97 protein-coding genes, 3 tRNA genes, 1 pseudogene and 3 riboswitches (1 of these 104 cut by a window edge) are annotated in these 115000 nt (G+C 37.8%); of the genes and pseudogenes, 25 read left to right on the top strand and 76 right to left on the bottom strand.

The window, feature by feature from the left end:
* The 6 genes from ptsG to CZ487_RS02580 form a co-directional block, all read right to left on the bottom strand.
* A protein-coding gene (gene ptsG, locus CZ487_RS02605; protein ID WP_077210692.1) for a glucose-specific PTS transporter subunit IIBC crosses the window boundary here: on the bottom strand, positions 1–1869 show its 5' portion. The gene continues 201 nt to the left of window position 1, outside the view; 1869 of the gene's 2070 nt are visible here — the first part of the coding sequence; its start codon is at positions 1867–1869; its stop codon lies beyond the left edge, outside the window.
* Between the two features lie 171 nt (positions 1870–2040).
* A complete protein-coding gene (locus CZ487_RS02600; protein WP_077210691.1) occupies positions 2041–3369 on the bottom strand; it encodes an NCS2 family permease in 1329 nt (442 codons plus the stop codon).
* 113 nt (positions 3370–3482) lie between these two features.
* Positions 3483–3584, bottom strand: a riboswitch (purine riboswitch).
* A gap of 116 nt (positions 3585–3700) precedes the next feature.
* A complete protein-coding gene (guaA, locus tag CZ487_RS02595) occupies positions 3701–5254 on the bottom strand; it encodes a glutamine-hydrolyzing GMP synthase (RefSeq protein WP_077210690.1) in 1554 nt (517 codons plus the stop codon).
* A gap of 156 nt (positions 5255–5410) precedes the next feature.
* Positions 5411–5512, bottom strand: a riboswitch (purine riboswitch).
* Between the two features lie 43 nt (positions 5513–5555).
* Positions 5556–7775: a transglutaminase domain-containing protein gene (locus CZ487_RS02590; protein WP_077210689.1), complete on the bottom strand. Its 2220-nt coding sequence runs from the start codon at positions 7773–7775 to the stop codon at positions 5556–5558.
* Entirely contained in the window at positions 7772–8992 is a 1221-nt protein-coding gene (locus CZ487_RS02585) for a DUF58 domain-containing protein (RefSeq protein ID WP_077210688.1), read from the bottom strand. The genes CZ487_RS02590 and CZ487_RS02585 overlap by 4 nt, the downstream gene beginning before the upstream one ends.
* Entirely contained in the window at positions 8993–9949 is a 957-nt protein-coding gene (locus tag CZ487_RS02580; protein ID WP_077210687.1) for an AAA family ATPase, read from the bottom strand.
* Between the two features lie 298 nt (positions 9950–10247).
* Here CZ487_RS02580 and CZ487_RS02575 point away from each other — a divergent pair.
* The 3 genes and pseudogenes from CZ487_RS02575 to CZ487_RS26280 all read left to right on the top strand — a co-directional run.
* A tRNA-Arg gene (locus CZ487_RS02575) sits at positions 10248–10321 on the top strand.
* A 444-nt stretch (positions 10322–10765) separates the two neighbouring features.
* On the top strand, positions 10766–10897 hold the full coding sequence (locus tag CZ487_RS27620; protein ID WP_272914182.1) for a hypothetical protein: 132 nt from the start codon (positions 10766–10768) through the stop codon (positions 10895–10897).
* Between the two features lie 46 nt (positions 10898–10943).
* A pseudogene (locus CZ487_RS26280) lies at positions 10944–11387 on the top strand (dCTP deaminase); the annotation flags it as partial.
* Positions 11388–11705: 318 nt separating this feature from the next.
* Here the strand turns inward: CZ487_RS26280 and CZ487_RS02560 are convergent.
* Entirely contained in the window at positions 11706–12596 is an 891-nt protein-coding gene (locus CZ487_RS02560) for a sensor domain-containing diguanylate cyclase (protein ID WP_077210684.1), read from the bottom strand.
* A 307-nt stretch (positions 12597–12903) separates the two neighbouring features.
* On the opposite strand from CZ487_RS02560, the gene CZ487_RS02555 reads away from it, so the two are divergent.
* On the top strand, positions 12904–13335 hold the full coding sequence (locus tag CZ487_RS02555; RefSeq protein ID WP_077210683.1) for a hypothetical protein: 432 nt from the start codon (positions 12904–12906) through the stop codon (positions 13333–13335).
* Positions 13336–14715: 1380 nt separating this feature from the next.
* Here the strand turns inward: CZ487_RS02555 and CZ487_RS02550 are convergent.
* The 4 genes from CZ487_RS02550 to CZ487_RS02535 form a co-directional block, all read right to left on the bottom strand.
* Positions 14716–15597, bottom strand: a complete 882-nt coding sequence (locus CZ487_RS02550; RefSeq protein ID WP_084783111.1) for a peptidylprolyl isomerase — start codon at positions 15595–15597, stop codon at positions 14716–14718.
* A gap of 385 nt (positions 15598–15982) precedes the next feature.
* Positions 15983–17242, bottom strand: coding sequence for a S1C family serine protease (locus tag CZ487_RS02545; protein WP_077210682.1), 1260 nt, complete (start codon positions 17240–17242; stop codon positions 15983–15985).
* A 128-nt stretch (positions 17243–17370) separates the two neighbouring features.
* Positions 17371–18822: a HAMP domain-containing sensor histidine kinase gene (locus tag CZ487_RS02540; RefSeq protein ID WP_237562787.1), complete on the bottom strand. Its 1452-nt coding sequence runs from the start codon at positions 18820–18822 to the stop codon at positions 17371–17373.
* Positions 18806–19486, bottom strand: coding sequence for a response regulator transcription factor (locus tag CZ487_RS02535; RefSeq protein ID WP_077210681.1), 681 nt, complete (start codon positions 19484–19486; stop codon positions 18806–18808). The genes CZ487_RS02540 and CZ487_RS02535 overlap by 17 nt, the downstream gene beginning before the upstream one ends.
* A 309-nt stretch (positions 19487–19795) precedes the next feature.
* Between CZ487_RS02535 and CZ487_RS02530 the strand changes: the two genes are divergently transcribed.
* From CZ487_RS02530 to CZ487_RS02515, 4 genes are all read left to right on the top strand, one after another.
* Positions 19796–20494: a polyphosphate polymerase domain-containing protein gene (locus CZ487_RS02530; protein ID WP_077210680.1), complete on the top strand. Its 699-nt coding sequence runs from the start codon at positions 19796–19798 to the stop codon at positions 20492–20494.
* Between the two features lie 109 nt (positions 20495–20603).
* Positions 20604–21287 carry a DUF4956 domain-containing protein gene (locus tag CZ487_RS02525; protein ID WP_077210679.1) on the top strand — a complete coding sequence of 228 codons (684 nt, stop codon included), beginning with the start codon at positions 20604–20606 and terminating at the stop codon, positions 21285–21287.
* Between the two features lie 101 nt (positions 21288–21388).
* The gene (locus CZ487_RS02520) at positions 21389–23344 is read left to right on the top strand and encodes a CotH kinase family protein (RefSeq protein ID WP_077210678.1); all 1956 of its coding nucleotides are present in this window, start codon (positions 21389–21391) and stop codon (positions 23342–23344) included.
* 166 nt (positions 23345–23510) lie between these two features.
* Complete coding sequence (locus tag CZ487_RS02515; RefSeq protein WP_077210677.1) at positions 23511–24356, top strand: ComEC/Rec2 family competence protein; 846 nt, start codon at positions 23511–23513, stop codon at positions 24354–24356.
* Positions 24357–25368: 1012 nt separating this feature from the next.
* Here the strand turns inward: CZ487_RS02515 and hmpA are convergent.
* Entirely contained in the window at positions 25369–26586 is a 1218-nt protein-coding gene (gene hmpA / locus CZ487_RS02510; protein ID WP_077210676.1) for an NO-inducible flavohemoprotein, read from the bottom strand.
* Positions 26587–26757: 171 nt separating this feature from the next.
* On the opposite strand from hmpA, the gene CZ487_RS02505 reads away from it, so the two are divergent.
* Positions 26758–27201: an Rrf2 family transcriptional regulator gene (locus tag CZ487_RS02505; RefSeq protein ID WP_077210675.1), complete on the top strand. Its 444-nt coding sequence runs from the start codon at positions 26758–26760 to the stop codon at positions 27199–27201.
* Positions 27202–27437: 236 nt separating this feature from the next.
* On the opposite strand, the gene CZ487_RS02500 is transcribed toward CZ487_RS02505, so the two are convergent.
* From CZ487_RS02500 to CZ487_RS02485, 4 genes are all read right to left on the bottom strand, one after another.
* On the bottom strand, positions 27438–28133 hold the full coding sequence (locus tag CZ487_RS02500) for a Crp/Fnr family transcriptional regulator (protein WP_077210674.1): 696 nt from the start codon (positions 28131–28133) through the stop codon (positions 27438–27440).
* Between the two features lie 43 nt (positions 28134–28176).
* The gene (locus CZ487_RS02495) at positions 28177–30093 is read right to left on the bottom strand and encodes a heavy metal translocating P-type ATPase (protein WP_077210673.1); all 1917 of its coding nucleotides are present in this window, start codon (positions 30091–30093) and stop codon (positions 28177–28179) included.
* Positions 30094–30250: 157 nt separating this feature from the next.
* Positions 30251–30472, bottom strand: a complete 222-nt coding sequence (locus tag CZ487_RS02490; protein ID WP_077210672.1) for a heavy-metal-associated domain-containing protein — start codon at positions 30470–30472, stop codon at positions 30251–30253.
* 128 nt (positions 30473–30600) lie between these two features.
* Positions 30601–32097, bottom strand: coding sequence for a nitrate/nitrite transporter (locus tag CZ487_RS02485; protein WP_077210671.1), 1497 nt, complete (start codon positions 32095–32097; stop codon positions 30601–30603).
* Positions 32098–32337: 240 nt separating this feature from the next.
* Between CZ487_RS02485 and CZ487_RS02480 the strand changes: the two genes are divergently transcribed.
* The 5 genes from CZ487_RS02480 (at position 32338) to narI (ending at position 39752) form a co-directional block, all read left to right on the top strand.
* Positions 32338–33036, top strand: coding sequence for a Crp/Fnr family transcriptional regulator (locus tag CZ487_RS02480; protein WP_077210670.1), 699 nt, complete (start codon positions 32338–32340; stop codon positions 33034–33036).
* 216 nt (positions 33037–33252) lie between these two features.
* Positions 33253–36933 carry a nitrate reductase subunit alpha gene (locus tag CZ487_RS02475; protein WP_077210669.1) on the top strand — a complete coding sequence of 1227 codons (3681 nt, stop codon included), beginning with the start codon at positions 33253–33255 and terminating at the stop codon, positions 36931–36933.
* Positions 36923–38389, top strand: coding sequence for a nitrate reductase subunit beta (gene narH / locus CZ487_RS02470; protein ID WP_077210668.1), 1467 nt, complete (start codon positions 36923–36925; stop codon positions 38387–38389). Before CZ487_RS02475 ends, narH begins: the two co-directional genes overlap by 11 nt.
* A 122-nt stretch (positions 38390–38511) precedes the next feature.
* Positions 38512–39087: a nitrate reductase molybdenum cofactor assembly chaperone gene (narJ, locus tag CZ487_RS02465; protein WP_077211827.1), complete on the top strand. Its 576-nt coding sequence runs from the start codon at positions 38512–38514 to the stop codon at positions 39085–39087.
* Positions 39063–39752, top strand: a complete 690-nt coding sequence (narI, locus tag CZ487_RS02460; protein WP_077210667.1) for a respiratory nitrate reductase subunit gamma — start codon at positions 39063–39065, stop codon at positions 39750–39752. The genes narJ and narI overlap by 25 nt, the downstream gene beginning before the upstream one ends.
* Before the next feature lie 78 nt (positions 39753–39830).
* On the opposite strand, the gene CZ487_RS02455 is transcribed toward narI, so the two are convergent.
* From CZ487_RS02455 to CZ487_RS02335, 25 genes are all read right to left on the bottom strand, one after another.
* Positions 39831–40997: a UxaA family hydrolase gene (locus CZ487_RS02455; RefSeq protein WP_077210666.1), complete on the bottom strand. Its 1167-nt coding sequence runs from the start codon at positions 40995–40997 to the stop codon at positions 39831–39833.
* Positions 40997–41284 (bottom strand): UxaA family hydrolase, encoded by a 288-nt coding sequence (locus CZ487_RS02450; protein ID WP_077210665.1) that lies wholly within the window; start codon positions 41282–41284, stop codon positions 40997–40999. Before CZ487_RS02450 ends, CZ487_RS02455 begins: the two co-directional genes overlap by 1 nt.
* A 108-nt stretch (positions 41285–41392) precedes the next feature.
* Positions 41393–42850: a vWA domain-containing protein gene (locus tag CZ487_RS02445; RefSeq protein WP_077210664.1), complete on the bottom strand. Its 1458-nt coding sequence runs from the start codon at positions 42848–42850 to the stop codon at positions 41393–41395.
* A 35-nt stretch (positions 42851–42885) separates the two neighbouring features.
* Complete coding sequence (locus tag CZ487_RS02440; protein WP_077210663.1) at positions 42886–44313, bottom strand: vWA domain-containing protein; 1428 nt, start codon at positions 44311–44313, stop codon at positions 42886–42888.
* Positions 44314–44384: 71 nt separating this feature from the next.
* The gene (locus CZ487_RS02435) at positions 44385–44681 is read right to left on the bottom strand and encodes a hypothetical protein (protein ID WP_077210662.1); all 297 of its coding nucleotides are present in this window, start codon (positions 44679–44681) and stop codon (positions 44385–44387) included.
* Positions 44682–44752: 71 nt separating this feature from the next.
* Positions 44753–46462, bottom strand: a complete 1710-nt coding sequence (locus tag CZ487_RS02430) for a transglutaminase-like domain-containing protein (protein WP_077210661.1) — start codon at positions 46460–46462, stop codon at positions 44753–44755.
* 178 nt (positions 46463–46640) lie between these two features.
* Positions 46641–47495, bottom strand: coding sequence for a hypothetical protein (locus tag CZ487_RS02425; protein WP_077210660.1), 855 nt, complete (start codon positions 47493–47495; stop codon positions 46641–46643).
* Positions 47496–47719: 224 nt separating this feature from the next.
* The gene (locus tag CZ487_RS02420) at positions 47720–48445 is read right to left on the bottom strand and encodes a hypothetical protein (protein WP_077210659.1); all 726 of its coding nucleotides are present in this window, start codon (positions 48443–48445) and stop codon (positions 47720–47722) included.
* 16 nt (positions 48446–48461) lie between these two features.
* The gene (locus CZ487_RS02415; protein WP_077210658.1) at positions 48462–49265 is read right to left on the bottom strand and encodes a hypothetical protein; all 804 of its coding nucleotides are present in this window, start codon (positions 49263–49265) and stop codon (positions 48462–48464) included.
* Between the two features lie 33 nt (positions 49266–49298).
* The gene (locus tag CZ487_RS02410) at positions 49299–50612 is read right to left on the bottom strand and encodes a hypothetical protein (RefSeq protein WP_077210657.1); all 1314 of its coding nucleotides are present in this window, start codon (positions 50610–50612) and stop codon (positions 49299–49301) included.
* A gap of 34 nt (positions 50613–50646) precedes the next feature.
* Entirely contained in the window at positions 50647–51273 is a 627-nt protein-coding gene (locus CZ487_RS02405; protein ID WP_077210656.1) for a Tad domain-containing protein, read from the bottom strand.
* A complete protein-coding gene (locus tag CZ487_RS02400; RefSeq protein ID WP_077210655.1) occupies positions 51270–51668 on the bottom strand; it encodes a hypothetical protein in 399 nt (132 codons plus the stop codon). The genes CZ487_RS02405 and CZ487_RS02400 overlap by 4 nt, the downstream gene beginning before the upstream one ends.
* Positions 51669–51746: 78 nt before the next feature.
* Positions 51747–53156, bottom strand: a complete 1410-nt coding sequence (locus CZ487_RS02395) for a vWA domain-containing protein (protein ID WP_084783108.1) — start codon at positions 53154–53156, stop codon at positions 51747–51749.
* Between the two features lie 111 nt (positions 53157–53267).
* Positions 53268–53465 (bottom strand): hypothetical protein, encoded by a 198-nt coding sequence (locus CZ487_RS02390; protein ID WP_077210654.1) that lies wholly within the window; start codon positions 53463–53465, stop codon positions 53268–53270.
* A gap of 45 nt (positions 53466–53510) precedes the next feature.
* A complete protein-coding gene (locus CZ487_RS02385; protein ID WP_077210653.1) occupies positions 53511–54449 on the bottom strand; it encodes a type II secretion system F family protein in 939 nt (312 codons plus the stop codon).
* A 4-nt stretch (positions 54450–54453) separates the two neighbouring features.
* Positions 54454–55380, bottom strand: coding sequence for a type II secretion system F family protein (locus CZ487_RS02380; protein WP_077210652.1), 927 nt, complete (start codon positions 55378–55380; stop codon positions 54454–54456).
* On the bottom strand, positions 55358–56713 hold the full coding sequence (locus CZ487_RS02375) for a TadA family conjugal transfer-associated ATPase (protein ID WP_419865704.1): 1356 nt from the start codon (positions 56711–56713) through the stop codon (positions 55358–55360). Before CZ487_RS02375 ends, CZ487_RS02380 begins: the two co-directional genes overlap by 23 nt.
* Before the next feature lie 118 nt (positions 56714–56831).
* The gene (locus tag CZ487_RS02370; RefSeq protein WP_077210650.1) at positions 56832–57998 is read right to left on the bottom strand and encodes a CpaE/TadZ family protein; all 1167 of its coding nucleotides are present in this window, start codon (positions 57996–57998) and stop codon (positions 56832–56834) included.
* 67 nt (positions 57999–58065) lie between these two features.
* Positions 58066–58836, bottom strand: a complete 771-nt coding sequence (locus CZ487_RS02365; RefSeq protein ID WP_077210649.1) for an SAF domain-containing protein — start codon at positions 58834–58836, stop codon at positions 58066–58068.
* Between the two features lie 596 nt (positions 58837–59432).
* Positions 59433–60029: a class II aldolase/adducin family protein gene (locus CZ487_RS02360; protein WP_077210648.1), complete on the bottom strand. Its 597-nt coding sequence runs from the start codon at positions 60027–60029 to the stop codon at positions 59433–59435.
* Positions 60022–61302 carry a 3-oxo-tetronate kinase gene (otnK, locus tag CZ487_RS02355; protein ID WP_077210647.1) on the bottom strand — a complete coding sequence of 427 codons (1281 nt, stop codon included), beginning with the start codon at positions 61300–61302 and terminating at the stop codon, positions 60022–60024. Before otnK ends, CZ487_RS02360 begins: the two co-directional genes overlap by 8 nt.
* A 42-nt stretch (positions 61303–61344) precedes the next feature.
* A complete protein-coding gene (locus CZ487_RS02350) occupies positions 61345–62607 on the bottom strand; it encodes a TRAP transporter large permease (protein WP_077210646.1) in 1263 nt (420 codons plus the stop codon).
* On the bottom strand, positions 62607–63083 hold the full coding sequence (locus CZ487_RS02345; RefSeq protein WP_077210645.1) for a TRAP transporter small permease: 477 nt from the start codon (positions 63081–63083) through the stop codon (positions 62607–62609). Before CZ487_RS02345 ends, CZ487_RS02350 begins: the two co-directional genes overlap by 1 nt.
* 76 nt (positions 63084–63159) lie before the next feature.
* Positions 63160–64179: a TRAP transporter substrate-binding protein gene (locus tag CZ487_RS02340; protein ID WP_077210644.1), complete on the bottom strand. Its 1020-nt coding sequence runs from the start codon at positions 64177–64179 to the stop codon at positions 63160–63162.
* A gap of 21 nt (positions 64180–64200) precedes the next feature.
* Positions 64201–65226, bottom strand: a complete 1026-nt coding sequence (locus tag CZ487_RS02335) for a zinc-dependent alcohol dehydrogenase (protein ID WP_077210643.1) — start codon at positions 65224–65226, stop codon at positions 64201–64203.
* A 229-nt stretch (positions 65227–65455) separates the two neighbouring features.
* On the opposite strand from CZ487_RS02335, the gene CZ487_RS02330 reads away from it, so the two are divergent.
* Entirely contained in the window at positions 65456–67234 is a 1779-nt protein-coding gene (locus tag CZ487_RS02330) for a sigma-54-dependent Fis family transcriptional regulator (RefSeq protein ID WP_077210642.1), read from the top strand.
* A gap of 56 nt (positions 67235–67290) precedes the next feature.
* Here CZ487_RS02330 and CZ487_RS02325 read toward each other — a convergent pair whose 3' ends face one another.
* The 11 genes from CZ487_RS02325 to CZ487_RS02275 all read right to left on the bottom strand — a co-directional run bounded on the left by CZ487_RS02325 (position 67291) and on the right by CZ487_RS02275 (position 83636).
* Entirely contained in the window at positions 67291–69027 is a 1737-nt protein-coding gene (locus tag CZ487_RS02325) for a methyl-accepting chemotaxis protein (RefSeq protein WP_237562786.1), read from the bottom strand.
* A 156-nt stretch (positions 69028–69183) separates the two neighbouring features.
* Positions 69184–69286: riboswitch (cyclic di-GMP riboswitch) on the bottom strand.
* Between the two features lie 196 nt (positions 69287–69482).
* A complete protein-coding gene (locus CZ487_RS02320) occupies positions 69483–70889 on the bottom strand; it encodes a hypothetical protein (protein WP_077210641.1) in 1407 nt (468 codons plus the stop codon).
* A 615-nt stretch (positions 70890–71504) separates the two neighbouring features.
* Positions 71505–72968, bottom strand: coding sequence for a transposase (locus CZ487_RS02315; RefSeq protein WP_237562785.1), 1464 nt, complete (start codon positions 72966–72968; stop codon positions 71505–71507).
* A 108-nt stretch (positions 72969–73076) separates the two neighbouring features.
* Positions 73077–74666 carry an ABC transporter substrate-binding protein gene (locus CZ487_RS02310; RefSeq protein ID WP_077210639.1) on the bottom strand — a complete coding sequence of 530 codons (1590 nt, stop codon included), beginning with the start codon at positions 74664–74666 and terminating at the stop codon, positions 73077–73079.
* A gap of 126 nt (positions 74667–74792) precedes the next feature.
* Complete coding sequence (locus CZ487_RS02305; RefSeq protein ID WP_077210638.1) at positions 74793–76379, bottom strand: ABC transporter substrate-binding protein; 1587 nt, start codon at positions 76377–76379, stop codon at positions 74793–74795.
* Between the two features lie 134 nt (positions 76380–76513).
* The gene (locus tag CZ487_RS02300; protein ID WP_077210637.1) at positions 76514–78109 is read right to left on the bottom strand and encodes an ABC transporter substrate-binding protein; all 1596 of its coding nucleotides are present in this window, start codon (positions 78107–78109) and stop codon (positions 76514–76516) included.
* A gap of 42 nt (positions 78110–78151) precedes the next feature.
* The gene (locus tag CZ487_RS02295) at positions 78152–79720 is read right to left on the bottom strand and encodes an acyl-CoA synthetase (RefSeq protein WP_077210636.1); all 1569 of its coding nucleotides are present in this window, start codon (positions 79718–79720) and stop codon (positions 78152–78154) included.
* Positions 79721–79796: 76 nt separating this feature from the next.
* On the bottom strand, positions 79797–80696 hold the full coding sequence (locus CZ487_RS02290; protein WP_077210635.1) for an ABC transporter permease: 900 nt from the start codon (positions 80694–80696) through the stop codon (positions 79797–79799).
* A 16-nt stretch (positions 80697–80712) separates the two neighbouring features.
* Positions 80713–81648, bottom strand: coding sequence for an ABC transporter permease (locus CZ487_RS02285; RefSeq protein WP_077210634.1), 936 nt, complete (start codon positions 81646–81648; stop codon positions 80713–80715).
* A gap of 27 nt (positions 81649–81675) precedes the next feature.
* A complete protein-coding gene (locus tag CZ487_RS02280; RefSeq protein ID WP_077211824.1) occupies positions 81676–82674 on the bottom strand; it encodes an ABC transporter ATP-binding protein in 999 nt (332 codons plus the stop codon).
* Positions 82671–83636 carry an ABC transporter ATP-binding protein gene (locus CZ487_RS02275; protein ID WP_139339515.1) on the bottom strand — a complete coding sequence of 322 codons (966 nt, stop codon included), beginning with the start codon at positions 83634–83636 and terminating at the stop codon, positions 82671–82673. The genes CZ487_RS02280 and CZ487_RS02275 overlap by 4 nt, the downstream gene beginning before the upstream one ends.
* Before the next feature lie 474 nt (positions 83637–84110).
* Here CZ487_RS02275 and CZ487_RS02270 point away from each other — a divergent pair, with 474 nt between their 5' ends.
* Genes CZ487_RS02270 through CZ487_RS02260 form a run of 3 tightly spaced genes read left to right on the top strand, consistent with a single transcriptional unit; the run spans position 84111 to position 85848 of the window.
* Positions 84111–84590, top strand: coding sequence for a sigma-70 family RNA polymerase sigma factor (locus tag CZ487_RS02270; RefSeq protein ID WP_077210632.1), 480 nt, complete (start codon positions 84111–84113; stop codon positions 84588–84590).
* Entirely contained in the window at positions 84590–85573 is a 984-nt protein-coding gene (locus tag CZ487_RS02265) for an anti-sigma factor (protein ID WP_077210631.1), read from the top strand. Before CZ487_RS02270 ends, CZ487_RS02265 begins: the two co-directional genes overlap by 1 nt.
* Complete coding sequence (locus CZ487_RS02260) at positions 85555–85848, top strand: hypothetical protein (RefSeq protein ID WP_077210630.1); 294 nt, start codon at positions 85555–85557, stop codon at positions 85846–85848. Before CZ487_RS02265 ends, CZ487_RS02260 begins: the two co-directional genes overlap by 19 nt.
* A gap of 108 nt (positions 85849–85956) precedes the next feature.
* Here the strand turns inward: CZ487_RS02260 and CZ487_RS02255 are convergent, their stop codons facing one another.
* The 5 genes from CZ487_RS02255 to betB form a co-directional block, all read right to left on the bottom strand.
* Complete coding sequence (locus CZ487_RS02255; RefSeq protein ID WP_139339514.1) at positions 85957–86766, bottom strand: hypothetical protein; 810 nt, start codon at positions 86764–86766, stop codon at positions 85957–85959.
* A gap of 187 nt (positions 86767–86953) precedes the next feature.
* Positions 86954–87472 carry an STM3941 family protein gene (locus tag CZ487_RS02250; RefSeq protein ID WP_077210628.1) on the bottom strand — a complete coding sequence of 173 codons (519 nt, stop codon included), beginning with the start codon at positions 87470–87472 and terminating at the stop codon, positions 86954–86956.
* Between the two features lie 116 nt (positions 87473–87588).
* On the bottom strand, positions 87589–88392 hold the full coding sequence (locus CZ487_RS02245; protein WP_077210627.1) for a hypothetical protein: 804 nt from the start codon (positions 88390–88392) through the stop codon (positions 87589–87591).
* A 399-nt stretch (positions 88393–88791) separates the two neighbouring features.
* Positions 88792–89385: a 50S ribosomal protein L25 gene (locus CZ487_RS02240; protein WP_077210626.1), complete on the bottom strand. Its 594-nt coding sequence runs from the start codon at positions 89383–89385 to the stop codon at positions 88792–88794.
* A 290-nt stretch (positions 89386–89675) separates the two neighbouring features.
* Entirely contained in the window at positions 89676–91145 is a 1470-nt protein-coding gene (gene betB, locus CZ487_RS02235) for a betaine-aldehyde dehydrogenase (RefSeq protein ID WP_077210625.1), read from the bottom strand.
* Between the two features lie 285 nt (positions 91146–91430).
* Here betB and cudC point away from each other — a divergent pair, with 285 nt between their 5' ends.
* Complete coding sequence (cudC, locus tag CZ487_RS02230) at positions 91431–91982, top strand: choline uptake/conversion transcriptional regulator CudC (protein ID WP_077210624.1); 552 nt, start codon at positions 91431–91433, stop codon at positions 91980–91982.
* Positions 91983–92164: 182 nt separating this feature from the next.
* A complete protein-coding gene (locus CZ487_RS02225; RefSeq protein WP_077210623.1) occupies positions 92165–93064 on the top strand; it encodes a glycine betaine ABC transporter substrate-binding protein in 900 nt (299 codons plus the stop codon).
* Positions 93065–93743: 679 nt separating this feature from the next.
* On the opposite strand, the gene betA is transcribed toward CZ487_RS02225, so the two are convergent.
* A complete protein-coding gene (betA, locus tag CZ487_RS02220) occupies positions 93744–95423 on the bottom strand; it encodes a choline dehydrogenase (RefSeq protein WP_077210622.1) in 1680 nt (559 codons plus the stop codon).
* Between the two features lie 678 nt (positions 95424–96101).
* Here betA and CZ487_RS02215 point away from each other — a divergent pair.
* Positions 96102–96752: a tellurite resistance/C4-dicarboxylate transporter family protein gene (locus CZ487_RS02215; protein ID WP_237562784.1), complete on the top strand. Its 651-nt coding sequence runs from the start codon at positions 96102–96104 to the stop codon at positions 96750–96752.
* A 127-nt stretch (positions 96753–96879) separates the two neighbouring features.
* Here CZ487_RS02215 and CZ487_RS02210 read toward each other — a convergent pair whose 3' ends face one another.
* The 8 genes from CZ487_RS02210 to CZ487_RS02175 form a co-directional block, all read right to left on the bottom strand.
* Positions 96880–98235 (bottom strand): MATE family efflux transporter, encoded by a 1356-nt coding sequence (locus CZ487_RS02210; RefSeq protein ID WP_084783107.1) that lies wholly within the window; start codon positions 98233–98235, stop codon positions 96880–96882.
* A gap of 316 nt (positions 98236–98551) precedes the next feature.
* A complete protein-coding gene (gene nikE, locus CZ487_RS02205; protein ID WP_077210620.1) occupies positions 98552–99367 on the bottom strand; it encodes a nickel import ATP-binding protein NikE in 816 nt (271 codons plus the stop codon).
* 31 nt (positions 99368–99398) lie between these two features.
* On the bottom strand, positions 99399–100229 hold the full coding sequence (gene nikD / locus CZ487_RS02200; RefSeq protein ID WP_077210619.1) for a nickel import ATP-binding protein NikD: 831 nt from the start codon (positions 100227–100229) through the stop codon (positions 99399–99401).
* A gap of 19 nt (positions 100230–100248) precedes the next feature.
* Positions 100249–101079 carry a nickel ABC transporter permease subunit NikC gene (gene nikC, locus CZ487_RS02195; protein ID WP_077210618.1) on the bottom strand — a complete coding sequence of 277 codons (831 nt, stop codon included), beginning with the start codon at positions 101077–101079 and terminating at the stop codon, positions 100249–100251.
* Entirely contained in the window at positions 101076–102020 is a 945-nt protein-coding gene (gene nikB, locus CZ487_RS02190; protein WP_077210617.1) for a nickel ABC transporter permease subunit NikB, read from the bottom strand. The genes nikC and nikB overlap by 4 nt, the downstream gene beginning before the upstream one ends.
* A gap of 17 nt (positions 102021–102037) precedes the next feature.
* Positions 102038–103663 carry a nickel ABC transporter substrate-binding protein gene (gene nikA, locus CZ487_RS02185; protein ID WP_077210616.1) on the bottom strand — a complete coding sequence of 542 codons (1626 nt, stop codon included), beginning with the start codon at positions 103661–103663 and terminating at the stop codon, positions 102038–102040.
* Positions 103664–103975: 312 nt separating this feature from the next.
* On the bottom strand, positions 103976–104161 hold the full coding sequence (locus CZ487_RS02180) for a hypothetical protein (RefSeq protein WP_077210615.1): 186 nt from the start codon (positions 104159–104161) through the stop codon (positions 103976–103978).
* A gap of 17 nt (positions 104162–104178) precedes the next feature.
* Entirely contained in the window at positions 104179–104580 is a 402-nt protein-coding gene (locus CZ487_RS02175; RefSeq protein ID WP_077210614.1) for a helix-turn-helix domain-containing protein, read from the bottom strand.
* A gap of 49 nt (positions 104581–104629) precedes the next feature.
* Here CZ487_RS02175 and CZ487_RS02170 point away from each other — a divergent pair, with 49 nt between their 5' ends.
* Positions 104630–104815 (top strand): hypothetical protein, encoded by a 186-nt coding sequence (locus CZ487_RS02170; protein ID WP_077210613.1) that lies wholly within the window; start codon positions 104630–104632, stop codon positions 104813–104815.
* A 331-nt stretch (positions 104816–105146) separates the two neighbouring features.
* Here CZ487_RS02170 and groL read toward each other — a convergent pair whose 3' ends face one another.
* Positions 105147–106781, bottom strand: a complete 1635-nt coding sequence (gene groL, locus CZ487_RS02165; RefSeq protein ID WP_077210612.1) for a chaperonin GroEL — start codon at positions 106779–106781, stop codon at positions 105147–105149.
* A 57-nt stretch (positions 106782–106838) separates the two neighbouring features.
* Positions 106839–107126, bottom strand: coding sequence for a co-chaperone GroES (gene groES, locus CZ487_RS02160; RefSeq protein WP_077210611.1), 288 nt, complete (start codon positions 107124–107126; stop codon positions 106839–106841).
* 373 nt (positions 107127–107499) lie between these two features.
* On the opposite strand from groES, the gene CZ487_RS02155 reads away from it, so the two are divergent.
* Both CZ487_RS02155 and CZ487_RS02150 read left to right on the top strand, forming a co-directional pair.
* The gene (locus tag CZ487_RS02155; protein WP_077210610.1) at positions 107500–108237 is read left to right on the top strand and encodes a CPBP family intramembrane glutamic endopeptidase; all 738 of its coding nucleotides are present in this window, start codon (positions 107500–107502) and stop codon (positions 108235–108237) included.
* Positions 108234–108440, top strand: a complete 207-nt coding sequence (locus CZ487_RS02150) for a YdiK family protein (protein WP_077210609.1) — start codon at positions 108234–108236, stop codon at positions 108438–108440. The genes CZ487_RS02155 and CZ487_RS02150 overlap by 4 nt, the downstream gene beginning before the upstream one ends.
* 19 nt (positions 108441–108459) lie before the next feature.
* Here the strand turns inward: CZ487_RS02150 and CZ487_RS02145 are convergent, their stop codons facing one another.
* On the bottom strand, positions 108460–109110 hold the full coding sequence (locus CZ487_RS02145) for a redox-sensing transcriptional repressor Rex (protein WP_077210608.1): 651 nt from the start codon (positions 109108–109110) through the stop codon (positions 108460–108462).
* A 51-nt stretch (positions 109111–109161) separates the two neighbouring features.
* On the bottom strand, positions 109162–109653 hold the full coding sequence (gene moaC, locus CZ487_RS02140) for a cyclic pyranopterin monophosphate synthase MoaC (RefSeq protein ID WP_077210607.1): 492 nt from the start codon (positions 109651–109653) through the stop codon (positions 109162–109164).
* A gap of 137 nt (positions 109654–109790) precedes the next feature.
* Between moaC and CZ487_RS02135 the strand changes: the two genes are divergently transcribed.
* The gene (locus tag CZ487_RS02135) at positions 109791–111713 is read left to right on the top strand and encodes an ABC-F family ATP-binding cassette domain-containing protein (protein ID WP_077210606.1); all 1923 of its coding nucleotides are present in this window, start codon (positions 109791–109793) and stop codon (positions 111711–111713) included.
* Positions 111714–111923: 210 nt separating this feature from the next.
* Here CZ487_RS02135 and tsaD read toward each other — a convergent pair whose 3' ends face one another.
* The 6 genes from tsaD to CZ487_RS02105 form a co-directional block, all read right to left on the bottom strand.
* The gene (tsaD, locus tag CZ487_RS02130) at positions 111924–112955 is read right to left on the bottom strand and encodes a tRNA (adenosine(37)-N6)-threonylcarbamoyltransferase complex transferase subunit TsaD (RefSeq protein WP_077210605.1); all 1032 of its coding nucleotides are present in this window, start codon (positions 112953–112955) and stop codon (positions 111924–111926) included.
* A complete protein-coding gene (gene rimI, locus CZ487_RS02125) occupies positions 112952–113401 on the bottom strand; it encodes a ribosomal protein S18-alanine N-acetyltransferase (protein WP_077210604.1) in 450 nt (149 codons plus the stop codon). Before rimI ends, tsaD begins: the two co-directional genes overlap by 4 nt.
* Positions 113402–113412: 11 nt before the next feature.
* The gene (tsaB, locus tag CZ487_RS02120) at positions 113413–114114 is read right to left on the bottom strand and encodes a tRNA (adenosine(37)-N6)-threonylcarbamoyltransferase complex dimerization subunit type 1 TsaB (RefSeq protein ID WP_077210603.1); all 702 of its coding nucleotides are present in this window, start codon (positions 114112–114114) and stop codon (positions 113413–113415) included.
* Positions 114111–114566 carry a tRNA (adenosine(37)-N6)-threonylcarbamoyltransferase complex ATPase subunit type 1 TsaE gene (gene tsaE, locus CZ487_RS02115; RefSeq protein WP_077210602.1) on the bottom strand — a complete coding sequence of 152 codons (456 nt, stop codon included), beginning with the start codon at positions 114564–114566 and terminating at the stop codon, positions 114111–114113. Before tsaE ends, tsaB begins: the two co-directional genes overlap by 4 nt.
* Before the next feature lie 217 nt (positions 114567–114783).
* Positions 114784–114860 (bottom strand) — tRNA-Asp (locus CZ487_RS02110).
* Between the two features lie 57 nt (positions 114861–114917).
* Positions 114918–114991, bottom strand: a tRNA-Met gene (locus tag CZ487_RS02105).
* Positions 114992–115000 lie beyond the last annotated feature (9 nt).

The raw sequence follows: 115000 nt of genomic DNA, 5'->3' as shown, positions 1-115000 counted from the left end.
AAAACCTTCACCTTTGAGATTTACCGTATCAATCCCTACATGAATTAAGATTTCACGTCCTGAATCTGAAAGAATCCCTATTGCATGTTTTGTTGGGAATAAGTTGACAATTGTTCCGTTAACCGGTGATACAATGGTGCCTTCAGATGGGATTATCGCAAAACCATCCCCCATCATCTTTTCTGAGAAAACAGCATCAGGAACATCTGTTATTGGCTTTAGTTCCCCTTTCATAGGTGACATAAACAAATTATCACCTTTATTCTTTGTTTGAAGAGCATCTGGATTAACTTCTTCAATTTGTTGTTCGACTCCCTTTTCTGGAGCCTTTTCGACGACACGCGGTTTCTTTCCTTCCATAATATTTTTCATTTGGCCTTTTATAGTTTCAGAACGAGGACCAAAAATTGCCTGAATATTATTTCCAACTTCAAGCACCCCGGAGGCTCCTAGCTTCTTTAACCGATCCTTGTCAACGTCCTTAACATCATTAACAGAAACTCTTAATCGAGTGATACACGCATCAAGATGGGCAATATTTTCTTTTCCTCCCATTGCATCAAGAATGTCATAAGGAAGTTCACTCGTTTTCCCTTTTGTAGTTTCTTCCTCATCATCAGTGTCTGTCACTTCTTCTCTACCTGGTGTCTTCAAGTTAAATGTCCGAATAGCAAAGCGGAATCCAAAATAATAAATTAAGGCGAATGCCAAACCAACCGGAATGACAAGCCAAGCATTCGTTTGAGGATTAATTAATCCAAATAAGATATAGTCAATTAACCCGCCCGAGAAGGTCATACCGATTTTCACATTCAGCAAATGCATCGTCATAAATGATAAACCAGCAAATATAGCGTGGATTCCAAATAAAACAGGAGCTACAAACAAGAAAGAAAATTCAATAGGCTCTGTAATACCAGTTAAAAAGGCAGTCAAGGCGGCCGAAGCCATTAAACCACCAACAACAACCTTTTTCTCAGGACGAGCTTCATGGTAAATTGCCAGTGCAGCCGCAGGTAAACCGAACATCATAAACGGAAATTTACCTGTCATAAACGTTCCAGCAGTTAAATCTTGAACATTATCACTGATCTGTGCCATGAAAATACGCTGATCACCACGAACGGTTTCGCCGGCCGCTGTTACATATTGGCCAAATTCATACCAAAACGGCGAATAAAATATATGATGCAAACCAAATGGAATAAGCGAACGTTCAATCACACCAAAGATAAATGATGATAACGTTAAGTTTGCATGCACCATGTTTTGAGAGAAGGCATTTAATCCATTCTGAATCGGCGGCCAAATAACCAGCATCAATAACCCTAAAATGACAGCTGTAGCTGCTGTTATAATAGGAACAAATCTTTTTCCAGCAAAGAACCCCAAATACGATGGTAATTCAATTTCATAGAATCGGTTATAGAGTAAAGCCGCAATGATACCGACAATTATTCCGCCGAACACCCCTGTTTGGAGAGTTGGAACACCAAGAATATTAGCATAGCTTAATCCGTTAACATCCTCAGCTGTAATTCCAAGGGCGGTTCCCATTGTCACATTCATGATTAAGTAACCAATAATGGCAGCTAACCCTGCAACACCATCACCGCCTGCCAAACCAACTGCTACCCCTACGGCAAACAGTACCGGCAGATTTCCGAAGACAATGTTTCCAGCTTGCTCCATAACAGCCGCAACAAGATCTACCCCATTGTTATCCAAAAACGGTGCTAATTCCAGCAATGTCGGGTTTCTCAACGCCGAACCTAACGCAAGCAAGATCCCCGCCGCCGGCAGCAAGGCAACCGGAAGCATCAGCGCTCTCCCTACTTTTTGCAGGACACCGAAAGCGTTTTTAAACATACAGCATTACCTCCTTAAAAGTTATTAAAAAATACCCATTTGATTTCAAACAACTTCTTCAGAAATAATCTACCCAAATGAGCCCAATTCAATTAAAAATCCTTTACTTAAACGAAAATAGACAACACAAAAAGGCCGCACCATAAAGTGCGGCCCAATTGTTCATACTGCTTATTTTAAGAAGATAAAGTACAAGATAAAGATAACAAATAAGAAGTACATAACTGGATGAATTTCTTTCGCTCTTCCCTTCACCAGCATCGTGATTGGATAGAAGATAAATCCAACCGCAATCCCTGTTGCAATACTATACGATAATGGCATGACAAGAATAGTAAGAAAGGCTGGTACAGCTATCTCGAACTTGGTCCAGTCAATTTTTCCTAAAGAAGAAACCATCAATACTCCTACAATTATTAAAGCCGGTGCCGTTACAGCCGAAGTAATAACCTCTAGTACCGGGAAGAAAAATAAAGATAGAAGGAACAGCACTGCCGTAACAATTGAAGCAAATCCTGTCCTAGCTCCAGCAGCAACACCTGATGTTGATTCAACATAGGACGTTGTCGTTGATGTACCAAAAATCGCACCCGTAACAGTCGCAATAGAATCAGCCATTAGCGCTCTTCCTGCACGTGGTAATTTGTTATCCTTCATTAAACCAGCTTGGTTCGCAACTCCAACTAAAGTACCTGCAGTATCAAAGAAGTCAACAAACAAGAAAGTTAATACAACAACTAACATGTTAATCGTATAAAATGAAGGATCTCCGAGCCCTTCAAATGCTGCTCCGAAAGTTGGTGCTACACTCGGAATTGCACCAACAACCTTCTCCGGTACGTCGATTAATCCAAAAATCATACCGGCAATCGTTGTAATTACCATTCCAATGAAGATGCCGCCGTTTAACCCTTTTGTCATCAAAATAACCGTAATCACGATCCCAAAGATAGCTAACAGTACATTTCCATCTGAAAAATCTCCCAAACCAACTAAAACTGCATCATTATTTACGATTAATCCAGATGATTGAGCACCTACAAAAGTAATGAACAAACCAATACCAGCACTAACTGCAAATTTTAACTCAGCTGGGATTGCATTAATAATCTTTTCACGCAAACCTGATAGAGATAACACAATAAACACAAGTCCTGATAGGAAAACTCCTCCAAGAGCATGCTGCCAAGGGATCCCCATCGTTAAGACAACCACATAAGCAAAAAATGCATTCAAGCCCATTCCCGGTGCAAGAGCAATTGGATATTTGGCGATGATCCCCATTAATAGCGAACCGATTGCCGCAGCGACAGCCGTTGCGACGAACACAGCTCCATAATCCATTCTCATTTCATCCGGTAAATCCGGGACATCCATTAAGGATAGCGTCATTGGGTTAACAACTAAAATATATGCCATTGCTAAGAATGTTGTTAAACCACCGATTATTTCACGGCGGTAAGATGTTCCTAGTTCTTGAAACTGAAAATACTTTTTCATATCCTTTTCCCTCCCAAAATAGTAATAAAAAAACACTACAAGATACCTGTAGCGCTGACAGCAAGATTGTGAACTAATTAGGAGAAAAGAAAAAAAGATTGCATGAAGAGCCCAATTATAATCACGTATCTCGTAGTCAAGCTATTTACGGCAGCTCGGTAGAAACTATTGGGCCATATCCCCAACATTATACGACATGATTCGATATTCTTTTTAAAGCCATAATTATAATAACAAGTAACTCAGGTATCCGTCAATATAAAAAACGAACATTTTTAACATGTTCGTTTTTTATCGTTCGTATATTAAGGTTATTTTAACTTATTTCATATTATTCCCATTCGATTGTTGCAGGCGGCTTACTTGTAATATCATACACAACACGATTTACATGACTTACTTCATTAACAATTCTAGTTGAGATCGTTTCTAGGACATCCCATGGAATTCTCGCCCAGTCAGAAGTCATCCCATCGATCGATGTAACAGCACGAATACCAATCGTGTAATCGTATGTGCGGGCATCACCCATAACCCCTACACTGCGGATATCCGGAAGAACTGTAAAGTATTGCCAGATATCTCTTTCTAATCCTGCATTTCTTATTTCTTCTCGTAAAATGAAATCCGATTCGCGAACAATTTCAAGTTTATCATCAGAAATCTCACCAAGAACACGGATTCCTAGACCTGGACCTGGGAATGGCTGTCTCCATACGATTTCATCAGGAATACCTAACTCAGTACCTAACGCACGAACCTCATCTTTGAACAAAGTGTTCAATGGTTCAATCAATTGGAATTGCATATCTTCTGGCAGACCGCCAACGTTATGATGCGACTTAATCGTTTGCGCAGTGGCCGTACCGCTTTCGATAATATCTGTATAAAGAGTTCCTTGCGCTAAATAGTCAATTCCCTCAAGCTTTGTTGCTTCATCATCAAATACGTAAATAAATTCATTTCCAATAATTTTACGCTTTTTCTCAGGGTCGCTAACACCCTTTAATTTGCTCAGGAAACGATCCTTTGCATCCACTTTGATAACGTTCATATGGAAGCCTTCAGCGAATGTTTTCATCACACTTTCCGCTTCGCCCTTACGAAGCAAGCCGTGATCGACGAAAATACAAGTTAACTGATCGCCAATTGCCTTATGGATTAAAACCGCCACGACGGAAGAATCTACCCCGCCGCTAAGAGCACAAAGCACTTTCTTATCTCCAACTGTTTGACGAATTTTTTCCATTTCAATTTCGATGAAATTTTCCATCGACCAGTTGCCCTTGCATTCACAAATGTTAAAAACAAAATTTCTTAACAATTCATTTCCATATTGTGAATGGCGTACTTCCGGGTGGAATTGTACAGCATATAGATTTCTTGACTCGTCACTCATAGCTGCAATTGGACATGACGGGCTAGTCGCATCTACAGTAAAGCCAGCAGGAGCTTCGATCACAAGATCTCCGTGACTCATCCAGACAATTTGTTCATTCGGTAAACTGCCGAACAATCTTGTTTCATTTTGAATAGCGATTCCAGCTTTTCCATATTCACGCTGCTTTGCAGGCTCCACTTTCCCTTTAAAATGAGTAGTCATCAATTGCATTCCGTAACAAATGCCCAAAATCGGCAATCCTAGTTCAAAGATCTGCTCATCACAGCGAAATGCATTTTCATCATAGACACTGTTAGGACCACCAGAAAAGATGACACCCTTTGGGTTCATTTTTTTTATTTCTTCCGCGGTAATCGTATGCGGATGTAATTCACTGTACACACCAAATTCACGGATTCTTCTTGTTATTAGCTGATTGTACTGGCTTCCAAAATCTAGTACGACAATCTTTTCTTGGTCTTGAAGCTCTGTATTATTCGCCATCCTCAGTTCACCCCATAATGTTATATAAATTTCATTAACTACTCTGTCGAACAAGCACCATTCTAAAGTATAGCTTAACCACGTTCATAAAAAAAACTAGAATTCCGCCTCAAATAAAAATGAAGGCAGAATTCTAGTTTTTAAAAGTTTTTAAAAATAGAATGACCCTGCCTTCATAGTCAAATCATTTAAGGTGATTTGGTAGAGACTCTCGGACCATATTACCGAGGATATATGAAGGTGCATGTTTAATTTTACAATATGATTTCCCGAATATTGTATCAACATGTCGATTTTCAGGTCAAGCTATTGTTTTTTTAATTAAATTTTCCCACAATTCCTTTGTCTCATCCCAGCTGCCTTTCTCTAAGTGTCCCTTGTATAAATACCTTTCATAATGGGATGTTAATACCCCCATTTCTTTTGAGGAAAAATATTCGTCAACATCGGCTGCATAATCCCGCAGTGTCTGATTATCTTCCCTTCTTAATCCATATCGATTCAAATGTGTTAACAAAACGAGATAGGCCGCCGGGAAGTCATCGTCCTGTCTTCGTCTCTTGAATCTAAATAGAATAAAGTATGGAAGCCATTTTAACCGAATCTTATACAATCCAAGAAGCACCATGCCTAGAATTAGTGAAGCAGCAAGGATTTTTTTCCATGCTTCACTTAGGAAAAGAATTATACTATCCCATAGAACTTGGAAACTGTATGGCGAGTTAGATGAACTCGTTGTTTGTTGCTCTGCTTGAAGTGTTTCCTCTTCGGGATTATTTTCTTGTTCAGGAGTGTTGGCCGAACTGTTTTGGTTAGTAGAATAATTATCAAAGTTAAATTGAACATTATTCGAAAAACCTTTAGTCGGTTCAAACGGTACCCAGCCAACCTCTGGAAAATACACTTCAACCCAAGAGTGAGCATTATTATTGGTAATTTCATACAGCCTTTTTCCAGATTCAGCAGTACCCCTAAATTCCCCCTCTGTGTAACCTTTCACCCATTTTGCCGGGATCCCAAGTGATCGCAAAAGCACAACCATCGAAGTGGAGAAGTTATCACAGTAGCCTGTCATTGTTTCAAAAAGAAACTGGTCTACATAATCATCCTCTTCTCCCGGAATCGCTACATTTGTTTGATCATATTTATATTCGGGACGATCAAAATAATCTTCAATCGCCCTTGCTTTATCAAACCAAGTAGCCTCCTCTTTCGTAATTTCTAACGCAAGATCTTTCACTCTTTGCGGGAGATTTTCCGGTAATTGTGTATAGACTTCGAGGAACTCACGATCAAGAGATGGATGGTTGTGATTTACGGTTTGCATCATTGCTTTTACACTGTATCTCGGTGAATTGTATTGAACGGTATATTCGTCAAGATTAGGCAGAGCAGCTCCAGATGAAGGAAAACTGTAAATTTTCTCTAATTTGCTATCATATTCAAATGTGTAGTCCTGATTCGTCTGCACATACTGTGAGCCTAACGGATAAATGAGATGAGGATAGTCTACTAAGGGATAAACAACACTTGTACGTTCAGTAAACTCCATTTCCGGACTAGCAAAAGAACTGGCCGGAATAGGGTCAACTGTTCCAAATGGGATTCTCTGCTCCTTTTCTGCGGAAGTTTCCCATCCTTTACCCGTATAGATATCCTTTGTTTCCACTTTCCAATAATGCCTTGACTCCGTATGGGTGAAATAAACTCTTGTGTTGTCCCCAATAAATGGTCCTCCTAATCTAGAATCATCAGTACCATATCCTACCTTGCTGATCCCAGGACCATCATTTCCGCTGTCTTCTGAATAAGATGTAATATATGGTACCGGGTCCGGCCATATCGGCTCGGCTTTAGGCAAACCAAAACCAATGATGATACTAAACCCAAGCATGACCACTAAAGAGGTAATCCACCGTCTAGAAACTCCCGAGTATTTGCGGATCCCTTCCCGCTCTAATATCCGGTTCAACGTCAACAAACTCATTACCACAAACCCGGCAATCATGGTCCGAACAATTGCTTGATCAGCGTTATATGGTGTGAATGTATCTAGAACCGTGATGTACAGCAGCGTCATAAAAAAGAAAAGAAAAATTTGTTTGCGGTTAACCAACCAATATGAAATTAAGTACGTCATCAATGACAATAGTACAAAGAACAACAAACTTCTAAAAGATTCAGTTAAGCCAGACCAATCCGATTGAAAGACAGAAGTCAAGTTGATAAAAATATCCTTGCTGAAATCGTCAATCCAAGTGAACTGGAAAAAGGATCCTCTAAAGTACAAATAATGAAGCACATATAAGATGTAGACAATTTTAATAGACCAGCGTAGAACATTTCTCATCCTAAAAATAGACATCAGCAATGAAATGGCAAGATAATAGATAAACACACTGATGTTTGAAGTATCTGTTAACATATCAATAGGGTATAGCCATTCCATCAAGAGAAAGTATCCACACAAGTTTAATATCATTGCCATAAAACTAAATGACTGGCTTTGCTGGTTTGTCAACTTCTATCCACCCCCATGAAGGCATCAGAAAAATGGCCATGATAAACAAATATAACTCGTATGCCTTTTGCATGAGAGGCTGCTTTTAAGGACAGTTCTTCAGCACTTGGGGTTTCTTTCTCATCTTTAAGCAAAAAGATAGCAGTAGATTGCTTTTTCATCCCAAAAGAACCAGCTCTTTCCACTAATTCTTTTGAAAGTTTTGCCGTCACTAACAAGTTTGTACCATTGTGATCCTTTTGGAGAGCCTCTCTCTCTATTACTTTATGAAAAGGGATCTCGCAGCAATCTTGGATTTTCGCCAAATGATAGAATAGCTGATGCTGGTATGTTTCTCCTTTTCGACTCGGGAAACTGACTCGATCTTTGCTTACAGTCAGCAAACCTAGCTGCGACCCATTACGAAGAATGGACCGGACTAGTGAAGCTGTCAGAGACACAACCCCTTCAAATCTTGCATCCGGAGAGCAATCCATGACAATCGTTACATTTTGGGATTGCCGTTGTTCGAATTCCTTTGTCATCATATTGTTTCTCTTTGCAGAAGCTTTCCAGTTAATCCATGAAAAGCGATCACCTGGCTGATACTCCCTAATTCCCACAACCATCGAGGTATCTCTTTGAATTTTTTCATTTGACGCAGACATCCCCTGATCATGCCGCATATTTAACGGGGAGTAACGTAATTCTTCATAAGCAGGATACACAACGATTTTTTCAGCCTTCGTCGATAGAATGATTGTTTTCTCAAATAGACCAAGCGGGTCGCCTATCTTAATATTAATATTTTGAAAGATATGCTCTCCCCGCGGTAGTTCAACGAAATCATACTCAAATTCTATTTCTTTTTGGAAAAAAGGAAAAACCAGTGTTTTCTCATGGGATTCTTTTTTTGCGGAAACCAGCGAATCACTTATTTGATCTTCTATTACCATATAAAACAGCGGAAAGGAGGAGTTTCTTTGCAGACGTATTTTAACCTTTAAATCATCACCAGCTTTACACTCTTTTCTTGAAAAATGTCTTTTGACTTCAACCCTTTTTGGCTGATATAACGACAGTGCTAAGCCATAGAGCGCAAATGGCAGAAAGCTGTAGAATAAAAACCAGCTAACAAAACCACCTTGAAACATGGCGTACGAAAAAGTGATTACCACAAGTAAAATCAGAATCGTTAATTTCCAAAAGGTCTTAAGAGTATGGAAAACTCTCTTCATTTACTTCACTAACCTTTGGACAGGCACAGACACTCTTGTCAGTATTTCTGAAATGACTTCATCCGCTGTGATCCCATCAAACTTAGCATCAGACCTTAAAATAAGGCGGTGAGCAAACACATTCGGTGCTAAATATTGAATATCGTCTGGTAATACATAGTCTCGTCTATATATGTAAGCATAAGCTTGGGCCGCCTTCATTAAGGCAATCGACCCCCGCGGACTTACCCCTAAATAAACACTCTCGTGCGTTCTACTTTGATTGGCAATCTCAACAATATATCTTTTAATTGAGTCATTCACCGTTACCAGTTTGATCTCTTGTTGAATATCTCTTAACTCTTCTAGATCAATGACGGGCTCCAGGTCATCAATCGGTGCCATTCTTTGCGTCGAATTCAATACTTCAATTTCCTCTTCCACACTTGGATATCCCATTTTCATCTTCAGCAAAAAACGATCTAGCTGGGCTTCTGGGAGCGGGTAAGTCCCTTCGTATTCAATCGGGTTTTGGGTAGCCATAACAAAAAACGGCTTGTCTAAAATATGTGTAACACCATCAATCGTGACACTGCTTTCTTCCATTCCCTCAAGTAGAGCTGATTGAGTTTTCGGTGAGGTACGATTAATTTCATCTGCTAGAATGATATTTCCCATTATAGGCCCAGGTTTAAACTGAAATTCCATTTCCTTTGGATTATAGATGGATACTCCCGTCACATCTGATGGCAGCAAGTCAGGAGTAAACTGTATTCTTCTAAACTGGGCGCTTACTGACTTCGCAAGTGCTCGCACCATCATCGTCTTCCCTACACCTGGAACATCTTCAAGGAGAACATGCCCTTCTGCCAATAAGGCAACCAGACTTAACTCCGCCACCTTTCTCTTGCCTATCATGACATTCTCTATATTTTTTAAGATCCTTTCAATTGTAGGATTCATACTGTCTCGGCTCATGCTTTCCCTCCTGTTAAACACCTAATTAGTTGTCTACTTTATTATTACATAGAATTCTATACGATCTGTAAAATTCCTTTCTAAACAAAGGAAGTTTAACATATTGCTAATGTGTCAGAGGCGTTTTTTTCATCGAACGTGCTTTGTGAATTTCTGGAAAAACTATGAGGTTGCGTACGATCACCATATTTCTTGATTAGCTGTTTCATTACTGCTCACTCTATGGAACACTTCAGTCTTGTAGTCCTTGACGTTGTTTTTATAAATGTTTTATAATAAATATTACAAATTCTAATATGTCCCAGTAGCTCAGCAGGATAGAGCAACAGTTTCCTAAACTGTAGGTCGGGGGTTCGAATCCCTTCTGGGACGCTAAAGAAACCTTTGTATATCAAGGGTTTCTTTTTTATTGGTTACGAAAATTTGTTCGAATTTATCGGTTATTGGTAGCGGATTGGTAGCGGAGTTAAATTCAGTATAAAAATCGTGGGGATACATAACGTATGAATTGCTCTTGATGTCCATTAAAAACATTAAAAATTGACAGAAGTGAGAATTTCCATGTAGAGAAAAATGAAGTATATATAGCTTATGAATGATTCTAGCAAATTTAAATACACCCTTATGATTTGATACTGGAGAAGGTCATTGTGCATTGTAATAAAAATATAACCGAAGATGTAAAGAAAATGTTAGAAGCCGTTAATATAAAGGTGGGTTCTTTTAATTTGGGGAGTTGCAATAAAAAATGTTGTTGTTTTTTAATAACAATTTCTTCATAATTGGGATATTAAAGAAGGAGGAAATGTTATGTTATTGAGTGATAGACATCTCAAAGAATTAGCATTAAACCACCAATTAGTAACGCCATTTAACGAGGATTATTGTGAAGGTGCTACAATCAACTTGACATTAGGTATTAAAGTAAAGAAATACATATCACGATGAAAGTATCATTATGTGAGAAAAATTAAGGGATGATCAGTATCAAGAGTATAATCTAAACGAATCTGACTTTTATTTAGAGTCGGGAGAGTCGGTACTTGTCCAATCTAGAGAATATTTTAGAATACCTGATAATATGGCTGCACAAATACTCGAAAGATACAGTATAAAATTATTAGGATTACAAATTAGCCCAGCTAGTTATATGAATCCGGGATACGAAGGAAAAATGACATTTGTTGCATTTAATCAATCCCCAAAGCCAATTCGTTTAACTCCAGGAATAAAATTTTCTCAGCTTGCTTTATTTGAATTATCAACTATCTCTGAAAGGCCATACCGAAATCAAGAAGATGCTAAATACTTAGGAAGTAAGGATATAAATATTTCCAAACTATATTTAGATAAAGAAATACAGGATTTCCTAATAAACCGTGGGATAGATAACGTTTCGGCTGACACCGCAAAAGAACTTGGTGGTTTTTTAATGTAGTGAACAAAAGAGACATTTAAACACCTTAACAGTCATATGAGGTACAGATGCAGATTAGACCTGAACTAATTAATAATATTAGATATGAATACAAATTGATGCGTGAGAATGGTTATACAAAGCAATATACTTGTGAGGAATTGGGAAGATGGTACCGCCTCAAGCCAAAACGAATTTTAAATATCGGCAAGGGAATTACATATAAGAATATTAAACCAGAACTTGGGCCCCTACTCAAATGAGTAAGGGCCCCTTTCTTGGAAATATTGCTAGATCGTTTGTCTCATTTGTCGATTTCGGGTCTTTAATATTGACGAGTCATTGTTGGGTCTGAGAACAATTCATAACTTTCGACTGATTTTTCACAATATACATCGCCGCGTCGGCATTTTTAATCAGCGCCTCGACCGTTTCCCCATCTTCTAGGGAAACAGCCACACCTATACTTGCTGTAATGAAAATTGTATTACCTGCAATTATAAATGGTTCGGAGATTACATCTTTGATCCGCTCAGCTAATGAAGTGACATCAGCCCGCCCTTCAATATTCGTTTGAAGAACCGTGAACTCATCACCACCCCAACGAGCGACAAAACCCTTGTCTCCAACTGCGAATTTCAACCTTTTTGCAGCCTCAATAAGAAGTTGATCTCCAATATCGTGTCCAAATGTATCATTGACGTGTTTAAAACCATCCAAATCAAGTAACATCAGTCCGTGAAATCCATCTTTAGATTCTTCTAAAAGTAGACTTAGGCGTTTCTTAAACAGAAGCCGGTTTGGCAAATTAGTTTCGCTGTCGTGGTAGGCAAGATAGGCAATTGTCTCTTCAGCTTCTATACGTTCTGTAATGTCTTGCCCTACACCAATAGTTTGTATAATATATCCAGATTGGTCCCGGATATATTGAGCAGTAGTCTCATACCATCGATATTCCCCACTTTTATGGCGAACACGACCGGTAAATCGAACCGTATCTTGATCGATAAACAATGAATTTCGATGCTCAAGCAATTTTTTATTGGTCTCGGGGTGGTTAAAAGATGCCGCGGGTTTCCCGATGACTTCTTCTGGAGAATACCCAAGTAACGCCTTCACATTAGGAGAGATATAAGTGAATACACCATCGGATGAAATAGAAGAGATAATGTTTAGGGATTTTCCTGAAATTAGCGAGAACATTTGTTGAATATCTGTTATTTCCTGCATATAAAATATACTCCGATTAAAATTTTGATTTTATCATTATATTACATCTAATTATGCATAAGCAAAGGGTATTTTTTTCCTGATAACAGACAATTCACTATCGACTTATTGAACAATCCTACTCAGTTAGCAGAACAAGAAAAGCCACTGCTCTTGGTTGAACAATCGCACCCGTTTAGCTTAAATTCATTTCTTTACAATATCTTCGTATTGGAAATTAGACAAATTTGTTAATTTTCTATACCTATTTGCCCATTCGTGCTTACTTTCGATGAATACAATGCCATGAAAGGAGGTGGAGAATAACATGGGATTAATCAGACTTTGCCCATGTGATTGTTCTGGGTCAGTTACAATAACAAATCAAATTAGTCCAGACGAACAAGCAACTTTAATTGCTGATATATGTCCTGACTGTGAAGGTGGCGGCACAGCTACTTATACTGAAGTACAAAACCAAACGACCACTTTAAGCTTTATAGCAACTAATATAGGACCAACGAGTTGCATCACCAACGGTGATGAACTATTATCGGTAGCTGGCGAAGGAAACATCACAACATCTATTGGCACGTTCCCAGCTACATTTACTATATCTTTTTACGAAGCAGCAAGGGAAGATATTGAAGATATAGCGATTATTAATATCCATTGGTTTGACGCTGGTGTCCCTAACTTAAGACAACGGCAATTTACTGTATTACCTAAAACATTACTGACAATTACAGACTGCCCGTAATTGTGCTTTATGGAGAGCGGGTAATATTATTTTGCCTGCTCTCTTTTTTATTTCTTGTTTCACAATATACGTCTACTACGTCATACAAGAGTTAGTCTGGCCTGTTTGCAGAAGACTTGATCTTATTGAAAATCAATCAAATCTATATAACTTTTTTAATTCTCAAAACTATGATTTTATATCTTTTTCACCAGAAGGACTGAATTGGTAAACAGTCTGTCATTCTTTGGTACACTTTTGTCATTTGGTGGTATATTCTATGTCAGAGGTGGTACATTTCATTGGCTGTAATCAAACACCACTTTAATCGAGAGAAATATTATTCATTTGGGTCTTTTCTCTATTATCATTGTCATTTATTAATAAAAGGAACCTTACAATAAATGCGATAAAAAAACTCCTTCCAAATAATCGGAAGGAGTTTTCATCATTAAATTTGTCGTAAAACCATTTTTCAACTTTCATTTAACTCCCTTGATTTGGATCATTTTCATCTAACCCATCATTATCTGGATCTTCGAATGGTTCTTCTAGATTTTCTTCAACGTCATCAATGTTTTCCCCAGTGTCTTCTGCTGGACCTTCCTCTACAATATGATATTAAGCTCCCTCAAATTATTATCAAAAATTACAAAAGTAAACCTAAAATGGCAACGTCCCTGGTAGCAATTTGGTAGCGAACTAAAACTTTCTTAATTTTTTTAAAAACGTTATTATCCCTAACAAACTGGTTGAGATATTGATTTAATTGGCTTTTTCATAATTCTACTTTATCAATCTTTTTAATACCATCCGTTTCCTAAACTGTAGGTCGGGGGTTCGAATCCCTTCTGGGACGTAAAAAAGCCTTGATATATCAAGGCTTTTTATAATGGGTTAATTTACTACTTTATTAATTGCCGAAAATTTACCGAAAATAAAAAGAACTCTCACTAGAAAATTATCTGGGTCCCTTTTTTGTGGTGGGTTCTTTAGAAGGAATAATCAGTAACACAAAAAGTAGGGCTATGATTACGGCCATTAGAATTTACCACTTCTGCCATGTTTTTTACCAGCGATCGTCACATTATATACCAATTTTCACCAATATGTTTACCAATGAAGTATTATCAATAAAAATGGATTTACAAAGTTAAGGATTTTGAAAGATAAAAAAGTCTAATTACTTCACATCTTTACCGAGGAATTAGACTAATGGTCTTTAACAATCGCGCTAGATTGTTGAAGACTACTCCTTATTTTTAATGTTTCATTGTGAATACTTTAGAGTTAAGTTGTCTACTATTCCGAAATAACTTGTAATAGGACTTAAATAAGTACCTCTTTTAGAAAAGAAAAAAGGACTATCTAATTACTCCCTTCTACTTTTTTATTCAAATATTAGTCTGTTAATTTATTTTCAATGTCATATTCTTCCGTTTTTTCTGCTAACCATGTTGAATATTGTTCATTGACTTTTGAATTTAAAAGGTCTTGATAAACTGTATCTTTTACATCTTCAAATACAGCTTCTTTTTCTTCAATTTTGTCCGTTACTTTAATTACATGGAAACCATAATCTGTTTCAATCGGCTCACTAATTGTATCGATTTCCATGGCGAATGCAGTATTTTCGAAAGCTTCTTCCATTTCACCCTTACCAAAGTAACCTAAATTACCACCATCCTCTTGAGTTGCAGTATCAGTTGAATATTCTTTTGCAAGTTCTGCAAAATCTTCCCCGGCATCTAATTTTTCAGTAACTTCTTGAGCCGTCTTCTCATCCTCTACTAAAATATGACTTGCTTCTACCTGGGCTGCTTGTCCATAAGCAGCATTATTTTCATCAAAAAATGTCTTTACTTCTTCGTCTGTGATTCCAACATAGTCTTCCATCAATTTTAACGTTAAAAGATATATTTTAATATCTTCCTTTACATCTTCTACATCCATATTATAAGAAGAGATAGCTTCAAGAAAGGCTTCCTCCCCTCCATATTGGCCAGTATAAACTTCGTATTCCGCCTCTATTTCTTCTTCTGTTACAGATACATCTAACTTTTCTGCCTCTAATTCAATAATTTTATCTGTAATTAGTGTATCTAATACTTCCACACCATATTGAGCTGTTAATGTTTCATTTAATTCAGCTTCAGTTATTTTTTCTCCATTTACTGATGCAATCATTGAAGAATCTCCACTTGAGCAGCCTACAAGCATAGCACTTAAAGCTAATGGAAGTACGATCACCTTAATAATTTTTGTCATTCTAATTTCTTTCATAAGTATTCCTCCGTTCATTTCTTTACCAATTTAGACTACAACAATTATATTAACTATTGATTGTGTCAGTAGAATGTCAAAACCAAATCTATAGCCACTAAAAAACTCCCATAAAAAATAACAGCCAATGTTTAGCTGTTATTATTGGATAAGTTATTCGAAATGTTGTTCCTTTCGTGGAGCTTTTTAGTAAAACTAAATCTCCACCAAGGTCTTGGTTAATCATTTTGCTTAATGCTAATCCAAGACCTAGTCCCTGATTTTATATTTTTTCTTTTCACCACAGAAAAAGCGTTCAATAATAAATGGCTGTTCCGCTTCCTGTATCCCACTTCCATTATCGGATACACGTCAGAAGTGAGTTATCTTTTAAGATAGTTTCCCACTATTCATTTAATGATGGTTGGTTGCTTATTAATGTAACTTCAGCTTTTTTCAATTCACCTTGGCGATAATATTCAATCGTTATTGTATCGCCTACAGATAAGTCGGTATACAAAAATTTTCTAAGTTGATCGGCATCGGTTATTTTTTCTCTATTTATTGAGACAATGATATCTTCTGCCATTAAGCCTGCTTTAGCTGCAGTTCCAGATTCATCAAGACTGGTAATAATGACCCCCTCCGTTAGATTACCAGCGATATTTTCTAAGTAGAATTGCGGTACTTCTGAAAGGTTTGCCATCGAAACACCAAGATATGGTCGGATAATTTGCCCATTCTCCGTCAATTCTTCAATAATCGTCTTTACGTCATTACTTGGGATAGCAAAACCTATCCCTTCTACTTCATCATCGGCGATTTTCATACTGTTAATCCCAACGAGTTCCCCAGAAGTATTGATTAGTGCACCACCACTATTTCCAGGATTGATCGCAGCATCGGTTTGAATGACATTCATTTCCCAGGTTCCGGTACTGGTTGAAACATCTAGAGTTCTGTTGATTGCACTGACAATTCCTTGGGTAACTGTTCCATATAAATCAAGACCAAGAGGGTTCCCGATGGCGATGACGTCATCTCCTGCTCTTAACATGTCTGAATTGCCAAACGTTAGAGGAGAAATATTAAAGTTTCCAGTGACTTTTAATAAAGCAATATCTGTCAACGAATCAGCGCCGACCAGTTCTGCCGTTACGATATCTTCATTGTATAAAGTCACTTCAATCTTAGTTGCCTCTTCAATGACATGATTATTGGTTACAATATATATTTCATTGTCTGTCACTTTGTAGATGACACCTGAGCCTGTTCCGCTTTCTAGTTCTTGGCTAGCTTCACTGTTATTTTGGTAGAAGCTAGGAAATGAATTCTGTCTAGCACTTTGAATATTTGTAATTCCGACAATTGCTTTTGATGCTTTCTCGATAATGTCGGCAGTCGAGGTTGATACTTGTTGAACGTTTAATGAAGTATCAGTTGAATGGGTTTGTTGATTATTTATTGCTGAAGCTTCTTGAATAGCTTGTGTTGTCCCGTTTTCCTTAATATGAGCGATTTGTGGCGCAACTCCTAATGTCAGTATCGATCCAATCACACCTGCAGTTACAGTTGTTAAAAACCCTTTCACCGTTGATTTTCTTCTATTCTTTTTCCCATCTTTATTTTCCGAAATTTTATTTTGATGATCATGTTCATTAAACATATAAATTCCTCCTATCAAGCTGGTCGTTTAAATTCCCTTTACAAATTCAAGTTTATCTCGGGATTATGTCAGGCGGATGTCAAATAATTAAAGCGGAAATATTCTCAAAAAAAAATAACAGCCAATGTTTAGCTGTTATTTTTGGATAAAGTTATTCGAAATGTTGTTCCTTTCGTGGAGCTTTTTAGTAAAACCAAATCTCCACCAAGGGATTGGATAATCATCTTGCTTAATGCTAATCCAAGACCTAGTCCTCTGATTTTATATTTTTTCTTTTCACCACGGTAAAAGCGTTCAAAAATAAATGGCTGTTCCGCTTCAGGTATCCCACTTCCTGTATCGGATACATCGATAATGATTTGTGTATCATCTTCCATCAAGGCGACGAAAATTTCACCTTTATTTCCCAATGCATGTTTTGCGTTGTTCAGCAGATTTGTCATGATCTGTTCAAACCGAATTGGATCAACTGTGACTTCAACCGGGTTGATGAGCTTATGGAGTTTGATCTCAATCTCTTCTTTTTGGGCAACTTGCCAACTAAACAGAGCATTTTCTACGACTTCATTAATATTATAGATTTCATTATTAACAGGGACTGTATTTGTTGCAAATTGATTGAATGCGAGCAAATCTTCTACCATTGTCTTCATTTTTTCTGTTTCATTTAATGATATATTTAAAAACTCTTTAGCTTCATCTCCCGTAACCACTTCATCTTTAAGCGCCTGTAATAAACCGCTGATGGAAGTTACAGGGGTTTTCAATTCATGTGTGACACCTGCCAGTAGCTCGGTCCGCAGCGACTCGAGCCTTTCCAATTTTTTCGTCATTTCTTTAAATGAGTGGATTAATTCGTAAACCTCTTTTTCTTTATTTTCATTTGGAATATCGATTTGATAATTCCCTTCTGCCACGAGTTTGGCCGCTTCTGCTACATCTTTAATCGGTTTTGCCAAACGATTTGACAGAACATAGATGGCAGCCCAGCCAAACAATGCAAGACTTATAATCATAATTGCTAGTTGAGTATATTCTTGGTTAACATATGTTAATTTATCTTTGGAATCGACCATAACTACCCAGCCAACGACTGAATCATTTATTTCAATAGGTGATTTCACGGCAAAAAATTCTTGATTATAAATGGTCAACCTCTGTATGATGTCTTCATTATTTAAAATGGATTGATTTAATTGCTGTTCGATTGGCCCTTTGGGCCGATTACTCGAAATAACATTTCCATTTTTATCTACAATATAAGTAAAAGGATCAATTTCTAATTCAGTCTTCAACTCTCGCTCACGGAAAAAATTGGGTGGAGGTTGCGCCTCTTCATTCATGGCAACAATCCTGTCCGCCATTCCCTCAGCAAGCACCGACATCAAGTTCAACCGGTTTTCCAATGTATTATGACGGATCCAGAGTGCAGAAATAATTGCGACGGCAATGAGTCCTATACATAATGTAAACAGGTATCTGCTTGTCCAATATCTAATTAAAGAAACGCGGTTTTCGTTTTTGAAAAACTTTGAGTGTTTATTTTCCTCTGATTTATGTTTTTTATTTTTGATAAACACTTAACTGATACCCCAATCCTCGAAGTGTTTTGATTTCACCTTCATAACTTGGCCAATCTTGCAAAGATTTTCTAATTCGCTTTACTGCAAGGTCAACTGCACGATCGCTCCCATCATAATCCCAGCCCCATATTTGTTCGATTAATTGCTCCCGGGTAAAAGTTTGATTGGGGTTCTCTGCCAGAAATAACAGAACAGATAAATCACGTGGGGTAAGCGTAATATTTTTTCCATTCACCATCACCTGATGTGCTTTTAAATTGATTTCTAACTGACCAAACCGTTTCACCGGACTATCATTATCTGCTTGCGTTCGTCTCAATACAGCTTTCACACGGGCAACAACCTCATCGGCAACAAACGGTTTCGATATATAATCATCTGCACCAATATTTAACCCATCCAACCGATAATTTACATCACCAAGGGCTGTCAGCATAATGACAGGACAATTATTTTCTTTCCTTATTTCCTTTAAAATTTCCCAACCATCTTTATTCGGCAGCATTACATCCAACAAAACAAGATCCGGATAACATTCATGAAATTTTTCCAATACATCATCGCCATCATATACCTGGACAACTTCATAGCCAACTTTTTGCAAATAAGCCTTCAATACTTGACTAATTGCATATTCATCTTCCACAACTAATATTTTCATTGGTACTATAACCTCCCGAAAACTTGTAAACGACAAAATATTGGTTCACTCTTTTGTTTTTCTCTATAACATTACCACAGAAGTAAGTCAGCAAGATGTCAATACCAAATAGATAAATGAAGCAGCACCAAAACATACCAAATATTCCATTGACACACACCTGACATATTTCCCTTTTATACTGGGCATTGTTGAACAGCCTACTCATTGATTAAGAAATTCTAAAGGAGGTTTAAACTTCTTTATGTTTTGTTAAATTTGTCCATCATAATGTGATTCACAGGGCTTAAAAGAAAAGGAGATGAATATATGAAAGCACTTAGCTTAAACGGTGTTCAAGGCCGCCATGAATTAAAGCATGAAATGACAAAAATGGATTGTTACCTTCTCAGAAATAGGTTGAAATACTATATGGAAGTCGATCCTCATGCGAATAAAGATGGAAAATATCTTATCCGAAGTGTTTATTTTGATAACTTTGATAATAAAGTACTTACGCAAAAAAAAGAAGGCTTTTATGAACGAGATAAATTTCGTGTTAGATTGTATGACTACAATCCAGGCCTTCTTAACCTAGAAAAAAAGAGTAAACGCAATAATCTAACATACAAACAAAAGTGCCGGATAACAGCACAAGAGTATGATCAAATTATGTTAGGTGATATTTCCTGGATGCAGGACGATTCTAGACCACTTATGCGTGACTTATATTTTGAAATGAATATGTTTCAGTTAAGGCCGGTGACTGTGGTTGATTATGAACGAGAAGTATTTATTTACCGATACGGAAACGTACGCGTTACCTTTGATAGCAATATTAAAACAAGCTTTCGAAATAATGATGTGTTGAATCCAGATTTACCGGTGCTTGAAACAAATCCTGATATCGTCATTCTTGAAGTCAAATATGATGAGTTTTTACCGGAAGTGATTAAAAAGCTCCTTCAAATTGGGAACAGACGAAAAGGAACGTATTCAAAATATCAGATTAGTAGAATGTATGGGTAAAAAACATTATGAAACCTTGCAGCATAGAGAGAGTTAGAAATGGCTATATAAACGCTAATGTACTAGGAAAAACGTATTTTTTCAGAACATAAGAATCGGAGGAATAGGAATGGAAAGTTTAAATTTTAATGATATTTTCAAATCGAATTTTTTAGAAAAGACAAGCAGCTTTTCAGTGGTTGATTCTATTATCGGGTTAGTATCAGCTTTTATATTAGGATTATTGATTTATATGGTTTATAAAAAAACCTTTTCAGGTGTAATTTATTCACATACATTTAATATTTCACTAATTGTCATGTCCATGGCAACCTCTTTAGTGATCATGGGTATCTCTTCTAACGTGTTATTGTCCCTTGGTATGGTTGGTGCATTATCAATTGTCCGTTTTAGAACACCGATTAAAGATCCAATGGATATTGTCTATCTTTTCTGGGCTATCATCGTGGGCATTTTATGCGGGGCTGGTTTTATTCCACTAGCAGTTATAGGTTCTATTTTAATCGGCCTAGTATTAATTCTTTTTATTAACAAAATCAAAATTGAAAATCCTTATTTATTGGTTATTAGATATGATGAGCAATCAATTGAATCAGCTTTAGAACACATTGTCTCAAGTCATACAAAAAAACACAGTGTTAAATCTAAGTCTATAGCTTCAGGTAATCATTTTGAAATCACTTACGAAGTTCGCCTAACAGACGAAAATACAAGCTTCTTGAATAGTATTTCAGATATGAAAGGTATACAATCGGCAGTTATGCTTAGTTATGATGGCAACTTTACTGCTTAAACTCATTTAGGTCTTATTGACATGGCGGCAGGATTGCCGCCAAAGTTAATAATTTTTGATATTTTCATATAGGAAAAATAAACATGAGTGGAGGGTAGATTATGCCAGTTAAAATGCGATGGATTATTTTTCCGATGATTGCTGCAATTGTCTTAGTTATAGGGGCTATTTATTTGGTTCAATTATTTGACCTTGAAAATACAGACCCAGCTTATTCATATAATAAAAAGCTATTTAATGAAGATATCGTTACAACCATTGATATTACAATTGATGAGGAAGATTGGGCAGATATTTTGGCAAATCCAGCAGCTGAAGAATACAAGGAAGCTTCCGTTACCATTAATGGAGAAACGATTTCTAATGCAGCCATTCGAACGAAAGGAAATTCTTCTTTAACTTCGGTAGTGCGGAGTGATTCGGAGCGCTATAGCTTAAAAGTTGACTTTAATTACTATGATTCTACTCAAAGTTATTACGGTTTAACAAAATTAAATTTAAATAATAATTTTAGTGACTCCACTCAAATGAAGGAATTCGTTTCATACGAGTTAATGGAGCAAATGGGTATAGCAACCCCTGCTCATTCGTATGTGAAGGTCATGGTGAACGGTGATTATTATGGGCTCATGCTGGGTGTAGAGGCAATCGATGAAACATTCATTGCCCAGAATTATCATACATCAAAAGGTTATTTGTATAAGCCTGATGGTACAGGAAGCGATCTTGTGTACATTAGTGATTCTCTAGAAGATTACGAAGGAATAGAAGTAAAAATGAATGAAGATAACACCGATGACTCGAAGCTGATCTCCATGATTAAAGCAATTAATGATGGTGATGGATATGAAGAATATTTGAATACAGATCAAATGCTCATGTATTTTGCTATGAATACAGCACTAGTTAGTCTTGATAGCTACCAAGGGCAGATGAAGCATAATTATTATTTATATGAGGATGAAGACGGTGTCTTTTCCATTTTACCGTGGGATTATAATATGTCCTTTGGTGGATTTGGTATAGGAATGGGTGGAGGTGGCCGCGCTCCTATGGCTCCGAATGCTGATACATCCGGCGAAATGACTAATGAGCAGGATGCTCGGCAAGCCCAAGGTTTTGATCCAGCACAAATGCCAAATAGACAGCAGAATGATGAAAAAATGGAGCCTGGCAATGGTCAGGCAGTTGAAAATGGACAGCCCCCTATGCTACCAGGAGGAGACCAGCAAAATGGCGGGATGATGATGGGGTCAGGAGAGTTACTGTCTGAAGATGCGATTAACTTTAGCATTTATGAGCCAGTTTCAGGGACTTCCTTAACCGATCGGCCATTATTGAATGTGTTATTAAGTGATGAAGCCCTCGTCGAACAGTATGAAACGTATCTAGGACAAATTGCTGAAGAAATTTTAACCGAAGAAAATGTTACTACCATTACAACGAAGTTAGGAGAACTACTAGAGCCTTATATTGAAGAAGATCCTTCAAAATTTTCAACAACGGAAAAGTTTTTAGAAGGCGTTAGTGGAGATAATAGTTTACCTGAATTTGCAAAACAACGTAGTGAGTCTATCTTAGCACAGCTATCTGGCGAACTTGTTGTTCAATCACCACAAACATCTTCCATGATGCCTGGAATGGACGGTCAAGCAGGTCGGCCAAATGCCAATGGAGAGCCCTTCCAAAACGGCAATGCCCCACAAATGAATGAAGGAATGCGCGGCGTTTTTGACATTAACTCGATGACAGACGAAGAATTTGAGCAATTTTTAGAGAGAATTCAAGACGGTAATTTCCCTATTACAATACCAGAGGACTTTGACTTGATGACAACAGACGAGAAAAAATCCTATTTAGCTGAACAAATGGAAAATATGGATATGCAAGGTCCTGGAGGTACTAATGGCAGCAGGGATAGATCAATGATGAATAATGAAGCAAGCAATACGGAGGAGGCAACTGGTGAATTCACCAAAACAGATGTGTATCAGCTTCTAATCTATTTATCAATAGTACTGGTGGCTATCGTTTTTATACGACGAATTGGCAGATAAATTAGAAAACCGGTTTCAAGTCTAGAAATCGGTTTTTTATTTTTCGACATTGTGACTCTTTTATCTAAAAAAGAATAGGATTTTATATTAAATTTTAATTGGATTTTAAGATAACTAACTTTTTATATAGAAAAAACAGAAGATCAACGTTATGAGGTGAGGATAGTTGATTAGCATCAAGAATGTGATTATCGTATGCTTGAGTTTATTTATCTCTAATTTAATAGGTGGTTGTAGCTATAGTGCTTCAAAGGTTACAAACGAAAACGGGGTAAAAGATAACTTAGATATCGTTATTTTTAAAATCGGTAAAGCCGATAGTATCCTCTTGAGCATGGGAGATCAAACGGTTCTGATTGATACAGGGGAAGATGAGGATGGAGAAGAGATAATTGATTACATGGAAAAAAATAAGATAACTATGATTGATTATTTGATACTAACTCATTTTGACAAAGATCATGTAGGAGGAGTTGATACAATTTTAAATGAAGTTGAGGTATTGAATGTCATTTCTCCAAATTACGAGAGTGATAGTAAGGATTACAAAAAGTATATGGTGGCACTAGAAGATCATGACATAGCTCCCCTTAAATTAACAAATGTTTTTATTTTTAAGGTGGGGACTGCTCAATTTACCATTGATCCTCCACGTAAAGATACTTATTCTGGGGACAATGATTATTCACTCGTAATCAGTGTAGAACACGGAAAGAATAGATTTTTGTTTGCCGGAGACGCAGAAGAAAAACGTCTTACAGAACTAATTGAATCAGGAAATTTGGAGCATACCCTTTTAAAGGTACCCCATCATGGACGTTATAATGACAAAAGTACAGAATTTTTCACCTTAATCCATCCTAAATACGCTGTTATCACTTCTTCAGATAAAAACCCAGAAGAAAAAGAGGTAATAGACGTTCTAAAACAATTGGGGACGGAAGTTTATGTAACGAGAAATGGGGACATTCTTATTTTTAGTGATGGAGAATCCCTTCGTATAAATCAATAACGATGTTTTCTCAAATAAAAATGATATCTGTCAAGCCCTTCGATTATAACGATCATAAGATAGTTGGAGTTTCATCACGTTTGTTTATTAAAACGAGTGTGAAGACTAATTAAAATTAAAATATCCATTTGGAAATACAAACGGAAATAAAAACGTTGAGAGAAATTAGCCGCTAGATCAAACACACTGATTTACGTCTGCAACAAAAATAAGACATGAGTGTTTTGGGCATATCAAAGGTAATTGGAACCATAATTTTACAGTCCTTCTTTCTTTATCATTATTCTTGTTAATTGCAGATTTATTTTTTTCTCGCTGACAACACTTGGAAATATTAGAGTTTTTTATATTTAGATTTCCTTAACATACCCCTTTTTTACGATTATAGGAAACTCCTTCTCTAATTTAATTGTATTTTTTACAGTCCCATACAAGATATATATAGTAAGTAGATTTAGAAGTATTATTCCATTAAATGGCGCTTTAATGGAACAATGTCCCTTGCCAGTTTCTGAATCCACTTTATAATTTCAGGTGTCCACTAAAGGGGTAAACCGTGTAAAGAATTGCTATTCATATCGGCACAAGTAGGGGTTATGTTTATCAGATGCTTAGAAAAGCACAATTTAAATTAAATAAATACTATTCTTTAGAACATAATAAATATTATTGAAAAAAAATAAATGTGTAACAAAGTAAAAAGGGCTTGGAATTCAAAAAAGGATTTTTTTTTTATTGTTTTTTTCATAAGAGGTTTACCCTTAACCATTCCGGGGTAAGAGAAGGTGGAATAAAACAATAACACGGAGGGATTAAAATGGAAGAAGTTTTTTATCAGGGAGAGGCCTATTATATTCTTCATAAATATGACTCTGGGTATTGGGAAATTAAAAGTAAAATCAATCGTTTCGATATCATTTTAATACATAATTCTGAAGTAACTCATTGATGTTAAGTGTAAAAAGTGAAAATATATAAAGGGATCGCCTTACTCCTAAGACGATCCTCTTTTTTATGCTGTTGTTACTGGTTCTTCCTCTAGTTGACTTGCCGGTCCGAAAAATTCAAAATGTACATTCTCCTGTGGTACTCCCCATTCTTTTAAGTATCTGTACATCAATTTCATAAACGGCACAGGTCCACAGAAATAAAAGTCTGCTTGATTAGTTGAGACAATTGATTTCAACCATCCTAAATCAATAAAGCCCTCTTTATCATAGTTCTTACTTTCACGATCTTCCGCATTTGGTTCAGAATAAGCAACAAAGCTCTTTACATTCTCATTTTTGCTGGCTAATTCTGCAACTTCTTCTCTCAAGGCATGTACGTCGCTGTTCAATGCACCATGAATAAATGTTACTTCCCGTTCAGGCTGCTTCTCAACAATCGTGTGCAGCATGCTGACCATTGGTGTTAAACCGACTCCACCGCTGATTAAAACAGCAGGCGTATCGTTTTCTTCAAGTACAAAGTCTCCCGCTGGTGCGCTAGCGGCGATAATATCTCCTTCTTGAACAGAATTGTGTAAGAAATTAGAGACTACACCCTTTTCTTCACGTTTCACACTGATGCGGTAATAATCTTTTCCTGGTGCGTCTGATAAACTGTAATGGCGAATATGGGTATATGTTTCACCTTCAGGCTGTACTTTTAAAGTAAGGTATTGTCCTGCTTGATAATCAGCAATTTCTTTTCCATCCTCTGGTTTTAAGTAAAAAGAAGTAATAACCTCACTTTCTTTTACCTTTTTATCAACGATAAAGTTTCGGAAGCCTTCCCAGCCACCTTGCTGTTCCTTTGCTTCTGTATACATTTCTGCCTCAATTCCGATAAATGCGTCGGCAATCACACCATATGCTTCAGCCCAAGCATTGATAATTTCATCAGTTGCAGCATCCCCTAATACAGCTTTAATCGCTGCTAATAGATTTTCTCCAACAATTGGATAATGTTCAGGAAGAACTCCTAATGCACGGTGTTTCTCACCGATTTGTTTTACTACTGGAATAATCGCCCCTAAGTTATCAATATTAGCTGCTGCTGCGTAAACGGTGTTAGCCAGTGCGGTTTGTTGGCGCCCTTGTCTTTGATTGGCATGATTAAAAATATTCAATAGTTCCGGATGATTACTAAACATTAGCTGATAGAAACGAGTTGTGATATCTTTCCCGTGTTTTTCCAGTACAGGTACTGTACTTTTTACGATTTCAATTGTCTTTTCACTTAACATTAGTCCATCCCCTTAAAACATATATTTAATTTACATCTTTATAATATAACAATAGTGATAATAAAAGATATATTAGGAATACATCTTTCATAAAACTGTCACAATTTAGAGCTTGTACAAATAACTTAGTGCTATAATAAAAACAATCTCACACAAAGGGGATTTTTTACTATGAGGTTAACGAATTATACGGATTATTCCTTACGAGTTTTGATATTCTTAGCTCTTAAAAAAGACGGGGAATTGAGTACGATAAAAGAAATTGCCGAAACCTATGATATCTCTAAAAACCATCTGATGAAGATCATCCATCATCTTGGCCAGCTTGGGTATATTGAGACGATTCGGGGTCGAAATGGCGGCATGAAGCTTGCAAAAAAGCCAAAGGATATAAATATCGGGGAAGTTGTTTCTAAAACCGAGGAAGATTTTCATATTGTTGATTGTTTTCAGCAAGGCGGAGGATATTGCGCCATTTCGCCTTCGTGTAAACTAAAACACGCTTTAAACCAAGCACTTCATGCTTTCCTAGCTGTTTTGAATGAGTATACCTTAGCGGATTTTGTAGATAACAAAGATGAGTTATACAATTTATTTCGTGCAGCGCTTGAATGATAAGGGGTTGGGGACCGTTAAAAATGATATTCTTGATTTTGAGGGCTCCTTGAAGGGGCCTTGAGTACCTCAAAGAAGGGACACTCCTGATTTGAAGGCCCCATAAAGAGTTTTCTCATAAAACTAGGTTAACTAAAGTTCCCAGCCTCTCGTCAACTTCCATATTTCCTTCAACACCGGCATTTCTTGTTTGGTTACCACAAAAACACTCCTCTTAAAAGTTTGAATAATAACGTTTATATAAGAAGCAAGTCATCCAACTTCAAAATCTCCATTTTCCGCTGACCTACCTGTTTAATTAAGCCCTGCTCCTCAAATGCAGTCAACCGACGGCTAATCGTTTCCGGCGTTGTCCCTAAATAAGAAGCTAAATCTTTCTTGCTCATAGGTAATTGAATATGAAGGGAACCATCTTGATCTTCTACACACTCAGCCAAAAATAGAGCTATACGTGTTTCGACTCTCTCAGTCGCAAAGCGGGCAGTCTGCCTCTCCGATTTTTCGAGACGATTAGAAAATTCACTTAAAATCTTCAATGAAATGGATGGATATTTTATAAGAAATTCCTGTAGATCTGATCGCTTAATCGTACAAACTTCTGTATCAACAACGGCTTCCGCATAGGCTTCATGAACGTTTTCTTGAAACAATGCTAACTCACCGGTGAAATTACCCGGATTCAAAATCCGCACAAGCTGTTCCTTCCCGGATTCAGATAAACGATATATCCTTATTTTCCCTTTATTAACGATATATAAGGAATCTGATTGATCTCCAGCACGATAAATAACTTCCCCCTTTTTATAAGAGCCAGGTTGGACAGTTTGCATAATTTCATCCATTTGCGCTGGTTCCAAATGATTAAAAATAGGAACCAGCGAGATACACGCTTGATGTGCGCAGCTATGGTTACAAGCCCTTTTTTCAGCCATTCCTCTCCTCCCTTTCTTATACAAAAAGTTATCTTTTGAACCATTATACTTCATGAATAGATGAAGTAGGCATTTGCTCCTTGTACTTTCCTACGTTCACCGTATTTTTTTGATTAAATTTGATTAATCTCATCCCATTCAAAATCACTAATAACACACTCGCTTCATGGATAAACATCCCGGATGCTAAATGGACAGACCCATTTAAAACTCCAAGCAGTAGTACAAAAACCGTGAATACTGCAAAAAATGTATTTTGCTTCATGTTTCGGATCGTCGCTTTTGATAAAGAGTAGGCGTGAGATAATTGCATGAGTTTATCTGCCATCAAAACAACATCAGCTGTTTCCATTGAAATATCCGTGCCACCTTCACCCATTGCCAAGCCTATATCAGCTGTTGCAATTGCGGGTGCATCATTAATGCCATCCCCTGCCATCGCAACAATATGGCCTGCCGCTTTTAATTGATGAATATATCTCACTTTATCTCCTGGCAATAACTCAGCGTGAAACCCATCTAACCCAAGTGTACCAGCAACTATTTCTGCGGTATGTCTATTATCGCCCGTTAACATCACCATCTTTTTAATCCCGTTTCTTCTCATTTCTGCCAATGCCTCTACTGCATCATCACGTATTTCATCAGCAATCGAAAATACACCGGCAATCAGCCCATCTACAGCTGCAAAAATGGCTGTATTGCCTAGTCTTTCACGTTCTAGGGCATAGCTTTCGATCTCTTTTGATAAAAGTATGTTTTCCCCCTTTATCAATTTGCGATTTCCAACCACTATTTTTCTTCCGTCGATCCTTGCAATAATCCCATTTCCTTTAATAACTTTTCCTTCCTTAGGTTCATGATTCAAGCTTAAATTTCTCGCTTTTGCTTCTTGAACAATCGTTTGACCTAAATGATGTTCAGAAATCATTTCAGCTTGGGCAACTAATTTTAGAAGTTCATTTTCCTGATAATGACTAAAACTCTTAATATCAGTGACCTCTGGTTTTCCTTTTGTAAGTGTACCTGTTTTATCAAATACGATCGTATCTACCTTTGAGAACTTATCCATCACCTCTCCGCCTTTTACCAGCACCCCTTTTTTCGCTCCATTCCCTATACCCGCCACATTCGATACAGGGGCGCCAATAACCAATGCGCCAGGACAAGCAATCACAAGAAAAGTAATCGCTAGGTGAAGATCTCTGCTGAACAGATAGACTAGTATGGATAATACTATGACGGCCGGTGTATAAAAGCCTGCGAATCTATTAAGAAATTTCTCTGTTTTTGATTTGTTTTCTTGTGCCTCTTCCACTAATTCAATGATTTTAGCAAAAGTCGTATCGTCTCCCACCTTTTCAGCTAAGATCTCAATATAGCCATGATCAACAATCGTCCCACTAAATACTAGATCTTTCTCCTTTTTAGACGAAGGCACGGATTCACCGGTTACGGCCGCTTCATTCAAGGAAGCTTGACCAGAAACAATTTTCCCGTCAACTGGAACCTTTCCACCAGACCTAATGACAACAATATCTCCCGCTGTTACATCCTCTACGGGGATTGTTACTCGATTCCCATCCCTCAAAACCGTGGCCTCTTGAGGCGCCATATCAACCAGTTCTTTAAGAGAAGATCTCGTTTTTTCTAACGTACGCGCTTCTAAATAGTCCCCAAATAGAAATAAGAAAGTGACAATGGATGATTCTGTATATTCCCCTATAAAAAGCGCCCCGATCACGGCAATCGTGACTAACAGCTCAATACTAAAAACATTCATTCTAATAGCCTGATAAGCTTTCATAACAATAGGAACACCGGCAAAAATCGTTGCAAATATGAGCAAGATATTCTTAATATCAGCATGATTAAACGCTCCAGCTGCAAAACCCATGGCTATTAATACAAACGCTAAAGCAGTAATGGGTTTTTTATATTTATTTACCAAGGCAGTCACGTAAATCTCATCCTTTCCGTTTTCTCATCCTACTTTTATGATAAGGTACCTGTCGTATTAAGAAATTGACCGGCATCAAGTCTGTTCTTTTTATATTTCAAAAAAAAAAGGACCTATAATCATGTTCCACTCCAAGATCATAAGCCCGCAATTTAACCTATGAAGTTTTTGATGACAGTACCTGATAACCTAGTTTAGTAATCTTTTCTTTTAGTTGGTCAGCACCCGTTTGATTCTCATCAAATTCTGCTTTCACTTTGCTTGAATTAAACAACACTTTAGCGGACTCTACGCCATCTGCCTTACTTAATGTAGTTTCAATTTTTTTAATACAAGACGGACAAGTTAGTGGTTCTAATTGAAAGACTGCTTTTGCCATTTGTTTTTCCTCCCTTACTCTAAGACAACTTCAGTTTAAGCCCATTCTGTAAAAAAATAATTGACGTTAATCAAGATTAGCTTAAATAAAAAACCCCTCCAGTGAGGGGCAGAGATTGAACATCATCTTTATGACTCCTTTTTTATTTCACTGAACATCGCAACATAGTTTTTATTATCGCCAGCGTCATTCTTAACAGGACTAATCGAGACCCATTCTATATAAAGCTGACCATTTTTCTTTTTATTGCAGATCTCGCCTTGCCAGAATCCATTTTGCTTAATGGACTGCCACATTTTATCGTAAAAATCCTTCCCATGTTTGCCAGACCTCAATATGCGTGGATTTTTCCCAAGCACTTCTTCTTCACTATAGCCCGTCACCATCGTAAAGGCTGGGTTCACTTGTTCAATATTTCCTTTTAAATCTGTTACCATAATGCCTTCTGCTGCATGACTAATGATTCTATGGGCCATCTCCAATTTTTCTTGATAAAACATCCATAAAACGATGATTAAACAAACAAGAGCAACTTGAGATAAAGCCATGAATCCGATTGCGTAGTGCCCCGTTATGTTATACAAGAGCGTTAACATTAACGGTGGGAAAAATCCTCCTAAGCCTCCCATTGCAGACACAATCCCATTAACAATTCCTGCTTGTTTTGAGAAGTACATTGGAAGCAGCTTAAATACAGCTCCATTCCCTATTCCGGCAAATAGAGCAACGGCTAGGCACCCTATTGAATACCACGTTAAAGAAGGATCGAATGCTAATAATATTCCAGATAGTGTTAACCCCGCAAAAACAACGAGTAATATTTTAAAGGTATTAAACTTATCACTCAGCCAGCCGCCAATTGGGCGAAAAAGAGTGGCAATCGCAATAAATCCAGCTGTACGCAAACCAGCATCAATTTTATCTAAATCAAAATGAGCTACCAAGAAATTTGGCAGATAGACAGTAAACGCAACAAATGACCCAAACGTTAAGAAATAAAATAAACTTAGAAACCACAGCTTTTCATTTTTATATACACTTATAATTTGTTCTTTTAATGGTGTAATAACCTTTGGTTCATCTTTGTCACCAAACAAAAAGTTTAGTAACGCAACTACAATGACTAGAATTAAATAAAGCTGTACGGTAGTTTGCCAGCCTAACCATGTTGCGATAACAGGTGCTGCAAACGTGGTAATCGCCGTACCAATATTACCAGCTCCATAGATTCCATTAATGAATCCATGACGTTCTTTCGGATAATACTTTGGCAATGAAGTAACCCCTACTGAGAAGACAGCGCCGCTAATCCCTAAAAACAATCCGCCAATCAATAAATCGGTTAAGGATGAGGCTGTACTAATATAGGAAATAGGGAATAGTAGCAGCAAAAAGCTGATAAAAAATAATTTCCTAGCTCCAAAGCGATTTGTCCAATAGCCAATTGGTATCCTCAGTATAGAGCCGAGTATAACCGGAACAGCTGTAACTAAAGACAATTGACTTGCTGTTAAATTAATATCCTCTTTAATAAATGGAATCAATGCTGAGAGGATTACCCACACCATAAACCCCGCAATTAAACTAAATGTTTGGAGAGGCAATTGAAATGTTTTTGATTTCATTTGTTCGGTCTCCTTTCATTTCCTTATAATCATTCTTACCCGAGAATATAGGCCTTCTTCTCATTCTTAAATCTATCGTAAAAAACGATAAGCTGGTAAGATGTGAAGTTGTTCACACTTATTGTGATGTTCATAAATTATTCACAACTTTCCTGCAATCACTTGCTTCAAGAAAGATTCTAAGCGGAACGTATGATAAGATAAATATATACTAATGGCTGAAAAAGCAGGGTGATTAAAATGCCTAACTCGCTAAAACCAACGCATTCCATTGAGATAAAAGAACTCCTTCGACTTGCCGATCGAAAAATGATACTGCAAAAAGGACAGTATCTTTTCCGGGAAAGTGAAAAAGCTGACGAGCTATACATAATCATTTCTGGCAAGGTGCAAGTAAGCAAAGTAACATCAGATGGACGGGAGCTATGCCTCAGAATTTGCAGTGATAATGATATTTGCGGGGAATTAACTTTATTTACTGAATCGCCTTATTACCTTCTCAGCGCCTTGGTAACAGAAGAGGCTGAAGTTGCAGCAATTAGAAAAGATACAATTGAGAAGGGAATTTTTAAAAATAGCGCCTTAGCATTTGAATTTATCAAATGGATGAGTGATCACTTTCGAAAAACACAAATGAAGTTCCGAGATCTTGTTCTTTATGGGAAAAAAGGAGCCTTATACTCTACTCTTATTCGCATGACAAATAGTTACGGTGTGAAGGTTTCGAACGGAATCCTAATCGACCTCCCCCTAACACATCAAGAGCTTGGAAATTTTTGCGGGATATCAAGAGAAGGCACGAATCAATTGATAAATGAACTAAAGCGAAAAGGAATCCTTTCGGTAAATAAGCGAAAAATTACCGTTCATGATCTTTCATTTTTAAAAAATACAATAGGCTGTGAAGACTGCCCTGCAGTCTACTGCAGCATCGAATAAATACTGTTTTAAAAAAGAGGCCGACCATTTGTCAGCCTCTTTTTTGTGTCCAAAAATATATGTCGATTTTTTGTCGAAAAAAATCAATGTGTGAGGTACTTTACAGTTTCCCTTTTTCTCCCCTTGTTAGGCTATTAATAAAGAACGAAGCAAATCAACGGTTCTTCTTGATAAAAGAGAAACGTTTGAAAATACCGCCACGAGGAGAGATTTTCTATGAAAAAGAAACGATCACCTTTACAAAATCGTTTGAAATATTTAACTCCTATTGAAAAGCAATCAAATAACCACAGTCAGACAACAAACGAAAACCGAGAGTGGGAGCAGGCATATCGAAAGAGATGGCAGCATGACAAAGTGATCCGTTCTACACACGGCGTTAACTGTACCGGTTCCTGCAGCTGGAACATTTATGTAAAGGATGGAATTGTGACATGGGAAGGACAACAGCTTGACTATCCATCAACTGGTCCGGATATGCCAGACTTTGAACCACGCGGCTGTCCGCGCGGTGCAAGCTTTTCTTGGTATATTTACAGTCCATTACGAGTGAAATATCCCTATGTTAGAGGAATCTTATTAAATTTATGGCGTGAAGCCTTACAAACAAACGAAAGTCCATTGGATGCATGGAAAAGCATTGTTGAAAATCCTGAAAAAGCACATAGCTACAAGCAAGCCCGCGGAAAAGGCGGTTTGGTCCGGGCGGAGTGGAATGAAGTATTGTCCCTGATCTCAGCATCGCTCCTCTACACTGTAATGAAATATGGTCCAGATCGAAATGTGGGCTTCACACCGATTCCAGCGATGTCGATGATAAGCTATGCATCAGGTTCTCGTTTCATGTCATTAATGGGCGGGCCAATGCTCAGTTTCTATGATTGGTATGCTGATCTTCCGCCTGCATCACCGCAAATCTGGGGTGATCAAACGGACGTACCTGAAAGCAGTGACTGGTATAATTCCGGCTATATTATGACCTGGGGATCTAACGTTCCACAAACACGAACACCTGATGCTCATTTCCTCGCAGAGGTTCGGTACCGCGGTACGAAAGTTGTTTCGGTCAGCCCGGATTATGCAGAGTCTACTAAATTCTCAGATGATTGGATGAAGGTGAAGCAAGGTTCTGACGGTGCCCTGGCGATGGCAATGGGTCATGTCATTTTAAAAGAGTTTTATGTGGATAAACAGCATGATTATTTTATAAATTACTCCAAGCAATATACTGACTTTCCTTTTGTCGTTACCCTAAAAAAAGATGGCGATCATTTTACACCAGACCGCTTCTTAAATGCTGTTGATCTTGGAAAAGAAGTAGAAAATGGCGAATTTAAGCCTGTGCTTTACAATGATCTTAATGACAAATTAGTTATTCCGCACGGCACGATGGGAGCGAGATGGGAAGACAAAGCAAAATGGAACTTAAAGATGATCGATGAAGAAAGCGGAGAGAAAATCGATCCGAGGTTATCGTTCCTAGGAATTGAAGAAGAAGTTTCTACTGTGAAAATTCCTTATTTTTCACATGATGGCAATGAAATACTATACCGAACTGTTCCAGTGAGAAAAATTGAGCATAACGGCAAGGTCTTTTACACAACAACGGTATTTGATTTAACTCTAGCAAACTATGGAGTCGATCGCGGCCTTGGCGGTACTGTAGCAAAAACACTAGAAGAAAATACTCCATTTACACCTGCTTGGCAGGAAAGTATTACAGGTGTGAAACCAGAGCTTGTTACCCAAATTGCACGTGAATTCGCTCAGAACGCCCTTGATACAAACGGACGGTCCATGATCATCGTTGGAGCTGGAATCAATCACTGGTTTAATGCCGATACCATATATCGCGCTGTCTTGAACCTGGTTCTCTTTGTTGGCGCTCAAGGCGTGAACGGCGGCGGGTGGGCCCATTATGTTGGTCAGGAGAAACTGCGTCCTGTCGAGGGTTGGCAGACGATTGCAACAGCAAAAGACTGGGGAGCAGCACCGAAATTACAAAACGGAACATCTTTCTTCTATTTTACAACAGACCAATGGCGCTATGAGGAACAGCCTGTAAGTGATCATATTTCTCCTTTATACGAAAAAGCACGATATGACCATTATGCTGATTACAATGTGATGGCCGCTAGACTAGGCTGGCTCCCTTCTTATCCGACTTTTAATCAAAATGGAATTGATTTATATAAAGAAGCGGAAAAGACTGGGGCAAAATCACCTGAAAAGGTGGGCAAGTATGTTGCTGAAAAGTTAAAGAATCGCAAATTGCAATTTGCAATCGAAGACCCTGATAATCCAGTGAACTTCCCGCGGAATTTATTTGTATGGCGGTCGAATCTAATTTCAAGTTCTGGTAAAGGCCATGAGTATTTCTTAAAGCATTTGCTAGGTACAACCAGCGGTGTTCTTAATGACGATGGAGACAGCCTGCGACCTGAGGAAATCAAATGGCGTGATCAAGGAGCCGAAGGAAAACTTGATTTATTAATAGACTTAGATTTCCGGATGGCCGGTACAGGTCTTTATTCAGATGTGATTTTACCAGCTGCAACTTGGTATGAAAAACATGATTTAAACAGTACGGATATGCACCCATTTATCCATCCGTTTAATCCAGCTATCTCAACACCATGGGAGTCTCGTTCAGACTGGGATATCTTTAAATCAATTGCAAAAAGTGTATCAGACATGGCTTCTTCCCTAGATCTAGATCCAATTAAAGAAGTCGTGGCTACGCCGCTGCTGCATGACACACCACAAGAGCTATCGCAGCCGCTTGGATTGGTGAAAGATTGGAGCAAAGGCGAATGCGAACCAGTTCCAGGCCGTACGATGCCGCAGATTCATGTTGTCGAAAGAGACTACAAACTGATCTACGATAAAATGACTTCTTTAGGGCCAAATATTAAAAATGCGCCGTACGGCATTAAAGGTATCAATTGGTCTGCAGAAGAGGAATATGAAAAATTGAAAAAAGTACTTGGGACTGTAAATGGCGGGGTTGTAGATGGCTGTCCAAGTATTGAATACGCGAAGAATGCTTGCGAAGCAGTGCTTACCCTTTCTTCTACATCTAACGGAAGAATGGCTGTAAAGGCTTGGGAAGCGTTGGAGAAGAAAACAGATCTCGAATTAGTAGATTTAGCAGCAGAAAGAGAAGAAGAATGCTTTACTTTTGCACAAATTACAGCACAGCCAAAAACAGTCATCACCTCCCCTGCTTTTAGCGGATCAGAAAAAGGTGGACGACGCTATTCTCCTTTTACAACAAATGTTGAAAAGCTGATTCCATGGAGAACGATTACAGGAAGACAATCCTTCTACGTTGATCATGAAATGATGCACGAGTTTGGCGAAGCGATGGCTACTTTCAAGCCAATCCTGCAAAGCAAGCCTTTTAAAAATAAACGTCCTGACATAGAAGGCAAAGAGATCGTCTTAAATTATTTAACACCACATAATAAATGGTCCGTTCATAGCATGTATTTTGATTCTCAACCGATGCTGACCCTTTTCCGAGGAGGTCCAACGGTATGGATGAACAAAGATGATGCAGCTGAAGTTGGCATAGAAGACAATGATTGGATCGAGTGCTTTAACCGCAACGGCGTTGTCGTGGCAAGAGCGGTTGTGTCACACAGAATCCCAAGAAGCATGGCCTTTATGCACCATGCGCAGGATCGTCATATTAATGTGCCGGGTACAAAATTAACAGACAATCGCGGCGGCACGCATAATAGTCCAACAAGAATCTATATCAAACCAACTCATATGATTGGCGGCTACGCCCAATTAAGCTACGGCTTTAATTACTACGGACCAACTGGGAACCAGCGTGACGTCAATGTGGTCATCCGTAAACTGAAGGAGGTTGATTGGCTTGAAGATTAAAGCACAAATCGGAATGGTCATGAATCTAGATAAATGTATCGGCTGTCATACTTGCAGTGTAACGTGTAAAAACACCTGGACAAATCGTCCAGGTGCAGAATATATGTACTTTAATAATGTCGAGACGAAGCCAGGTATCGGCTATCCAAAACGCTGGGAAGATCAGGAGAAATACCGCGGCGGCTGGGAAGTTAAAAACGGGCGCCTGCAATTAAAGTCAGGTTCCAAAGTGAACAGGCTGCTGCAGTTATTTTACAATCCTAATCTGCCAGAGATTGATGATTATTATGAGCCATGGAACTACGACTATGAAACATTAACGAATAGTCCAGCTCGCAAAACACAGCCAGTTGCTCGTCCTAAATCTGCTTTAACTGGTGAATTCATGGATGTTCTTTGGGGACCGAACTGGGAGGATGACTTGGCAGGAGGACATATCACTGGTCTTCAAGATCCGAACGTGGAGAGAATGGAGAATCAAATACGGACTGAATTTGAAGATGTATTCATGATGTATCTGCCAAGAATCTGTGAACACTGCATCAATCCAGCTTGTGTCAGCGCTTGTCCTTCTGGTGCGATGTACAAACGTGATGAAGACGGAATCGTGCTTGTTGACCAGAATGCTTGCCGTGCTTGGAGGCATTGTGTTACTTCTTGCCCTTATAAAAAGGTTTATTTCAACTGGCAAACCAATAAAGCCGAAAAATGCACCCTTTGCTTCCCTAGAATCGAAGCTGGAATGCCTACGATTTGTTCAGAAACATGCGTTGGACGCATTCGCTATCTTGGTGTCATGCTCTATGATGCGGATAAAGTTCAGGAAGCTGCGATGGCTGATGAGAAGGATTTGTATCACTCTCAATTGGAGGTATTTTTAGATCCTCATGACCCTGAAGTCATTGCAAAAGCAAAAGAAGAAGGCATCCCGATGGAATTTATTGAGGCGGCCCAAAAGTCACCAATTTATAAAATGATCATCGATTGGAAAATCGCCCTGCCGCTGCACCCAGAATATCGCACATTGCCAATGGTTTGGTATATTCCGCCATTAAGTCCGATTATGAACATGTTCGAAGGTGTCGGCAGCAGTTCAAGTGCAGAAGACATCTTCCCTGCGATTGATCAAATGCGAATTCCGATCGAATACTTAGCTAACCTGTTGACTGCTGGTGATGAAACACATATCCGCAGCGTCTTGAAGAAAATGGCAGTGATGAGAACGTATATGAGAAGTGTACAAACTAATAAGAGCCCTAATATTTCAATTATCAAAGAGCTTGGCTTGGATGAACAAGATATTAAAGATATGTACCGCTTGCTTGCGATTGCAAAATACGAAGATCGTTTCGTCATCCCAGCTTCCCACCGTGAAGAAGTCGCCGACCTCTACGACGAACAAGGAAGCTGCGGCCTAGCCTTTGCCGGCGGCCCAGGCTCCTGCGGCACCCTTTAGGTACCAGGTACCACAAAAAGACAGTGTCCTTCTGTAGCGGACACTTAAAATAACTACAAGGAATAGAGGGGGATTTCCTTCCCCCCCTCCCTTTAATGAATGCAATAGGTGGTGAAATCATCATGGAAGATTATGAGATTCAACAAGTTTTTCAGTTTTGTTCTTATTTACTAAGTTATCCTGACAGGGAGTTTACAGGTTCACTGCCAGTGATTTCAGAGGAACTTACTAATTTAATAGAATCACCAATGAAGGTGGAGCTTCATCAATATTTACAAAAGGCAATGAAGATGCGATCTTCAGAATTAGTTTCTATCTATGTAGATACTTTCGACTTTGGCAAGAAAACCAATCTTTATATTACCTATATGACGAACGGGGAGCAGCGTGAAAGAGGGATGGATCTATTATTCCTAAAAAACTATTATCAATTGCATGGTTTCAGTGCAACGGATAAAGAATTGCCTGACTACCTGCCTCTTATGCTGGAATTTGCTGGTGCAGTAGACCAGGAAACGATGAAACCTGTCTTTCAGCGATATTTAACTAATATCAAGGAAATTGCAGATCGCCTGCAGCCAGAGGATAATCTTTATGGTCATATTTTGAAGGCAACTATGCTCGCATTAGAGAAAGCTGGCATCACAAAGCTTGTACGGAGGAGTGACGAAATATGTTCCAACAGTTTTTATGGGTAGTTCTCCCCTACATCGTTCTAACGATTTTCATCGGGGGGCATATATACCGTTATCAACACGATCAGTTCGGCTGGACATCCAAATCTAGCGAACTATTAGAAAAGAAACTGCTGCGGCTCGGAAGCAATCTTTTTCATTGGGGAATCATCTTTGTATTCGGAGGTCATGTAATGGGGCTGCTCGTTCCCATTGGAGTGTTTGAAGCTATGGGTGTATCAGAACACCAATACCATACCATCGCCCTTCTTGGCGGAATCCCCGCTGGAACCGCTGCAACAATTGGAATCATCATTCTTCTTTATAGAAGAATGTCAGTTCGAAGACTAATAGCAACGAGCACAAAAGGAGACTGGGTAAGTTTAATTTTCTTACTCGTCGTCATTTTATCTGGGATGTCTGCAACATTACTAAATATCGATTCGCATGGCTTTGATTATCGAACCACAATCGGCCCATGGCTAAGAGGAGTTATCACATTCCAGGCAGATGCAAGCCTGATGGCCACTGTACCCCTTTGGTTTAAAATTCATATCCTTGCTGTTTTTGGAATTTTTGCCGCTTGGCCATTTACACGTCTAGTCCATGTATTCAGTGTTCCACTCCGTTATCTATCACGCAGTTATGTAATTTATAGAAAAAGAGAACCAAAGCAAGAAACGCTATAAAGAACCATCAAAAAATAAAGAAGGAATCATATTTATAAAAAGTAGATTCCTTCTTCCCCGTAATTTCTAAAATAGAGATTAAAACGTCGGTCCAATTCGCCAAATCCCAAAATCATGCTGCTTCAAAATTTCAGCTTTTGTCAGCTTCCCGCTTGCAACATCTTTAATCTCCGAAATGATCCTGCTTCCAACTTCATCAACCGTCTCAATTCCTTCAATAATTGTTCCCGCATCGAGATCAATATTTTCATTCATTTTTTCATACATCGCTGTGTTGGTTGAAATTTTGATCACAGGTGCAATCGGTGAGCCTGTTGGTGTCCCTCTTCCACTTGTAAAAAGGACCACTTGTGCTCCTCCTGCCACCATTCCCGTCAATTGCTCGATATCATGACCTGGTGTATCCATCCATACCAGCCCCTTTTTAGTTGGCCTTTCAGCATAATTCACAATTTCCTCAAGCCTTGAACTCCCCGACTTTGTCGCCGCACCCAGTGATTTTTCTTCTAAAGTCGTAATCCCGCCTTCTATATTTCCAGGGCTTGGATTACCCGTACGGAGATCAACTCCCATCAAATTGGATCGCTTCTCTATCGCCCCAATTACTTCATATACTCTCTTAGCTACCGTATCATCCGCAGCACGATTAGCAAGCAGATGCTCAGCCCCAATTAACTCCGTTGTTTCTGCTAAAATGGCTGTGCCGCCTTGCTCGACGATTCCATCACTCGCGCGCCCTACCGCCGGATTAGCGGAAAGTCCCGAACAAGCATCCGAACCGCCGCATTCAGTCGCAACGATTAATTCATTAAAATAGCATTCCTCTCTCATAACTGTTGACGCTTCTTGTACCATTTTCACCGCAACTTTCGCTGTATCCGCAATCGCTTGCAGCGTTCCACCTTGATCCTGTATAGACACAACCTCAACCGGCTTTCCTGTCTTTTCAATTTCTTTTGCAATCATTCGTGCTTGATGCGTTTCACAGCCAAGCCCTAACACAATTACTCCATACACATTTGGATTACTTCCAATCCCCACATAAGCTTTAAACGTCTGATCGTAATCACTGCCAATCTGGCCGCAACCATGAGGATGGATAAAAGAAACCGTTCCCTGCACTAACTCGGTAACCCTCTGCGCTGTTTGCGTTGCACAAGTAATCGTTGGCAAAATCAATATATGATTCCTGACCCCAACCTGGCCATTGCCTCTTCTATATCCCCAAAATTTTATTTTTTCCATTATTCCTCACTCCCTCGTTTGCTTTCAATATTATGTACATGTACATGCTCACCCGCTAGAATGCCTTTTGTTGCAACCCCAATCACTTCCCCATATTTCTTGATATCTTCTCCTTTTTGAATATCTATCACAGCAAACTTATGCCCAAAGTCTATCTTATTTTTCATATGTATCTCTTTTTCTACTTTTCCTGCTTTAACGAGGACTTTTTTATTTTTTTCAATCTCCGATAAAGCAGTGGCAATATTATCTTCTTCATTTAAAAAAAGTGCATTCACCTTTTCCATTTTAGACACCTCCAACCTGTTAGAACGAATTTTTAAAATTATATAAATATTAACTATTTTAGCATAAAAAAACCCTTTACTCTTCAAAAGTAAAAGGTTTCTTTACATTTATTTACCGTTCTCCTCTCTAATTTTCTCCATTCTTTCTGTCCAATCCTGAATTTTCTGATCTATTCGTTCCACTTCATCATCAATTTCCTGCTTTTTCTTAGCAGCCAATTCATCCTTTAAGGAAGTCAGTTTCCCCTTGTAGGCCTCGACTCTTTCATTAAGTGCGGTCTCTTGCTCTGTTGTGATCAGACCTTCTTTTTTCAATAACTGGATTGTATGTCTAAATCTAGTATTCTCTTGATTAACTGCATGACCAATGGTTTGAGACAATTTATCAATATCTAGCTTCTGGAACATCACAGGGAATGTATTTTTCGGGGAGCTCCATTGCTTGCTCATGATATCGATTGTGCTTGGAACCCATGTATGTTTAATACTCTCTTTTAAATCATCTGGATGATGTGCAGGAATATATTCTCCGTTTCCAGCCAGCGCTACTTCCTTTAGTTGATTCTCAGCCTTCGCATCTACATTAAAACCGATAATATTTACTTTTCTCTGCTCATTATCTGCAGCAAACAGCTTCGCTTCCTCAACCGGATCGCCATCACAAGTTTCCGCACCGTCACTAACGATATATAATGTGATATCACCATCATATGAAGCACTCGCTTCTCTAGCTGTTTTGATTGCTTCTGCTAAAGGAGTCCACCCCTTTGCTTCAACATTCTGTACCGCTTTAAAAAAGGATTCTTCCTGATAAGGCTGCAGCGGATATACTTCATCGATTTTTGAGCAGGATAACGCTTTATCTTTATCTTCCTGAGTTCCGGCATGACCATATACATATAATGAGACATCACTCGTCTCTCCAATGGTCTTCGCAAAACTCCGTACAGCATTTTTAGCAACCTCCATTTTCTGCTGCCCATCTACAGAAAGCAGCATACTTGAACTAGCATCAAGTAAGAGAATAGCTTTTTCTGGTGCTCTATCCTCACTATTTTCTGCACTCGCTGCCAGCTCTTCTGGTTCAGGCAGCAGCGGCTCATCAAAATTAGGCTTCATTGCAGCCAATCGGCCTACTGTCTCTTCATACGCATTGTTTCCAAGTAAATAAATGAAAGCTTTAAAAAGCGTATCTGGATCTTTTGTCTCCTCTAAAACTTTCTCCATAGCATTTTTTGTTTCTTCCTTAATCCCCTCTAAACCATCAAGCTTCGCCCAAAGAGCTGTTTCAGATTCATAGGACAGGTCCTTTGTTAACAGACCCGGCTTTACATCTTGAAAGTCTTCTATACTATCAGGGATTTTTAACGATTTGAGCTCTTCAAATGAGAAGCCGACCTCCTCGTTCCCACTCTCCGACTGCTTTTCTTCTGTTTCCTCTACTTTCTGCACTTCTTTGTTCTCAGCTGCCTTTTCAGGAGCTGGCTCATTCGCTTCCTGCTTTTCAGAGCATCCAGACAAGATCAACACAAACGACAGCAGCATGAGATAGATCATTCTTGACATAATCGCCTTCACCTCGCCTTTTTATTTGCTCTTAATTAATTCTCACTCTCTAGTACTTCTTTCCATTTATCTTTCCAGGCTTGAACCTGTGCGTTGATTTCATTTCTCGCTTTTTCAGCCTCGGCATCCTTTTCATCCTTTATTCCTCGGAAATGCTCATTTCGAAGATTACGCATTTCTTCCGCTAGGCCAATTACTTCAGAATGCACTTCTTCCGTTATAAAACCTTCATTCTTTAGGAATCTTGCAGCACTGCTGATTCGATTGAGCTCGCGTTCCGAAGACTGATAGAGTGGACTATACAAATCAAGCACCGCCTGTTTTTGATGAACCACATCATGAAGAAGCATCCCTTGAGTAGATAGCAATTGCCCAAAAGTTGGCTTCCACTTTTTTAGCACAAGCTCCTCAAACTCTTCCTTATCTCGAACGGTTGCATAGGTGCCCCCGCCTGCTTCAGCTACTTCCATCAGCTGCTTTTGACCCTCGTCATCCACATCAAATCCAATAATATTGACTTTCGCCTCAATGTTGCTTTCGTTCAGTTTCTTTGCAGCGACAATCGGGTCGCCGTCGCATGTCTCAATTCCATCACTGACAATGTAAACAATATTTTTATATTCTACCCCGTTGTATGAAGCCAGCAGTTCCTGAGCCTTGTCAATTGCTCCCGCCAGCGGTGTCCATCCGCTAGCTTGAAAGGAATTCATTGCCTCATTAAAGGAAGCAGGATTATAAGAACTTAATGGGTAAACAGCATCAATTCGACTGCAGGACTCTTCTTTATCTGCATCGCTTCCTGTCCCAATATGACCATAAGCAAGAAGCGATACATTCACATCCTCTTCCATTTGATCCGTAAATTTCTTAATTGTCTCTTTTGCCAAATCCATTTTGACACCTCCAGGAACACTTGCTTTCATGCTCCCGCTTGCATCCATTAAAATGACAACATTTGTTTGCTTTTGTTTCTTCACTTTTTCAACTTCATCTTCCCCTTGGGGAAGTTCAGGCATCACATGACCATGCTCGTAATCAACTAAATCTTGATAATACGTTTTATATTGTCCTGAACCAAGCTGATAGACAAGATAGTCATAGACTTCGTCACTCGTTAGCTCTTGCTTGTTCTCAAAATAACCTGTTAATTCTTTTTCAACAATTGGATTAAATGTGTCCATAATAAAATTGCGATACTGAACAAAATCTAAGCCTTCAATGATTTCTAATTCAGGGTCGATATGCTCCTCTACCAGTTTCCCTGGCTCTTGTACAACGACTTCTTCTATCTCTCTGGCAGCTTTAGGTATTTCTTTCACCTTTTTCTCACTCGCTTTTTCAGCGGAAACGTTCTTTGACTCCTCACTGCTTCCTGCATGCTCTTGGTCAGCTGAACAGCCAATTAATATGAAAATAGAAATGAGAATAATTCCTGCATATCCTAGTCTTTTGTATGGCAACATGAGATACATCACTTCCTACATTTATACTTAATATGAAACTACCGTGCGTACTTGTGTCTTTCTTCATTAAATTAGAATAAAGCCATTAATAAACGCCATATAAGGAAAAAAGCTGCAATGGCTACACCGCCCCAGACCGCTTTTTTATTTACCTTCGTTTCCTTACCGTCTCTTTCTCCTGCCAATACGATGGACATTAACATTAACCCGATAAATCCAAAAACGGTAAACCCAATGATATTAAACTTATGCTCTTCAAAACTAATTCCGCCGCTTTCATCGGGAGCTGTAAAGGCCCAATAAAACATTAAAGCAAAATAAACAATTAAATAGAGTCCTGAAAAGACTGATAATGTTTTCTTTTGCACTAATTCACCTCAATTCCGAGCACTTGACTCCTCTCTTATTGCTTCCGACTCTTAATCAGACCAACAGCCAATTAATATGAAACCCCCGTTCGCGTATGTGTTTTCTTGAATTCATCCATATTCGGATCAAAATAATCTTCATTAAAGGCTGCTACAAACCGATCATCGTCTACATAACCAGATCCCCATGTTGGGTCCATCGTTAACCAGCTTCCGTCCACGTTTGCTTCTACCCATGCATGCCTTCCTGGTAAAATACCGCCTCCTGCTCTTCCTTCAACAAATCTAGCTTCAATCTCACTGGCGCGAAGCAATGCAATCGCTAAAAATGCATAATCCTGGCACACACCTGTTTTCAGATCCAATGTTTTTAATGCGCTATCATCCCATTCGAATTCATCATTTTCATATTTTTGAACATCATAAGAAACATTTTTTGCTACATAATCATAGATTGCTTTCGCTTTTTCACGGTCAGTTTCTTTACCGCTTGTGATCTCTTTTGCCAATTCCTTTATTTCTGGCGCATCCGACTGTACTCCGCGAGATGGAAGAAGATCACGCAGGTCTTCAGCAGCGTTTGATTCCACCTCAAACTTTGCAAAACCAAAATATCGGAAATAATCACTGTTTTCTTCTTTTATTTCTGGAACACTAACCGTTACATCATAAGTTCCAGGACCAAATCTAAGATAGAAAATACCATCAAACGAATAATCCTCTACTGGAATTACATCTAATGCTTCGTCTTCGCCTTTTTTGGTCGTCACATAAATATGAGTTGTATCTGCAGCAAACTCAGCGTTTGGATCGATAAAGCCCTTAATATTGTAGGTCGTTTCAGCTTCTTCACCACCGTACAAAGGTGTTTCAAGTGTAACTCCCCGCTCTAAATACATATTTGAAAACTCAATTGGTTTCATGACACTCGCAGACTCATTATCTATTAATATGGTTGTAGCCACTTGATAGTAATTATCCCGCTTTTCATCAGGAACTAACACCTCTAATTTGTGTACCCCTTCTCCATAAAACAACGGCACATCATATGCAAATTCCCCTTCTTTTACCGGCAGCACATGCTTCCATGTGTTTGAATCTTTATAGAGAGAAATCATGATCGTATCTTCATCTGTTAAATTTCCTGCTTTACCGCTAAGCTCAAAAATTTCATTCTCTTTTACATAACTTGCTTCTAAGTCCAATGAAAGCTTCGCAGCCTGCCCAAACGGACTAAACGTCACATCCCTCTGTATTTCAGGGTTCACATTGATAACTTCGAAGGAAGAAAGGTCATAGTAGTAATTTTCCCGATTTGTATCAGGAAGCTTAACCGTTACCTTATACTCACCCTCTCCATTATGAAAATGAACAGCCTGCTCAAATTTTCCTTCCTTAATTGGTGTGTAATATTCATGCAAATCGCCAGAAGGACCATCCTCGAAGGAATACACCTCAATCCACGCATAATCCGATTTCAAATTTGTGTATTGTTCAATTTCTCCTTCAACCTTCACTTCACCATTTACAGCAAATTTTTTATACACAGGCTCTTTCAATGTAGCGCCAATTTCTTCACTGTAGGTTGTCAGTTCGATCGGTTCAAGTGCTAGTTCATCGTTTTTTTCCTTTACTAATTTTTCGTACTGATCCTCAAGCTTCTTTTCTTCTTTCGTCTTTTCAGATGCTTCACCATTGCTGCTTTCATTGCTGCAGGCAGAAAGAAATACTGTCCCTGCCATTAAACATATCAATACCGCCAACCATGTTTTGCGTTTCATGATACCCTCCTCATATACGGACTCACTTTTTCCAAAAATTTATAATTATCGTCTTTAGTTCTTACGAGTGAACGCTCATTTATGTTTCTGAGTATTAAGTCCCCTTTTAGTAACATATTGTCAAAAAGAAAAAGGTTACCTCGGGGACCTTTTTGCAAACTGACATGCTTTTCCTGATCTAACTTTTGTTTCGAATAATCGGAACGGTTATTTTCTGAAAATCACGTTTCCCTATATCCTCGCGATTTTTTGCTAACGACTCCTTGATGTTATTTAAATCAATATAAAGCTGATTTCCTTGATCATCCTTTTCGAATGTTTCCAATGACTTTGTTAGTTCTTTCTCGTTTGTCTCCTGTGTTGCTTTTAGCAAGGTTTTTAGTTTCCTTTTATCTGATGAAGATATGGATATGTTGCTAATATCTAATGCTTCACTTAATCGGGCATAATCTTTTTGCAAATCTCTTTCCTGTATGCCGTATTTATACATGAGTTCACTATATTTTCCGTATTCATCATCCATTACATCGAAAAATTTCTGATCAAAATAACCTCTACCTTGCGTTATATCCCTTTGGTATCCACCCAATCTATAAACAATTTCGCGAATTTTATCGGACATTTTTACGCTGTATTCATTAAGTTCGATCATTTTCCGAACAGCTTCAGTTAAATCAGGTCTTTGTTTTACAATCTCATGTTGGTTATTCTTTAATAAACCTAGCATCTCTTCATAGGTTTTTCTGCTTTTCGCCATTTGGGGTACCATTGCAGAAATGGTGTTATGAACCATCGTGTTATAGCGTACTAAGTAGTAAGCTTGAGATAGTACCTGACTTAGCGGTAAGTCCTCCCCATCCTGATTAAGGATCAAATACCCAGTAAGAGAACCGGTTATTTGAGTATATTGAGCAGCAAAATAATAGTCCTCTCCATCGTAGTAAGCAAATCCCCACATTTTCCACTTTTCTAGAAACCTTTTATGCTTTTTTATACTCTTGATGTGTTTGGCTGTTGGTTTTACGTTAATCATGATTGCACCTCATTATTACTGAAAGACAGATTTACTGATTACTTTTTCCATTATTTTAAAACTCTGCTTAATACTCATACGATCTGTTCTTATAAATTGTTTCTAAGAAAAAAGGCACCTTTTCCGACTAATTACATAGAATCTAAAGTCATATAAAAAGGCTACCCTGAGTGGTAACCTGGAATCGTTCAAACTGCTATTCTCAATTTCTACAATATAAAACTTTAATTATATTGTTCCAATTGACGGAGGTATGCTTTCTCTTGTATAGTATCTGTTTCCCCGTTCCAATTTAAATAGGCCTTTGCTATAGTAAAAACAAATAATGGTAGTACAAATATATTCAAAATAATCATCAACCAGTTTGCAAAAGCCATCTGCCCATTAAGCACACTAGCTGCAAAGGTTACTAGATAGGTTCCCACCACATCGAACGCCGCAAAACTAAGGAGTATTCCACAAATTGATAAAAAGTTCTCTTTACCAAATGATATGGACTTTTTGATTACCGATTTTGGCCGCTCATCTTCAATGACTGTTACAAATGGAATACCGATCAATAACACTAGAAGAATAATTCCCGGTACTATTAATACCAGAAGCCCTGTTGTTATTAAGATAGATACTGGGATACTAATCAAATAAGCGAAAAAAGCATATCTGATCGTGTCTCCATAAAGCTTGCCCGTTTTAACGCTGCTTGTTCGCGTGTCCTGTGCAACCATGCTAATTAAAGGAATGAACATAACAAACACACTCATAAGCATAAATATGCTCTGGAATATACTAGTCCATAAAGGAAGATTAAAATACTGAAAAGGCATTGCCACATAATTGATTAAAATCGTATAAATAAGCTGGATTGGAAGTAAAACTGTTATACCTATAAGAAGAACTCGGAGGAAGTTGTTCTTATACAATTTAAAAGCTTCTTGAAAGTAAGCTAACAAGTTAATTCCTCCTCTTTTATCTTGGATTACGGAGATGCTGCCAAACGTCATTAGCATTATCATGCTGTTCAAGCGGAAGATCTTCCGATAAGACCATCCTGCCTACTTCTTCAGCTTCTCGCATATTTAATGGGGTGTTTTTCATCATATTCTTCTGGTAAGGTCTTAATTTAACATAAAACGACCATCCAGACATCTTAAAAGGCCATCTTTTTGAGGAAACAAACTCCCACACCTTTTCACGATCCTTCTCAGTTTGAAGCTGTATCTCATTTTGCTTGTAAGTAGCGCGACTCATTTTGACAATACACGCTCTCATATCTATTTGATCCTGTTGTGTTGCCAACTCCTGCAAGTTCGTTCGATCCCAAATGATAATAGCATCATCCACCGCCTCTTGAACAGCATTCTGAAGATCAATAATTTCATCGGCTGCTCTTAAATAGGATTGAAATGCGGCCTCTACATCTGGTGGAAGAGGAGCCAAAGCTTTTTGTGCATCCCTAAGAATAGTCCTCAGTTTTTCATAATTCTTTTTCTTTCCAGATTCAACCCATTTTTTCCCTATTGACGCGATAGTTTCAATTGAAACGTTATAACTATTACAAATTAACGCCACATCTCGAATTTCATGAAAAGAAGGGACAATCCCATCGTCCCTCATTATTAGTTGTTCTGCAGCAGGGGCAAAGGTAAAGTAATAATATAACTGATTATTGATTTGAAATTTAGACGGGAAAACATCAGGCTTTTCCCCATCTTTATAATAAGGCCTAAGTGCTTCCTGTATTTGTTTTGGTATGTTGTGCATTCTAATCATACGCTTCCCCCCACTGCAGTATTTTAAATAAAACTAGCTGAACCAGCCAACAACCTTTTTAAAACCAGATTTTACAGCATCGACGCCTTCACTGACCTTATTCTTAACTGCTTTAACAGCATTGCCGACATTCTCCTTAGCATCATTCCAAAGTTTCTTTCGATTTTTCCAAGCACTTGCAATTGCTCCGGCGTTCTTATATATTTTCGCTCCTAGCCATAGAGCTCCGCCTACTACGGCTACCCCTGCTGCAACTGGTGCCCCAACTCCTGTTGCAGAAAGAACAACTGCTCCTGACATTAATGTTTCACCTAAACTTGCAATACCGTCATTGACTTTTCCATTTGCAAAATTCATAACCGTTTCGGCTCCTGAAACACCAGTACTAATTGCAGCCATCCATGGTGCAGCTTTCCCAGCAATTCCCGTCCCCATATTGAATGATTTGGTTGCTCCTGAAAAGAAAGTCCCTGCCCCTGATGCAGCGGTGCTAAAGGTAGAGCCTGATCTAGCTGCAGTCCAAGCTGATTTAATGTCTGACCATGATCCAACGAATTTACTAAGATGCTTAGCATGGTCAACCCCGCTCCAGATGTCTAAAGCTAGATTGCCAGGTGCACTTAATATGGAATCGTTTTTAAAGCCTGTTTCTAATTGCCCTTTTATCACGCCTTTAAAAAAGCTGCCTGTATAATTTTCTCCATATCTATTCCAATCTATATCAATTAAAGTATGTCTATCCAAGCCCTCTATGGCTGGAAAAACCATACTATTTGTAATAAACTTGAAGTCTTTATAACCTTGGTTGTCTTCATATGGGAAAAGAGGTGGTCCATTTTTGTCAGAACTGCCCCCTGAATTACTTGTACCCGGATCACTGGATCCATCTTGGCCAGTAGGCAATTCTCCATTGTCTGGACCTTCTGTGTTTGATGGGTTTGATATTGAAGGTGAATTCGGGTCTCCATTAGAACCTCCAGGGTTTCCCCCTGGTCCATCAGGGTGCTCCGGTGTAAAGTTCCCTGGATTTGTTGTGCCTGGAGATGTTTCCCCTGGGCTGAATTCTCCTGGTGTAAACTGACCTGGCGTAAACTGACCCGGTGTATATTGTCCAGGACTAAAAGTTCCCGGATCAAAGTCTCCTGGATCAAACGTGCCAGGATCAAATGTGCCCGGAGTAAAAGTCCCTGTATTAAACTCACCTGGTGAAAAAGTTCCCGGTGAGAAGGTTCCCGGATTGAAGTTTGACGCAAGTGCGGCAACAGGGAGAAAGTTTATGATGACGATGAAAAGTGCAAGTGAACAGGCTGCCGTTCTTTTTAAAAAGGACTTTCGTTTCCTTTTCATCCTTTTTGCTCCTTTCCTACTAACTTCTTAAATCTTAGTATCCTAGGCTCTCTAAAAAGGGAACCTCTGGTCCAATCCCTACCTGTGAAATATCCTGATCACTGCCAAAATTTATACCATTATGATGAGCTGCCTCAAACTCTGTTTTCGCTTCAACATTGATTTGATAGTCTCTAAATTCCCAATCGTAATCAGTTTTTTTTCCATGATTTAAGTCTATAACATTACTAATTGTATTAGGTATGTGGTCGAAGGCATCTTCTACGGCATTTTTCAATTTCATTTCTAAGACAGGGTCATCTGGAATTTCATCCATTAAAACATCATTTACAGCTTTTATATGGATTTCATTGCTCGAAAGATCAGATGAACTTAGAGAAGCCTTCCTAGCTTCCACTTTATCAATTAGCGGCTCTAATATATTAATGCCATCCTCAACCTCAATTATTTTCACATGGCTATCGACTACATCGTTTACTTCATCATATATAGCACTAGTAGCAGCTAAGCTCGCATGCTCTGCTGCAATTGATGCTTGCTCTTTTTTAGTAAAGGCCATGGCAATATTCAAAACGAGTATTAGCATTATTCCAACTACTGCGAAATTAAAAATAGTTAGAATAACACCACTCCCTTTTTCATTTTTTATATAGCGCTTCATTTGATCATCCTACTTGCCACTTCTAGATCAATATCAATTGGTTTTCCAATATTCCCCCACTCTTTCGGTATAAAGACAAACCAGTGATCTACTTTTATTACAGCAGTAAATTCTTTGCTTGTGCCATGGGGAGGGATAACTAGATCTTCAAAGGACATAATGTCACTAACGCCAATTGCAGCCTTAGCTGCATTATAAGCCTCATCCCGTTCTCCAGTTACTGAATAAATTTTTGCCGCCTCATTAACTGCTGATTGTGTCTTCATAAATGTAATTCCGGATGCAACAGCCTGCCATAATAATAAAAAGAAAAAAAGATAATAGGGCATCACCATTAAAAACTCCAGTGTCATCGACCCCTTTTCTTCTTTTAATTTCTTCTTTAGTTTGGACATATTCATATCCCCCCCTTTTGCTTAACTAGGATGATAGTCTTCTATTTTTGTATTATTAAAGCTAAGTTTCACAACTCTCTACTGCACATCCGCATTTTCGCTGTATTTTCGATTAATTTCTTCTTTAATCGTTTCATAATTCTTGTCGGCCATCTCTCTGAGGTCTTTCCTAATTACTTTATTCAGCTCTAAAACATGACTAAATCGTTCACTCGTTTTATCTGATAATAACTGGAATGCCTTTTTGCTAATATGACCTTCATCTCTTAAGATACGCAGCGGTTCACGAATATTAAATTTTTCATTAGAATTGGATTCGTTCCATTCAATTCCAAACCTCGGTATATCTGATAATAGCTGGTCATATTTCAAATCTGAGGCACTAGTAACAGCTTTCTGTTGCCACTCTTGCCATTTTTGGGCTATTTCCCGTGCTCTTTCTAATTCGCGCTTTAATTCCTCTTGGTTTCTTGCATTACTGTAAATTCCCTTTGCTGCTTCTGCTACTTCTTTTAATTGCTTTTGACCTTCTGCATTTAAATCAAAGCCAATTACATTTACAATTGGCTGAATATCTGAATTTGCTAAGCTTTTTGCTTGAGCAACTGGATCGCCATCACAAGTTTCAATCCCATCACTGACTAAATAAATAATATTGGTGTTACTTTCGCCATTATAGGAACTTAAATCGTTTTTAGCTTCTTCAATTGCTTTTGCGAGCGGAGTCCAGCCTGCTGGTTTAATGCCGTTTAAAGCTTGCCCCAAAGCGTCTGCATTATATGAGTTCATTTCATAAATTAATTCATTACTGCTGCAAGAAAGCTTTTTATCAGCATCAGAACCTGTCCCTTTATGACCGTAGACTCGAAGGGCAATATTTGTACCCTCAGGGAGTGATGCAGCAAACTCTTTAATCGACTCTTTGGCAATATCCATCATGGATCTTCCATTAATTATGTTTGCCATACTTCCACTGCCATCAAGGAGAATTTCCACATTTAAATTTTCCTTAAACTGAAAACGTTCATCTTCAATATCAGGACTGCCAAATGCTTCGAGCTCCAGTACCCCTAATGCCTCTGCCGGATTGGCATAATCCTCATGGAACAGAGCTAAAGATTTTCGCCAATAAAGTTCTATCTCCTCATCAGTCGGATTTTCACCGACCTTGGGAAGCTCTCTTAATAACTCAACAGCCTCTTGCTGCTCTTCAGTTGTTAAATCCTCATACTTTTTACCCGAAAATGGACCAGGATCAGCATTGACAAGCTCAGCAATGGTTTCAGTTGGTTTTGGAAGCTCTGCAACCAATTCTTCAACTGAAGGCTCATTATTTTCTTGTTGTTCCTTCTCTGTAGGTACGGCTTCATTATCAGTATTTGTTTCATCTGGTTTTGATGTGTTTGTATCATTCTCACTGCATGCTGCTAAAATCATTGCTGTAAAAAATAAAAGAATAAGGGTACCATGAAGCCTCATCCTCATCATGAAAAACCCTCCCTAACAAAATGAATATTTAGCGACAAGATCTAGGGACAACTGCCGCTAAATATTATTTAATAAATTGAATTAATATCTCTAACCTCTATTGTTGAACGATTATAGGCTGTCTTGTACTTTTTGAAGAATTGCATCTACAATTCCTTTAATTGAATCACCCTCAAATGCTTGCCCAAGAAGCGCTGCAATCGTTACAACTACTGCTCCAACTGCTACCCATTCCAAAGTTTGTGCTCCTTTCTCATTGTTAAGAGCACCTGTAACTTTCTGGTAAAGACTCATTGAAATCTTTTTCATGGCCTAACACCTCCTTTCAAGATCCAATTTTTATTTGATAGTAATCTATGAACCAAACATTTTAAAAGGATTATTTTCTCCGGCGAACATGTTCAATACCACTAATCCGCCAATTAACAGCATCACTGTAGGCATAACAATAAAAGTTGTAATTAAAGTGATTTTTGGTGACGCCTTCGCTGCTTGTTCCTTGATCTTCTCTTTTTTCATGCTGCGTATTTCATTTGCTTGCAGCTTAAAGGTTGTTGCCACCGGAACCCCGAGCCGGGACCCTTGAATAAGTGATTTGATCAAAGCCTGAAAAGCTTCATTATCATTTCGATCTAGCAATCTTCTATACGCCTTTTCTCTTGGTACTCCGATTTCAATTTCATGAATAAACCTAGAAAATTCCTCACCTACAGGTCCATCAAAATACGGAACGATATCCCTTAACGCCTGGTCAAGACCTATCCCCGCTTGAAGCGTTACGCTGACAGTATCCATAAAGTCTGGAAGCACATAGCCTAGTTCATCCTGTCTTTTTTGAGCCTTATTTTTCAACCAAAATATGACGCTAAAGTAACCAAAAAGAGGCAATAGAATAATTAATATCTGTGAGAACGGAAAGTTCATGATAATCAAGAAAAAACCAAACACAAATCCAACAAGCAAAAGAAAAATCTTTAATCCCTGGAAACGTTCAACGGTTAATTCATAAGGATAACTAGCTTGCATCAGCCACCGTTCTACATCTTCAGCTTCACTAAAGAAATTGATTCGATTACCAATTGCTGAAAAGTCATCTGCATAATAAAATGTTTTTTCTAGCAATCTTTCACGTGAGCCTTTTCTTTTTTTTATATTAAAACGGTTAGTAAATATCTCTTCCTGTAGATGTTCCTTAAGCTCTTCTTTATTGACCGCGTAATGATAGAAGGATTTTAATCCAATTGTTAATAAAAACAGGGACATAATGACACAAATTAAAATTAATCCATCCATACAATTACACCCTTATATTGGTCACTTTTTTTATTAAAAAGAAAGTTAACACTGTTCCTATTACAAATACCGCTAGCAACACTAACCCAATCCCTGAAAATAAAGGATCAATAAAGCCTTCATTGATATTGTTCATGACTAAGAGCAAGAAAACTGGAAGAACAGGAACAATATAAGCAATATATCGTTGTTCAGCTGTCATTGTTTTAATTTCCTGCAGCAATAACTTTCTTTCTTCCATTGTCTGTCCCATTTCATCCATAACGGCGTGAATATTCCCTCCTGCTTGTTTTTGAATGAGAAGGGTCGCCGCAAACAATTGAAACTCTCTTGAAGGAATTCTTTTTTGCATATTCTTTAAGGCTCGATTAAAATCAACCCCAAGCTGAATTTCTCCATAAAGTCTGTTAAACTCAGACTTTGCTGGTTCATTCAGCTCCTGAGCAGCAATTCCGATACCTTGTGTTAATGTCATTCCTGACCTCGTAGCATTCGCTAATATCCTGCATATCTCTGGAAGCTGATCATTCATTCTTTCTTCAAATTTATTACGGCGGATAATAAACAACCCACGTCTAAGTACCTCCATCACAACAAAGGAAATTAGAATATTAAGAGGAAATTTAATTCCAAAGAAAGTATTTAATAATAATGCAGCTGCGAAAACACCGAATAGCAATATTCCATAGAATTCCGAGGGCATCAACTGAATGTTGGCACGCCTTAATTGCTCAGTCGTTTTTTGACCGAACTTTGTCTCATCTAGTTTGTCTCCAAGAACAAGAATAAAGCTTTTACGTTTTTTGTTATTTCCAAACAGCCTACCGACCTTGTTTCGCCATTCTTTTTTTGAATTTCGATAGCCCAGTAGGTTATAAAGCCCCCAGAGGCCGAAAAGTACTGCCAAACTATAGAGTATAGATATGGTCATTAACGCTCACCTCTTCTTCGGCAGCAAAGATAGATTCGTCGATATCTGCACCAAACACTCGCAATCTATCTAAGCAATCAGGAATAATACCTGTTGGTGTAAAATAACCCAGTACCTTACCGTCACCATCTATACCAGTTCGTTTAAATTTAAAGATTTCTTGAATATCTGCACTACCATCAGGTCTTTTCACCACTTCTGAAATGGAAACTAGTTTTCTCTGTCCATCAGGCAGGCGTGTTCCTTGAACAATTAAATCAAGAGCTCCAACTATATATTCTCTAATGACTTTGGATGGTAAATCCATTCCAGCCATAATGACCATGCCCTCCACACGCTTTAGAGCATCGAGCGGAGAATTGGCATGAACAGTCGTAAGGGAACCCTCATGACCTGTATTCATCGCTTGTAGCATATCGAATGCTTCAGCACCACGCACCTCACCAACGATAATACGGTCCGGCCTCATCCTAAGTGCATTTCTGACCAATTGACGAATCGTAATCTCTCCTTTCCCCTCGACGTTCGGAGGACGTGCTTCCATTCCAACAACATTTGGACGGTCTAATCTTAGCTCGGCTGAGTCTTCAATTGTAATGACCCTTTCCCCGTTTGGAATGGCTCTGGCTAATGCATTAAGGAGAGTTGTTTTACCACTACCAGTACCCCCTGATATAAGAACACTCATTTTAGAGAAAACGGCTGCCTGTATAAATTGAGCCATCGATTCATTCAATGAACCAAATTCGATTAGATCACTCATTCTAAAAGGATCTGCTCGGAACTTTCTTATTGAGATTAAGGTTCCGTTCAAACTCACAGGAGGAATTACTGCGTTAACACGACTTCCATCATGCAAACGGGCATCGACCATCGGTGAACTTTCATCTATACGTCTTCCGAGTGGTGCAACTACCCTGTCAATTATATGTCTGACATGGTCCTCGTCACGGAACTGCAGATTCGTTAACTGCAGTTGTCCCCTCTTCTCGATATAAACCTCTTTATGGCCATTAATTAAGATCTCAGTTATTTCATCATCATTTAGCAGTGGCTCTAGAGGGCCGAAACCAACGGATTCATCGATTAGTCGTGTAAGCAAGTTTTCTTTATCGCTTTTTGATATAACCACTTTTTCCTCGGTCATAAACTGACTTATTAATCGTTCAATCGCAAGTCGTCTTTCTCCCTGACTTAAGCTCGTTAGCTGCTCAAGATTGGTTTCCTTTAACAATCTCGCCTTATAATGTTCGATGAGCTCCTCGATGTAAGGACTTCCGTATGTAGAATAGTTTATTTGTGTCTCGTTTTTCTCCTGTTGTCTCATTCCCATACGATTAAATAAAGACATCCTTTTACCCTCCTCCCTGCTTTTTTTAGCAGAGCTATTTTCCTTGAAAGGAGCATTTATAGCTCTCAAAGCCCTCCTGCACTTAAAATATGCCTTTTATCTATTTAAGAAGAGATAGGACCCACTTACGAACATCTTTTGCAACAGGGGTTAGCTTTTTTTCCTTCGATGCCTTTCTTAAAGGTTCTCCTTTATTAATAAGGGTCTGAATACCTTTTATGTCTCTTCTTATTTCAGCACTGACTGATGCATTAAGTAGGTTTTTCACATCTGCAGGTGTAAGCTCGTTGTCTCTTCCTTTTTGATTTACGACAATTTTCAGACGGTCTTCTGTATCCATTCCTAGACGTTTAAATAATTCTTCTACATGCTTCATAACGTGAAGAGATGGAGTATCAAGATTCAATACATAATAGATCATATCAGCTTCCTCTAATGCGACATACGTGTTTGCAGTCATATTAGATGGCAGATCTACAACGACAAAATCATAGCTTCTTCTACACGCTCGAAGTAATTTTGTGAAAAAGTCCTCGTTCAACCCTTCTCCTATTTCCGCGTCTCTAGGACTCAATAAGATTTCCATCTTAGAATAAGGTTCTTTATCACTGACATTACGAATATGGTTTTCATTCAATTCATTAATTACTGGTTTCAAAGCAGCTAGCGAACGATTACTTTCTAACCCTAAATACATATCTGCCCCGCCGAATTGCAGGTTCATATCAATCATAATGACCTGAGCGGTTGATTCAAACTTAAGCGTTTGAGCAAATGTACTAGCAAGCAGTGTCGTACCGCTGCCTCCTTTGCCACTATAAAAAGAAATGATCTGTCCCCGGCCCCTTCTTAAACCTGAATTGGAGGTGATACTCTGTAATCCACCATTATTGCTTTGCTCCTTTGCAATCAACAGAATTCTTTCCATCCGATCACTAAATTGGCTTAATTCATCAGGGAGAACAAAGAAGTCTGTGACTCCAGCTCTTGATGCATCGCGCAGCAGCAAAAAGTCCTGTTGTTTTGCTATAAAGACAATAATGATATTCGGATATTCACTGTGTATGTATTGAATAAGTTCAATGCCCGATTCATCCTCTGGATTTACAAGCAATACAACATCTGGCGCTATCCGGTCAATTTCTATTCGAACATCAGATGGTGTAGCCTGCTGCAAACCAGGATACATCGACAATGCCTGCTGAGAAATCTGTTCAGTTATTAACTTGTCATCACTAACAAGTAGAATATTGCTTCCCGAACTCATGTAAGTACCTCCGACCTCTATAATTCTTTCATTCTAGTTATATAAGTAAAATTAAAGTTCTTCAGCCTTAACTCTGTCCTTGCTGCTGAGCAGGCTGGGTAGGAGTTTGCTGCTGTGGTTGTGGGGCAGACTTCTCCTGCGGCTTTTCAGGCTGCGCTGCTGGTGCTGTTGGTTTCTGTTCAGATTTTTCTTCTTTGGGTGCTTCCTTTTTTGGTTCTTCCTGGCCACCGCTAGCCTTTAAAACCCTGATACTGTCTGCATAATTTTGCATGTGAATTAATTTTGGAGCATCTTCTTTTGCTACTTCTAGATCAACGCCAGCAAATTTATCGTCAGATGTAATCGCTCTAAATACAGTTACATCTGACATAAAGATTTCCGTTTTGGGCGAACCATCAAATTGATGTGAAACAATAATATCCACTAAATCATTATTCTCAACCACTTCATCAAATAACACCTTTTCACCTCTTACAATTCTTACAAGTCTATTGTTTGGATCTCCAACATTGGAGAATTCCTTTAATACACTTCTTGTTATGATTGTGTCCTCTTTCAATGAAACAATAGACACTTGATTGGTTATATCCTCTGCATCGTCAACCTTAATGTAAGAGCCTTCAACAAAATACTTATTTGGGAGATCTATTACTTTAATATCTTCAGGGGCTATAATCGTTCTCGGATTTATGTCTTTGTTTGCTGCATATACCTTTGTTGTCCCTCCCAAACTTTCATTCATTTCATTCACCTTCATCAGGAACATAAAACCCGCTATGACAGCGAGCAATATTGAAATAGTAATAAAGATAATCGCTCTTCTTTTCGACTCTAACATCTAATTATTCTCTCCTAAAATTTAAGTGACTCGGAACATACCGAGGGTATATTCCTCTTACTTTATTGTCCTAAACTCTCACAAACTACAATCCTTTTAAAATTGCCTATATAATAACTACCACCTGTTCACAAATGCGTCAAACTTTCTAGGGACAATGTCGAATTTTGTCTGTTAGTTTTTCCCTATCGATACCTTGAAATCAAAATATTATACAGGTATAAAGATATAGTTACGATTAGGTAAAAAATACAATTGGGGTCCCCTTCCAATTGCAATATTTGTAATTTTGACGGGTCTAATATTACAAATGTTAAATTTTATGGGTATTTATCCCTCTTTTTTACCTTTTTACGCAGAACAAGAAGCACAGCTTGTACCAATTTTCTGAAACCAACAACTTTAACAACAAAAAATTTACCTTCATATAAGAAAATGGTTTTAGTTAAACATATATTTCCAAACAAAAAGCCCTCGATTTGTTCATCACTGAACGAACCGAAGGCTTTATAAGAACGGCCTTAATCCCGTTTTATGTGCAAACTTACTTGCCATCATCAAAAAGAGGGCATCCAAACAGGACACCCCTTAATAGTCTATTCAATTAAATTCGCATCCTCATTACGAAGTTCCCAAGCGATCCTTGCACTCTCTTCGAGTTCCTCTAATACGTAAAACGCCGACATTAGGTCCTTATCCCCCACGACCGGTCCATGGTTTTGCAGGATATAGCCATCACTGTCATTAATGCGCTCCTCAAAAAAGTCAAAGAGTTCCTTAGAACCCGGCTTACCATACGGTACTAGCCCCACAGTTCCAAGCTTCATCTTTAAATATGGTGTATAGGAAGGAATAATATCCTTTTCATTACGATGCTTTAAACAAGACCATAGCGTTGAATAGAAGCTATGCGTATGAATAACAGCCTGAATGGATGAACTTTTATCATAATAAGTCTTATGCAGTGGAAATTCCTTGCTTGGTTTAATTCCGCTTATATGTTCCCCATCTCTGCTCAATACGGAAAAATCATCTTCTGTTAAGGTACCAAAACAAGTTCCCGTACCCGTAATATATATATTTCCTTCGTGAAGGAAACTCAAATTAGCCGAAGAACCCGTTGCTTTATCTCGATCATACAATGTTTTCGCAATCCAAATTGCTTCTTTTAATTTGTTCTCTAGACTAGTCATTAAAATTCCCCTTTGTCATATCAACAGCTTTCGTGAAGAAATCCTTTTGACCGAAATTACCAGACTTCAATACTAATCTCAATTTTTCATTCTTTAGCGGCATCATAATTGGTACCCCCGGAGCAATACTCTCACCAATTTGGTAGGAATCGTACCCAAGGATCTTCGTTACTGCACCTGACGTTTCCCCGCCCGCTACAATAATGCGATTATAACCGCTTTCAACAGCCTTTTTAGCAAGAAATGCAGTTGTCTTCTCAAGAAGTCCTGAAACAACCTCCCTGCCAGCTCTTTGCGCTTCCTTTACATTATCCGGCTTATCAGAACTGTACACTAAAACAGAATCCTCATTCGCTGCCTGAATACTCTCCCATAGCTCTTCCTTTGTTTGAGTCCCCTCTACTAGTTGCAAAGGATCAATTCTGAAAGAAGTTCCATTTGTATTTTTATATTCTTCTATCTGTCCCAGTGTCGCCGCCGAGCAACTTCCTGCCAAGATAATCGCTTTTCCAGTAGTCGGACTTGGCACCTGTTCAGACTTAGCATCCAAATCCTTTCGGTATTTACGGCCAAGCCCAGCCATGAGACCCGATCCGCCTGTTAAAAGTGACAAATCCCCAAATAGCTCAATGATTTTCTGAGCATGTTCTTCTTCATAATAATCTGGAATAACATAAAAATGTTCTTTATCCTGGCCAAACTCATCGATTACTTTGAGAATTTCTTCATTACTTAACTTCAACAATTCATGGTTAATTTTTAAGCTTTGATATTTCCCTTGCGGTTCCATTAATTTAGCAAGATCAGAATCCCACATCGGTGTCAAAGGATGATCCTTCATATGTGTTTCATTCAAAGGCACTCCATTAACGATCAAGTGACCGTCTTCAACCGTTCTTCCATTCACCGGAAGTGCTGGGGCAATAATCGTGTACTTTATATTGTACGTTTCAAGGACACTATCAATAATTGGGCCGATATTTCCATCTTTAGTCGAATCAAATGTTGAGCAATATTTTACATACAACTGCTCTGCACCGTTCTTTTTCAACCAGTTGAAAGCCTCTAAGCTTTCAGAAACTGCCTTTGAAGTTTCTTCCGTTCGAGTTTTTAAGGCAACGACCACGGCAATTTTTTCTTCTGAGGCCTGAAGATCCTCACTTGGCACGCCATTAAACAGTAACGTTTTAATTCCTTGTTCAACTAGAAACGATGCTGCATCGCTGGCACCAGAAAAATCATCCGCGACAATCCCTAATACGATTTTACTCATAATAGACTCCTTTCAAATTTATATCTTTTAATACCTGAGACACTATTTAATGAAGAAAGTCGTTATCGCCGGCACAAATGTAACTAACAATAAGACCGTTATCATAATGAGCCAGAATGGTATTAGGCTTTTCGAAAGTTTCATAATCGGCACTCCCGATATATTACTTGATACATACATAGCCGTACCTACTGGTGGAGTTAATAATCCAATGGTTAAGTTGATTACCATCACTAATCCAAATTGAACTGGATCGACTCCCATATTAATTGCTACCGGACCAAGAATTGGCGCTAAAAGCATAATAGCTGGTGAGCTATCTAGGAACATCCCTACAACTAGAAGAAGAAGATTGATAATTAACAAGATAACAATCGGGTTATCTGATACTCCAAGAAGCGCAGTTGTAATTTGCTGAGGAATTTGCTGACTTGATAATAACCAACTGAATAATGAAGTAGCAGCAATAATAATAGAAATAACAGCCGTACTAACAGAAGCTTCAAAAAAGATTTTCGGTAAATCCTTAATCTTTAATTCTTTATAAATAAACATACTAATTATTAGTGCATAAACCGAAATAATAGCTCCACCTTCAGTTGCAGTGAACACTCCACCTCGAATACCGACAATGATAATAATCGGCATCAACAAAGCCCAAATAGCTGATTTAAAGCTCTTCCAAACCCCAGGGAAACTCACTTTTCCTTCTGCAGGGTAGTTATTCTTTTTTGCTACATAGAAGGAATAAAGGAAGAACCCTAGTGCAATTAGAATCCCAGGGACAATCCCCGCCAAGAACAAATCACCAATTGAAGCTTGTGTTGTTACCCCATAAATAATCAACGCAATACTCGGAGGAATGATAAGACCTATACTTCCTGATGCTGCAACCAGTGCGGCAGAGAAACCAAGATCATATTTTCTTCTCTTCATTTCTGGAACCATTATTGAAGCTAATGCAGCAGCGTCAGCAACACCCGAACCAGAAATCCCTCCTAACATTACACCACTCATAGAAACAACATGAGCCAATGACCCCTTGATACTACCAACGATGGATAAAGCAAAGTCAATGATTCTTTTAGTAATACCACCATGACCCATTATGGATCCAGCTAACATAAATAAAGGAATTGCCATTAAAGGAAAGGAGTCAAGCGATGTAAACAGCCTTTGGCTCAGTACGACAATCGGATAATCAGCATAATAAATTGCTCCAATGGATGATAATGCTAGTACAAAAGCGATTGGTACTCCCAGTATTAAAAACAAAGCAAATAAACCAAACAATATCACACCCATTACACTGCTTCCTCCTTTCTTTTGTTACTTTGAATAGTGTTACTAATAACGAAGTATAATAAAATAATCCCTGAAATTGGAATCACCATATAAACATACTGCATCGGTATCCCCAAGGAAGGGCTAGTTTGTCTTGCACCTAATTGAACTAGCTGGAAACCACTGTACGTCAGCAGAAAGCCAAACACCGAGAGAAGTAAATTATTAAATAAAATAATAGTCTTTTGGCTTACGCCTTTTAGTTTCTTTTCTAAAATATCTAATGCGATATGAGAACCGTATTTCATCCCCACCGCCATACCTAGGAAGGACATCCAAACAAATGTATATCTCCCCAGTTCTTCAGACCAAGTAAATGGATTGCCAAAGACATATCTTGATATTACTTGAGCAGTAATAATGGTAACCATTAGAAACATGAGTAAGGCGCATATCCAATACAAGAATTTAACGAGGATGTTATCAAGCTTTTCCACACAATTCTCCCTCCCTTAACGAAGATAAAATTGATGGGAGCAAAGGTAACTTTACTCCCGCCAATATTCTTCATCCTTATTTAATCGCGTCTAAAATTTTGTTATAAAGATCAATGTCAATTGTTTTTGCAAAATCTTCATGAGCAGCTCTTGCAGCTTTAGCAAACTCTTCTGTATCTGGAGTTGTTACCTGCAATCCTTCACTCTTCATTGTTTCAAGAATTTCATCTGTTTTATCTTTTACTAAGCTATTTTCATACTCAGTTGCCGCATTGGCCGCATTTGTAATGATTTCTTGTTGTTCTGGAGTTAATTTGCCCCAAGTTAATTCACTCATTGCTAATGTTACATACTCATATTTGTGCGCAGTAAGAGCTAAGTAATCTTGTACTTCATGAATTCTACCGCCATAAGCGAATGGAATTGGGTTTTCTTGAGCTTCAATTACATTTTGTTCAAGTCCTGTGTAAACTTCACTCCATGCCATTGCAGTCGGAGAAGCCCCCATTGCTTTCCAAGTTTCTTCCATTGCCTTAATTTCTGGTAATCTAATTTTCAGACCTTCAATATCTGCTAAGCTATTAATTGGCTTATTTGAAGTTACATGTCTTGGACCGCGGTCCCACCAGTTTAGGATTCTAATATCAGAAGCTTCTAATACACGATCAGCAATTTCTTGTCCTACTTCACCATGAATAACCTTTGCAAACTCTTCTTCACTATTCATAAGGTATGGTAATTCTAGCAACTGGATTGAAGGTTCAAAGTTACCTAGAACCCCTGCGATCAAAGCAAAGTCAACTGTTCCAATTTGCAGTCCTTCTGCCATATCTCTATCTCCACCTAGAGTAGAGTTAGGGAAAAGTTCAACTTTAATTTTACCTTCTGAAGCCGCTTCCACTTCTTCTTTAAATTTAATAGCTCCATCGTGCCAAAGGTCATTTTCAGATTGAATATGTCCTAGCTTTAAAACCAACTCTTCAGATCCACCCTCATCAGATGAACCTGCTGTTTCAGAATCTCCTCCAGAGCAACCCGCAAGAACTGTTCCGACAGCAATAATCATTAACATTAATAAAGTAGATAATTTCTTCATGTTCTCCCACCCTTTTTTATATTATTTGTTTACTTCTATTAAAACTTTAACGACATTTTCTGTTTTTTGATCAAGAACATCCAGCGCCTGTTGAGATTCATCAAGATCCATTCTTTGTGTAACAAATGCATTTAAATCAAGGCCGTTATTGATCATTTTACTTGCTTTTGCAAAATCCTTTGTTTCATAAGTCATCGCACCAAAAAGAGAAATCTCATTAAATACAAAATTATACGTATTTACAGGAATCTGTTCAGTAATCATCGCAACGATTCCAACTTCCCCTCTTCTTCTTGTCATAGAAGAAGCCTGGTCTACAATCACTTTTGAGCCCGCACAAACTAGCGCTACATCTACCCCTCTGCCTTCAGTGAACTCTAGAACTTTAGCTACTACATCTTCTTCTAGCGGGTTAAGCGCCAATGTTGCTCCTTGTTCCATAGCCATATCTAAATTAAACTGCTGTGTGTCTGTACAAATAATATTTTTATAGCCAGCTTCTCTCGCAGCCACTAACGTTAATAAACCAATTGTTCCAGAACCTAAAATAGCAATAGTATCTTTTTCAGGAACTGTAATTCTATCAATCGCATGAATCGCTACTGCCAAAGGTTCTACCAGAGTACCCATTTCATAGCTGATCCCATCAGCGATTTTATAAACCGTTTTTTCTGGAGCATTGAAATATTCAGCAAATGTTCCGATCCAACCAGGTGTTCCCGGAGCTTTCTTATTTAAGCAAAGATTTACTAAATCCTTTTGGCAGAACTCACACTCACCACAGCCAATATGCGGCTCTACCGTTACACGGTCGCCAATTTTAAATTTCGTAACATCCTTACCAATCTCAACAATTTCTCCAGCAATTTCATGACCTAAAATAACCGGCGGTTTTCTGAATGCATGTGTACCTTTAAATAAATGAAGGTCAGAACCACAAACACCAACATTTTTTACTTTTATTAAAACCTCATCATTTCCAATTACAGGAACATCAATATCCTGAATCTCAACTTTATTTGTGTCAACAACAAAAGCTGCTTTCATTTTATAACCCCCTAAATAAGTACCATTTCTACGCATTGTTATTGTAATACAGTAGTAAAACGCTTTCAACGGTATAAATAGTGTTAACTGTTTTATTTTGAAACACTTTTTCAAAATAATTAATTTAGGTAGAATATTCGACATTATTTTTGTATTTAAATAAAACACTTTTCAACAAGAAAGAAAGTTATGTTAAAATGTGTTTAAAATTAAAATTCGAGGTATCGTGATGACAAAAATAAAAACACTAGCGATCGCCCCTTATAATGGGCTAAAAGACCTTATTAATGAACTGGCGAAGGAAAGATCAGAACTCGATGTGCATACTTTTGTTGCCGATATGTTAGATGGTGTTGAAATAGTGAAATCCATCCAAGAAGAACAATATGACGCAATTATTTCACGTGCAGGTACCGCAGATTTGATTAGAGGAGTATCTGAATTACCTGTCATTGATATCAAACTCTCAATTATTGACATGATGCGGGCTATTAAACTAGCACAAAATTACTTTGGTCCATTCGTCATTGTTGGATATAAGAGTATCACTGAATCCGCCGATATGATTTGCCAAATCATGGAGTACGATGTAGAAGTTAAAACAATAACAGATATTTACGAGATTGACGGATGTCTTGCAGAATTAAAAAATAAAGGAATCAGTTTAATTGTAGGGGATGTTATCACCGTTAATCGCGCAAGAATGATGGGATTCAATACCATCCTAGTTACCTCTGGCCGCGAAAGTGTCCTAAGCTCTTTTGACGAAGTGATCCGCTTAGAGAAGCTTCTATCAAGAAACAATCATGAAACAAAATTAATAAAAAGTGTCCTAAAAAATGTAAACGTTTCCGTCCTCTGTTATAACCAGGATGGAAAAATAATCTATTGTAATATGATAGAAAACCTTGAGGACAATGAGAAATTAGTAAAAGAAACAGAAGAATTAGTTCCGATTTTATTGAAAGAGAAGGAATGTAGAATCTTAAAGAGATTCGACGATAACCCTATTCTTATAAGAGGGGAATTACTAGACGTTGACGGAATCTTTTATCCTGCCTTTTTTATAGAAATGCACAAGGCATCATTAAAACCTTTTACTCAAGACATAATCATTAAAAATGCATCAGATGCTCAGCAAGTAAACTTAGAAACATTTAACACTTCCAATGAAATATTGAAAAACGCCATTGAGCAAGTAAAGGTATATTCCCAAACATCATCCCCCATCATTTTATACGGGGAAAAAGGGACTGGGAAGGAAACATTAGCCCACGCAATCTATCATAATAGTCAATATAATAAGAACCCGTTTATCATCATAAACGCTAAACATATGAACTATAAAAAGTGGGTTTCCTTATTCGAATCAGAAGATTCACTATTTACAAATAGTGATTTTACTTTCTACATCAAAAACTTGCACTTTATGGATGAAGTCAGCCAAACTACCTTTGAATCCTATTTTCGTAATACTTATGTTCATAAGCGAAATCGCTTTATTTTCTCATGTATTCACGGCAACTCTAAGTCATTCGATAACAGTTCCTTGCAGTATTTTATAAAAAATGAATTGAATGCATTGCCAATCATCATGCCAAGTCTCTCTGAAAGAAAGGAAGACATACCCAGCCTAGCTAGTATATTCTTAAGCGACTTAATCTTAAAGTACGGAAAACAGGTAATTGGATTAGAAAAGGATGCCATAAAACTTCTTCAAGATTTTCATTGGAACAATAATATTGATCAACTACGACGTGTAATGGAGGAGTTGATCATTCTCACTGATTCCTATTACGTTAATGCTGAAACAGTGAACAGAGTACTTTCATCTGAGGATCTTCCAGAATCTAATAATTATAGGAACTTCCTCAATTTAGATAAACCGCTAGATGAAATTAACAAGGATATCATTAATCTAGTTTTAGCAGAAGAGAACTTCAACCAATCGAAAGCTGCCGATCGCTTAGGGATTAGCCGGAGTACTCTCTGGCGAAAAATTAAATAAAAATGCAGTGCCCGTCCTGCCGGTATAACAGGATGGGCACTGTTTGATATTAAACTTTAAAATTTAAATTGTCGTACCAGTCCATTCAATTCCTCCGCTAGCTTCGAAAGCTCCTCCGAGTTTTCAGCTACCTCTTCCATTGAACTGCTAGTTTGCTGAGATGATGCAGAAGTCTGTTCAATTCCTGCCGCTGCCTCTTCTGAAACCGAGGCAATTTCTTGTATAGCTGCTCCCATTTCATTACTGCTTGTAGTCATGGTTGCTAAATTATTGGTAATGTTTTTAATATTGCCAGACATTTCCTTGATAGCTTTTGTAATTTCATTAAATGTATTTCCCGTTGTCTTAATCTGTCCAGTTCCTTTTTCTACTTCTTTATACCCCTCTTGGAGAGAGTCTACGACATTAGCTGATTCCTTCTGAATATTAGAGACAATTTCTGTTATATCCTTTATAGAAATAGATACCTGTTCTGCCAGTTTTCTTACTTCATCTGCTACAACAGCAAAACCTTTTCCATGTTCCCCTGCTCTTGCAGCCTCAATAGCGGCATTTAGTGCTAAGAGGTTGGTTTGGTTTGCAATATCATGAATGACTGATACAAGCTTTGTAATCTTTTGGGAGTGTGTATCCAATCCCTGTACCTTCTGAACGGCACTTTGGACAATCTGATCAATAGTCGCCATTTGTTTAACAGATTCTCCCATTAAATCAGTGCCTTCAGTTGTCATCCCTAGTACTCTATTCGAAGACTCATATACTTGGTCACCATTTTTATTTGCTTCAAGCATTTCTGATGAAAAAGATTCCATTAGCAAAGCAAGGTTTGATGCATGATTTGCTTGCGACTCTGATCCAGCTGCTAATTCTTGCATCGTAACCGCAACTTGTTCCGATCCTGCTTTTACCTCATTGGCAGATTGAGTTAATTCCTCACTTTGACTAGAGACAGTCTCTGACACTTGGGACACTTTTCTAATCATTGACTTCAAATTTCCAGCCATGGCATTGATAGCTATTGTTAATTGGCCAATTTCGTCTTTGCTATCATAATCAAGTAATTCGACATCAAGGTTACCTTCTGCTATTTGGTCACTTACCGCTACAACCTTTTGTAGATTGCGTGATACCGAACGGCTGACCAAAAATACAAGCAATCCACCAACTAGAATAGAGACAACCATCGAAATGAGTAATACATTAAAAGCCTTTATTTGACTATCTTGTGCTTCACTAACTGCTAGATCTCGTTCCTGATTTACAATCGCACGAAGTTCATCTAATAATTCAACCGTATCCGTCCGAATGATATTAGCTTGACTAACAACTGACCGCGCTAGGGCAATATCACCATTTTCAACTGAGGGTATAACACTCGTAGTAAAGACCTCATTTATTCTTTTATCGTAGATGATTATCTTTTCAAATAACCTTTTTTGTTCTGATGTATCCATTGCATCACTTAATTCAGCTGCAAGTGAATCAAATTGTTTTTTGCGATCTTCATATTCACCGACAAAGACTGGGTCACCTTCTACTAGATAACTGACCATCCTAATTGACTTTGCTCGAATTAGCGACCCCATTTCCGTCACTTTTATCGCCCGATCGCTTCGCCTCTCTAGAGCCTCAATATCCTCTCCTACCCCGGCAATTAGATTTGTGGTTACTAATGTAGATACCCCAAATAGAATAACAACAATCACTAACGCTAATCCATATTTCCATCCAATCTTAAGATTTTTAAACTTTGCTAGCCGCATTCGCTTTTGACTTCTGAAGATTCTTTTCATTATACTAAATTTCCTTTCTGTCTAGTGATTCTTGTAGACAAGACACTTTTCTAAAATCCATTTTCATACAGGGATAGCCATGTATGTAACAGAAAAAAGCCATTCTATTATAAATAGAACAGCCAAAGGATTTTAATAAAAAAGGTCAATCCGTTATTTGGTAACCAGGCGATCGTAGCTTAAGGACTTTTATCCCTATCTAACCTTAGACCCTAGGCTTTGCGTCCTACCCTTTCGGAATAGTTTGCCTTTTTCTTCTATTAATACATATATTAGCGCGCTGAGAAATGGTACTAAACTATCATAATTGACAGATTTACATAATTCAACCAGTTGTAGCAAAATACTACAGTCATATTGGAAAAGGATTCAATTACTATAAAAAGCCTTCCACCAGTTTAATAGACTGATGAAAGGCTTCGTCATTTCGTAAAAACAATACTAGATCGTTCCTATTACTTAAAGAAGTTCGTAAGGTTAGAGAATGAAGCTACTAGATCCTGATAGTATCCAATTAATTTATCCTTTAAAGAATTTTGATCGGATTCTTTTTCTGCTTCATTTTCACTCACTTGTTCTGTGTCGGTAGTAGAAGTTACTTCTTCATCTCCTGTTTGTGTCGGTTCCAAAACATCTGTTTCTGTATTTTCTACAGGTTCTACTGTTTCTTCCGGTGTTGTTTCTTCAAGGACAGTAGGTTGATCTTCATTTTCACTTTCTGTTTCTGTAGTAGATGTTACTTCCTCATCTTCTGTTGGTACTGGTTCCACAACATCTGTTTCTGTCTCTTCTACAGGTACTTCTGTTTCTTGCGCTGCTGTTTCTTCAAGATCAGTAGGTTGATCCTCAGCGTCTACACTCATATCGCTATCCACATTGACATCAGTAACAGCTGTTAAACCCGTATCAGAGTTATCAACCGTGGTATCTAAGTCAGTATTTGCCTCTAAATCTGTTGTTTCTGGGTTATTAGAATCAGCAGATACATCAGAAACCTCTTCTGCGACTGGTGTGTTTTCAGAATCCTCATTTGTTTGGTCAGAATCTGATTGACTTAAATATTGATCAAGAAAAGCTTGGTAATACCCAATCACACTTTGATAGCTATCACCGATAAATTGATATGTTTCATCTACCCATTTACTAGAGTCAGCCTCTTCATCTTTTGCATTAGTATTTTCTGAAGTCGTGTCTTCAACAGGAGTTTCAGTATCATCTCCAGCGCCATCCTCAGTTTCTGCTGCGTCATCTTCTACCTGGCCATCTTCCTCTGCTGGTGCCTCTGTCTCTTCCTCTTCTGTTTCATCATCCGCTTCTGCTTCATCATCATTTACTTCACCATCTTCTTCTGCTGGCGCCTCTGTTTCTATGTCTTCTATTTCTTCATCTGCTTCATCATCAATTACTTGTTCATCTTCCGCTGCTGGCGCATCTGTTTCTTCCTCTTCTATTTCTTCATCTACTTCTGCTTCATCATCATTTACCTGGTCATCTGCTTCTGCTGTATCGTCACTTATATTACCATCTTGCGGCTCATCATTATTTGTTTCATCTATGTTTTCATTGTCATCAGAAGCATCATCTGTTTTTCCGGATTTTTCTTTAGCTAGTTCGCTAACAAGCGCACCTTTTTCAGGAGATCCTGGAAGACTTTTTGCTAATGAAGATACTTCCTGACCGTGATTTTTCACTTGTTCAACAACATCAGGATTAACACCCTTCTTATCAAGCTCTGCGGCAGAAATCGGTGCACCAGCTGCTAATAAGGTTGCTGCTACCATTGATGTTGACATTACTAATGGAGCTACTTTCTTCGACAATGTTTTATTTACTTTCTTAGTACCCATCTGTTTTTTAGCCATTATTTCATCTCTCCTAATTCGTATTTTTCTACTGATAGGATGGATTTTTTCGTGAAACCCTTTATTTATTGATTCACCTCCTATTATTCTGAGTAAGATTTTTACTCTAAATTTCCAGCAGTACCATCACCTGCCTGTATCTAATTTACCTAAGTATTGTTATCATCTCGTGTTATTCAGATTAAAAACATTGACGTTTCTCTTACTAATTTAGGGAGTTTTGCAATAAATGAAATCTTTTCTAATAGCCAAAGATAATTATTCTCAAGTAAATGTTCGTGCTTTCACATTTGCTCTCACTAGCATTTCCAGCGTTCCCCATACCCGTACATTTTGAAAAAATGAAAGCCATTTCCACTTTACAAATAAAACTACTAAATGAAAACTATTAATGGAATATAACAGTATTCTATAGAAGTCTGATACTACCACACCTGAAGGAGTGGGGTTCTAATTTACTTATACACATCTCCAATACTCTCACCCGAAAGATTATAAACTTCTCGAGTTACAACATAAAGGAACTCATATATGTTCAATTAGACTTCTACAACCAAAGAAACCATCGTTTCTATTTGCGATTGTTTCGGCTCGTATCTAAACCGATATTCATTATTAAACACCCATTGAAATGGGGGTTCTCTCTTTCACTTTTAATGATTGAATTTCTAAATCATGTTTCTCTCTAAATCGTTCAAAGTTTTGTATGCATAATTCCCTATCTATTTCTTGCAAATTATCTTTGCAGTTCATAAGCAAAAAGGCTGAATATAAATCCCTTTGGATTTTACAAAAATGAAAGTCATTCCACCTTTGATGAAGTTCTTTCTTTTCATAGGTATCAGTTATATGATTGTATTGACTAGCTCTTATTAGAATTGTGTTTACCTTTTTTAAGTTTTTGTCAGTGTACTTTAATTTGCGGTCAATAATAGCGAGGAGCATTGCAGGGGCCCGATTACTTATAGTTCTACCAAACCTTTTCTTTGAATTGAATTTACCTCTTTCATTTACCGTAGTTTTTTTCGTTCGTTTCTGAAGTACCTTAAAACTCATCGTTTCAACGATAACATTTGTGCCGAGCGAGATGATGCGATTCGAGAGGATTTCGTGATCCTGCTTCCGTTTTACTTTATTTAACCTTTGCAGTTCTTTCAATTGGTTTTTCTTAACTATATACCGTTTTGAAAAATACCATTTCGATTTGTTATTAGTATCAACGGTTCCATCCTCGTTGTACTTTAAAGGGTTCATTGCTCTTTTACTTCTATCCATAGCCCTTTGTATCATTGTTATCCTCTTGCCAAAGTCGGCAACACTCGGTGCTAATTCCGTTAAAAACACTCCATTTTCAGAACAAACTGCAACGGTGGATGTCCCTATATCAACTCCAACTTTGCTCTCATTAGTTTTGTTATCTTTAACACCTTCATTATTGTACTTCTTAGGAGGAATACCTTCCAATACTAACTGGGCATAGTACACATACTTGTCCTTGAACCACTCTCTTTTTATCCTGACAAATTTAATTCTATCTCTCAATGCCAAATGAGCATATACATCCTTTTTCTTTACAATAGTTCGAAGAACAAGTGCGTTCCAAACAATATTACCATTTTTGTAGCGAATCCCAGTTGAATTGGTTTTCCCTTCGACAGATCCCATTTCTCCGTATTTCTTAAATTTAACCTTTTTTCCTTGTTTATATAGTAACTTTTCAAAAGCTTTAAATGCCCTAGTGGCAATTTTTTGACAAGTGAATGAGTCTAAATTTTGTTTGAACTGATGTTGCATAGATTTGACGAACTCATGAAGTGAATACTCAGCTAAACCAAATTCCTTGTTCAAATCCGAAAACATTTGGTTTCTCTGTTTTCCTTTTTCCATCCTACAAACAGATTTGTAACGTTTTGATTGTTTTAAAGTCGAATACCTTTTTAACAATTCCCCTAAGCAAGCGTTGTAGATATTCCTAGCAAGTTCAAACCTTTTAAATAATTTGTGTTCTTGGTGTATTTCAGTTGCTAATCTCAACGTTAAAACATAACTTGGATTTGTAGATTTAGCCAAAATACTCACCCCTTTTCATTTCCTATTTTATCACAATAGAACAAATGTTCGCAATAAAAAAAGGCTTCCAATCAGTTCAAAATAACTTACTGGAAACCTCATATTAAACCATTAATATTATTTTAAGTCAGTTGTTTCATATTTCGGAGCTACATAAACCCCGGTTCCCTCTAATTCATAACCTAAATCTACTTCTTTTCGAATTACATTTATTTGCTTAACAGCAAAAACAGGGATGGATACATATGCATCGAAAATTTCTTGCTGTGCTTGCTTATATAATTCAAGCCCTTTCGCTTCATCTAACTCAGCCTCTGCCTGTTCTAATAAATCATCTGAGCCTCCATAGCCAGTAAAATTAGCATTCCCTTCCGAATGCCATACACGATGTAATTGAACAATTCCATGCGATCTCTGAATTCCTGCTTGGAAATTAACTGAGTTTTCCTGTCCATAAATCGCAGGTATCCATGTCGGTAAATCTACTTGTTCCATTGGGACTTCAATCCCGACTTGTCTTAATTGCTCCTGAATAAAGCTATTCGCTGTTATATAACTATCAATATTCGGTGTTAACGTTTTTGGAATCTTAATACCATCCGGATATCCGGCCTCTTTTAAAAGCTTCTTCGATAATTCTGGATTATATTCCACTTGACCAATATCAGCATGTCCGTAGGCATCTTCACTAAGAACAGAAGTTAATGGAACCGCAATATCTTCATCGTATAAAGATTTGCGTAAACTCTCAAAATCAATGGCGTGTGCAATCGCTTTTCTTACACGTATATCATCCAATGGAGGGACATGAACCGTCATATGGAAAGTTGACACATTGTAAGATCCAGTTGCTTCAATCGTAATGTCTTCCTCCTTGCTCATTCTTTCTATCCAAAGCTTATCAGCTTCTCCGCGAGTCATATGAATATCGCCTTTAACTAGTGCTACTTCACGTGCAGTCAAGTCTCGCATAACCGTCATTTCAATTTTATCTAACTTAGGTTCTCCCCTAAAGTACGCTTCATGTTTAGTTAGAACAGCCTTTTCCCCTGGGGTATAGGATTCCAATTGAAAAGGTCCTGTACCGACAAGCTTATCTTCAGGATTTCCTTCAGACTCTATAGCCTCTTTTTTAACAATGGTACCCGCCATCATTCCATCTACAACCAAACTAACAGGTAAGCTTGGGTATGGTTGGGTTAGATGAATAATAACGGTATATTTATCAGGCGTTTCAATTTCTTTAACATATTTGAATAATGTACGTTGACTGCTTCCTACGTCCGGATTCATAATGCGTTCAAGTGAATATTTAACATCGGCAGACGTGAACTCACCGTATCCTTTCTGCCATTGCACACCTTCTCTTAACTTGAACGTCCAAGCTAATCCATCTTCACTGATTTCCCAGCTTTCCGCTAAGTCGCCTTCTATTGTTTCAAAACTAGCAGTTCCGGGTTTGAACCGCATTAATCCATTAAAGATAGGCTGAATAATTTCCATTTCAGCATGTGTAGTAGCAAAATGGGGATCAATATTCCCTGGTGAGGCTCCTAAACCTACTTTTAAAACCTTCTCTCCATTTGTCCCAACGGCAGCGTTTTTGTCCGTTTCTGTAGCAGACTCCTCATTCGTACATCCAGCTGCAATAAAGACAAAGCTAAAAAATAGCAATAACAACAAATTAAATTTTCCTTTTTTTATCATTACTACCCCTCCTCTATTAGAAGTAAGAAAATTCAAATAATTTAATGCAGTTAAAGAGTTTCAATAAGATTGGAAATAACTTATTGGAAACCTATTATAAAACAATGGTAATAAAAAAATGGTTTACTATTTTAGATCAGTTGTTTCATATTTTGGAGCCACATAATTCCAAGTTGCCTTTAAATCGTAGCCTAAATCAACTTCTTTTCGACGGACATTAATTTGCTTACTAGCTAAAACAGGTATGGATACATACGCATCGAATATCTCTTGCTGTGCCTGCTTATATAATTCAAGCGCTTTCTCTTTATCCATCTCTACCTCTGCTCGTTCTAATAGTTCATCCGAACCGCCGTATCTAGGAAAATTAGCGCTTCCTTCTGAATGCCAAATACGATTTAAATGGACAATTCCATGTGCTCTTGCAAGACTGGATTGATAATTAACAGGGTTTTTCCCTCCATAAATCGCAGGGATCCACGTTGGCAAATCGACTTGTTCCATTGGGATCTCAATCCCTACTTGTCTTAATTGCTCCTGAATAAAGCTATTGGCTCTAATATAACTGTCAACATTTGGTGTAACCGTTTTTGGAAGTTTTAAGCCATTTGGATAACCAGCCTCCGCCAGAAGCTTTTTTGATAATTCTGGATTGTATTCTACTCTTCCGATTTCAGCATGTCCGTATGCATCATCAGCAAGGACAGAAGTTAGAGGTACGGCAATATCTTCATCGTATAATGATAATCGAAAACTATCAAAATCAATGGCATGTGCGATCGCTTTTCTCACACGTATATCATCCAATGGAGGAAACTCAACATTCATATGGAAATAAGATACAAGGTAAGAGCCAGTTTTTTCAATAATAAGATCTTTTTCCTTACTCATTCTTTCAATCCAAAGCTTATCACCGTCCCCTATTGTCATATGAATATCACCGTTAACTAACGCCACTTCACGTGCTGTTAAGTCACGCATAACCGTCATTTCAATTTTGTCCAGCTTTGGTTCTCCCCTAAAATACGCTTCATGTTTAGTTAAAATGACTTTTTCCCCTGGTGTATAGGTTTCTAAAGCAAAAGGTCCAGTACCGACAAACTTATCTTCAGCATCTCCTTCAGACTCAATCGCTTCTTTTTTTACAATAGCACCCGCACCCATTCCATCAATAACCAAACTCACGGGTAAGCTTGGGTATGGCTGGGTTAGATGGAGAACAACGGTATAGTCATCTGGAGTTTCTATTTCTTTAACATATTTAAATAATGACCGTTGAATACTTCCTACTTCCGGATCCATAATTCGTTCAAATGAATATTTAACATCCGCAGAGGTGAATTCACCATATCCTTTATGCCACTGTACACCTTTTCTTAATTTAAAGGTCCAAGCTAATCCATCTTCACTTACTTCCCAGCTTTCGGCTAAGTCACCTTCTATCGTCTCGAAAGAAGCTGTCCCGGGTTGAAACCGCAATAGTCCATTAAATATAGGTTGAGTAGCTTCTAGTTCAACATGTGTAGTAGCAAAATGAGGATCAATATTGCCTGGTGAAGACGCTAGACCCACTCTTAAGACCTTCTCTCCACCAGTCGTACTATCATCATTTGCAGCAGTTTCTGTTCCTGACTCTTCATTTGTACATCCAGCTGCAACAAAGGCACAGCAAAGCAATAGAAAAAGCAAAAGTTTTACTCTATTCTTTTTCACCTTATGACTCCCCCACTATCGTTTAAGCACGAAGCTTAAAACAATATTTAATAAATAGATAAAGAGTTTCCAATAAGATGTAATTAACTTATTGAAAAACTCTTATAAAACAATGTGAAAAGAAAAATACTTTACTATTTTAGATCCGTTGTTTCATATTTTGGAGCCATATAAATTCCAGTTGCCTTTAATTCATAGCCTAAATCAACTTCTTTTCTACGCACATTAATTTGCTTACCCGCTAAAATAGGTATGGACACATACGCATCGAAAATCTCTTGCTGCGCCTGCTTATATAATTCAAGCGCTTTCTCTTCTTCCATCTCTGCCTCTGCACGTTCCAATAATTCATCTGATCCGCTATATCCAGTAAAATTAGCGTTTCCTTCTGAATGCCAAACGCGATGTAAATGAACAATTCCATGTACTCTTGTAACACCTGTTTGGAAATTAACAGAGTTTTTCTGTCCATAAATCGCAGGTATCCACGTTGGTAAATCGACTTGTTCCATTGGGACTTCAATTCCCACCTGTCTTAATTGCTCCTGAATAAAGCTATTGGCTCTAATATAAGCATCAACATTTGGTGTTAATGTTTTTGGAATTTTAATGCCATCTGGATAACCAGCCTCTGCCAAAAGCTTCTTTGATAATTCTGGATTGTATTCCACTTTTCCAATGTCGGCATGTCCGTATGCATCATCACTAAGGACAGAGGTTAAAGGTACCGCAATATCTTCATCGTACATAGATTTTCGATAACTCTCAAAATCAATGGCATGGGCAATTGCTTTCCTTACGCGTATATCATCCAACGGAGGAATATTAACGTTCATATGGAAATAAGACACATTGTATGACCCAGTTGCTTCAATAATAAGATCTTCTTCCTTACTCATTCGTTCAAGCCATAGCTTATCAGCGTCTCCTATTGTCATGTGAATATCACCGTTAACTAACGCCACTTCACGTGCTGTCAGGTCACGCATAACCGTCATTTCAATTTTGTCTAGCTTAGGTTCACCCCTGAAATAATCTTCATGTTTCGTTAATACAGCTTTCTCCCCAGGGGAATAGGATTCTAATGCAAAAGGTCCTGTACCGACAAGCTTATCTACAGCATCTCCTTCAGACTCGATAGCCTCTTTTTTAACAATGGCCCCCGCCGCCAATCCATCTACCACCAAACTCACAGGTAAGCTTGGGTATGGCTGGGTCAGATGAAGAATAACGGTGTAGTCATCTGGTGTTTCTATTTCTTTAACATATTTAAATAATGTCCGTTGACTACTCCCTACTTTAGGATCCATAATTCGTTCAAATGAATATTTAACATCCGCTGAAGTAAACTCACCGTAGCCTTTTTGCCACTGTACACCTTTTCTTAATTTAAAGGTCCAAGCTAACCCATCATCACTTACTTCCCAGCTTTCCGCTAAATCGCCCTCTATCGTCTCAAAGGAAGCTGTCCCTGGTTGAAAACGCATTAGCCCATTAAATATAGGTTGAACGACCTCATATTCAACATGTGTAGTAGCAAAATGAGGATCAATATTTCCAGGTGAAGATGGCAATCCTACTTTTAAAACCTTTTCTCCATCTCCCCCTGCCGTTGCTTTTGTGTCAGTTTCTGTTTCTGTTGCTGACTCTTCGTTCGTACATCCAGCTGCAATAAAGGCAGAGCAAATTAATAGAAAAAGTACAACTATCACTCTATTTTTTCTTACCACTTTTGACCCCTCCACCACTTTTAAGCCACAGCTTTAAGCAATCTATTTTTTATTTGCTGGTACCTCTCTTAATGTACGTTTCAAAATCTTTCCTGAAGCATTTCTAGGAAGTTCATCAATAAATTCAACTTCCTTTGGTTTCTTATAAGAAGCTAGTTTACTTTTACAGAAATCAATGATTTCTTCTTCCGTAGCTGTTTTACCAGGTTTTAATACAATAAAGGCTTTCACTGTTTCCCCCCAGTGTGCATCCGGTATGCCTACAACCGCACATTCATATACAGAAGGATGTTCATACAATATATCCTCAATTTCGGCAGGATAAATATTTTCACCACCGCTAATAATCATGTCTTTCTTACGATCCACCACATAAACAAACCCTTCTTCATCTTGTCTGACTAAATCCCCGCTATGAAACCATCCACCTCTAAATGCCTTTTCTGTTTCCTCAGGCAGCTTATAGTATTCTTTCAGCAGGTTTGGCCCACGGTAAATGATTTCTCCAACTTCTCCAATAGGAACATCATTCATATCCTCATCAACTACTCTAATTTCAATATTAATAAGCGCTTTCCCAACAGAGTTTGTTTTCACGAGGGAATCCTCAGGTTTAAGCATAGTGGTTGCCGAACTTGTTTCTGTTTGCCCAAAACCGTCATAGATGCCTGCATTCGGAAAACTTTTCATAATTTTTTTCTTTATTTCTAATGGACAAATGGCGCCGCCAGTTGTACATCTTTTCATCGATGATAAATCATAGTCATCCAAATTAGGCAATTGCAGCAATTGATTCCACATGGTAGGAACCAAGAACAAAGAGGTAATTCGTTCTTTTTCAATCGTTTCTAGAACATCTTGAGGAACATATTCACGGAAAATTACCATTTTTGAATTTGACATACATGTACCAGCCAAGCCCGATAATACGGAAATATGAAATAATGGTGTGACAACTAACTGAACAGACTGTTGATTATCCTCAGTTTTACTTTCATACATCATATTCAGGGCATTATGACAAATAGCTTTATGTGTCAATACAGCACCTTTGGGTTTACCCGTAGTTCCAGATGTATACATAATGACTGCGGGATCATTATCTGTTAATTGTTCGTCAGGCGTATAGGTCACATCACTTTTAAAGATTTCCTCAAAATGAGACATGTCTTGGAGTGGGATATCCTCTGCTCCTATAACTAGTATTTTTTCTACATTAGGAATTTTCGATTTGATCGCTTGAATAGTGTCTATATTCTCTTTTTCTATCACTAAAATTTTCGTATCAGAATTATGAATAATATAAGCCAATTCATCAGGACCTAGGCGGAAATTAATAGGAACAGCAACCGCCCCTGATAAAGCTGCCCCAAAAAAACAATCCACAAATGCGGAGCAATTTCTTAAAATAAAACCAACTTTTTCTTGATTCTTTACTCCTTCCTCCTGTAACCACGCCGCTACATGAAGAGCTCGTTCTTCCATTTCTTTATAAGTTATTCGTTTATCTTTGAAGACAAATACCTCTTGATTACCTGTTTTATATGCAGCCCTTCTTAACTGTTCACCAATCAACATCTGTGATGCTAAATATAAAGATGAAGTGGTCATTCAGTCTTCCTCCTATTCCTAATTTCCTTTTTATTTAAAAAAAACCTGATAAAACGATCTTTAGTTTATGGATCTATTAGTTTCTTTGTTTCTTAATATGCGGGTCTACTGCGTCACGTATCGCATCCCCCAATACGTTAAAGGAAACGGATACGATAATAAGCGCAATACCTGGATAGATGGCAATTCCCGGTTGATCCCTAACAAAATTAAACCCATCTTGTATCATGTTCCCCCATGTCGGTGTTGGAGGTTGTATTCCTACCCCTAAAAAGCTCAAACTTGCTTCGACCATAATGACCGTTGTCATATGAAGCGTAGATATAACTAACAGCGCTCCTGTAATATTAGGGAGAATATGTGTTAATAAAATACGAATATCACTTGCTCCCATTGATATTGCAGATTTAATAAACTCCTTTTCTTTTAATTCCATTGTTGATCCGCGTGCAACACGTGCACACCCAGGAACTAACCCAATCCCTATGGCAATTATTAATGTCAGCATACTTGAATTTAAAGCGACTACCACCATAACGCCAAATAACAGAAGAGGAATTGACATGATGGAATCTAAGAATCTCATCACAATGTCGTCTAGTCTTCCTCCCTTATAACCTGCTATCATCCCAATGCCAAATCCAATAAGACTACTTACTAATACAGCTCCAAATCCAACTATTAACGACGTTCGTGATCCCAAAATAATTCGGCTTAATATGTCTCTCCCATTCGGGTCAACACCTAGCCAATGATCAGCAGATGGACCCGCTAGACGATTAAGCATATCCTGTGCTAATGGATCATAAGGCATCAACATAGGGGCAAAAATAGCAATCAAGCAAAAAATGATTAAGATAACTAAAGAAGCTACGCCTAATTTATTTTTCTTAAATGCCTCCCACTCAGGGGACTTTCTTTTCCTCTTTTCTTTTTCCGGAAAATAGTAGTTCGCCTTTTTTACTGTAGGCTCCATTTGACTTCCCTCCTCTTTAGCTTGGTCGGATTTTTGGATCAATGAATGAATAACTAATATCCACCAATAAATTAACAATCTGTACAACCAACGTGAATAGAACTAAGCAACCTTGAAGTACTGGGAAATCTCTATTAGTAATTGCATCAATCGCTAGTGTTCCTAATCCTGGACGTGTAAAGATGGTTTCGATGAGCACGGCCCCACTCAATAAGGACGTTATATACAACCCAATCATCGTAACAACCGGTATTAAAGAATTTCGAAGCACATGCTTATAAATGACTAGCTTTTCTGGTACTCCCTTTGCTCTCGCAGTGCGAATGTATTCTCGATTAATTTCATCTAACATGCTAGACCGAGTAAACCTTATTAATGCAGCTGATAAAATTAATCCTAGCGTGATGGACGGAAGCAGCAAATGATATAACTGTCCCCAAAATCCTTCACCTGTCCCCATCGATGGAAAAATTGGGAACATAAGAGAGAAAATTAAAATCATAAAAATTCCAAATAGAAATGGAGGTACAGAGATTCCTAGTAAAGCCACAATTCGTATGGACGAATCAGGGACTGTATCTCGTTTTCTAGCCGACACAATACCCAGTGGAATTCCTATTAGACACCCAAAAAAGATACTTGTGAATGCCAGTAAAAGTGTGTTAGGAAAATTTGTGAATAATTGTGTTGAAACGGATTGTCCGGAGATTAACGAATCTCCAAAATCACCCTGTACAATATCCATAAGAAAAGCAAGGTATTGTTGAATTAATGGTTCATTAAGACCCATTTGTTCTCTAAGTGCTTCCACAGCCTCCGGACTTGCTTCTGGTCCCAGCATCGCAACAGCAGGATCCCCTGGCAGTATACGAAGTCCAAAGAATATGATGGTGATTGTCAATAATATAGTCGGAATCGCAATAAGCAAACGACGAATAATAAATTTAATCATAGAAATCTCCCCACTTTTTCTTGGTCATTATTGAGTGGTTATACTAAGGTTTTCCGATACTAGGTGACAAGCTACCTTATGCAGATTATTTACTTCTCTCATATCGGGGTAAGCCTTTTTACAAGCTTCTATTTTTACTGGACATCTTTCATGAAAGTGACAACCGGAAGGTGGATTTTGAGGGCTGGGTGGATCACCTTCTAGAACAATACGTGTACGATTATTTTTACTTTTCGGTTTTGCAACCGGTACTGAAGATAATAAAGCTTGCGTGTATGGATGCTTTGGATCGTTAAATATTTCTTCTCTTGTTCCCTGCTCCACGATCTTGCCTAAGTACATGACTGCAACCCTGTCACTAATATGTTCAACCACGCTTAAGTCATGAGAGATAAAAATATAAGTTAAATTAAACTTTTCCTGTAATTCCTCAAATAAATTAAGGATTTGTGATTGAATGGATACGTCTAATGCAGATACAGGTTCATCACATATGATTAAATCAGGATTTAAAGCTAATGCTCTTGCTATCCCTACACGTTGTTTCTGGCCACCGGATAACTCATGAGGGTAGCGGTTTAAATGATAAGAATCTAATCCGACTAAACGAATCAAAGATTGCACTCGATCTTCTATTTCAGATTTTGTACCCATTTTATTAATAACGAGAGGTTCACTAATTATACGCTGGATGGAATGTTTCGGATTAAGGGAACTATATGGGTCCTGAAAGATAACTTGCATATTCTTACGGACTTCCTGGAAATCCTTTTTTTGACGAAAGGAAACCTGCTTATCATTGAAATAGATTTCCCCAGAGGTAGGTTCGATTAGATTATTTAAGCACATACCAGTGGTTGTTTTTCCACAACCAGACTCCCCAACAATGCTGAATGTTTCTCCTCTTTTCACTTCGAAACTCACACCATCTACAGCTTTAATTGCCCCTATTTCCCCACCCAAGATTCCTTTTTTTATTGGGTAATGTTTTTTTAAATCCTTGACCTTTAATAATGTATTGTTCATGTCATTTTGTGCCAACAGCGGACCTTCCTTTCATTGTCAAATTCCTCGAGTTGTGGAGTTTCTTCTCTGCATAAGTTCGTTGCTAGTTCGCATCTTTCAGCAAACCTGCATCCTTTAGTAACACTTCCAATATCCGGTACTGTTCCCGGTATAACATGCAGCTTTTCCTTTAACTCTCCTAGCTGGGGTGCTGATAACATTAATCCACGGGTGTACGGGTGGTAAGGCGCTTCAAAGAGTTCTTCCACTGTCGCTTCCTCTATTACTTGGCCAGCGTACATAACGATTGCCCGGTCACATGTTTCGGCAACAACTCCTAGATCATGCGTAATCATCATGATGGCCATATCTTCTGTTTGGCGTAAGTCATTCATTAGGTCCAAGATTTGTGCTTGTATGGTTACATCCAGCGCTGTTGTCGGTTCATCAGCAATTAGTATTTTAGGGTTACAAGCTAGAGCAATTGCAATCATCACCCGCTGTCGTAACCCACCAGATAAATTATGTGGATAAACATCTAGTTTTTGAGCAGGATCTGGAACTCTCACCTTTTTTAACACTTCAATGGATTTCTCCCTGATTTCTTGCTTACTATAGTTGGAATGATATTTAAAAGCCTCCGCCAGCTGATTCCCAATGGTAAACGATGGATTTAATGATGTCATTGGTTCTTGAAACACCATCGAAATATCTTTCCCTCGAATTTTATTCATTTCATTTTGTGTAAGCTTAGTTAAATCTGTACTCCCAAATTGAATAGATCCAGCATCATACTCAATATTTGCGGGTAGTAATCCCATAATTGATAGAGCGGTCATACTTTTACCACAACCACTTTCTCCGACAATCCCAACTGCTTCTCCTTTTTTTACAGTAAAACTGACGTTGTCTAAAATGTGAGTAAATTTCTTTTTATTTCCCCAACCAACTTGGAGATCTTGTACCTGCAACAAACTACTCATGGACATACCTCCTAATGGACACCTTGTAATCTTAGTCATGTCTTGGCAGATGAATTATAGTAGAATGTGTATAATTACTCACTCCTTTCATTAATCCATATTTTTAAAATGAGTGATTAAATCATGTAACCTCCTTTTTATATTTTGTGAATATTCTGTAAATTTCTAATAAAAAAATATAAACGCTTATTTTAAAATCTAATAAAACGCTTACACTTTTCACTTGAATATAACATAGCAAACCCACTTAAATAAATCAATAAATTCTGAATATTATGTAAATTGTTTTACTAGTTCCTTCTTTATTATATTTTTATTTAACATACTTATATGCACTAAAATTAAAGATTAGGAAATAGTACTCTTATTACTTCCATCAATTGAACTGACATAGAAACTTTCATATAAAATATTTTATTTTTTTTGCAACTTTTTATGACTTCCATACGAGGATAGAGCGAAAGGTGGGAAGTGATGGACCTTGAGCAAATATATTTATTGTATTTCAATGACTTATACCGCTACTTATTTTCATTGACACGAGACCATACAGCAACTGAGGATCTAATTCAAGAAACCTTTACAAAGGCTCATATTGTATTGCTTTCAAATGATATCAACGAAATAAAACCCTGGCTTTTTAGAGTGGGTTATTATACTTTCATCGACCGAACCAGGAAAGAAAACCGATACGTTGTGACAAATGAATTCACTCATGCCGATACGAACACACCTGAAGTAATCTTGACTGAAAAAGATTCCTATATGGAGTTATTGAGGTATTTAGATAGAATAAAACCGATGGAGAAGCAAGCAATCCTACTTTGTGATTTACATGAATGTACAAATGAGGAAGCTGCCAATATCTTAAACTTAAAACTAAATACTTTTAAAAGCCATTTAGCGCGGGGGAGAAAACGGCTGAGAAAAATATTAACAGAGGAGGATACCTGATGGATCGCTATGAAGAATTAATCCAGAAAGCAAAGCAGGATGGGATGCCTAAATCACCCGATGGTACAAAAAAGTTGAAAAGAGCGATTAACTCTTCCAAATGGAAATTAATACTCTCAACTTTAACGATTCTTCTTTTAATCGTTCCCACTTGTTATATTTTGACCTATATGTATTATGCATTTGGAACAAAGTCCACCACATTGATGGACGTTGCAAGTAAGACGCTCTATATAACCGAACCAAACTCAACATTGGAAGAATTGGAATTCGATATGGAATTTTCTCTGTTTTCTATGTCCTTATCGTTTGAACAATATAAACAGATTGGTGATGAATTTTATCCGGCCAAAAACTATGATCTTCAGTTTATGCTAAATGATCTTGTTAAAAATGAGGTGACATCTCATTTAGAAAAAATCTATCCTAAATATCCGACACAAACAAATCAATGGTTAGCACATCCAAATAATAGAGTTGAATTTAACAGCGACGATGAGTGGCGAGTGCTTACCGGTTTACCAGAAGAAACGGTTGTTGAGGCCTATATTTCTTTAAGTGACCTGCATCAGGTAGATGAAGTAATCAATGAAATGAAGAATGTTGATGTAACTTGGGCAGCTATCTACACAGGTACGGAAGAAAAAATGGTCAGTGACGACGGAGACCTCGTATCTCCAATTGGCTATCCAGTACAATCCGATCAAACCTACTGGTCCCCTTTTCGGGATTCTACATCACATGAGGAAACATTCTTACAGATGTTAAAGGAAATTGAACCTTATGAAGACATAGCAGTCGAAGTTTCATATCACAAGAATCTCGAACTGGCAGAACGTATCGATTACATCGAGAAAAATGGGTTTAAAACCTATGGCGTTGTTGTTACCGGACCGAAGGCTGAAATCGAGAAACTTAAAAATTTGGAAATGGTACGTTATTTAAAAATAGGTGAGGTGAAACTATGGAACTGGGCACGCTAAAACATAAAGTTTTCATATGGACCGGCTGGTTAAGCGTTTGTACTGCACTTATTTCCTTTGCCGTACTTAATATTTTCCTCTTATGGGGATACAATGTACCGATTGGAAATAACATTTCCTTTTGGGTGTTATTGACTTTGATTTTTGGAGGAGTTGCTGTCTTCAACAAAAAAAGCCGGTCACTCGGGTTATGGGGTTTAGGTTTGTCTATCTATTTAGGATTCTTTATGGCAGTGATGTTTATTTTAGGTTGGACCATCTCACCTTTTCCATAATCACTACTTTGGGGCACGAAGGAATTTGGCAGCATCCTTCGTGCTTTTTATTTTTTTATCCCAAAGACTGGACAAAATTATTTTATAAGATAAGAGCCAATATCTCCACTAAAGGCATTCCTCTTCAGGCTTCATATTAACCTGGACCCACTCTGCATTTCCTTCCTTACGAAATTGAGCAGCTTCTACATCAGTTCCGTTCGTTAATATGATAAACATAAAGCAGTAGTCTGCCCCACCCTTTCCATGAAAATAAATATTTTTGATGTATCCTTTTCTCATAGCTGGGTATAAATATTGAATCATTTTGCACCAATTTCCATACTTCACTTCAACAACCGCTTCCCCGTCATGGTCCCAACCATGATATGGTGCACATAAAAAGTCCTCTTCTAGTTTACTCATCTCAGCAATTCGAAAACCTTCATTTTCGTGTTCAAGCTGGATAAATCCATATGAATAGCCAAAATACTCAGCAGACTTTCCTTCAAACCCCTCAATCGTCTCTATCTCATAAAAAAACCGTATATTCCGTTGACCATCGGGCACTCGGCAAAGCTTCAGCAAACTCGTATGCCCTATCCCTGAAAAGGAATGCAAATAATCTTCATAGCTTAGTTTCTTTTGATATTCCTTAGACAAAAAATTATATGCCAGAGGAAAAGGAATACGACCATGGCCAATAGTGCCGCAGCTCCTCCCTCCCATATTGGCGGCTTCACGCAAAATGCTGAAGTAATTGAGAAGAGTATCTTCGGGTGTATTCGTTAATTCTTGAGGCACTTCAATTTGGTCATGAGTTTTATCATAATAAGGGTCGAAAAAATTCGGATTAGTAAACCTTAAATTTATAGCTTTCAGGCTAGATGGCCGAAAATATTTTTGATGATAAGAAGTTATATTTTGTTGATTCCGCATAAACATAATGATCACCTATTTTTAAAGTATGAATGATGAAAAGATAGGTGTAAGAACAAATGCAAAAAAAGAGGTCCCTCACAAGTTCAATGAACGAATGAGACACCTCCAGTAATAGAATGGTAATTTCCAAGTTTACTATCTTAATTTAATGCCAAAGAACTTTGTTAAATAGTTTCAAAAAACATCAAGATTGTTCATTCATCGCCCTTTCCCAACGTTCGCCGATGGCATTTACAAGGTCATCCACTGAACAATCTAAATTCTTAACAGGTATGTTCACTTGTGAAGGTAGTAAGCCTTTGTTTAATTTGTTAAACAACTTCTTCATTCCGCTTGACCTATTGATGATCAATTCAGTGTCAAAAGTGAAAATCCCAAGATAAGTCTGACCCGAATAATTCAAGAAATCAATCGCTTCAATTTCCTCCCATTTGACAAGGCCTGCACCGATATAACTGGACTGGTCTACTATTCCTTCTTTCGTAATTACCACGGCCGGTTCCCACTTGATCAGCACTTTAACAAAAAATAGGAAACATAGCCCGAATACTGCGATAGTAATTATTCCTATTACTGTGGGCCACAACGGATCATCAAATGGAACCGATAAAATAAATATACCTAACGCAACAAAAATTAGACTAAGAACAGTCAGCATAACCATCCTGCCTTTTTTTGCCATAACTACAAATTCATTATTCACTTTATTCCCCTCCCAGGTGCTAAAAAGTTCATATCCAACTTAACAGCTTTTGGAAAAAAATAAATCCTCTAAAGGACCCAGGGAAAATCCGTCTAATCCTACTGTTCATACTTATTTTATCTAGGATTACGGAGATGCTGCCAAACATCATTGACATTTTCATGCTGTTCGAGAGGAAGATCTTCCTCTAAGACCATCCTTCCCACTTCTTCAGCTTCTCTTATATTTGATGGTGTGTTTTTCATCATATTTTTCTGATAGGGCCTTAATTTAAAATAAACAGACCATCCTGACATGTTAAAGGGCCATCTCCTTGAAGAAACAAACTCCCACACCCGTTCCCGGTCCTTTTCAGTTTGCAGCTGAATTTCATTTTGCTTGTAGGCAGCGCGTGTCATTTTAACAATACATTTTCTCATATCTATTTGATCCTGTTGTGTGGCGAGCTCCTGCAGATTCGTTCGATCCCAAATGATGATGGCATCATCCACCGCCTCTTGTACAGCATTCTGAAGATCAATTATTTGATCAGCTGTACGTAAATAGGAGTGAAATGCTGCCTCCACATCTGGTGGAAGAGGGGCTAAACCTTTCTGTGCATCCCGAAGAATGTTTCGAAGCTTTTCGTAATTCTCCCTTTTTCCAGATTCCACCCACTTTTTCCCTATTGAAGCAATGGTTTCAATAGAAACATTGTAGCTGTTACAAATTAGAGCTATTTCTTGTATTTCATGAAAATAAGGAACAGTTCCATCCTCCTTCATGATTAGCTGTTCAGCAGCAGGAGCAAAAGTAAAGTAATAGTATAACTGATGATTAATTTCAAATATTGATGGAAAAACATCCGGCTTTTCCCTATCTTTATAGTAAGGTCTAAGAGCCTCTTTAATATGGTCTTGTATGTTGTGCATTCTAATCAAATGCTTTCCCCTCCTCCGTACAGTTTTTTTTCGTAGTATTAATTCAGTCTACTATGTACTCGAGGCCAGTGGAAGAAAGAACTGTTGCTAAATGATTGCTAAAAAATGTCTTATATTATAGAAGTAAACCGTTTGCTCTTTCAGTTTTAACAGCTCTTCTAAACAAAATAAGCTGTTGAGAGAAGACACTCTCAACAGCCGGAACACAATCCACAATTCTTAAGTAGAAGAACTGCTTTAGACGATGAAAAAACTATCAAATTGTGTTTTAAAAAAGTATTGACATAGTTTTTCGTTTTATTTATACTTTTAATGGTAAAAGACAAATAGTTTTATAAATCTATTATACTCAGTATTGTACTAGCGTGGAGAGCTGATTATTATAAGTTGTTCTTTGGACTAAACTCCTGATACTTCAACTTGACTAGCATCTTCCTCTGCTATAGGTTTTACATAATCAACCATCATTATGGTTTCTTCATCCTCATGTTTGAACGTACAGTTACTGTATTCCTTTTTAATGTCACCTATTTGAACGGTATGACCAATTTCAAAATTTGTGATATCAATTTCAATACTATCAGGAATATCGTTCGCTTTTGCTGTTATATTCAATTCGTGAAGAAATTGCTTAGCAACTCCTCCAACCTTTTCTCCTTTAGAGGTTCCTACTAAAATCACACTAACATTTGTGTCGATTTCAGTATGCTGATCAACTTGAAGAAAATCAACATGAAGTATATCTTTTGTTACAGGGTTATTCTGGTAATCTCTTAAAATAACATTTTTTGATTGTCCATTAACGTTGAGAGATATAATTCCATTTCTACCAACATTCCTTATCACTCTTCGTAAGTCTGTGTACTTAATAAAAATAGACTTTGTATTAATTTCTCTTCCATAAACAATTGCTGGGATCTCCCCATCATTTCTAAATGTTTTCAAAGCAGATTTTTTAAAATCTTTCCTCTCTTGAGCTACTAGGGTATTCATTTTTTACTTCCACCTTTCTGTTTAGATGAATTTTAGACTTTTATTTTTATAGTCTAAAATAATAAAAAATTCACATACTATTTAAGTATAGCCAATTCTATATTTTATTTCAAAGAATAAACTTATCCGTCTATTGACTGTAAAAGCCTATTCTAATAAATTGTTCGAAAAAAGAAGCCTCTCAGTAGTTCGCTGAACTCATGAGAAGCCTCCATAACTCTGTATTATTGATAGGAAAGCAGGTTGTTCTTCTTATATTTTATCTAAAATCACGGATAAAAAGCTGGCAGCTAAAACCAGTTGGTTGGTCTAGGTTTAAAGTTTTGGAATACATGCTTTGTTTCTGTATATTCATCTATACCTAGTCTTCCTAGTTCACGTCCAATTCCAGACTGCTTAAATCCCCCCCATGGTGCATGTGGAAAATAAACATTGAAGTCATTAATCCAAACAGTACCCATGCGCATCTTCGCTGCACAACGTTCAGCTTTTACAAGATCGTTTGTCCATACACCACCAGCAAGCCCGTAAATAGAGTCATTGGCAAGCTCTACCGCTTCCTCTTCTGTACGAAATTTCTCAACCGTGATAACCGGCCCGAAAGCTTCATCTTGAACAATCCTCATGTCTGTTGTGCAGTTAGTAAAAATAGTAGGTAAATAGAAAAATCCATTTTGCAATTCTGGCTCTTCTGGCCGGCTCCCGCCAACTGCTAATGTCGCACCTTCTTCAATACCTGTTTCTACATATTTCTCTACTTTCGCAAGGTGCTCAGCTGAAATCAGCGGACCCATTTGTGTGTCTTCGTCAAACCCGCTTCCAAGCTTAAATTTCTTCACTCGATCAATAAGTGCGTTAACGAGCTCATCGTGAATACTTTCTTCTATAATCAGTCTTGTTCCAGCTGAACAAATCTGGCCTGCGTGGAAGAATACTCCGTTTAACGCTTGGTCAACTGCAGTCTCAAATTCGGCATCAGCAAAGATGATGTTAGGGTTTTTCCCGCCGAGTTCAAGTGCAAGTTTCTTCACATTACCGCTTGCCGCTTGCATAATTTTTTTCCCAGTTACAAGTCCGCCCGTAAAGGAAATAAGGTCCACATCAACGTTTCTAGATAGCTCCGCACCAACCGTTTGTCCAGTACCAAGTACTAAGTTAGCAACCCCAGCGGGCACTCCTGCCTCTTCCATTAGTTCGAATACTTTAATCGTTGTAAGTGGGGTAATTTCGCTTGGCTTCATTATTAATGTGTTACCTGCAGCTAGGGCCGGAGCCAGTTTCCAAGATGCCTGCAATAAAGGGTAATTCCATGGAGTAATTTGACCGCAAACCCCAACCGGTTCGCGAACTACCTTACTGATAGAGTTTGGCACTGGAGAGTCAATAAGTTCCCCTCCGTTTTTATCTGCAATCTCTGCATAATAACGGAATACTCCAGCGATATCATCCATATCTCCACGGCTTTCCACTACTGTTTTGCCAGTATCTAACGTTTCTAATCTAGCAAGCTCTTCCTTATCTCTTTCTATTAATTCAGCAATTTTCCTTACGATAGTCCCCCGCTCAGTTGCTGAAGCAGAAGACCATTCTCCGCTGTCAAATGCTGCTCTTGCTGCAGCGATTGCCGCTTTTGCATCCGATTCATCACCTTCCGCAACAGTTGCAATAATTTCCCTGTTAAACGGATTAATAATATCTCGGGTGTTACCTGAAATTGCCCCCACCCATTTTCCATTTATGTATTGTTGTTTTAGACTCAAATCTACCACTCCAAAATTTTAATTATATTAAATTTGTTAAAAATTTATTTAATCTTTTTAAACATACTAACATGTCTCCTTAAGACTGTCAAAAGTGGAATATATTTTTTTGAAAGAATTAAATATAACCAGAATGGTTGTATTTACAAAGGTTTGCAGACATTTGGCATTGGTTGAATTCACGTTTTGCATTTGACATTTAAACTGAACACGGTATCATAAAGTTTGTGAAGAAGATTTAATAAATATTTAACGCGCTTTACTTTATATTGGAGGAGCGACTTTATGAGTGATTCTACTGAAAAATCCAGAATTAAAATAGAAGAAGCCAAAGATAAAGTCATTGGCGCCATTGCAGAAACGATGGATTTATATGGTGTTACACCAGCTGCTGCAAATTTATATGCAACAATGTACTTTAAAGAACAAATGACTCTTGATGAAATGCGTACGGAACTCGGAATGAGTAAACCGAGTATGAGTACCAGTGTCCGTAAGCTACAAGAAATAGAAATGGTAAAAAAAACATTTACGCGTGGTTCTAGAAAACATACCTATGTAGCCGAGAAAAATTTTTTCCGTTCCTTTATGGTATTTTACTGTCAGATGTGGGAACGAGAGGTAAAAATGAATATGGAAGCAATTGAAGAAGCGCAAGAAGATTTTATAAATGTTATTAAAGATTCAACTAGCACACCAGATATTGTTGCAGAGGCAAAAAAATACTATGATCAATTAGAAGATTCTAAAACATATTATTACTGGTTGGAAGATTTAGTCGCTAGTATAAAAAGCGGTAAAATATTTGAATTTTTACCTAAAGATAAGCAAGATTAGTTTCAAAAGACACTATGCAGTCTAGAGAATATAGGCTGCCAAGTATATGAGTTAATACTTATCTCTTCTAAAAAAGGGATAAGTATATTCCGCTTTTATTGTTAAAAATATTCTTAACGAATTTAATATTGAGGATATTTTTAATATATTTACATAAAAAAACAGAGGGGAGTTCATTTAATATGAACAAATGGAGAAATGTAGTTAGTTTCATCTTAGTGCTGCTTACGTCAGCCGTACTGACAGCTTGCGGAGGCGCAAGTGAGGCATCCAAAGGACAATCAGAAGCCGCAGAAACAGGGGTAAATGAACAAGAACTAACGATTGGTCAAATTAACTGGGCTGAAAATATTGCAGTAACAAATATGTGGAAAGCAATTCTAGAAGATGAAGGTTATAACGTGGAGTTAAACTTATTGAACATGGGCGCTACTGTGAAAGCTTTAGAAAGTGGCGACCTAGATGCTAGTTTAGAAATATGGTTGCCAGTCCAAGATGCTGTTTACTTTGAAAATTTCCAAGATACTGTCAACTTTTCAGAAACTGCTTGGTATGATAATGCAAAAGTAGGACTTGTTGTCCCTACCTATTTAGATGAGGTTAATAGTGTAGAAGACTTAAATGAACATAAAGAATTGTTTAATGGAGAAATTGTAGGATTTGACCCTGGCGCAGGGACAATGGAAGTGACAGAACAATTACTTGAAGATTATAAGCTCGAGTTAGATTTAGTACCGAGCTCTGAACCAGCAATGTTATCTGAGATTGACAAAGCAGTAGAAAATAAAGAACCAATCGTAGCACCACTTTGGAGCCCTCACTGGGTATTCTCTGAATATGACTTAAAGTTCCTAGACGATCCAAAAAATACATACGGTGGTGCAGAAAAAATATACCACGCTACAAGACATGGATTTGAAGAAGATTATCCAGAAGTGAGTGAATGGTTAAAAAATTGGAAGATGGATGATCAACAAATTGGCGAGCTTATCAACTATGTAGAAAATGCCAACGACCCTCTCGAAGGGGCTAAGAAATGGATTGAAGAGAATCAAGAATTAGTTGCTGAATGGGTGAAATAAATGGGTAGTAAAAAAGAAGTTGGTCCCTCACCTTTTTGAGTAAGAGGTTCTCTTTAAAGGTAAAGGTGCAAACCAGTAGATCCCAATGTAATTAGGGTGAAATCGTAGTGATTTCACCCTATTTTTTTATTGCTGTATCAATAGGATTTGTTTTTGAAAAATAAAGGGAAGAATTCCGCTTAATTTGGGAAATACCCATATTTCACTAAATATAAGGGCAGATTTTCCCTTTATATGATCACAAATCTTTGGATTTTGCGTTAATTAGAGACGATAAGCGGAATTTCTCCGCTTATATCTGCTTCTTAAGGCTCCCCTTTATACATTAGCGGGAAATTCTCCCCCTAAAAAGCATGGCACATTTTCTATACAAATTACCAACCTGTTTTTTAAACTTTTGAACTTCAAAAGAGAACCCATTATCTTTTTTTAGAGATAGAGAGACTAGCTTCTCTTTTATTATATCGTACTAAATAGAATATCTTTTTTCCTCCCCCCTTGAGCTCCCCTCCCCACTATCGGTATAGCCCTATTGTTAATGTACTTATTCATTTAGAACAAAAAAGCCCGACTATTTTATAAAAATAAAAAGAAGGCACCCTCTCATGAAATGTATGCTTCAACTGGCAAATACACTTTGAAAGAGTCCTTCTCACGGAAAGCATTATTTAGTTTAAGCTTATATTGTGCCTGCGTCAGCAGGATGTACTCCATGACGGTAGAAGTCTGCATTAATAGGGTCAAGAGGTTTACGTCCAAGAATTATATCCGATGCCTTCTCCGCCAACATCAACACCGGGGCATGGATATTGCCGTTAGTGACGTATGGCATAGCTGATGCATCGACCACTCGTACATTGTCAAGCCCATGAACTTTCATGGTTAGCGGATCTACAACAGACATCGGATCTGAATCTGGCCCCATCTTTGCCGTACAGCTCGGATGAAGTGCAGTCTCAGCATCCTTCGCCACCCAATCTAAAATCTCCTTGTCTGTTCGAACGGAAGGACCTGGTGAGATTTCTCCTGAATTGTAAGGTGCCATAGCTGGCTGAGATAAGATCTCACGTGATACTTTTATTGCTTCAATCCACTCACGCCGGTCCTGTTCGGTAGAAAGATAGTTGAAGACCATGCTCGGGTGCTGAGTAGGATCTGTCGAACGTATCTTCAATTTCCCTCGAGCATCGGAATACATAGGTCCTACGTGCACTTGGAATCCATGAGCAGTGTCCGCTTTTTGTCCGTCGTACCGAACCGCTACAGGAAGGAAGTGGAACATTAAATTTGGATAAGCAACGTCCTCGTTGGAACGGACGAAACCTCCTCCTTCAAAATGATTTGTCGCTGCTGGACCAGTACGTCCAAGCAGCCACTGTAAACCGATCCAAGGCATTTTTGCTTTATTTAAGTTGGGCTGCTCGGATACCGGCAACGGACAAGCGTGTTGGATGTAAACTTCAAGATGATCCTGAAGGTTTTCACCTACACCCGGAAGATCAACAACTGGTTTAATGCCAAGTGAACGCAGATGCTCAGCATCACCCACACCTGACAGTTGAAGGAGTTGCGGCGTGTTTATTGCACCACCAGCAAGGATGACTTCCCCCGCCGTAACATGATGAGTCCTCCCATTCCGCTGATAGGTCAACCCGTTCGCCCGGGTATCATTGATGTCAATGCTTGTCACAAAAGCACGAGTTTTCACAGTGAGGTTCTGACGCTCCATAGCGGGATGTAGATATGCACGTGACGGTCCAAACCTTTGACCTTTGTAGACATGCTTATCAAACGGACCGAATCCCTCTTGGCGAAAACCGTTCACATCAGGAGTTCGTGAGTAACCAGCCTCTACAGCAGCGTTAAAGAAGGCTTGAAATAGAGGATTAGTAGCTGGTCCGCGTTCTAATTTAAGCGGACCATCGTGGCCGCGAAATTCATCATCTGGGTCAGCAGCTAATGCATTTTCCATGCGTTTGAAATACGGGAGACAATGTGCAAAATCCCACGTATCCATACCAGGGTCGGCTCCCCAGCGTTCATAGTCCAGCGGATTCCCACGTTGAAAAATCATTCCATTAATTGAACCAGAACCTCCAAGCACCTTCCCACGTGCATGCTTGACACGTCTTCCATTCATATATGGTTCAGGGTCCGTTTCGTATCTCCAGTCATAAAATGGTTTTCCTGCAGGGAAGGGTAATGCAGCTGGCATTTGAATTAAAAGATCCCATGCAAAATCCTTACGCCCTGCCTCCAAAACTAGAACACTGCGTGTCCCATCTTCGCTCAAGCGGTTGCCAAGTACAGAACCCGCACTACCGCCACCAATAATAACAATGTCGTATGTTTCTTTCATCTTTTAGACCTCCTGAGTTGTTGTGGTTGATGCAATTCTTTTTTAAATCATTACATCCAACTTATTAAAAGCAATTAATAGTTTGCTAGATTTTTTTGAAATCATCTAAAAACTAATTCAGTGCCATATACTACGAAATGTATATTCATACTCTATGTATTCTTTCAGTCCAGCTTTTCCAAACATGTAGTCCACGGCCAGAATGTTCGCGATCCTACCCTATTACCCGTACAAAAAATGATTGATATCACTCTTTTTTCGGACATGAGCTTAAATCCCATTCCCATTGATGAACATTTAACTCCTTTTGTTAATTTTGTTAAATTTTTATTTAACATATTTAATATTTTTAATATATCATAGCGTCTTTTTTTTGTAAACCGAACTAAACTTCTTTTAAACGACTCTATATACACATAAGGTACGTTTTAGTAATAATTAGTATTTGATATTTGAACAATTGAGATCTAAAAAATCACCGTAATAAAAGTAGTTAATTTATATTAAAACCGTCTTTATGTGATTAATATTACAGAAAATTCTGTCACTTTGAGTTACTATTCACTTATACAAACATTTTGGAGTTTAACTGTTATTAAGGAAAAAAGTAGCATTCGTATTAGAACCATCAATAAAAGGTGCATGTATTCCAATAAAAATGATAATGGAGGGATTTCATTGAAAAAGTTTAACTATGGAATATTTTTTATTTGTATATCTTTATTTGTTTATTCTTTATTTGAGTTAGTCCTTGCACTAATTATTCAAAAACCCTTTATGGAAGGCCTTAGCCATTTGGATAAGGGAACGATTTCCCTAATTTTATCTGCATTTCTAGTAAATATTTTACTATTAATACTTACATTTTTAAAATTAGAATTTGCAGCTCTTACACCTCCGTATTGGATTAATATGGGTGCTGTTGCTATTACAACCTTAGCTGGTTCTACATTAATCTTACACGCAAAGAATTGGTCATTATTGATCGAAATTACACCTTTTTTAAAGGGCTTTACATTATTTTTCTGGATAACCGGTACTTGGTGGATACCTTTATTATTTATTTTAATGATCTGGAGATATCTATATAACGGCTATCCTCTGTCATACGAACCACAATTATGGGGAATGGTATTTCCACTTGCCATGTACACAACTAGCACCTATCAACTTTCTGTAGCATTAGATGTACCCATGCTAGCAGCTATTCCTCGTATTATGGTGTACATTTCAATATTAGCCTGGATAACTGTATCAGTTAGCCTATTACGCCATCTTTTTAAAAGTTTAAAAGAAAATGTGTACTACGCTCCTAATGAGAGAATATAAACATATTCAAGCAATAGATATATCATAACCCCCTTTAATCATAACATAGGGGGTAGTTTCATTAATGCAGTGATGAGGATAAAAAAACCTATATACTATTTATAATAAGGTAATAGAATTCTAGAGCTTAGTTGTTGTTTGTAAATTTTTCACGAGTTAATTTGGGAACAAATAACGATAAAAAGAAGGAACGAGATAAACTAAATACGACAAACGCTATCCATAATCCATGATTATGATATTGAGGTACAAACAACCAAAGCGCAATTAGAAAGACCATCAATGCTAAAGCAATGGAATCCCGGATAGATTTTGCTTCGGTAGCACCGGAAAAAATTCCTTCTAGCTGCAAACCCCAGAAACCAAAAATCGGAAATACAAGCATCCATACTAGGAGGTCCTCTGACATAGCTTTTACTTCGGTAATTGTCGTAAATGAGGCGACGATACTTTCTCCGAAAATAAGTACGCTTAAACTCAAAAGAATTGCTGAGCCTAATCCCCACTGAGCGGAAAGAATGTACGCACGCTTATAAAGAAACAAATTTGCCCCACCAATAGCTCTACCGACCAATATACTAGAAGCATTCGCGAAACCACCAAATAAATAAGCTATTATATAGTGAATTTGTAGTAAGATGGCGTTGGCCGCTAACGTCACTTCCCCCATACTTGCACCAATAGAAGTAAAAAGTACTGTCATTGTAAGTAGACATACAGTCCTCAGGAATAAATCCCTGTTCATTTTCATCATCTTTAGAATTGGTTCTGTTTCTAACAACATTGATAACTTTATATGTGCTAGCTTCTCTCTATTAGTCAAATATAGAAGCCATGCCCCTAACACAACAGCACTAACCTCAGCAATAAGAGTAGCATAAGCAACGCCCTTAACTCCCATTCCTAATTTTAAGACAAAAACAAGGTCTAATATGATGTTTATGACATTCATCCATACTTGAGTAGCTAAAGCTAAGCGAACCTTCCCCATGCCAATAAGCCAACCAATAATGACATAGCTTAGTAGAATAAAGGGAGCTCCCCAAATTCGAATAGAAAAATAGGTGGAAGCAATAGATGCTACCGCCTCACTTCCTCCGATTAATGTTAAGGCAATAGTTTGAATGGGGCCCTGTAAGCTGATAAACAATACGCCAAAAAATAGGGCTAAAACCATTGGTCTTAGAAGGGATAGGATCATTTCATTTTGATTATTTGCTCCTTCTGCCTGAGCAGTAAATCCACTTGTACTCACTCGCAGGAATCCAAGCAGCCAGTACATTGTATTAAAGATTACGGCCCCAACAGCAACACCTCCAATTGAAGCTGGATCAGGAATTCTTCCAACTACTGCTGTATCAACAGCCCCTAAAATTGGTGTTGAAATGCCTGATATAATGAGTGGAATAGCCAACACTAAATACTCCCTATGGCTGTAGGATGTAGTGTTATTTAAGACCATTGATTCTGTTGCCAATTTCATAAATTCCTCCTACTTTATGTGTAACTTAATCGATTGAAGCTACTTGATTTAGGGCTTTCCACATTGTTACAACAACCTAAGCAAATTTAACCATTCGAAACGTTAACAACTATTGTTTCTGGTTATTTTTTGGGGCACCTATAAGATGAGAAGGTTTTTTATCCTCACAAGACACTCCCATTAAAATAACACCTATAAACCCTAACCAAACAAGTAGTAAAATGATTAATAACCTAATAGAATAATTTCTTCATTATGTAGAAAAAGACAGGTTTCCCTGTCCTTACTCATACGTCTTACTATCCTCTTCTGTTAGTCAGTTTGCCTTCGTTGTAAGTGTGCGAAAACGTGGGTGTTCAGCAAGGATGGAGTCTCTTAATTGTTTAACTATAGGGTGTTTCGATGAAAAAAATTGGTCTTTTGAATCGTAAAGCTCAATCAATTCTCCTTTTTCAAGGACACCAATTTGATCAGAAATGGAAAAGGCTGCTTTAATATCATGTGTAATAAAAAGATAAGATAAGCCGAAGTCATCCTTTAATTCGCTTAATAATTGTAAAATTAAGCTTTGTGTAACCATGTCTAAACTACTAACTGATTCGTCAAGGACGATTAACTTCGGTTTCAGAGCAATTGCTCTAGCAATGTTAATCCTTTGCAGTTGTCCACCACTAAATTGATGCGGGAATTTTTTTAAATCATTTTCATTTAAGCCTACTCTTTCTAATAGTTCAATAACCCTTCTTCTTTGTTCTCCTACAGTTAGCTTTTCATAATTCTCTAATGGCTCGCTTATAATTTGTTCTGCTGTCATGCGAGGATTAACCGATGAATAGGAATCTTGAAAAACAACCTGGAGATCACGACGTAATTTTAGCCGAGTAAGCTTATCCGCTTTATAGATATCATTCCCCTGAAACAGCACCTGACCTTCTTGTGGAGGTTGTATGCCAAGTATCACTTTTCCTAAGGTACTTTTACCAGCTCCACTTGTACCAATTAAACCTAAACATGTTCCTTCTTCAATAACAAAGGAAATATCAATAAGAATTTTATTTGATTGATTCTTCCATTTAAAAAGCTTCTTAGAATCATAGCTATGATTTACTTGTTTTACCTCTAATAAGCTCATTGGTATCACCCCTTGAAAAATTCAATCGATATCACAACATATAAGTATAAGGTTGTTTTTGGGAATATAAGGTTGGCCTTGTCCTTAAAAGCTTCTTTGTGTACTCGTGTTGTGGATTGTCAAATAATTCATACACATTTGCAGTTTCTACAATCCTTCCTTGTTTCATCACGATTACGTTATCCGCCATTTCAGAAATGACTCCAAGATCATGCGAAATGAGCAAAATAGATGTACCATATTTAGAACGAATCTTATCTAAAAGACGCAGTACTAATAATTGGCTATGAAGATCAAGTGCAGTAGTTGGCTCATCGGCAATAATAACGGATGGTTTTAAGCATGCAGCCATCGCGATCATCACTCGCTGAAGCATTCCTCCGCTCAATTGAAAAGGGTATTTTTTTAACAGTTTATCAGGATCTGGCAAATTTACACTTTCCATCATATCAGTCGCTAGATCCTTTGCCTGCTTATTCTTAAGTGAGGTATGAGATCTAATGGTTTCAATAAATTGATGGCCAATCGTAAAAACGGGAGTAAAAGCATTCATCGGATTTTGCATAATAAAAGCAATATCCTTCCCTCTAATTTTTCTCATTTCCTTGTTTTCTAAGCCGTTCAATTCCCTATCGTGCAGTGTAATACTCCCCGTAATATCCATACTTTTTCTATCATGCAGCTGCAAGACAGACATACTTGTCACAGTTTTACCACTGCCGCTTTCCCCAACGAGACCTAGAATCTCCCCTTTTTTAATGTCAAAATTAATATTCTGAACAAGTGTGGAAGAACCTTCTTTCGTTCTTACTTGAACCTGTAAGTCTCTTACACTTAAAATGTTTCGATTTTTTTTCTCCATTCATCAACAGTCCTTTATATTAACGGCGTTTAACCCCAAAACGTTCTGATAGTGATTCACCTAATAAATTAAAGGTAACAACGACTAGCATAATCATTAAACCTGGATAAATCATTAATGCTGGGTGTGTTCTGATATAGGACTTCCCTTCAAGAATCATCGCCCCCCATTCTGCTGCAGGAGGTTGCACACCTAAGCCCAAAAAGGACATGGATGATAAATTCATAATCGCCCAGCCCATTTCTAATGTCCCCATAACTGCCAGCGACGGAAGAACATTAGGAATAATATGTTTCCTCATGATCTTACATGTTGAAGAACCGCTGATTTTAGCTGCAGTAATATAGTTGTGTTCTTTCAGACTTAGAACCATTCCTCGAATGACCCTTGCATAGTAAACCCATTGGACGAGAATTAACCCTATAATAACTTGTTTTAGTCCAGCTCCCCAAATACCAACAAAGCCAATAACAAACAAAAGGCTTGGAATCGCCATCAGACCATCACCCAATCTCATTAACAATTGATCTACCCAGCCGCCTTTATAACCAGCAATAATACCAATAATCAATCCAATACTTAAAGCTGAAATAAATATTAGTATAGCAAAACCTAAAGATATACGAGCACCATAAAGTATACGTGATAACGTACACCGACCTAAATGATCTGTTCCTAATGGATAATCCAATGAAGGTGGCTGCAGTTTATGAGCTAAATTAACAGCGATAGGATCATTTGGTGCAACCCAAGGGGCAAAGATTGTGATCAAAAATAACACGCATAGTATTAGAGAACAAATGACAAACACTTTTTGACTTTTTAACATATCACGAAGCTTTGCTTTCATTGGTACTGCCTTCCTTTTCTAGAAATACGTGGGTCGATATACATTTGGATAAGGTCGACAATTAAGTTGCTGGTAAGGAATATTCCCGCTGCTAATAGAACATAGCCTTGAATAACTGGAACATCACGGTTAAAAATAGCTTCAATAAAATACCGCCCAAACCCTGGCCATGAAAAGACTGCCTCTACAATGATGGCTCCAGTCATTAAGTTTCCTAAATTCATTCCAAGTCCAGATATCATCGGAGAAATCGCAATTCTTAATACATGCTTTCCCATTATGATTTTTTCATGAATCCCTCTCGTCCGCGCAAAAAGAACATATGACTCTTGTAAATTTTCAAGAACACTTGCACGTAACAATCGGGTATATAAAGCTATTAAAGGGAACGCCAACGTGACTGAAGGTAAAATTAAATGTTTCCAAGTTCCCGTACCTACCACTGGGAAAAGGTCTAGTTTCACAGAAAAGAAAAAAATGAATAAATACCCAAGCCAAAACGATGGGATGGATGCCCCTATAAAAGAAAGGAATCGGCTAAAATGATCAATTGCACTGTTCTTCTTTAAACCTGCTAAAAACCCTATGGGGATACTTACTAAGATTGCGATCAAAAGACTACCTATAGTTAGCTGAATAGTTGCTGGCAATCGAGAGGTAATCTCCTCCCATACTGGTTTATTCGTAACATAAGATATGCCAAAATCAAATTGGCATATCTTAATAAGGGCATTCACATATTGGATTAGGAGAGGCTGATCTAATCCGAACTCATGTCTTTTTTCTTCCAACATCTCATCTGTAGCTTGGATATGTGCAGCAGTAAAGTATGCCTCAGCTGGGTCCACCGGTGATAGGTTTATCATTCCAAAGGTAAGTAAAGTGGCCAAAAGAAAGATTGGAACGATTGTGATTATTCGTTTCAAGACATAAGTACCCATAAAAACTCTCCTGTCGCTTACTTCTTTACGCTGATTCCTGAAAATGGATGTTCATCTCGATTAGCAGGGAATGTAAAATTAGAAACATCCTTTTGATAGATAGCTATTTTTTTAATATACGATATAGGTACAATGGCTGCCTGTTCTTGCAGTGATCCTAAAATCGATGTATAAAGTTGTTGACGCTCCGTTTCATCCGTTGTTTGTTGTACCTCAGCGATTTGGTTCATTAACTCTTCTTTGTTAGGATAAGATGAAATCGCTTCTCTAAATCCAAAGCCTTCTATAGCCATCATGTTTACAAAAGTATGCGGATCATATGGTGCACCAAAGTTACTATAGAAATTCATATCGAACTCATTCGCTTTGAACCTTTCTACTTGAGTGGTAAGTTCCACTCCGGCAATATTTAGCTTAACGCCTAATCCTGCCCACTCAGACTGTAATGTTTCAGCCATTGTTTTTTGGATTGATTCAGCAGAGTTATACATTAATTCGATTTCTAACGGCTTTCCATCTTTTTCACGAACATTTTTACCTTTTGGCAGCTTCCAGCCTGCATCATCTAATAATTGATTCGCCTTTTCAACATTATATTCAACCGTAGCTGCATCAACATTTGAAGTGTAAGGCATGTTTGTTGGTAAGATATAGTCAGCCTTTTCTTCCAATCCAGATGTCACTCCATCAACCATTGCTTGTTTATTAAATCCATAATGCAAAGCTTGACGAACACGTATATCTGCAAGCTGTTCTTTATTCGTATTCATAACTAATTGTCTAGTAGCAACTGGTTCAGAAATACTAGTTCCATAGGAACCCGTAGATTCTAATTGTTTAAAAGAATCTATACTGATAACACCCTCACCATATACAAGGTCTAATTCCCCTTTTTCAAAGGCAAGCACGCGTGTTTCTGCATCAGGAATAACTTTTACTTTAATGCTCTCTACACTTGGGAGTTCACCCCAATAATTTTCATTGCGTTTAAAGATAGCATATTCATCTACTTTATATTCATCTAATACCCATGGACCTGTCCCGACTGGTTCTGCAATTCCTTTTGAAGTGTCCCCATCTTGAGGGAAACCAGCTTCCCCCAGGAATCGGACTGGACGCACAACAGCTAACTCCTGAATAGTAGGGTAATAAGGTTCTGTTAAAGTTAATTTAAATGTATACTCATCAATGACTTCTGTTTGAGCAATCTTCGGTATAAATCCTAGCCAACTATGTAAATCTACATTTTTTAGTATAGTATCAAAATTCTTTTTCACAATTTCAGCATTAAAACTTGTGCCATCAGAAAACTTTACATTTTGACGCAATTTGAATACATACTCTTTTCCATCCTCAGAAATTTCCCAAGACTCTGCTAGATGTGGTTTTAGTTCGCCCCCTTCTTGGTAACTAACTAAAGATTCATATACCATCGATTGAGCAAATAATTGAGATGGATTGTAGATATGTGGATTCATTTCGCCGATATCTCTAGGCCAAGCAAAAGTAATCATATTGCTGCTTTTACTAGTAGAATCTGAATTTTCTACTGATTCACTTGAACAACCAATTAAAGTGATGGATAAAATAAGAATGATTGCGGAAATAAGTATAAATCGTTTTTTATATACACGGTCTGACATAAAACTTTCTCCCCTTTCCAAATGATAATGAGAACTATTATCAATAATAAGGTTTGGAGATATTATTGTCAATATAATTTTAAATATTAAATAATTTGCATTTTTTACTTGTAGATATTGGTATGGCTGTTAGGTATAAATAAAAATAAAAAGGAAACCTAGTATTTCTTGAGAAAGAGGAAGGATAGAAAATACTCATGTACAAAAGAAATGAAACACATGAAAAAGAGGATCCTAAAAGTTTGATCAACCAATGAGGATCCTCAAAAAAATATACTATGTTAACATTCGTTATATACTACTCAAAAACCCTTATATATCAAGTTTTTGTGAGTCTGCATTGTTAGAAAATTTTCCTTCCAGTTTGGTAAGCTTTTTTAATGAATGATTAAGGGCCTTTCGAATATCTTTAAAAGTTTGATAATCCTCTTCATCCAATATTTCCTTTTCTTCCTTCTTATCTTTATTCTGAAAAAATAATTCTGATGATGTATTCACTTCTTTTTTACCTTCAATTAACTTCCAATATTCTTCTTCAAGGTATTTTTTTCGGTTAACAGCTGTTGGGAATCCTTTTTAATAGAAATTTGTTTTCTGTATTCTGAAGGTGTTTTTCCAAAACTCCCTCTAAATGCCGTATTAAATGATTTCACATCGGAAAACCCATATGAGAGTGCAATATCAGATATTTTTTCTTCCAGGTTAGCCAAAGCATAAGTTGCTTCCCTTAATCTAATTCTAGTTAGATATTCATAAAAGTTGATTCCGAGATTAAGCTTAACGATCTGAGAAATATAACTTTTATTATAACCAGATACATTGGAAAGCTCCTCAAGACTTATCTTATTTTTATAATTCTTATCAATATATTGAATTATTTTATTCACAGCGTCGTTTTTCTTCTTATTACTAGCCATTTCTGTCGATGTGATCTCTTTTGGAGGCATTGACTGAGGAGGGAAACAAATGAGTAAGGCTAAAATAAGTGTTATATTATTTTTAATTTTTTTCTTAGCTTTATTTTTATACTCTTTTTACCTTTTCTCCATAAACGGAGATGGTGGTATACCATTTATTATTCTTATGATCAGCTCTACAATATTTTTTGGCAGCCTTCGTTTATCCAAACTAAAAAATGAATACTTAAGCTGACCTCTTATAGATAGAGGTCTTTTTTTATGTACTTCTTAGCATATCACCTGCTGTATAAATCAATTTTTCTTATAAATTGTTTTACATGTTTTCTGATAATCAATAAATAAAAAAGGGGTTTTGCCATATTATTTTTCTGAATTTAAAAAAGTCCAAATCTAACCTCCAAAAAAAGAAAAGGCCTCCCACCAGTTCAGTAAACTGATGAAAGACCTCCTCTAATAATGTGGTTTTTATGGTAAAAGTGAGCCTTTTTGCACGCTATAAGCAAAGTATCAGCTTTTATCCTATTCCACCTCAAAACATGATATATCAGGGTTCGAGGGGCAGATTACATCATGCCGCCCATTCCACCCATTCCGCCCATGCCGCTCATATCAGGCATGCCGCCGCCTTCTTCTGGCTTGTCAGCAACAACTGCTTCAGTTGTTAAGAACATAGCCGCAACAGAAGCTGCGTTTTGAAGTGCAGAACGAGTAACTTTTGTAGGGTCAACGATTCCAGCATCAACCATGTTTACCCACTCGCTTGTAGCAGCGTTGAATCCAGTACCAACAGCTTCACGCTTTAAGCGTTCTACGATAACAGATCCTTCTAGACCAGCGTTGTGAGCGATTTGACGCATTGGCTCTTCGATCGCACGTAATACGATGTTGATACCTGTTTGTGCGTCGCCTTCTTCTTGAAGCTGAGCTACTTTATTGTATACGTTAAGTAGTGCTACACCACCACCAGATACAATTCCTTCTTCAACTGCAGCACGAGTTGAGTTAAGAGCATCTTCAATACGAAGTTTGCGTTCTTTAAGCTCAGTTTCAGTAGCTGCACCAACTTTGATTACCGCTACACCACCTGCTAATTTAGCAAGACGTTCTTGTAATTTTTCACGGTCAAATTCTGAAGTTGTTTCTTCCATTTGAGCACGGATTTGGTTCACGCGAGATGCGATTCCAGCAGAATCTCCAGCACCTTCTACGATTGTAGTATTTTCTTTTGTTACTACGATCTTAGCAGCGCGTCCAAGTTGATCGATGTTTGCAGATTTAAGATCTAAACCTAAATCTTCAGTAATTACTTCACCACCAGTTAAGATAGCGATGTCTTCAAGCATTGCTTTACGACGGTCACCAAAGCCAGGAGCTTTAACAGCAACTGCATTGAATGTACCGCGAAGCTTATTCACTACTAATGTAGCAAGTGCTTCACCTTCAACATCTTCAGCGATAAGCAATAATGGCTTACCTTGTTGTACAACTTGCTCAAGTACAGGAAGGATTTCTTGAATTGAGCTGATTTTCTTATCAGTGATTAAGATATATGGATTTTCAAGAACTGCTTCCATTTTATCAGAATCAGTTACCATGTATGGAGATGCATATCCACGGTCGAATTGCATACCTTCTACAACATCTAATTCAGTTGTGAATCCTTTAGATTCTTCGATTGTGATAACACCATCGTTACCAACGCGTTCCATTGCTTCAGCGATCAATTGACCAACTTCTTTGTCATCAGCAGAAATAGCTGCAACTTGTGCAATAGACTCTTTGCCTTCGATTGGCTTAGAAATAGCTTTTAACTCTTCTACAGCAGTAGCAACGGCTTTTTCGATTCCTTTACGGATAACCATTGGGTTTGCACCAGCTGTTACGTTCTTAAGACCTTCACGAATCATTGCTTGAGCTAAAACAGTAGCTGTTGTAGTTCCGTCCCCAGCAATTTCGTTTGTTTTGCTTGCAACTTCAGCAACAAGCTTAGCACCCATGTTTTCGAATGCATCTTCTAATTCAATTTCTTTTGCGATTGTTACACCATCATTTGTAATTAAAGGAGAACCAAACTTCTTCTCAAGTACAACGTTACGACCTTTTGGTCCAAGTGTTACTTTTACTGCATCCGCAAGAGCATCTACACCGCGAAGCATCGCACGGCGAGCGTCTTCACTGAATTTAATCTCTTTTGCCATTTGTAAAAAACCTCCTCGAATTTTTATATATTTTTACGTTCAACTATCTACAGTTTTTTATTGTCCAACTACAGCTAAGATGTCATTTTCGCGTAGAATTAAGTACTCAGCACCTTGAAACTTTACTTCTGTACCTGAGTATTTTGAGAAGATGATACGATCTCCTACAGCAACTTCAGGAGCTACTCGCTCACCATTGTCAAGAACTCGACCAGTACCTACAGCTACTACTTTTCCTTCTTGAGGCTTTTCTTTAGCTGAGTCCGGTAAAACGATACCGCTTGCAGTTTTTTCTTCAGTTTCAACAAGCTCGATAACAATGCGATCACCTAATGGTTTTAACAAGTGAAACAACCTCCTCAATAAAATATGTAAGTTTTTTTATTAGCACTCTACTCTACTGAGTGCTAACACAATTATTATATTAATTAATTCAACCTCTTTTTGCAAGCATCAAGTATGCATTTTTACAAAAAATTTATAATCTAAATTTCTCTTTGTGAGGTTCCATAATTATACAACCTTTCAAAGTATATACAATTCAAAGGAAAATAAACATATATATGGTTTTTTAAACCTTCAAATTTGTAAAAAGTGTCATTAAATTAGTAGAATGGTTTATAGTGTAAAATGAGAAAGGGAATGTTCAGGCTGAGCTTTAATCAATAGGCCGGCCATTAAAGATAATGTCACTAGCACCTTTAAAGGAGAATTCATTTTGAAAAGGGAATATTGGTTTATATTGATTGCATACATTGCCATGCAGCTATCTAGTTTACTTGGTGTTCCGCTTGTAACGTTTTTAGGCGTGACATTTGGATATAGCTTTGATGAAATGCAGATTTATTCTGTTGTGATCTGGATCGTCTTTAGTTTTGCAGCAACTCTGTTGATCGTTTTACTTTTATTAAGAAAAGAAAATAGAAAAAGTGATGATATCCGTCATAAAGCTGGCATTGAATCATCAATCTTGTGGGCAATTGGCGGGATCTTTCTAGCATTATTTGCTCAAGCTTTAGCTGCCAATATAGAGACTCGCCTCGGTATTGATATGGGTTCAGAAAACACTCAGCAAATCATTCGACTCATTGAATCTTTTCCAATTGTGATTTTGGTCAGCTCCGTAATCGGCCCTATACTAGAGGAAATTGTATTCCGGAAAATTATCTTTGGCTCATTGCATAAAAGATTAAATTTTTTCCTCTCAGGCCTGATCAGTTCTGTTATTTTTGCATTAGCGCATGCAGAGATTGAACACATTCTTCTTTATTCAGCTATGGGTTTTACCTTTGCCTTCCTATATGTAAAAACAAATCGGATCATCGTACCAATCTTTGCTCATGTAGCCATGAATACACTTGTTGTTCTTGTGCAATCAGTCTATAAAGAAGACATTGAAAAATTCATTGAGTCACAAGAAAAAATTCAAATTATTGTTGGAGGACTTTTCATATGAAACAGACACCTTTGTTTAACGGAATTATTTACATTATCTTAGGGCTCTTATTTACCTATTTCGCGATCGAAAATGTCAGTGAAGGAAATTGGGGATTCTTCACCTATCTTTTAATTATTTTAGCGACATTTGACATTGGAAGTGGAATCAAGATGGTACTGTTTCACTTTAAACTTAAAAAAATACAGAATCAAAAAAAATGAGCCAATATGGCTCATTTTTTTATTCCTGCTCAGATTCAGAGTAATGTTTTAGAAAATATACGAGTGATTGAAGCTCAACGGCAAGGTCAATATGATGCACTCTAATGCTCGATGGGACAGTTAGCCTAGCAGGTGTAAAGTTCAGTATTCCCTTTACATCAGCACCTACAAGGCGGTCCGTTATCGTTTGAGCAAACTGAGAAGGTACGGTTAATATAGCAACCCCTATCTTCTCCCTTTTGATAACCTCTTCTAAATCGTTCATATGGAAGATGGGGATGTCCCCGACGGCTGAACCGATTTTTTCTTCAGCTACATCAAAGGCTACAGCAATCTTCGTATTATTATTTTTAAGAAAATTATAATTCAAAAAGGCCGTCCCTAAATTACCGACACCAATTAATGCAACCTTTGTTAATTCGTCTTGATCAAGTGTATTTCTAAAAAAAGTCAAAAGATAATTAACATTGTAACCATAACCTTTTTTTCCTAGCGCTCCAAAATAGGAAAAGTCTCTTCGAATGGTTGCAGAATCAACCTTAACCGCTTCACTAAGTTCTGCGGAAGACACACGCTGCTTTCCTGACGAATGCAGATTATTCAGAAATCTATAATACAATGGCAGCCTTTTTGCAGTGGCTTGTGGAATTTTCATTGTTTCATTGCCCATCCGTATACCTCCTCCCTAATTAGAAAGGCGCAAGCCCCTCCCCTTGATTTTTTATTTTCGTTCTTCCCTTTTAAAATCGCCATTTTTCCCACCTGTTTTTTCAACTAAATAGGTCTCGCCGATAATCATTCCTTTATCAACCGCTTTACACATGTCGTAAACCGTTAAGGCACAGGCAGAAACTGCTGTTAACGCTTCCATTTCTACTCCCGTATTCCCTTTCGTTTTTACAAAAGCCTGTATAAGCAAAAGGTACTCTTCGTTCTCTATTTGCCATTCAAAAGAAATATCTATACCAGTTAAAGGAATAGGATGGCACATCGGGATAATATCTGCAGTTTTCTTGCATGCCATAATTCCCGCTACTTGAGCTACTGCCAGTACGTCTCCCTTTTTCATTTGATTATTTGTTATTCTTTCATAAATCTCTTTATTTACGATGATACTTGAACGAGCAATCGCTGTACGAACCGTTTCATTCTTGCTGCTAACGTCTACCATTTTTGCTCTTCCTTGTTCATTAAAATGCGTAAACTCTGACATATATAACACCTCACTATAAATGATACACTATTTTGACATATTTGTAATCAACTTTGTTATTTTCTTCACAAGTTGATGATATTGCCGTTCACAATTTAATGGGTTACACTAACTCTAGATACATTGAGGTGAAAAACATGATATTATTACAAGTCAATCAACTTTCGAAATCTTTTGGGGCTGACCCTATTTTAACGAATATAAAGTTAGAAGTACAAACTCGTGACCGAATTGCTTTAGTAGGGAGAAACGGTGCGGGTAAGTCTACATTATTAAAAATTATCGCTGGACATATATCCTATGATTCAGGAGAAATCATCAAGCCTAAAGACGTGACAATCGGTTATTTAGCACAAAATACCGGTTTGGAATCCGAAGCTTCTATTTGGGATGAAATGCTGACCGTTTTTGATCATCTAAGAAGACAAGAACAAGATTTGCGCAGGCTTGAGGAAAAAATGTCAGACCCTTCATCTTTTTCAAATCCTGAAGAATATGATCGTATTTTAAAAGACTATGACCACTTGCAGGTTTCCTTTAAGGAGAAAGGCGGCTATCAGTATGAAGCAGATATCCGTTCTGTATTACATGGGTTAAATTTTCATTCCTTTGATTATTCTACCAAGATATCCAGTCTAAGCGGCGGCCAGAAAACGAGGCTTGCTTTAGCAAAATTATTACTGCAAAAATGCGATATCCTAATTCTAGACGAACCAACAAACCACTTGGATATCGATACCCTCTCCTGGCTTGAACAATATTTACAAGGATATGATGGAGCCATTCTGATTGTTTCGCATGACCGTTATTTTTTAGATAAAGTCGTGAATCAAGTCTATGAAATCTCTAGGCTTCACATTTCCAAATACATTGGAAACTATAGTTCTTATTTAGACCAAAAAGCCGAAAATTATGAGCGGGAAATGAAACAATTTGAAAAACAACAAGAAGAAATTGCGAAGCTCCAAGATTTTATTCAACGTAATTTAGCACGTGCTTCCACAACGAAACGAGCTCAAAGCAGAAGAAAGCAACTAGAACGAATGCAAGTGATGGACAGGCCCTTAGGGGATGAAAAATCAGCTACATTTGGCTTTGAGATTGAACGTCAAAGTGGTAATGATGTATTAAAGGTAGATGGAGTTGCTGTTGGGTACAATGGTGAGAAAGTCAGCGAAAACCTTTCTTTCCGTTTGACAAGAGGAGAAAGCTTCGCCTTAGTTGGACCGAATGGAATCGGAAAATCCACTCTCCTCAAAACCATTGTTGGTCACCTGCCTAAAATTGAAGGCCAAATCCACTTTGGCTCTAACGTAACAATTGGTTATTATGACCAGGAACAAGCTGAACTTACGTCTAATAAAAGAGTGCTCAATGAATTATGGGACGATTATCCACTTAAAAATGAAAAAGATATCCGAACGGTCCTTGGAAACTTTCTTTTTTCAGGTGATGATGTATTAAAAACTGTTTCTACTTTAAGTGGTGGAGAAAAGGCACGGCTTGCATTAGCTAAACTGATGATGCAAAAGGCAAATTTCTTGATCTTAGATGAACCGACAAACCATTTAGATCTTGATAGCAAAGAAGTCTTAGAGAATGCTTTGATAGACTATCCAGGTACAATCCTTTTCGTTTCACACGATCGTTATTTTATTAATCGCATTGCGACAAAAGTAATTGAACTAAGCAAAAACAAAGCCACTGAGTATCTTGGAGATTATGATTATTACGTTGAAAAGAAATTAGAGATGGAAGAACTTCAACAATTGGAGAAACAAGAAACAGTTGTTGTAAAAGACTCACAGGAAAAGACAACTTATCAACAGGATAAGGAAGCTAAAAAATTAGAGAGACAACGTAAAAGAAGACTAGAAGAAATTGAACAAACGATTGAACAATTAGAAGGTAAAATTGAAAAAAATGATCAGCTTCTTTGTGAACCCGAAGTATTCCAGGATCATGAAAAAGTATTTGCCATTAATTCGGAAAACGAAAGGGCAAAAGAGGAACTTGAAAAACTACTAGAGGAATGGACAGAACTAGCTGATGCAGAATAAGGAAAATAGAACCAGGATCTTTGATGATCCTGGTTCTTACTTTTCCACATTACTATGCACAATTAAAACACGCTTATACGAGCTTTCCACATAGTTTTCCACATTATCCACATAAAATTGTTGAAATATCCACATTATTAACAAAAAAGTTACCAGAATCTTTAGTTATCCACAAAAAAAGAACCTCTATCAAATGATAGAGGCTCATTTTTATTGTTGATAATTATGGGTCGTTATATCTAAACCTGGATTTGCATTTAAACTTAACTGGGCTCTTTGACCTTTTTCAAAAAAGATACTCCCTGCTGACGCAATCATTGCTGCGTTATCCGTACATAAAGATAGAGGTGGAATCACAAGGTCTATCCCTTCTACTTGTTGAAATTCCTGCTCTAGAGCTGCTCTTAATCCTTTATTAGCAGCAACACCGCCTGCAAGCAATACTTGCTTTACCTTATATTCTTTCACGGCCAGCGCCGTTTTCTTCACCAATACATCAATAACACTTTGCTGAAAGCTTGCAGCTAGATTTTCGGGAGCAATATTTTCCCCTCTTTGCTCCGCATTGTGTACTGTGTTGATAACTGCTGATTTCAACCCGCTAAAACTAAAATCATAGGAACCCTCTTCAAGCCAGGCTCTTGGAAGGTCGATTGTTGCTTCTCCTTCCTGGGCTAACCTGTCGATATGAGGTCCTCCAGGATACGGCAAGTTTAACGTTCTCGCAACTTTGTCATACGCTTCACCTGCGGCATCATCACGTGTTTCTCCGATCACTTCAAAATGTCCGTGCTCCTTCATATAAACAAGCTCTGTATGGCCTCCTGAGACGACAAGCGCTAACAATGGAAACTTCATTTCCGTAACAATTCGGTTTGCATAAATATGACCTGCTATATGATGAACGCCGATAAGAGGAATTCCATGAGCAAAAGCTAGTGCTTTTGCCGAATTGACTCCTATTAACAAGGCACCCACCAATCCAGGTCCTTCTGTGACCGCGATAGCATCGATATCAGAAAAGTGGAGGTTTGCTTTTTCCATTGCTTCTTCAAGAACCACTGTCAACTGTTCTACATGGTGCCGGGAAGCAATTTCAGGGACAACTCCACCAAAGCGTTTATGACTTTCTATTTGTGAAGCAACAACATTCGCAACTATTTCACGGCCATTTTTTACAATAGCGACAGCTGTTTCATCACAGCTTGTTTCGATTCCCATAATATATTGATCTTTTTTCATAAATTCACCCACATTACTAAAGCATCTTCGTGATTATCTGTATAATAGCCTTTTCGTATTGCACCATCTTGAAACCCTAGCTTCCGATAAAGGGACTGAGCAATATAGTTAGTTACTCGAACTTCCAATGTCATTGATTTCGCTCCCTTTTCTCTTGCAACCTCGATCACTTTTCTCAATAAGGCTTCCCCTAGTTTTTTCCCTCTATACTGCGGAAGCAGGGCAATATTGGTTATATGCGCTTCATCTGCTATGAGCCACATTCCACAATACCCAAATACCTCTTTTTCTTCTTCAAATACGATATACACAGCAAACTGATTTTTCGTTAACTCATTTTCGAATGATTCTCTGCTCCAAGGAGTTGTAAAGGATTCATGCTCAACCTTTAATATTTGATCAATATCCTTTTCTTCCATGTATCTGAAAGTTAATTGTTTATTCATATTCTTTCTTCCTAGTCCTTTAATTTATTGGCCTCCAGCCATTTCGATTCCGCCTCTGCCAAACGAATATAATTCGGAACAAAGGAATGAATCTCTTCCCCTTCCATATCCGTTCCTAATAGCGCTAACTCCGCTGGACGTGGATTATGTTCCGTTATCTCTGCAAAAAGCGCCTGACTACCCAGAATATCAGTTAAAGTAGACTTATGTAATGGCAGATCATTCCCGACAAAAAGAATAGGCTCTGACGATTCTTTCAGTTGTGCTGCCCAATCCTTCGCTAAAAGAATTTGATCCTCTACACTTGTCGTAAATTTCGCATCCTCATAACGATATAGACCAGTATAAATTTGTCCTCTTCTTGCATCAAATAAAGGAGAGACACTTCCTTGGTAATAACGCCCTACTGATGAAGCTAAAATCGCTAAACTTGAAACTCCGACAAGAGGAATGTTTAAGGTCCATGCCAATGTCTTTGCAATGGTTACCCCTATTCTAACACCTGTATAAGATCCTGGTCCCTTTGCTACAACAATTTTTGTTAAATCCGCGGGCTTTAAATCACAATCCAGTAACAACCTTTCAATAGAGGGCATGACACGGATGGAATGATTCTTCTTTACGTTAGTGATATATTCCCCTATCACCTTTTCCCCGTCAATGACGGCAATCCCCAAAGCATAATTAGAAGTATCGATGGCTAAAATTTTCATGAAAATAACTCCTTACATAATTGCTCATACCTCGGACCCTTTGGTTGTAACACGATTTTTCTCGTATCATCCCCAGTATGTCTTAATTGAATGGTCAAAATCTCTTCCGGAAGCTGTTCTTCAATTAAATGAGCCCATTCAACAACGGTTACTCCACTGCCTTCGAAGTACTCATCAAACCCCAGATCTTCACTGGAATCACTCAAACGATACACGTCCATATGGTATAATGGCATCTTTCCGTTATACTCTTTAATAATAGTAAAAGTAGGACTATTAACAGTTCTTGTTATATCCAGGCCTAAGGCTAGTCCCTTAGTAAATGTAGTTTTTCCTGCACCTAAGTCTCCTTCTAATGCAATGACGTCACTCGGCTGTAAAAGTGCAGCAAGCCTTTTCGCAAAATCTAGTGTATCCTGTGTCTGAGTCGAAATAAACTCATATTCACTCATATCTTTATCACCTTTTATTCTTAGCATTTTATCTATATGGTTAATATCTCGTTCGCACACCTATTAAAAAACCTTAGGATGCGTGTCCTAAGGATTCATGATCACATATGTAGTTTACCTTAATTTTGTCAATTGAGCAAAAATGCCACTTTCCAAATTAAGGATTTAATGCATAAAAAAAACGAAACTTAGTTTCGTTGTTAATTTATTATTTAAATGGCGGTCCGGACGGGACTCGAACCCGCGACCTCCTGCGTGACAGGCAGGCATTCTAACCAACTGAACTACCGGACCAGAGATTTTTCGAGGTACGAGAAAATATCTTTCCTTCTCTTCCTTGAAAAAACTTGATTGCGGGGACAGGATTTGAACCTGCGACCTTCGGGTTATGAGCCCGACGAGCTACCAGACTGCTCCACCCCGCGATAATATTA

Origin of the sequence: Robertmurraya dakarensis (assembly GCF_900156875.1) — a bacterium.
Lineage (GTDB): Bacteria > Bacillota > Bacilli > Bacillales > Cytobacillaceae > Robertmurraya > Robertmurraya dakarensis.
Note: the sequence above shows the minus strand (reverse complement) of the source record. Positions and strands in the feature narration are given on the sequence as shown.

Bases quoted from the DNA above. Each gene is read 5' to 3' on its own strand.
- CZ487_RS02325 (WP_237562786.1), bottom strand. From the start codon at position 69,027: ATGAAAAGAATCTTCAGAAGTCAAAAGCGAATGCGGCTAGCAAAGTTT.
- CZ487_RS02255 (WP_139339514.1), bottom strand. From the start codon at position 86,766: ATGCGGAATCAACAAAATATAACTTCTTATCATCAAAAATATTTTCGG.
- cudC (WP_077210624.1), top strand. From the start codon at position 91,431: ATGAGTGATTCTACTGAAAAATCCAGAATTAAAATAGAAGAAGCCAAA.
- CZ487_RS02445 (WP_077210664.1), bottom strand. From the start codon at position 42,850: ATGTCAAGAATGATCTATCTCATGCTGCTGTCGTTTGTGTTGATCTTG.
- CZ487_RS02150 (WP_077210609.1), top strand. From the start codon at position 108,234: ATGAAACAGACACCTTTGTTTAACGGAATTATTTACATTATCTTAGGG.
- nikE (WP_077210620.1), bottom strand. From the start codon at position 99,367: ATGAGCTTATTAGAGGTAAAACAAGTAAATCATAGCTATGATTCTAAG.
- CZ487_RS02400 (WP_077210655.1), bottom strand. From the start codon at position 51,668: ATGTCCAAACTAAAGAAGAAATTAAAAGAAGAAAAGGGGTCGATGACA.
- CZ487_RS02135 (WP_077210606.1), top strand. From the start codon at position 109,791: ATGATATTATTACAAGTCAATCAACTTTCGAAATCTTTTGGGGCTGAC.
- CZ487_RS02585 (WP_077210688.1), bottom strand. From the start codon at position 8,992: ATGAAGAGAGTTTTCCATACTCTTAAGACCTTTTGGAAATTAACGATT.
- CZ487_RS02580 (WP_077210687.1), bottom strand. From the start codon at position 9,949: ATGAGCCGAGACAGTATGAATCCTACAATTGAAAGGATCTTAAAAAAT.
- CZ487_RS02225 (WP_077210623.1), top strand. From the start codon at position 92,165: ATGAACAAATGGAGAAATGTAGTTAGTTTCATCTTAGTGCTGCTTACG.
- CZ487_RS02440 (WP_077210663.1), bottom strand. From the start codon at position 44,313: ATGTTGCCATACAAAAGACTAGGATATGCAGGAATTATTCTCATTTCT.
- CZ487_RS02550 (WP_084783111.1), bottom strand. From the start codon at position 15,597: ATGAAAGAAATTAGAATGACAAAAATTATTAAGGTGATCGTACTTCCA.
- CZ487_RS02480 (WP_077210670.1), top strand. From the start codon at position 32,338: ATGCCTAACTCGCTAAAACCAACGCATTCCATTGAGATAAAAGAACTC.
- CZ487_RS02370 (WP_077210650.1), bottom strand. From the start codon at position 57,998: ATGAGTTCGGGAAGCAATATTCTACTTGTTAGTGATGACAAGTTAATA.
- CZ487_RS02175 (WP_077210614.1), bottom strand. From the start codon at position 104,580: ATGGCTAGTAATAAGAAGAAAAACGACGCTGTGAATAAAATAATTCAA.
- CZ487_RS02365 (WP_077210649.1), bottom strand. From the start codon at position 58,836: ATGTTAGAGTCGAAAAGAAGAGCGATTATCTTTATTACTATTTCAATA.
- CZ487_RS02275 (WP_139339515.1), bottom strand. From the start codon at position 83,636: ATGAGTAGTTTGTTGCAGGTACAAGATCTCCAAGTTGGTTGGGGAAAT.
- otnK (WP_077210647.1), bottom strand. From the start codon at position 61,302: ATGAGTAAAATCGTATTAGGGATTGTCGCGGATGATTTTTCTGGTGCC.
- CZ487_RS02330 (WP_077210642.1), top strand. From the start codon at position 65,456: ATGACAAAAATAAAAACACTAGCGATCGCCCCTTATAATGGGCTAAAA.
- nikA (WP_077210616.1), bottom strand. From the start codon at position 103,663: ATGTCAGACCGTGTATATAAAAAACGATTTATACTTATTTCCGCAATC.
- rimI (WP_077210604.1), bottom strand. From the start codon at position 113,401: ATGAATAAACAATTAACTTTCAGATACATGGAAGAAAAGGATATTGAT.
- CZ487_RS02560 (WP_077210684.1), bottom strand. From the start codon at position 12,596: ATGCAGGAAATAACAGATATTCAACAAATGTTCTCGCTAATTTCAGGA.
- CZ487_RS02530 (WP_077210680.1), top strand. From the start codon at position 19,796: ATGAAAGCACTTAGCTTAAACGGTGTTCAAGGCCGCCATGAATTAAAG.
- CZ487_RS02415 (WP_077210658.1), bottom strand. From the start codon at position 49,265: ATGATTAGAATGCACAACATACCAAAACAAATACAGGAAGCACTTAGG.
- CZ487_RS02280 (WP_077211824.1), bottom strand. From the start codon at position 82,674: ATGAACAATACATTATTAAAGGTCAAGGATTTAAAAAAACATTACCCA.
- CZ487_RS02320 (WP_077210641.1), bottom strand. From the start codon at position 70,889: ATGGCTAAAAAACAGATGGGTACTAAGAAAGTAAATAAAACATTGTCG.
- groL (WP_077210612.1), bottom strand. From the start codon at position 106,781: ATGGCAAAAGAGATTAAATTCAGTGAAGACGCTCGCCGTGCGATGCTT.
- betA (WP_077210622.1), bottom strand. From the start codon at position 95,423: ATGAAAGAAACATACGACATTGTTATTATTGGTGGCGGTAGTGCGGGT.
- CZ487_RS02450 (WP_077210665.1), bottom strand. From the start codon at position 41,284: ATGGAAAAGGTGAATGCACTTTTTTTAAATGAAGAAGATAATATTGCC.
- CZ487_RS02380 (WP_077210652.1), bottom strand. From the start codon at position 55,380: ATGACCATATCTATACTCTATAGTTTGGCAGTACTTTTCGGCCTCTGG.
- CZ487_RS02455 (WP_077210666.1), bottom strand. From the start codon at position 40,997: ATGGAAAAAATAAAATTTTGGGGATATAGAAGAGGCAATGGCCAGGTT.
- CZ487_RS02430 (WP_077210661.1), bottom strand. From the start codon at position 46,462: ATGAAACGCAAAACATGGTTGGCGGTATTGATATGTTTAATGGCAGGG.
- CZ487_RS02505 (WP_077210675.1), top strand. From the start codon at position 26,758: ATGAGGTTAACGAATTATACGGATTATTCCTTACGAGTTTTGATATTC.
- CZ487_RS02350 (WP_077210646.1), bottom strand. From the start codon at position 62,607: ATGGGTGTGATATTGTTTGGTTTATTTGCTTTGTTTTTAATACTGGGA.
- CZ487_RS02425 (WP_077210660.1), bottom strand. From the start codon at position 47,495: ATGATTAACGTAAAACCAACAGCCAAACACATCAAGAGTATAAAAAAG.
- CZ487_RS02490 (WP_077210672.1), bottom strand. From the start codon at position 30,472: ATGGCAAAAGCAGTCTTTCAATTAGAACCACTAACTTGTCCGTCTTGT.
- CZ487_RS02170 (WP_077210613.1), top strand. From the start codon at position 104,630: ATGAGTAAGGCTAAAATAAGTGTTATATTATTTTTAATTTTTTTCTTA.
- CZ487_RS02340 (WP_077210644.1), bottom strand. From the start codon at position 64,179: ATGAAGAAATTATCTACTTTATTAATGTTAATGATTATTGCTGTCGGA.
- narJ (WP_077211827.1), top strand. From the start codon at position 38,512: ATGGAAGATTATGAGATTCAACAAGTTTTTCAGTTTTGTTCTTATTTA.
- guaA (WP_077210690.1), bottom strand. From the start codon at position 5,254: ATGGCGAATAATACAGAGCTTCAAGACCAAGAAAAGATTGTCGTACTA.
- tsaB (WP_077210603.1), bottom strand. From the start codon at position 114,114: ATGAAAATTTTAGCCATCGATACTTCTAATTATGCTTTGGGGATTGCC.
- CZ487_RS02485 (WP_077210671.1), bottom strand. From the start codon at position 32,097: ATGAAATCAAAAACATTTCAATTGCCTCTCCAAACATTTAGTTTAATT.
- nikB (WP_077210617.1), bottom strand. From the start codon at position 102,020: ATGGGTACTTATGTCTTGAAACGAATAATCACAATCGTTCCAATCTTT.
- CZ487_RS02285 (WP_077210634.1), bottom strand. From the start codon at position 81,648: ATGATTAAATTTATTATTCGTCGTTTGCTTATTGCGATTCCGACTATA.
- CZ487_RS02390 (WP_077210654.1), bottom strand. From the start codon at position 53,465: ATGAAAAAGATTTCAATGAGTCTTTACCAGAAAGTTACAGGTGCTCTT.
- CZ487_RS02290 (WP_077210635.1), bottom strand. From the start codon at position 80,696: ATGGAGCCTACAGTAAAAAAGGCGAACTACTATTTTCCGGAAAAAGAA.
- CZ487_RS02310 (WP_077210639.1), bottom strand. From the start codon at position 74,666: ATGATAAAAAAAGGAAAATTTAATTTGTTGTTATTGCTATTTTTTAGC.
- CZ487_RS02265 (WP_077210631.1), top strand. From the start codon at position 84,590: ATGGATCGCTATGAAGAATTAATCCAGAAAGCAAAGCAGGATGGGATG.
- CZ487_RS02270 (WP_077210632.1), top strand. From the start codon at position 84,111: ATGGACCTTGAGCAAATATATTTATTGTATTTCAATGACTTATACCGC.
- CZ487_RS02600 (WP_077210691.1), bottom strand. From the start codon at position 3,369: ATGAAAAAGTATTTTCAGTTTCAAGAACTAGGAACATCTTACCGCCGT.
- CZ487_RS02240 (WP_077210626.1), bottom strand. From the start codon at position 89,385: ATGAATACCCTAGTAGCTCAAGAGAGGAAAGATTTTAAAAAATCTGCT.
- CZ487_RS02500 (WP_077210674.1), bottom strand. From the start codon at position 28,133: ATGGCTGAAAAAAGGGCTTGTAACCATAGCTGCGCACATCAAGCGTGT.
- CZ487_RS02375 (WP_419865704.1), bottom strand. From the start codon at position 56,713: ATGGGAATGAGACAACAGGAGAAAAACGAGACACAAATAAACTATTCT.
- CZ487_RS02145 (WP_077210608.1), bottom strand. From the start codon at position 109,110: ATGGGCAATGAAACAATGAAAATTCCACAAGCCACTGCAAAAAGGCTG.
- CZ487_RS02410 (WP_077210657.1), bottom strand. From the start codon at position 50,612: ATGAAAAGGAAACGAAAGTCCTTTTTAAAAAGAACGGCAGCCTGTTCA.
- nikD (WP_077210619.1), bottom strand. From the start codon at position 100,229: ATGGAGAAAAAAAATCGAAACATTTTAAGTGTAAGAGACTTACAGGTT.
- CZ487_RS02405 (WP_077210656.1), bottom strand. From the start codon at position 51,273: ATGAAGCGCTATATAAAAAATGAAAAAGGGAGTGGTGTTATTCTAACT.
- tsaD (WP_077210605.1), bottom strand. From the start codon at position 112,955: ATGAAAAAAGATCAATATATTATGGGAATCGAAACAAGCTGTGATGAA.
- tsaE (WP_077210602.1), bottom strand. From the start codon at position 114,566: ATGAGTGAATATGAGTTTATTTCGACTCAGACACAGGATACACTAGAT.
- narI (WP_077210667.1), top strand. From the start codon at position 39,063: ATGTTCCAACAGTTTTTATGGGTAGTTCTCCCCTACATCGTTCTAACG.
- CZ487_RS02475 (WP_077210669.1), top strand. From the start codon at position 33,253: ATGAAAAAGAAACGATCACCTTTACAAAATCGTTTGAAATATTTAACT.
- CZ487_RS02260 (WP_077210630.1), top strand. From the start codon at position 85,555: ATGGAACTGGGCACGCTAAAACATAAAGTTTTCATATGGACCGGCTGG.
- CZ487_RS02360 (WP_077210648.1), bottom strand. From the start codon at position 60,029: ATGACTAGTCTAGAGAACAAATTAAAAGAAGCAATTTGGATTGCGAAA.
- CZ487_RS02520 (WP_077210678.1), top strand. From the start codon at position 21,389: ATGCCAGTTAAAATGCGATGGATTATTTTTCCGATGATTGCTGCAATT.
- CZ487_RS02335 (WP_077210643.1), bottom strand. From the start codon at position 65,226: ATGAAAGCAGCTTTTGTTGTTGACACAAATAAAGTTGAGATTCAGGAT.
- CZ487_RS02395 (WP_084783108.1), bottom strand. From the start codon at position 53,156: ATGATGAGGATGAGGCTTCATGGTACCCTTATTCTTTTATTTTTTACA.
- hmpA (WP_077210676.1), bottom strand. From the start codon at position 26,586: ATGTTAAGTGAAAAGACAATTGAAATCGTAAAAAGTACAGTACCTGTA.
- CZ487_RS02545 (WP_077210682.1), bottom strand. From the start codon at position 17,242: ATGTTTAATGAACATGATCATCAAAATAAAATTTCGGAAAATAAAGAT.
- nikC (WP_077210618.1), bottom strand. From the start codon at position 101,079: ATGAAAGCAAAGCTTCGTGATATGTTAAAAAGTCAAAAAGTGTTTGTC.
- CZ487_RS02295 (WP_077210636.1), bottom strand. From the start codon at position 79,720: ATGACCACTTCATCTTTATATTTAGCATCACAGATGTTGATTGGTGAA.
- CZ487_RS02555 (WP_077210683.1), top strand. From the start codon at position 12,904: ATGGGATTAATCAGACTTTGCCCATGTGATTGTTCTGGGTCAGTTACA.
- CZ487_RS02210 (WP_084783107.1), bottom strand. From the start codon at position 98,235: ATGAAATTGGCAACAGAATCAATGGTCTTAAATAACACTACATCCTAC.
- CZ487_RS02385 (WP_077210653.1), bottom strand. From the start codon at position 54,449: ATGGATGGATTAATTTTAATTTGTGTCATTATGTCCCTGTTTTTATTA.
- moaC (WP_077210607.1), bottom strand. From the start codon at position 109,653: ATGTCAGAGTTTACGCATTTTAATGAACAAGGAAGAGCAAAAATGGTA.
- CZ487_RS02525 (WP_077210679.1), top strand. From the start codon at position 20,604: ATGGAAAGTTTAAATTTTAATGATATTTTCAAATCGAATTTTTTAGAA.
- CZ487_RS02535 (WP_077210681.1), bottom strand. From the start codon at position 19,486: ATGAAAATATTAGTTGTGGAAGATGAATATGCAATTAGTCAAGTATTG.